Genomic DNA, 115,343 nt, shown 5'->3' on the forward strand with positions numbered 1-115,343 from the left:
TAAAAGGCCGTCAGGTAAGATCAACCGGACAAGGGTTTCGTGTGGTGTTGGCAATGCTTTAGTATTCGTTTATCCTCCAGCAAAACAAATAAATTTTATCCTATCCCCCAACTTTTAGGACACTCAGTAATAATAAGCGTACGCCGCCGTTGTTTACCGTTAATTGCTATGCAAAAATATTTCCATATTGTTATTGTTGTGTGGCTGTTGGGCATGTGTTTATCCTGCAAAAAAGGGCAGGCACCCGCACCCGACGGCGGATCTATTATAGATAACGGCATTTACGGTGACTCGGTATTTTACATACAAGCCAATGGCAATACCATTAAATCCTTAATTACAGATGCTGGGGACTATACCAGTGCACCCGATGGACTCCGGCTGGATGAGCGCACCGGCGAAATAGACGTTAATTCGAGCGAAACCGGATTGAAGTATAAAGTAACGTTTTCCCCGGATAACGGTGCCGCTGCTATTACAAAAACAGTAATTATTTCAGGCATCAATTACGAAGATAAAATATACAACCTGGCGAAAGGCGACAGTATTGCAGCGCCTATTTATAACGCCGACACAAAATTGGCGCTACCAGCGGGAAACAATAACACCTTCGACCAGGGGGGTGGGTGCAAAAAGGCCGGCATTGATGTAAACACCGCGAATGCCCGCATAAACCTAGCGGCATCGGTTCGTTCGCAGGGGATAGATACGGGTGCTACGCAGCAGGTGAAATTGGCTTACCGCCTTACCGATGGAAGCCAAAGCTCGTTAAACGGCTTGGAAATGAAAGTGTATTTTTACCGCACGGCCAGTGAAATACCACAATATCTCACCGATTTACTAGCGGCAAGGAAAGCACAGGGTTTTAGTGTTACCTCGCAACAGGTTGCTGAGCATCCGGCAGGCATCTCCTTATTCAGCATAGCCCGCGTTACCAGTAAACCGGTTAAGGCAAGGCCACCCTGTATCATTGTTGTGAGCCGCTAAGCCGGGCATTTTGTCTATCTTTAAACATGTTTTTGAGGCATGTTTCTTACCGTTTTATCGCTGCTATCGGCCTTATACTGCCTGCAACTAATGCATTTTCGCAACAACCGGATTACCGGAGTTTATTTAACCAAACAGAGCAACTTTCGCTGGAAGATGAGCCAGATGCTACTTTAAGCCGTAAAGTATTGCAGGGGTATGACCAGGTAATTTCCTTTTTAGCCAAAAGCAAAAAAGACCCTGGCCTAATGTTAAGGGCATGTGTTAATGCAGGGGCCTACCTGCAGGTATTAGGGCAGGAAAAAAATGCCGCCACCTATTTCCGAAAAGCATTTGCCTTACGTGCTGCCATGCCTGCTATACCCGATTCGGCTATTTATAAGCCGCTTGTGTACTGTGGCAACAGCTACTACCGTTTGGATAGGCTCGATTCTGCAGCCTATTTTTATGATCGCGCAAAAACAATTGCTGAAAAGTACGCCCAACTGGCAGAAATTGAACGCCTGTACAATACGCTCGGGGTTATGGCCTATGCCAGCGGTAATTACAGCAAAAGCATTATTTACTATGAAAAGGCGCTTGCCGTACTTAACAGCCACAAGCAAATTGATCAGGCCCTACTTGTGCCCTACAAAAGCAATCTGGCATCGGCTTACCGCAGGTTGAAAAGGTATAGCGAGGCGTTGGCCTTATATAAAAGCATTTTATCATATCATATCGAAAGCGATAAGATCAATCACAATATCGGGTCGCTTTACCTGGCTATGGGTAATACCAAAGAGGCGCTTAATTATTTAAACAAAGTAGGCTATCAGGATATCCGCAAATTAAACGACCAGGGCAACGCCTACCTGCTACAAAGTGATACGGCTAAGGCTTTGGATTACCTTAAAAAGGCGACAGAACTCCATAAAAAGACTAACGGCAGGCATAAGAGCAGCGACTACGGAATTACGCTAAAATACCTGGGCGATTTGTACCTGCGGCAAAACCAATTTGTTAAAAGCCTGAATTATTATCAACAGGCTATACAAAATTTACTGGTCGATTTTAATTCTGCCGATATTTACACTAACCCCAATAATTTTAATACGGTATTCAATATAACCGAATTGCTGGGCGTATTGCAGGCAAAGGCCGAAGCATTTGATAAGATGTACCGCTATAACCGCCAGGTAAAAACATTGCAAGCGTCCCTTGATACTTATTTAGCATTTTATAAATTGACCGGCCATATTGAACGCTTTTATGAAAGCGACGAGGCGAGGCTGGAAATTGGTGAGCGGAAATATGCCGCAAGGTTACGCCCTATTACCATCTGTTTGGAATTATATAAACTCACGGGTAATGAAACATTTATCCGGAAAGCATTTTTCCTTGACGAAGAAAACAAGGCGAACACCTTATTCCTCGCGCTTAACGAGGCCAGCCTGCGGTTGAACAGCCATGTACCTGCTGCCCTGTTAAAAACAGAGACCGAATTAAAGCAAGCCATTACCCGGGCCTCTTTACGGGCGGCCCAGGAAACGGACAGTACGGCTATTACGCGCTTTAAGAGAGAGGTGAATGATTTGTCGTTAAAATTGATTGCGGTTCAGCAAAAAATCAACCACGCTATAGGTGCCGGGCAATTTACTACCCCCGAACAGGAGGTGAATTTAAAAGCTCTTCAAAGTATTATACCGTCTTCGGCGGCGCTACTTTCTTACCATATTGGCGAAAAAGAGTTATTGTGCTTTATTATTACCAAGGATGATTTTGACTTTGTAACCGTGCCATTAGCGGGAGATTATCAAACGCTTATTAAAAATTACTACGAAAATGCGCAAGCCCGTGGGCGTAACAATTCGGCATTGCTGCAAGCCGACGGTAAAAAGTTGTACGGAAAATTGATAGGTCAGGTAAAAGGGTTTATAGCCGGCAAAAAAAGTCTGATGATCATCCCCGATGGCCTGTTAAACTACCTGCCTTTTGAGGTTTTACCTGATGAGAGCGGAGAGCCGCTGCTAAACCAATATAGCATCAGTTACAATTATTCCTGCGCAATTTTGCAGCGTAGCAAACCTACCTCAACGGTGCAAAATGCGAGCAGGCTCAGCATGGCGCCTTTTACGGAAGAACTTAGGACTATTAAGCAAGAATGCCAATTGCCGGCGCGGCTAAGGGCATCTGCGGCGGAAGTAGAAGCGGTTGGCGGCACCGTTTTTACGGGACATTTAGCTACAAAAAAGAGGTTTCTAGAACTGGCCGGTAAATACAATATTATACACCTGGCCACACATGCTACCGCAAACGATGCGGACATAAAGCAATCTTACATCAGTTTTTACCCGGAAAAACCCGATTCGGCTTTAAACTACAAGCTTTTTGAACCCGAGATTTATAATTTAAAGCTCGATAAAACCAATTTGGTTGTGCTAAGCGCGTGCGAGAGCGGTGCCGGACAGTTTGTTAAGGGCGAAGGAATAATGAGCTTATCGCGGGCGTTTTCGTATGCGGGTTGTGCAAATATCATCCCATCGATGTGGAAAGCGGATGATGCAGCCACGGCTTACTTATCTGCAAAAATGGATCATTACATTGCAGAAGGGTTTACGCTAAGCCGCGCCTTACAACAAGCCAAAATAGATTACCTGGATGATGATGCTATCTCACCGGCAAAAAAACAGCCGGGTTACTGGGCCAATATGCGGCTGATCGGTAATTTCCAGGAATCGCCTGCCGGGCTCAATTGGTTATATATAGCCGGCTCGGGGCTGGTAATTTTAGGGTTACTTTTATTTATATCAAAAAAGAGGGGCTCCATTTGAGCCCCTCTTTGTATTGAATACTTAAGTTACAACCATTTATTAATTATGGCCGCTTGGGTCATCGTTTCCGCCCTGGCTTGCATTATCGTCTGAGCCGTTATGCCCATGATGCTCTCCTTCAATTTCGTGCCCGCCTATGTTTCCTACGTTCGCCTTGATTTTATTGAACAGTGCCGTGTTGGAAGTACTTGATAGAACAACCGTACCCGATGTGGCGGTGGCCGCTGCAAGGTCTGCTAAGGTTACACCACTAAGTAATTTATTCAGGTGAAGGGTAAAGGTGGTTTTCAGATCGGTGGTGGCATCAATCACAACATTAGTGATCTCGGTTTTTAACACCATTGCTTCGTTAACATCTAATTCAACCGGTACTGCGGTTCCATCAGCTTTAGTAAACGAGCCTTTTAACTGAAAAGGGATGCTATTGCCGGCCGGTGGCGCCAAAGCAAGTTTAACTTCAATTTCGCTATAATTGCCGGTATCTATTTTGGTAGGGAACAATGATGGCGAAACTGCAAAAAGGTTAATGGTATTTGCGCCGGGTACTTCGATTTCAGTTTTTACGCCTGCTTTTTTAGCTTCAAATTGAAACTTGCTTACGTTGGCAGTACCTGATGTCCAGGTAATAATTGAACTTGTGGCGTTGGTGCCAACGCTGTTCATTACAGGGCCCGATGTGGAGGCAAGCACCATGGAAGCATTATCTGCCTTAAGCCCAAAAGAAATCTGTGCAGCTGTTGACGGCGTTACGCCGCTATCTTTTTTACAGCCAAATGATCCGGTAACAACTGCTAATGCAACTATTGCAAAATATACAGTACGAGTGTTTAAGTGTTTCATATCTTATCGTTTTTTATACTTAGTATCCGCCGCGATTAAGATCGTAACCACTTTTTAATTTTTTTTTGAAAATAAATCCCGGTTTAATTACCGGGATCTTTTACGATGAGCAGTTTGAGCCGGAGCATAGTCCAATAGCTTACCTTACTGTGGTATAAGTGACTTTTATTTTGGTAAATGCGCTGGAATATTGGTTCTGCCTTTGCTGGCTGATGGTTAGCCAAGTAACTCAGACCCTGGTAATATTCTGCGTCGTCAATATTGGTGTAGGTGCCGGGCTTAGCAGCCAAAACTGCATTAAAAGCTTTAATGGCCCCTGTAGCATTACCAGCGGCTAAATAAGCTTGCGCCGCAATAAAATGATCGTTTATTACCGGGGATTTTGTGTTTTTATAAAGGCCGATGGTTTTTTGATAGTCGTTATCTGCAAATGCTTGTTCTATAGGTGATGCTGAGCTACCGCCCCTTTCAACACTCGTGCTATACGTTATGTATTTATCTTTATAAATGCCTTGAGGCGATACAGAGATAAATTCATAGCCGCCAAACGCTATTACGGCAATTAACAACACGGCAGCCACCCGCATGAAATAACGAACCATGGAATAAATTTTTGCACCGCCAGGTTTAGCCCTGCTTACGCTAAATTCGTCCATCATCATATGGTGCACACTGGCAACCTGGCTTGTTAAGCCATAATGTGCTATTGCCGACCGGGCAATTGATAAATTTTCCAGCTCGGTTTGCAAGGTTGTATCCTTAGCAAGCAATTCCTCAAACGTTGCCCGCTCCTTGCCGGCCAACTCACCATCAAGGTAAAGCATTAGCCGTTCATTCATTTCTTCGTTATTGTTCATACGCCAATGCACTTTTGAAACGCGTTGCAAGCCCGGGGTTAGCGGCCAGCATTTGTTCCAGGGTTTTTAAACATTTATATTTTTTATTGCGCAGCACCTGCTCGTTATCATAATTCACCAGGGGTAAAATCTCTTTCATCGATAACCCCTCGTAGTAGTAAGCGGTCAGTATCCTTTTGCAGGCATCGCCCAATTTTTCAATTAAACTATTCACCAAATTTTTAGCATCACGCTCAATTAAAAAGCTACTTACATCTCGTTCATCTACACCCCTTTCGCTTTCATACTTTTCCTCGCGCTGCGATGCCCGGTTCCGCTTCTTTAACTCGTTTAGCCATGCGTACTTATTTAAAGTGAACAGGAATGTTTTAATACTCGATTCGCCCCGGAATTTTTCTTTCCGCACAATCTCGATAAAAGTTACGATCACCTCCTGGAAAATATCCTCCGCATCCTGCTCACTTCCCTGATTTTGCCGAATATGATTACTCAATACGGCAAAATAACTGCGATACATAAAGCTAATGGCTTGGGTGCGCACATGCGGATTTTTAAGCGTCTCAATTAGCTCCTCACCGGAGAAATTCAACACGGCTTTCTTCATATCGATATACGGTTATTAGTAAAAGCAGGGATTATTAACGTAACCAAAGTAACCAATATTTTTATGAACTATTTAGCTGGTATTACTGGAAAAAACATAAAGTAAAAGCCTCCCGGAAAATCAAATCCGGGAGGCTTTTAAATAATAGATGAATGGCTTAGTTAGAAAACTTCACCAATGTTACGTGCGTATCCTCCGCCGGATTAACGCTATCAACATACAAATTGGTAGTGGTTTTTTTGCTGATGAATAAATTTTTAGACAATAAACTCAATGGCTTTTTGGTTCCGAGCAAAATATTAAACCCATATGGAGAGTAGCCATAGGTTGGGATACCATAATAAAAACTGGCGGTTAAATAAAGCCATGTACCATTTGTTGTTTGCCCGTTGTTATCCACAACAATAGCGCCCGACTTGTCAAACACAAATGTGTAACCATTGAATTTTGATGTGCTAACGGAAGTGCCTTCCCGGTAAGATGCTACCTTCCACTTACCAAGGGTTACAATAGAGGCAACCGGAAGCGAAGAAGTAACCGTATCTGTTACCGGGATGGTAGGCACCGATGGAACAGGTACTGGTGTTGTTACGGGTGTGCCAACAGGTGTTTTTTTGTTGCTTGCCATAAAGCTAACCGGTGCAGACGGGTTAACTTTTGCTTCTTTTTGACAGCTAAAAAGTACGCAGGCGATCATAAATACGGGAATAAAGAAGAGATTTTTCATGTTACTGATTTTAGTTTATTTACCCATTTGTAATGCCCGGCAACGGAAATGTAACCGCAGGATAAATTAATTAGCGAAGAATTGTTGCTAACTCAAGCACTCGCCTCGAAAAGAACGTCTTAAGAATATTCTAATACAACTTTCCGTTGATTTGAATTTCGCTGACAGCATGTATTTTAGTACAAATATGTTTTTATATTCATTATATTGTACAATAATGTATTACATTTGAGCTAATGCAAGTCTTTCCTTTTAAAATATACTTTAAACCTTCCTTGTGCTGAGAAAAATTACAACCCCTATTACCATGCCGCGATGGTGGCAAGACTTATTTTTGGCCGTTCCCCGCATTATTTGCGGTTACCTACTTACGGTTGTATTTGGATCTGATAAATTTGGGCTACCGTGGTCTTCCGCAGATAAAAACCTGGCACTTTTTGAGGTGGTATATTGGTTTCCGCAAGACGTTGCGGCATATGGAGGCATATTTAAACTATTCCCCATATTCTTTGCATGGATGGGTGCCTTTAGTGAAGCATTCGGCGGGATATTACTTTTAATGGGGTTCCAAACCAGACTGGCCTCGTTTTTAATAGCTTGTACTATGCTGGTTGCCATTTTTATGCAACAACTGCAAAACGGAACCTGGAACATGTTGCCGGCAATGGGCTTTCTGTGGGTAGGTATTTATTCGATGATACTTGGCTCAGGAAGGTTTGGATTAGATTATTTATTCGCCAAAAGATATTTCAGAAAATGAGAAATAAAGTAATAGGTGCCTGTTTATTTATTGCACTTGCATCAAGCTGCGTGCAAAAAACGTATAAACGGACCGTGGTGTTTTTGCTAGATACCAAAGAGGTAAAGAACATTCATAGTGTGGGTGTACGTGGCATTGATAAACCACTTTCGTGGGACTATGATAGACCATTACCCGCTTTAAAAAAGGACAGTACTTACAAAGACACCGTGAGCTTTTTTACGGGCTATAAGTTTACCGAAGTAAAATTTGTGATCAATGATCAATTTGAATTGAAAAACCAGCCCAACAGGCGGGTTTACTTTACGGATGGCGATACTACCGTTTACCGGGCAGTTTTCAACCGCTCAAAATAAACTGCAAATTTTGTTGGAATAGAACATCACAACTAAAGCGAAAAAACACCAAAGAAAATGATTGAAACCGGTAGTTTAAATATAGTGGATACAGACCGTATCATTGAAATGGCCTGGGAAGACCGTACTTCCTTTGATGCAATAAGGCTACAATTTGGCGTTACCGAACAGCAGGTGATTAAGTTGATGCGTAAAGAAATGAAAGCATCGAGTTTTAAACTTTGGCGCCAGCGTGTTCAGGGGCGGATAACCAAGCATCAAAAACTGGGCGAGTCATCCTTTAGATTTAAGTGCAGCTTGCAAAAGCAAATAAGCGGCAACAAGATCAGTAAAAGAAAATAACGTTTGCCCAACCCAACAACAGCTTTAAAAACGCGACGATTTAATATGACATAGAGCCGCAAGGATATTCTTATTTGAGCTGCTGCTCCTAATTGAAACCGTGCCCTTTTTGCAGGATAACACACATAAAACCGGGCAAAATTAAGTCCTGATTTTGCCTTCCCTGGAACTTATGAACCAGTGAATCCCCTGAATTCCTTACCGATTTGCCGTTTTCTTTCTCTTTGCAAGTCTATCCTTTTACTGTTCTCGTGCCATTTCACTGGTATAAGCCAATGAATTTATCCTATTGTAACCAAATATTAAACCCAATGCATAAAATTTCAAAAATTGAATTCGCCATACTGACTATGATCGTAGCCATCATATTCATTTCTGAGTATTACTACATCATTTTAAAAGACCATGACAGGGCCATTTTTATTGGTTTGTGGCCACCTACAATGGTGGGATTGCTGATCTACTTTAACCTAAAAAAGACAAACTAACATGGAAAATCTCGATCTGATTATTCTTACGCTAATCGTAACCGTATTATACGTTGGTTTTGCCTGGGGAATGTTTTTCGCCCAAAAGAAACAGCAGCACCAAAAAATCGAAAATCCTTTACAAACCAACAATCACGTTTAAACAAAAATTTTATGCAAATACTTTCAATTTATGCTCAGGTCATTATTGCTATCTCCATTGTATATGTTTGGATTTTTCGCTATGATAACATCGTTAAAGAGTTTGAACAATATGGCATCCCCAATCTGGTTCGAAATTTAGTTGGTGCCACCAAAATAGCCCTTTCCACACTGTTGATAACGGGTATTTGGTACCCGGGTATTGTTTTAGTCCCGGCTATTTTAATGGGCGGGCTAATGCTGTGCGCACAGGCGGCGCATGCAAAGGTTAAAAATCCTTTGCTAAAGTTTATTCCTTCGGCTCTCTTATTTGTCCTGTGTTTATTTGTAGCCGGTGTTCATTCCGGGTTAATCAGATCATGATGCTGTTGACTATTTTAATCATCTTATCTGCTGCAGCTTTTCTCTTTTACGGATGCTCCTTTTTTTTTAATTCGGGCATGACGGCCGAATTTGAGCGCTATGGCTTGGGTAAATTCAGAATTCTTGTTGGGGCCTTGCAACTGCTTGGCGGGGCGGGGCTCCTGGCGGGGCTTCTTTGGCTGCCCAGCCTGGTACTTTCCTCGGGCGGCCTGGCATTGCTGATGCTGATAGGCTTTGGTGTGAGAATTAAAATGAAGGATGGCTTTTTACAATCACTGCCATCCTTTATTTTTATGCTGTTGAATGGCTATATCTTTTTTGTTTCGGTATTCAGATAAATCTTATTGCGCAACCGAGTGGATGAACTTTTATTTTGTATAGAATGATTGTAAACTTTAGCACATTACAAATAGCCCTATGCATATTCTTGCTAATCTTGCACTAAAATCAATAAAATTAAAGCTGTGACCGATTCTAGATACATTACTGCCGAAGAGGCCGTTAAAACAATAAAATCCGGCGACCGGGTATATATTCATGGTAGCGCTGCTACGCCTATGCATTTGTTGAAGGCTTTACAGGTTCGTCACAACGAACTGAAGCGGGTAGAACTGGTGAGCATTACTACGCTTGGAGATGTAGACTTTGACCAGCCCGAATACCGCAAAAGCTTTTACGTAAACTCTTTATTTGTTTCTGCAGCTACCCGCAAGGTGGCTAATAGTTTAGATGGCGATTACGTCCCGATTTTTTTAAGCCAGATACCGCAATTATTTAAAAGCGATAATTGGTCTATCAACGTAGCAATGATAACGGTTTCGCCCCCTGATAAGCATGGCTATTGCACGCTGGGTACCTCGGTAGATATTGCCCGCGCAGCCGTAGACGTTGCTGAACACATTATTGCGCAGGTAAACCCCAAAATGCCACGCACCCACGGCGATGGCTTTATCCATATCAGCAAAATTAATGCGATGGTTTGGCACGAAGCAGAACTGCCCGAGTTAAACTATAGCGACGGCGGCAGCAAGGCCATTAGCGATATTGCAATTAACGTTGCTTCGCTTATTGAAGATGGCGCAACCTTGCAAATGGGTATTGGTAACATACCAGACCTGGTGCTTAAAAATCTGAGTCATCACAAAAACCTGGGCATCCATACCGAGATGTTATCAGACGGCGTAATTCCGTTAATTGAAAGCGGGGTAATTAATAACAGCCAAAAGAAACTGAATATTGGCCGTTCCGTTACTGCTTTTATGGCGGGCTCGCGTAAATTATACGATTTTGTAGACGATAACCCCGCCATACGGGTGATGGATATCAGCTATGTGAACGATACCAGCATCATCAGGCAAAACCCAAAAGCTATTGCTATTAACAGCGCTATCGAAATTGACCTCACCGGCCAGGTTTGTGCAGATTCTATCGGCACGCACCAATACTCGGGCATTGGCGGGCAAATGGATTTTATGCGTGGGGCCTCGTTGTCTGTTGGTGGTAAAGCCATTATAGCGCTGCCTTCTGTTACCGCTAAGGGTATTTCGCGCATTGTACCGTTTTTAAAAGAGGGTGCGGGCGTTGTAACAACCCGCGGGCATGTACAGTGGATAATTACCGAGTACGGCATTACCAATTTATTCGGCAAAAGCCTTAAACAACGCGCACAGGAATTGATAAAATTAGCGCATCCCGATCACCGCGACGCGCTGGAAGCTGCCTACCACAAACGGTTTAAATAAATTTATCACCTATGTCGGTAAAAAGAATCGCTTTAGTGTGGTTTAAAACAAACCTACGCCTGTGCGATAATGAGTGTTTGTATAAAGCAGTAGCAGAGAATGATGAGGTTATACCTTTTTATTGCCTGGATGAACAACTGTTGCAAACCACTCCATTTGGTTTTAAAAAAGCGGGCATATTCCGGCTAAAATTTCTGAAAGAAAGCCTGCAGCAATTGGATAATGATTTGCGCGTTGTGGGATCTGGCCTGTTAGTGTTAAAGGGTAAGTCCGAAGTTGAAATTGCCCACCTGGCAAAAGCATATAGTGCGCAAAGCATATATGCCGAAAAGGAAGTAGCGCCAGAAGAACTGCATTTGACTACAAAAGTAAAAGATGAGCTGCTGAAACTAAACTGCTTTTTTTTTGATTTTGAATGCCGTAACCTACTGCATACCGCAGATCTTCCGTTTGCTGTTGCAGCATTACCGGAGATTTTTACCTCGTTCAGAAAACAAGTGGAAAGCAAGGTTGCCATAAGGTCGGTACTCCCGCAGCCCCTGAGTATCACAACACCGCCGCTTCCTGATTTTTCCATGCCCGATGAATTAGTACTTACATATGCAGAAGCCGACCCAAGGGCGGCTATCCAATTTAAAGGAGGCGCCAAAGCCGCAAATCAGCGTTTACAGCGTTATATTTACGAAACCCAAGCCCTGTCTACCTACAAAGAAACCCGTAATGGCATGATTGGTGCAAACTACTCTTCAAAGTTTTCGGCTTGGTTGGCTTTGGGTTGTATATCGGCCAGGGAAATATATGCTGAAGTAAAAGCTTACGAAAGCCAATTCGGTGCCAATGAATCAACCTACTGGATGATTTTTGAATTACTGTGGCGCGACTATTTTTGGTTTTGCATGCAAAAAAATGGTGCCCGGTACTTTCTAAGGTCGCCGGTTCTACAAACCAGAGCAGCTAATTCCATGACATTTGATACCGCACTCGGTAAATGGATCAATGGCCAAACAGGCGTTCCATTTGTTGATGCCAATATGACGGAGCTAAAGCTCACCGGCTTTATGAGCAACCGCGGTCGGCAAAATGTAGCAAGCTATTTTTGTAATGATTTAAAACTCGACTGGCGCTACGGCGCTGCCTACTTTGAGCATCAGTTAATTGATTATGATGTTTGCAGTAACTGGGGCAACTGGGCGTACCTGGCCGGCGTAGGCAACGATCCCCGAGCAAACCGATATTTTAACATAGATAAACAAGCGGCGGTTTACGACGCAGATGGCAGCTATCGGCAACTTTGGAAGATGCCTGATGGTAATACTTTAGCGGAGTAAGATCTTGCAAGCACATCAATAGGCTGGTGCAAGTTCAATTACATGACCGCAGAGGGCAATTCTAATATTTTAAGGCGCGTCGGAAAACAGCTTTAGTAACGCACTGGGAAGCTTTCGTTGTAGATGGTAGAGGTAGCCGCAGTTCAAATCATAGATGCACCAAGTTGGCCAAAAGCCGGGCAAAATATAGGCGTTTGAGTACACGCTATACAAACCAAAACGCCTCCTTAAACAAAAGTCCAAGGAGGCGTTGCATAGAGGCCTATAATGTTTACTTCAGATCGAATCTATCCAGGTTCATTACTTTGGCCCATGCCGCTACGAAATCGGAAACGAATTTTTCCTGTGCATCGGCACTGCCGTACACTTCGGCAAGGGCACGCAGCTCGGAGTTGGAGCCAAATACCAGGTCGGCACGTGTGGCCGTCCATTTGGGTTCGCCGGTAGTGCGGTCCGTACCCTGGTAAAGTTCCTTATCGGCAGATATGGCTTTCCAAGCGTTGCCCATATCCAGCAGGTTCAGGAAGAAATCGTTGCTAAGTACGCCGGGCGTTGAGGTAAACACCCCATGAGCAGAGCCATCGTAATTGGTTCCAAGCACACGCAAACCGCCAATGAGTACGGTAAGTTCCGGCGCGGTAAGGTTTAGCAGCTGTGCTTTATCTATCAACAACGCTTCGGTAGCTACAGATGCCTTGGTTTTACGGTAATTGCGGAAACCATCGGCTGCGGGTTCCAGGTAACCGAACGATTCAATGTCTGTTTGTGCTTGTGAAGCGTCCATACGGCCTGCCGCAAACGGCACGCTAACGGTATGCCCACCATCTGCTGCAGCTTTTTCTACTGCTGCAGAACCGGCCAGTACAATAAGATCGGCAAGGGAAACCTTTTTGCCATCGGTTTGTGCGCCGTTGAACTCTTTCTGGATGCCTTCCAGCACGCCTAATACATTTTGCAATTGCGCTGGGTTGTTCACTTGCCAGTATTTTTGTGGCGCCAGGCGGATGCGCGCGCCATTTGCGCCGCCGCGTTTATCAGAACCACGGAACGATGATGCCGAAGCCCAGGCGGTAGACACTAATTCTGATACACTCAGTCCCGAAGCCGATATTTTCGTCTTTAAACCAGCTATGTCTTCGGCGGTAACCAAGGGGTGATTTACAGCAGGGATTGGGTCTTGCCAAAGCAACTCTTCCTGTGGCACATCGGAGCCAAGGTAACGTGCTATGGGCCCCATATCGCGGTGGGTTAATTTATACCAGGCGCGTGCAAAAGCATCAGCAAAAGCATCAGGGTTTTCCAGGAAATGGCGCGAAATTTTCTCGTAAGCCGGATCGAACCGCAAGGCAAGATCTGTAGTAAGCATAGTGGGGCGGTGTTTCGTTTCCGCATCGTAAGCATCGGGTATAATGGCATCTGCATCGTTTGCCACCCATTGATGCGCACCAGCAGGGCTTTTGGTTAGCTCCCACTCAAACCCTAAAAGGTTTTCAAAAAAGTTGTTGCTCCATTGCGTAGGCGTTTTGGTCCAGATAACTTCCAGCCCGCTGGTAATGGTATCTGCACCCTTGCCTGATGCATAGCTATTATCCCAGCCAAAGCCCTGCATCTCTATACCGGCGGCTTCGGGCTCTTTGCCCACATGGTCAGAAGAGGCAGCGCCGTGTGTTTTACCAAAGCTATGGCCACCGGCTATTAAGGCAACGGTTTCCTCGTCGTTCATGGCCATACGCGCAAAGGTTTCACGTATATCTCTTGCCGAGGCAACAGGGTCGGGGTTACCGTCAGGCCCTTCAGGGTTTACATATATCAGGCCCATATGTGCGGCTCCAAGTGGTTTTTCTAAATTACGCGTATGGATGTCGCCACCGGCATTCTCATCTGATACCAACGCGCCATGCCCCTCAACACCCGCCGAGCCATCCGCGTACCTTTTATCGTTACCAAGCCAGGTAGTTTCTGATCCCCAGTAAACTGATTCATCTGCTTCCCACACATCTTCGCGACCGCCGGCAAAGCCGAAAGTTTTGAAGCCCATCGATTCGAGGGCAATGTTGCCGGTTAGTATCATCAAATCGGCCCATGATATTTTGCGGCCATATTTTTGTTTTATGGGCCACAGCAGCCTGCGGGCCTTATCCAGGCTAACGTTATCGGGCCAGCTGTTCAATGGCGCAAAACGTTGCATACCCGCACCTGCGCCGCCGCGGCCATCGCCTACGCGGTAAGTGCCCGCGCTATGCCATGCCATGCGTATAAATAAACCACCGTAGTGGCCAAAATCTGCAGGCCACCAGTCCTGCGAGTCGGTCATCAGCGCGTGCAGGTCTTGTTTCAAGGCTGTAAGGTCGAGGCTATTGAATGCTTCCGCATAGTCAAAATCGCCCATTGGGTTAGATAAGGAGGAATTCTGGCGCAGGATGCTTAGCTTAAGCTGGTTGGGCCACCAGTCTTCGTTGCGGGTGCCGCCGCCGGCAGCCTTAGGCTTCATACTGCCATTGTGGAACGGGCATTTGCCGATGTCGTTTGAATCTTTTTCCATAATCGGTTAGTTTTTATAGTGAATGCTTGCCCGCAGGGTTTTGTTAGCAGGCGATATAAAATTAAGGAATCTGAACGCAGGATGCCAATCATTTAATTCTATATGCAATAGTAAAAAGCTATGAAATGACAAGGCTCATTTTATCGCGCTAGGGGAGCATGACAAGCGGAGCGCTTTGAATGCTTTTTGAATGCATATTTTAAATGCGATTATCGAACCAATCATATCGTTAATTCCACAGTTTCCGTTTTGAATAATTTAAGTGGTTATTACGATGGCTAAAAAAGAAACGTTTGATTTTTTTAGCCATCGTACTCAATAACTCAAGCCGATTTTCTTGCCACACACATCAGCGATAAAGCGCTACTTTTTGAAAAAGGGTTCCTTCCGGATAGTAGGTTGCCTAGTTTGTATTTAAATTCGGCTAGTCCGATTTCGCCGTTGAGCACAGATGCTCCAACCTCATGATTATGAGGAAAAACGTTCACTTTAAAACCGTGAGCTTCAAAAACGCTAAAAAACAGTTCTTTCGTTACACCGTGCCCTGGTTTATGATGGGTCTCGCAGGCCAATCCGCTTTTTTGCTGCGCTGTACTTTTATGAAAACCACGGCCAATCCAGTTGTAGTAAACCACGCGTGCATTCCACAGTATTCGAGCAATTCCTTTATAATTCCATGCTGAGTACTGCGGGTCATGATCGGTTACTAATAGTCCGCCTGGTTTGACAAGTCTCGCAGCTTCTTTCAAAACCGAATCCATATTTTCACAATGGTGCAGTGTTGCATTTAAAGTAACAATATCTGCAATACCAGATTTAAAAGGAAGGCAATGTGCGTCGGCAAGTACGCCCGTATAATCGTATTTCTTGGTAAATGAAAATGAATTTCCGGCTACGTCCACTCCGATCAATAAACGAGGATTACCTTTTAAAGTTGCAAAAACATTTCCGGGGCCACATCCAATATCAATTATAACTTTGTCTGTTAAATCGCCAACCGCTGCCTCCCACCTGTTTTTGAAATTGTCGCTTCTGTGGCAAAAGGTCAGATATTCTTCAGCCCATTCTTCATTGTTAAAATAATGGACATTTGCTTTAATAGATGTGGAGTTTCTTAAAATTTTAAATTCGTAGTAATTATCATGTTCCGTATAGTCGCTTCCTTCAAGGATAAACTCGGTAATGTTCTTTTTCATAAGTTATATATTTAAAATAAGTATCGGATAGTAAATTTGACGGCCAACAAAACCCATCAAAACAAACCAAAAAGAGCGAGTTGTTCGTGTATTTTAATTGATCGAATAGGATTAGCAATAGCTCTTAAAATCATAAACAATATTAAAATCTATTAATGGTATTAAAAAAACAGCCTCTTGAGCCCGGTAAATCAATAAAATTGAAGTAATTTAAATATGCGACGAAAGAATAGAGAATATGATGCGGACATGACGCATTACCCCGTAATGCTGCACTCCTAACAGGAATATCGCTGTATTGTTTTTTATTTTAATATTATTTAAAAGGGAGCCGACTAGTTACAAACTGCTCCATTCAAAATAATCGTAAAAAAAGCCTCAAATCTTCCGATTCAAGGCTTTCTGATTTTTAGGTAGCGCGAACAAGACTTGAACCGATGACCGCGTTGTGGCGGATAGGAGCCTACGAGCTTCCAACTACGCACAAAAAGAGGCCGTATCATAAATCTGATACGGCCTCTTTTCACTTGATTCAGGTAGCGGGCGCAGGCCCCGCGTTCTGCTTACTTTAATTCTACTTCTGCTAAAACCGGAAAGTGGTCTGACGGATACTTACCGTAGTAAGTATCTGTTAAAATTCCCCATTTATTTACGATAAAAGAATTGGTCATGAAAATATGATCAATAACAGCTTGTCCGCGTGGTGTGCTGAAGGAATTAAATGAAGCGTTGTTAGCATAAGGAAACTGAACTTTTGTATAAGTATCCAGCAATAATTTTGATGTAGCCAGTTCTTGGTAACACTCGCTATCCCTGCCTCCGTTTAAATCGCCTGTTAACAGAACCGGCGCGTTGCCTGCTATTTTATTGATCTGTTTTATAATCAGCTTGCTACTTTCCCTACGGGCTATAACGCCCTGATGGTCGTAATGTACATTAAAAGTATAAAACTGCTTTTTAGTTTTAAGATCCTGTAATAAAACCCATGAGCAAATCCTGTTACAGCAGGTTGCGTCCCAACCCTTTCCCGGCTTTTCAGGCGTTTCAGACAACCAGAAATCGCCGCTTTTCAACAGCTTAAAGCGGCTTTTTTTGTAGTAAATGGCAGAGTGTTCCCCTCCATCATTACCGTCATCCCGGCCTTTGCCATAACGGTCATATTCAGGTAAAGCGGCACTCATATCGTCTAACTGATTTTTATATGCTTCCTGAACACCCAGTACATCAAAGCCGTGGAAGCGGATCAGGTTTGATACCACAGGGGCCCGATTCACCCATAAATTACCTGTATCGCGGGGATTGTCATAACGAATATTAAAAGTACCTATGGTGATTTGTTGCGCCTTTGCAATCTGTGTGGTTGAAAAAATCAACGCGGCAATGATCCAAATTTTTATGTTCATTTTCTGTGTAAATTATATAAGCAGCTAAGGCGTTACCAGCCCGGATTTTGTTTTAAGTTAGGATTACGCTGAAGATCGCCCAACGGAATTGGATAATAGTAGTTACGGTCGTCCCATTTTCTTGGTATCTCATTCATCCAGGTCAATTCTCCGGATGTTCCGTTTTTTAACAATTGCGAGTTAATGGCATTGCCTAATCTGGCCGAAACATCAACATACGTAACACCGGATACGGCCGGTGTAGGGCGTGTACCCTGATAAAAAGCTACGTCTAAAACGCCGTCTTCATTCAGGTCTAATGGTGTATTTAATGCCGAAACATAAAAACCATTCCACTCCTGCTCCATCAACGGGCCTCTTTTCCACCTCAACAAGTCAGAAAAGCGAAATCCTTCTAAACTTAATTCAATACCACGCTCTCTTCGAATTTCTAACAATGTTGGGTCGGTAATCTCCGGGAAATAATTGGTTATCAAATATTGATCTGCAACAGTGGGCTTTGCGCTAATTCCTCCTGTAATGCCCCCTCTTGTTCTTAAAACACCTATTGTAGCTGCCCACTCTGCATTGGTTAACGTACCCAATTCGGCTTTTGCTTCAGCAAAATTCAACAACACCTCGGCATAGCGAAACAATGCAACAGCGTTAGTATTTAGCGCACCCGCGTCATAATAAGTGTCATCAAGTGTCCACTTAATAGGCTGGTAACCCGTAAAGGTGTATGAAAAAACTGGTGGAGCGGCAACCGGCTGCCCGTTGCTGATACGTTTATAATCGCCCAAACGAATCGTTTGCTTCAATCTCAGGTCGCGGTTTTTCACCTCATCTTTAAATAACATGGTACGGTATGCTGGGTCATTGGTATATGGCGTTCCGTCCAGTTTTAGGTATGTATTAATAAACGTACGTGTGAAGCTTGCTTTTGCACCGTAGGTGCCGCTTGTCCACCACCAATTGGCTTCGTTTAATACGCCTAAATTTACGTCGGCAACGGCAGATTGCAACACTTCGCCGGCAACCGGAATATTACTGTTAAATACCTGGCGATAAGATACACCAGCGCCACCGGCGGCATTAATAGTGTAACCGCCACTTTTCATAATCTGTTCTGAAGCAGATACAGCCTGCTCCAGCCACCTGTTTGCAGTAGCTCCCAGGTCAAGTTCTGGATGGTACTTTCTAAACGTACCTTCAAACAGACAAACTCTCGACTTGTAGGCAAATGCAACCCATTTAGTAACAGTGGTGCGGCTGGCATCGTTAGTTGCTGTAATGTTGGCACAAGCGTAATCAAGATCGGCCAATACAGAATCCATTACCAGTTCTCTTTTATCGCGACCAGCAGTTAACGCCGGGTCATCAATAGTAAGGGGTTTATTTATCCAGGGCACATCACCAAAGCGTTTTACTTTTTCCATGTAAAAGTAAGCCCTAAAATAGCGGGCGATACCCAGATAATTTTTGCGTATTTCTGCTGGTACAGCCGGATTATTGCAATTTTCGATGAAATAGTTAATGTTTCTTAAATCCGTCCATGTCCATCCAGAACTGTTATTAGCCCCGAATGCACCAGTACGAATAAAATCCGGTACAGATTTTACTGCAAGATAATCTGACATGGCATCCTGGCTGGTAGAATTCTTTGGAAGAAAATCCATGCCATAAAAGGAATTTGTGTACAACTTTAATCCGTTCTCGGTACCAAAAACGGCGTCTTTAGAAGCAGTGGATTGTGGTTGTTGATCTAACTTTTTGCAGGCTGCAAAGCAAAGGCAACCTAACAAAATCAATATATAGTGTTTTTTCATGTTATTTGTAATTGTATACTTTTACTTTAGAAACCGATGTTTAATCCGAATGAGTAACTTTTTAACAATGGATAATTGTAACCATCGCCATTGGTACTGCCGGCATTCAAATCCTGATCTGAGGGCACAGCATTTTCTACGTCGATGGTGTTTTTAACAATTTTGTACATAGGCGAATAAGTAAAAAGGTTTTCACCGGAGAAATATAATTTGGCGGTACGCATACCTAGTCGGTTTATCCATTTTGATGGCAAATTGTAACCTATCTGTAAGTTTTTCATACGTATGTAAGCAACGTTTTGCAGGTAGCGGGTTTGTGCCACACCCAAAGTACGGTTGGTATTGCTGGATGCTGCTCTGGACATCGTTCTTGGGAAATACGCATCTGTATTGTCTGGTGTCCACATATTGCCCAGATGAAATTTGGGGATATTATTATATGGCCTGTTATACTGCCCCCAAAACATTTCTGTTTCGGTACTTGGATACCATTGCTGCTTTCCTACCCCTTGAAAAAAGGTGGAGAAAAATATATTGTGCCAGCTTGCACCCAGGTTGATACCGTAAGTATATCTTGGCGCAGAATTTCCAATTATTCTTCTGTCGCCAGATTTGTTTGCTTTATTTTCTCCAACATTAATATAGCCGTCGCCATTCAGGTCTCTCAATTTAATATCGCCCGGAAACCATAACCCTGATGGAGAAGCCCTCATTTGCGGGTCTTGTTTAGCGTGTGATGCAATATCTGCGGCATCTATAAAGAAACCCTCTGTCTCATAGCCCCAAATCTCGCCTATGGTTTGTCCCTCATAATAATCGCTCAATAGCTTATCAGGGTTATTATATTTGTCAATTTTTGTTTTGTTATCGGCGAGGGTAATTCTGATATTGTAACTGAAAGGGCTTTCCTTTTTGCCAAATTTGTCGTTCCAGCTAAATGATACTTCCCAGCCACGGGTGGTTAAATCGGCATAATTACCTTTTGGTACACTGGCACCAAATACTGCCGGGGGGGTTAAACCAAAAGTGAACATATCGGTAGTTTTACGGATATAAGCATCACCGCTAAAGCTTAAGCGGCCAGATAGCATGGTAAGATCTAAACCAACGTTGGTTGTGGTAGATGTTTCCCACGTTAATTCATCAGGCAACACGCCCGGGTTACGGGTAGTTTGTGGCCTTACACCATTTAAAATAACTCCCGACTGGCTGATGTTAAAAATTTCCTGAAAAGCATATGAAGCAATGTTACCATTACCTAATGATCCGTAAGATGCCCTTAATTTTAAATCAGAGATCAGCTGATTTGAAACTTTCCAGAATGGCTCGTTATTGATGCGCCAGCCTGCAGAAACAGACGGAAAAAACCCATAGCGCTGGTTTGACGGAAACTTGGAAGACCCATCATAGCGCGCGTTCACTTCAACAAGATATCGATCTTTAAATGAATAGTTTAGCCTTGAAAATCCACCCAGTATTGCCCATTGCTCATAACCACCACCCGTTGTTATTGCCTGGCCAAGGGCAAGGTTCAAGTCTGTAGCATCTTCAAAAATGATCCCGTTGCGTTGTACGGCCACCCTGTTATAGGTAGACTGCTCATAATTATAGCCAACCATGGCTTTAAAGTAATGATCAGTTCCAAAGCGGTTTTCAAACTCGCTATAGATATTGGTCGCCAGGTATCTCGTTTCGCGCAGGTCGAATGCCAGATCGTTAGTAGTTGTACCTACAAAAGAGGTAACACCCTTAAAGTTGCTGTAAGGCACCTGTACTCTTTTTTGATCCCTGTTATTATCTGTATTACGGAAAGTAAAATCGGCATTTACACGGAACTTGTTTTTAAAGAAATTAGTTCTTAAACCGGTGATGTTCCGGAATACCTCCTTACGGGTATCAATACCATTTTTTCCATAAATAAAATCACCCACGGTGTAGGCCGAAGCAAAAGTTAATGAACCATCAGGATTAAACAGCGGCATGGTAGGTTTACCCTCATCTGCAATGTTTCTCCAAATACCACCACCTTCGCCTACGTTTATCGGATTGTGATAATTCATAGAGGAAAAGTCAGCGTTATTTTCAACACTTAACCACGGAAACACCTGGATAGAACCCCGTGCCCGTAAGTTCTTCATATCGTAATCGTCGCTATTGTATCTAAACAAGCCATCTTGTTTCAGAAACCGGCCTGATACCAAAAAAGTCGCCTTGTCGCTTCCGCCACTTACCGAAAGGTTGTTTTCCAATGCTACCGTATTTTTTTTATACAGTGCTGCATAATAATCAGTGCTTCCATAATAAGTATACTCTCCGGTTGTTGGGTTTACTTCAACCTCGTTGTAGGGCTGTCCCGATTCTACCCTTCTCTTAAATTCATCTAAATAAGCCTGCGAAAACTTTTGGGTTTTATTTGCATTTTGCGGGAAGGCGCCATCACCGTTAACAAACGCTTCTGAAAACATTTTGGCCCAGGTATAACCATCGGTCACAAAATCGGGCCGGGTTACTGGCGATTTAATTGCATAATTTGAGCTATATGAAACACTGGTACGTCCTTTTTCTCCTTTTTTTGTGGTGATCAATACCACGCCGAAAACACCCCTTGCCCCATAAATGGCGGCCGAGGCAGCGTCTTTTAGTATGGATACCGTTTCGATATCATTAGGGTTTAGTAAACTTGGGTCGCCTTCAAAACCATCTATCAGGATAAGGGCACTGCCACCCTGGCCAATAGAGGTAGTGCCCCTGATGTTGTAACTGGGCGATTGCGTTGGCTTTCCATCCAGCATCTTAATGTTTAAGTTGGGTAATTGGCCCTGCAGCCCCTGCGTAAGATTAGTGATAGGCCTGTTATCTAAATTTTTAGAAGAAATCTGATCAACAGCGCCTGTGGCATTTGCCCGTTTTTGAGTGCCATACCCAACGATGATCAACTCGTTTAAAGTACCTGTTTCAGCTTTTAATGTAATGTTTAACGGGGTATTTTCACCTGCTTTTACAACAATTCTGTTTAATGTTAATGAAGCATACGAAATGTAGTTAACCGTTATGTTGTAAGTACCAACAGGTACATTTACACTAAACGTACCGTCGTTGCCGCTTATCACTACTTTGTTAAGCTCTTTAATAATTACAGTAGCGCCGGGTAGTGATTCGCCTTTTTCATCAACTACCTTTCCGCTAATAGTTCCGGATTCCTGTTTATTAACAAAGTAGGGGGAGTCGCTAAGCCTTATAGCAGCAATAGCCTGCACCGGAATCACATTTGCGCAAAGGAACGCAACGGAAGCACAGGAGATCGCCTTTAGCTTAAATAGTAGATTTTTTTTCATTCGATCGATAAATTTGGGGTTGTTTTGTAGTGTTATTTTGATTGCTTAAGTTGGGGGCAAAGCTATCTTCAACATGTAAAGGCGATGTTAATCTACTTTGATTTATAGACTTTAAAAAACACGAATATTGCCCCTACAGTGCCGTGAGGGGCTAAATTGGTCACGGTTTCATAAAACTGGATTAATATGATTATACAGGTTGGCTGTATCTTCTAAAGAGTACTAATTGGATCTGGCCCCGCAGAATACTGATTACTGCCAAAACAAAAAGCCTCTGATCTGTCGGATTAAAGGCTTTAATAGCCCCGTTAGTATTATCAATGAAAATAAGTAATGGCTCACCACAATGTTTTAGTTGGTGGTAGGTAGTATCAATGCATTATCAACAAATAAGCCTCAAATCTTCGTATACAAGGCTTTCTGTTTTTCCAGGTAGCGGGAACAGGACCCGAACCTATGACCGCCTCCTGGCGGATATAAGCTCGCGCTACCAGCTGCTCCATTCAAAATAAACGCGAAAAGCCTTAAATCTTCCGATTCAAGGCTTTCCAATTTTTCAGGTAGCGGGAGCACCTCTCGAAACTATGTCTGCCCCCTGGCGGATAGGAGCCGAAGAGCTATCAGCTGTTCCATTCAAAATAAACGCAAGAAGCCTCAAATCTTTCGACTTGAGGCTTCTTACTTTTCTGGGTAGCCCCAATAAGACTAAAGTCGAACCGTCTGATAACCGATTTGCAAATTTTTGCTGCGATATAATTGCCGGGATGACTGATTACCTGACGAGCCTAACACCTACAGGACGGATCGGTAAGCCGGAAGAAACAGGTCAATTGGTTGCATTTCTCTCCAGCGATGAGGCCTCATTTATTACTAGGTCCGAGCATACCATTGATGGTGGTGCGACACTTCTTTAATAAATAATTTAGTAGTATTCCAGGGTAGTGATCGATATGGTTGCTCCCCTGTATTGAAGCAGATGATTTTCAAATTGTAGCCCTTTAAAAGCTTGCGGATATCAGAGCCAGGTAAAACATACGTTTGCCAATGGGCTGTAATTCTCGCATATTCTATTATGAGAACCTTGGGCAGGATTCGCTGCTGGTTCACTGTTCATTAAAGCATTGGTCATTGTACATATTCATCGCTGCCGATTGAATTTTTCAGCAAACGGTGGGCTTTTATAACCGATATACCATAAAGCTTGGTGAATCCTCCTACTTTGTATTCAGAGAACGGACCATAATGAGTAATCAGTTTCAGACCAAGATCAATTCTATTCCGGTTTTAGTTGCCAGTAAAAGGATTTCGCTACGAAAACGATCCTGCATAGCATCGAACTGTGCGAGAATATTCTGACGGGACAATCGCTCCCCCAATTTGTAAAATAGAATCGCGTCGCCTTCAATTTCTGATATCTTCAGATTTAACATGTTGCTATCCAGTAGTACAGCCAATAGCCTCGAAATTATGTAACTGCCGGTTTCTATATCCGTTATCTGTACGAATCTCGTAAAGCCGCTAATGTCCGGAATAAGCAGATTGCCCTCGGTCACGGGGGCCTTCATTGTTTTTTGACCGCTATTCCCTGCTATAATGTTAAACGCTGACTGATCATTGATTTGCTAATTATTTCATCCCATAGAGGACTGATACAAAAGTGAGCGAACAGTGATCTTAGATATTCCAAATATGGATTGACATCTTCTTATTATGAATTTGCCGGATATCGTTACTGGAAATCATAGTTTTCTGCAATTATATCTCATCAAAAATGGCCATTTATTGAGCGTAAATCGCCAAAAAATAGTGCTTGATTTGTATATCGGATCATAAAGATTGACCTTTAGATTAATTAATTCAATGCCAAATTTTGTGGCTGTTATCAAATGACATTTAAAAAAAGCTTTTCGTTTTTAATTTTATTATTTTCCGTAAATTACACATACTGTCAAAGCGCGCTCACGCTGTCATTAAAAGATGCTATACATTTATCGCAAATAAACTCCCTGGATTATAAGATTTCCGTTAACACCGCCCGCTCAGCATTCTGGAATTATAAAAACTATAAATCCAGCTTCCTCCCGAAATTATCACTGAGTGGTTATACACCTGACTATTATCGATCTATCAACTCTATCACCCTTCCAAGCGGGCAGATAAGCTTTGTAGGCCAAAATGTCGCCAACTCAAGTTTGTTTTTGAATTTTGCGCAAAATATTGGGTTGACAGGTGGCAATATCGCTATCGGATCATCTCTCAGCCGGTTAGATAATTTTGGCAATTACAATAATACCAGTTATACCTCAATACCTTTTACTCTGAGCTATTTCCAGGATAACCTTTTTTACAATGACTTTAAATGGCAAAAACAGATCGAACCCCTAAAGCTACAGGAAGCCCGCCGCGGGTACGTAGAGAATTTGGAAAATATATCTTTGAACACGGTTTCTCAATATTTTGATCTATTGTTGGCAAACATCCAGTTGAAACTGGACCAGCAGAATCTTAAAAATATTGATACACTGGTAAAAATCACAAAAGCAAGATCCGAGATTGGTACCGTTCAACTCAATGAGGTTTTGCAATCGAAAGTAAGTTTACTCAACGCCAAGTCGGCACTGGCCAATTCGACGCTGAATGTTGAAACCGCACAGCAAAGCTTGATCAGATATCTGAATATCGATAAATCACAATTAATAGAGTTAACGATTCCCGACTCCATAACGCAGTTTGAAATCGCCCGCGGCGCTGCTCTAGAACAAGCCCACTACAATCGAAAATATATCGTCGAATTCAAACGAAGGCGCCTCGAAGCGGAACAAGCCCTATCCAGAACCAAATCCGAGACAGGGCCAAAGATCAGTATACGGGCAAATATCGGCCTTACTCAAACGGGAGGCACGCTTGGTCAATCTTATCGTGACCTTCTTATGAACCAATCGGTTACGGTGGGCATCAATATCCCGATAATAGATTGGGGCGTAAACAGATCGAACAGAAAACGGGCGGAAGCTAATTTGGAATTGGAAAAAAACAATATTGCTCAGCAGGAGCTGGCCGCTGAACAGGAAATAAATTATCAGATCATGAAATGGGAAATGCAGAATAATCAGATAAGCATTTCAAAGGAGGTCCGTACACTTGCTCAGCAGCGTTATGATATCGCCAGGCAAAAATACGCCCTTGGCTCAATTACTTATACCGACTTTAACAACGCACAACTTGAAAAGGATCGGGCAATAACAGATTATATTAATAATCTGAGGAATTATTGGTCCATGTATTATTTGATCAGGAGGTTAACCCTTTATGACTTTGAGCGGAATAAGAAGATTGATCTGATTGATTTCAGCAAAGACGCTGACTGGTAATGCTACTTCAACAGGAAATCAATCTGGGAAGCAAGGTGTTCAAAGTCGCTGGGGCGCATTGCGTCAGCATCGTAAATCTTCCCTGACCTGTCCACCAAACCGTAGTGCGGGATTCCATTTACCCTGAACATTTTACTCAAAATCAAATCCTCGTCTTTGGAAAGCAAGTAATGCTCCCCTTTCATATTTTGGGCCTTTATTGTCTTTTGCCAGGAATCTTTTGAACACTGCATACCAAGGTATAAAAACACGACTGGCTTTCCGGTAAACTGTTGTTGTAACTTTTTTGAATAAGGCATTTCTGCCATACAAGGACCGCACCACGGCGCCCAAAAATCGATGTAAATCACTTTGCCTTTGTATTTTCCGATAAGGTCTTTGAAAAATTTATTCCCCTCTGCCAAAACGGTATTATCCACGATGACCGGGTTTATCTTAGTATTTGCCAGGTTGGACTTTAATATTTTACTTGCATCCATAAGCCAGGCAAAAATCTTTTTATTGCTAATTTTATTTCTAAAATATGCAATATCCGTATCTGATAGTTGCCGGCCTTCTTCCAACTGGAACGCACCAAGCTTTCCCAAAAGGATATCTTTTCCGATCCCATCCGGGTTTTGCATTTCAGCCAGGCTAATTGCTTTTAATCTGTCTGCCTTATGAATTTCGGCATACATTTGCCTTACCCCGATGTCTAAAGCAGCATCATATTTTATCAGGATATTCCTGAGTTTTGTTTTCTTATCTTCCGAAAGGCTGTCAAAATCCTTTGAATCGATGTTTTTATTTATCTTGTAATAGTTCGTTATAAAAGCCGCGTCTTCAGGCTCAATTTCGTAGCCCGAATTGCGGGTAGCTTCAAGTAAAGATTTAACAGATGGCTTCAATACATTGAAATTTACAAGAAACCACGATCTTAAAAATTCATTGTATTGCCCGGTAATCAAAGCGTCAGGGTTATTTAATTTGATTGAATCTGTAAATGAAAAATATCCGTCCTCAACCTTTGAAGTATTCTTCGCATTGTTGGCCACCGAGCTTAATATATCAATCCCGGCAGTGTAATCGATATAATTTGTAAGCAACCTTTCAAATTTAAAGCTGCAATGATATCTTGCAGTAAATGAATGCAGGTCTGTTAATTGTTTCGTACGATCTCTTAAACGAAATAATTTGAACTCCGTCGCATTGAGATTTACTTTCTGCTTATCCAATTCCGGGCTCGTCCAAATGCCATAAAAATGCGTAAGGTACATTTTACGCTCTGTGTTGATTAAAGCATCTTTACCGGAAAAGAGGATCCTGCTATCAAGAAAGTCGTTTATCTGTCCGGGATCCGACCGCAATCCGGGCGGGACCTGATATTCTGTATAGACAACCAGATTGCCCCCTGGTGTAGCATAAATTGAAGTTGTAAAATCCCCGAATTGTATAAGAATTTCTTTCGGATTACTTATAGGGATGTTTATCGCAAACGATCCGTCAGGCTTGATCTCTGTTAGCAATACTTCATCATTATTTACACTTATAAAATTCTGATGAATGAGCCTCACATATTTAAAACCAGCAAATCTGGGATTGTATCCTTTCACTACCCCGCTCAGGTAAAAAAAAGCCTGTTTGAAAAATGGGCTAAAAACTGCAGCGTTACTTCCAAAATTCGGGTTGTCACTTTTTTGGTTGGTTAAAATACTGCGTAAACCATTATTGACCACAGAAATAGAATTGTTATTGATTTTCTTAACAAATAATTTTATACCGCTGTTTTTGAATGTAATCACAACAGCTTTATTACGCTGACCAATTTTTTCATAATACAATATGCTACCGTTTACAATAGCATATTTTTCAAAAAAACCATAATCGAGGATGTTTTTTGAAGAAAGCCAGTTCCCTTCAATTTCCTGCTGAAGGGTCGTTTTCGCCTGACTGGAACAGGCAATCGTTATAAAAACAACAAACAAAGACCACCGCATAATTAAATCAGATTATCGACCAATATAAAGAGAATTGTAAGTCTTCAGTATATCCAATGTCATGTCGGGGTAAGCCTGAATAATTACATACGAGCTTAAGATCGTGTGTTTTTTTGGAGACAGCACATAATATATGGGCGCGCCATCATACTGGAGATTTTTAGCAATGTAAGGAATATCTTTTATTACTACCCGGGTATGTTTAAGAATTGATCTCCAGGTAACCTGTATCTTTTTTAAATTATCAGGATCGGTTACAATGGTAACATTATTCTTCATATTCGTAGGAGAAATCAACCGGACCATATTCGTTAATTGCTCATTTATACAGGTATTGCAATCATTTGTTGTACAAACAAATATTAGCTTGTTAGTTCCCTGTTCACCAATCTCAAGATTTGTCATTAGTCCGGTTACATTTTCGTTTGCTTTTGCATTAAATAAAACATAGCTATGAACATAATTCTTTAAAGTCTCAGAGGTGCTGTCGACGGTATTCACTTCATTACCCGCATGCTGCAGCGGAGTGGTATTTTGCTTGCAGCTGATCAGGGAAAAAAAAAATATAAAAACAACTAAAATATATCTGATCATGTTATTTCATATAAACTATTTGAATAATTGGGTTATCATCTTCCTTTAAACCCTTAAGCAGTAATTCCATCTTTTTATGAGAGACAGCATCCTTAAAAGGAAAGGCCTGGGTATAGGAGTTAGATACTACTTCCTGAAATTTTATTGGGTTCACTATACTGTAAAAGACAGTTTCACTACCCTGGCCGGTGGGCCAGAAAGGCATACCGCCGTCAATATCGTTGATCAGCCCAACGTCCAGCAACCGGTCTTTAAATGTGACGTTCATACACTTTTTTGTCTTTTTATTATATAATAAATTTCTTCTTGTTTGCTTATAAATGGCATTTATCATGTAATAATTATCGGATTCGAAAACACTTCGGAGCAATAAATACTGCTTTATATATTTCTTTTTTAGTTCTTTATTGTTTCTACCATCATACGGCATCATTTTATCATCCCATAATAAGTCAACCGTTTTTAACTTATCCTGTGCGTCCAGTTCAAAGATGTCGTCCGTGGTCGTTTGCCAGATATGTTGTTTATTGTGAAAACTGTAAACCTGTGCTCTTGATATATAATCTTGTTCATCAACCACATCGGGCAGGTTCTGCTCTCCTAGCACTTTTCCATTATAGTCAATAATATAGATATGGGAATTTAAAATGAGTTTTCTTCCGGAACTTGGTGTAAAAAGTAAAATGCGGCCGTCCCCAAGCAGATACATATCTATGGGCTTGATCTTTATTTTTATTTCCTGAAAACTCTCTGTGGTCAAATCTATTTTGATCACTTTTTGCTGGGCAGCATCAAGTATAAAGGCGAGGTTCTTTTGCTGATCTACTTTTACACCGGAGAGATAGACATATTCACCCGGGCCTTTGCCTTGTCTGGAAATTGTTTTCAGATATTTCCCAAGCCTGTCAAACAAAAAGGCTCTTTGTGTTGCTCTATCCCAAACAAGTAAAAATTTGTCATAAAAATCAACGTTTAAATCGTCAGTCAATAAAATGCTGTCGGGCGCTGTAAGTTTAACATATTCAGAAGATTTGGCGACCTCGGAGAGTTTAACCTGGGTCGTGTTATTTTTACCATCTGTAATATCAGAATATTTACCTTTCGGTTTCTCCCGTTTACATGATGATAAACAAGCGATCGTTAAAACCGCATATATAATATGCCTGTAATTTTTCAACAGTAACCTTTTACGGTTACTGTTGAATATAAGATGTTTGTACATTTATAAGTGCTATAGGGTATAACACTTAACTAAATCTGTCGATTCTGCGCACCATGCTTCATTACATGAGCCACAGCAACGGGGATGACATGCGATTACATTACCCTCGTTAACATCAGGGCCGGGAGCATCATGGTAACAGTCTTTACCGGTATCAACTTCCATCGAATTTAAATTTCTTATTCCGATTTTAAGACATTTCGCAACGGGGGTTGATTCACCTCCGGAACTTTGCGCGTTAACAGTCAGCCTTGCCAAATCTATGCTGGCTGTTCTTCCAGCGTCTTTTTTGCTTATTATGACATTTGTTACTAACATAACTGCGAATGCTACGCCAAGCAAGCCATAAACAATTAATGTGATTTTATTTTTAAAGATTTTCATTCTGATAAAATTAATTAGTGTAGCATCCTGAACTTGTTTTGCACGAAGTAGCGTTGCAATACGTATCGAGCGCAATTGGCACGCAACTTTGGACATCCCCTTCATTCATATCGGGCCCGGTTACTTCAACCATACAATCCAAGCCTGAATCTTTTAGTTTACTGTGATTAACCCGTTCATGAATTTGCAGGCAGTTGGCCGGGGCGTGTCCTTCTCCCCCCGTTTGAGCTGAAGCCTGCAATGAAGTCAGGTCGACACTGGCTAGCCTGCCGTCTTTTTTTACAAAATTTAAGGTGTTAAATGAAATTACGCCTAAAACACATAGTAATAAGCAGCATTTCCCAACGATCAGCAATTTTCGATTTGTTTTTTCCATAGCTGTAATTTAGTGTGAGTTAATGTTTTATAATCCTAAATATACATATCGGAATACCCCAAAACGGCTGATACTAAGGCAGGTTATGAGTAATACACCTATCGTTAAGGATTTGAGGCTTATCTGATAGAATTATCAATGAAGCTACATTTGGAAAAAAGCCCGTTTCTCTGTTTCACTTTCGGTTTTCCTATAATAAAACCAATACACCAATGGTATAAAATACAAACTGACCGGTGTTCCCAAAAGCATTCCCCCGATAAGCGCAAGGGATAGGGGCCGCTGCAAAACAGAACCAATATCATTACCGAAAAGAAAAGGAGCAACAGAAAGTATAGTTGTTGTCGCTGTCATGATAATTGACTTCAGCCTTTTTAAACCCGCCGTGTGTATTGCATCCATCAGTTTAAGGCCCTCTATCCGGCGTAATTGATTTACGGTATCGATCTTTAAAATAGAATCATTGATAATAATTCCGCACATAACCACCAGACCGATCAAGGAGATCAGATTAATCGAAGAATTGCCCAGAAAAAGCATTATAAGAGCGCCGGTCATGCTTATCGGAAGTTCAAAAAGAACGATGAGGGGTTGCACCAATGATTCAAACTGCGCCGCAAGTATAAAATATAATAAGAGAACCGCAACTGCCAGCACCGCGCACATTTCGTATATCATTTGCTTATTAGAAAAATAGCTTCCGGAAAAATTCACGTTAAGCCTGTTTTGGCCTTTTAACGTCTGTTGCACAAAGCGCTCGATCTGTACCGGGTCTTCTGTTTTTACGGACAAGGGAATGTAGTTACCGCTCCTGCCTCCCTCTATTGTCTTATAATTCTGTTCCTGGCTAACCCTCAGAAAACCGGAAACAGGAATTTCCGCACCATTGGAATTAACCACCGTAAGGCTGCTCAGTACAGGACCAAGGTTGTTAAGCTGAGCCCTTAATACAATAGGGATATCCTCACTTCCGTTGTGTAAATTACCAACCTCGCTCACCGATAGTTTTCTTTTTATCTGTTGTGAAAGTGCTTCCGGGGAGATGTTGTATAAAATCAACTTCTCGAGATTCACATTTAATAACAGTGTTTTTTGTACATTGACCGGACTAATGAAAGAGTTATTGAATTGCCGCATTACCCGCGTCCTCAGTTCCTGTGTTTCGGCAATGGAAGGCAGCAATCCTGTTTCACCAGCCTGTGAAAACTGGATAACCAAGTCGGCTTCCGGATCACCCAATATTTGCTCAAAAATACTTTTCGGGGCTTGCATGGTCAAAGACGCTTCAGGGTAATAATATGTAAGGTAGTCGGAAATCCGGCTTTTTACTGCGCCAAGAGATTTGCTGTTTTTTACCTTAAGATAGATTTTCGCTTCCGAAGGAGACTGTTGTTTTTCCTTATTTAGCAGATATTGTTGCTCACCGACCTGCGCATTAGATTGCAAGATGTCATTTGATACAGCTTTGATAAGTAAAATAGAGCGGGCAGCATTTTCATCGACGGTTATATTCCTATTCCAATCGACTGTTGTTATAAGTTCTGTTTCCTCAAATGCAGGTAATTTTTCTTTTTTCAGATGAGAGAATAAAATGATATTGGTTAGCATTAATGCGATCACGATTAAAAGGGACACTATTTTATGTCTAAAAACCCAATGAAACCCGGATTCGTAGAATTTTTGAAAAACATTGATACCATATTTGTTAAAAAACTCCTTTTCAAAATTTCTCGTTTTAGAGCCGTGAAACAATCTGTATAGTACAGGCAATAAAGTCACAGATACCAAAAGGGAAACCGACAAACCAAGTGTCACCGCCATCGCCTGGTCGTAAAATAAGGCTCCTGCAATCCCGCTCAAAAATATCAACGGCAAAAAAACAGAACAAGTAGTCATTGCTGAAGCGATCAATGGGCGGATGATCTCGGTTGTACCTTTTACACAAGATTCATGTAAACTGAAACCGCGCTCACTATATTGAGTGATATTATCGATAACAATTATCGAATTATCGATCATCAGGCCTACCCCGAGAACAAGCCCTGATAACGAAATTATATTGACAGAGAGGTTGATAAACCGGAAGCAAAGAATAGTTATGATAAGGCAGACCGGAATAGTTACGCCGATCAAAAGCGGTGCCCTGATGTTTTTCAAAAAAAAGAACATGAGTAAAAAAGCAAGGGTGCTCCCTATGTACAAATCTTGCTTTAGATTATTTATGGAAAACTCCAGTAGTACTGTTTGGTCTTGCGTCTGTTCAAAAATCAGATCCGGAAATTCGTTTGTAAACTCTGTTGTCAGGTTATTAACTGCATTTCTTAGATCCGTCATTTTAGCATCCGGCTGTTTGATGATCGCAATATTTAGCGCATCTTGGTTATGTGCGATAAACCTTCCTTTAGCCGCCTGTTGCCTTATTCCAACATCAGCAATATTCCTCAATTTGAAAACCCTCCCTTTAAATTTAAATTGGAGGTTCCTGATATCTTCGACGTTTATTGGATTTGCTTCGGCGAACCTGATACTATAGGCCAATTTTCCGTCCACAACCGAAACGTTGCCAAATGAAAAATTATTATTTGCGATGATCTGCTGAAAATCTTCGTCCGTGATATTTAGGGAGGCAACCGCATTACTATTGGGGATAATGTATATTTCAGGAAGGCTTATGCCCGTCAGATCTGCAACCGCAATCTCAGGCAGTTGCTCCAGCCTGCGTTTGATCACATGTGTTGCAAACTCACTTAGCTCGATAAAACGGGCTATATTTTTCACCGATCTGGAGCTATCTTTCAAACGGAGGTTCAAATAAAATACGGGGATATCAGTCGCTGAGGCTTTTACGGCTCTTGGCCTTTCTGTCCCCTTCGGCAGGCTATTCATCGCCAGGTCAATCTTTTCATTGACTTCCATAAATGCCATGTCTACGTCCGAACCATATTTAAACCGCAATTTTATAATAGAATAGCCGTCACGTGTTTCACTATGTACATTATCAATAGATGACACTTGTTGTAAATTTGACCTTAATGTCTGAACAACGGTGCTTTCAATATCTTTCGCAGATAAATTATCTTTCGATATGTGAACAGTTATTTCCGGTATTCCAATATCCGGCAGCGGGGATACCGGAATGTGTAAAGAAGCCATAATGCCAAGCAAAACCAGGGCTATAAAAACCATTATTACCGAAACTGGCTTTTTTATCAAAAATCCGATCATTTAATTACCAATTTATTTTACCCCTAATATTTAGCCCGCGTAAAAGGACCGGCAAAAAAACGATAAGCGCCAACATGGAAAACAGCACGCCACCCGTTACGCTCATCGCCAAGGGGTACCAAAAAGCTTCCTGAACAGAAAATATAAAGGGGAGCATTCCAATAACCACTGAAGTACGGCTTAAAATCACCGGGATGATCTTTGAACTGTACGCTTTCATATAAAGTAACAGCCGGGGCCTTGTAGGCATATCTCTCATATAATTATTATAATCATTTAAGATATACAAAGCTGAACTCACACTAACTCCGCACAACATGATAAGTGCGACATATCCCCCCTCATCAAATGGATAACCCCATATATAGGAGGTAAAAAAAACCCCGATGAAACCCACCGGCACGGTGGCCAATACCGCGAATGCCTGATAAATACTATTTAAAAGGACAACACAGATCGCAAACACAATCATTATTGCCAAAACAATTGCCCAAACAAGTTTCGCTTTTTCTTCCTGCCAGAAATCGCGTTCAGAAGGTTTTAGTGTGTAACCAATTGGCAAGCGGTTACGAACATCATATAAAATCCTGTCGGATATGATCGCCCCCAATTTCTGATCGCCGGTAAAATCATAGCTGACAACTATCTGATACTGTTGGTTCTGCCTGTCAATGCTTTCCCCTATCTTATCTTTATTGATGATTGCAAACTCCTTTAATCTCACATAAACATTTGAATCAGCGCGGATTGGATTGTTCATTACTTCCCAAAAGCTAATAACCGGTTTTTCCGGCACCAATACAACCGGCGTATAACTCTCATTGAAAAACACAACGGCGGCTACCTGACGGTAGCCGGTAAATTCGTTGATAGAAGTATTAATATTTGCCGTTGAGATTTCATTCGCAAGGAGCTTATCCGGCCGGGGTACCTTGAACACATATTCATAACTGTTTTTTGCACCGCCGTAATCAAGTTCTCCCCCTACCGCAATTTTGTTAATACGCGGATTTTTTGCCAGTGTTTCCCGGATTTGATCCGCGAATTGACGTAACACCTGATAATTATACCCCTGCAGGGTAAAGCCGTAGTTTGAAGTTTCCGTATTAATTTCGTTGTTGAACGCTTGTCCTATACCAGAAATCTCAAAGTCTGCCAGACCAGTTAGTATTGCCTTGCTTTCTAACTGGCTTTTAAGCTTCAGCGGGAATATATTTTTGGTGTTTTTTTTAAAGATTATATCAATCATAGCGCTTTGCCCGCTTTGCACCCAGCACTGAAATTGTTCGATTTCCTGAAACTGTGAAAGGTAATTTTCAAAAGAAGATGCTATTTTATTCATTTGCTGGAGCGATGCGCCGTTTGGCATTTTTATATTAACCGTCAGGTGCTGGCGGTCAATCGTACCGGACGAAAAGCCTGTCCGCTCCGATTCGTCTAAGAACAAGCGAAGCGACCCTCCAAAACATACATCAACCCATGGTCTGATATTAATGTTATAGATATCATTGCCGATCACATTATTATAAACCTTTGCCCATTTCGTATCCCCCTCCAGTTTATATGGGAGCATAAACACCGGAAGTCCAAATAACAGGACCACAAAAATGATCAAGATCCATTTGAATCTGATAAATAAAGCGATAGCCAGCAGATAGTATCGATTGTAAAGCACAATCCACTTTTTGTGCCTGGCGATCCCGTTAGCATGTTTTCGTTTTAAAGGTATTTTCTGCAACAATGCAGGAATAAAAAGGAGGGATATCAGCAACGACAAACCGATGTTTATAATGAATATCCACGCAAAGTCGATTAGCTTTACCTGTTGCTCCTTGTCAAGGAAGAACACGATAGCCACAGCACCTATAGTTGTACAGCTTGCTCCGGCCACTGCCAGCAAAATCCGAAGGTTTTTTTTGTGATTGATATGGTCAATAACAACGATTGTGTTATCGATCATGACGCCCATGGAGATGGTTATGGCAGCCAAAGAATACAAATGGATTTCAATTTTAAATAGGTAGTACAGGCATGATGCAATTAACAAGTTTCCAAAAAGAGATATTGAAATGATCAAGAGATATTGAAACTGCCGGCTGACTAGAAAGACAAAAATTAAAAGGATCAAAAATGTCGCAACAGTACGCCATAAAATTTTTTGGCTTTCTTTCTTTAAAAATTCCGTGGAATCATAAGACAAAATTACAGCGTACCCGGAGGGCAATAATCTGGTTGCCGATTTTAGCTTTTCCTTGATTTTTGCGGCAAGAACCAGATAGTTTGACCCTTTGCGAGCTAAAACTTCCATATTGACAGTGCTAAGCCCGTTTATACGATAATACGCGTGCTCCTCCTGCAGCACGTATTTTATATCAACTAACTCAGTCAAAAAAAGATCATGTCCCCCAACCCGTTTTACAAATACCTTATCCCATTTGAGCTTATTTACTGTTTGAAATGTATTCGTTTTTAGCGTTACGAAACAAAATTCAGTTTTACCGGGGACGCGGGGGTCATCCACCATCGTCCGTCCAAGGCTATATTCGTTATTCCGGGAAGATACTGCGCCTATAATATCCTGAGTCGTAACACCACGCCTTCGCAACTTTTCCTGATTATACAACAACTGCCAACAATAGCCGTTTGCGCCTGATATATTAATGGCCGCTATACCCTGTATGTCGATCAGGTTGTTTTTTATTCTCCGTTCAACAAGCCGTTGAATGTCTGCGGCACTACCTTTACCATTTATAGTGAAGGTTAAAATACTTTTTTTGTCATTTTCTGAATTTTCGTTTTCAGAAGAAACCTGAGGAAACGAGGCATTTACAGGAAGCCGAAGGTATAATCTCCGCATCAAGGTAGCAATCTCAAACTTGGTTTGAGATTTATTGACAGTGTTATCCAACCGGATGTGAATCCGGCCTGCCCCATTAGATGAACTGGATATGATATCATTGACACCTTTAATTGTCGCGAGTGAACCCTCTATCTTAGAAGTAATCTGTTGTTCAACCATGGCCGCCGATGCCTCGGGCCATCGAAAATCGATGGAAAGACTGTTTGATGATTGTGCAGGTTCTAAGCTCAGTGATAAAAAAGGTAGGCTAAACATTCCAACAATGCAAAAAACTGCGAAAAGTGTAATAAGGCTGAATGGCGATAAAACCGTAGCCAAATTAGTTTTCAGTTTTTCTTGCTTAGTCATTCTTCTCTACAGATGCTGCAATTTTCACCTCTGAATCATGAGCCAGATTTGTGTTGTTCGTGACAATTACTTTTTGACCGATTTTTAAACCGCTCCGGATACATACATATTCCCTGTTCTGCAAATCGGTTTCCACATAATTCCATTTGGCATGTCCGTTTATAAAAGAAAATACAACATCTCTGTTATCCCGCTGAACCAATGCCTCCTTGGGAATATATATTTTATTCGGAATACTTTTTTTTATGATCACTTTTAAGTTCATTCCATTTAACAGGCGCTTATTCTTATTATTCACTGTGCCCGTAATTTTGATCATACCGTTCACATCAATGGACGGATTGATTTGCGTGACATTACCGGGCACTTCACTATCATCCCCATAAGGGATCACGGCCATTTTAGTACCATTTGACAAAAACCGGAATTCCGATTCCAAGACATTGAACTCAATTTCTATTTCACTGTCGTCAATCAATGTACAGAAGTGTTTGAACGCATCAGTATTGTTATCTTCCCGCGCTTCCAAATCTGCGATACGACCCGAAAAAGGGGCTATTATCGTGTTTTTGCGTAGTGATGTCCGCGCATCAGAATAATCATATACGGCGTTGTTAAACCCGCTCTTAACTTTTGCCATTTGCAGGATACCGGCAGGTACCCTGGCCGAATCTTTTAACCGGTAACCATAATCGATCAGGCGATCATCCAATTCTACAAACGCCTTTTCAAGCAATGTTTTCGACCTTAAGACTCTTTTACTTGATTCCGTATCATCGAGTTGAGCCAAAACCTGGCCTTTATTCACTACGTCGCCATTTTTGACGAAAATACGCCGGATGCGTTCCTGAGCCTGAAATCTAACGTCAGCATTTCTTTTAGCCAGCGCCTTACCGTTGCCTAGTATTTCAAGATCAAAGGCACCTTTACTAACATCAGCAATCTCCACCAAAACAGCCTCTTTCTGGAATATATTTTTTACCGAACTTGTTTTGGTTTCCTTTTCCGGCTCGTTTGAGCAATCGAAAAAGCAAATGCTTAGCATAAAAAACAAGATAAATTTGTGTTTATACATAAATAATCATCAGCCAAAATATTAATGGCTTATAAAGATAACATGTGCCGGTATGCAGAAGGACTTCCAAAACAGGCTTTAAGAATATCAGATCATTGACAATGAATTCCTTATAAAGACAGTTGAATATTACTGTAACCGATATAGCGATGACATTCACAACCACTTAGATTTGACCTGCAATGCCATGTAAACCCTTGTAATTTTAAATAACCCGGTCATTATAGAATATGCAGTTGCCTGAAGTTTGTACTGAACGAAAAAGCAACCCTGCCTTCAATATTCTCTTCCTTTACAAAACCCCAAAATCTGGAGTCATTTGAATTATTTCTGTTGTCACCCATCATAAAGTAATAACTTTCCTTAAATACATACTCAACCAGTGGTTTACCGTTTAGATAAAACGCGCCCCCTTTATTCAAAACACTTCCATTTTCCGTTTTGGCAATCAAGTTTCCATACAATATTACTGTTGTTGAATTAATGGGTATGATCATACCTTTTTTTGGAACAATTAGCGGTCCGATGTTATCCAATGTCCATGGGATACTGGTATGGAAAGGATAGGCTGCCTGATTGTTTATTAAAGCCCAAATAGAATCTATACAATTGTTCCCGTTCAACCTGCCAACATCCTCTTTACTTGCGGATATTGTTGCTGACACAGATTTATGCGGATTTTCAGAAAAGTCATAATCAATATTTAAACTGTCTGCAAGCCTTTTAAACTCATCTAAATCGTTGAAGTAAACTCTATAAAGTAATTTTGTGGTCGCAATTGCAGGAAGGGCTTTTCCATTTACCAATACCCGGCCATTTAAGACCCTTAGCGTGTCCCCGGCTGCGGCAACGCAGCGTTTAATAAGAAAATCGGTATCACGAATATCTTTTTTGAAAACGACTATGTCGCCGGCATTAACTTTAGAATAACCGTTTAGCCTCCGGTAAGGCCACCAAAGAGAATCACTATGCGCTAAGATTCCTTTATTGTAATAAAAAAAAATGTTTAGCCATGGTATTTCCAAAGGTGTTTTCGGCATTTTAGGGCCGTAATTTAATTTACTTACGATAACATTGTCACCGGGGAATAATGTATTCTCCATAGAGCCACTGGGGATCCTGTAAATTTCAAATATGAATACCCTGGTCGTAACCGCCAGGAATATTACAAATAATAATAGCATAGGGAATGACAGATAATGTCGCTTTTTTATAAAGCTGCACGACACAATGAAGAAAAAAACCAAGGCAGCGATGATAAAAATAACCGCCATCCACGGAACCCCCACCAAAATGAAAAGGGAACAAGTTACACCAATTATAATAAGCTGCTTTTTGTGATGACCTATCCACGCCCCTGCCTTCTTCATATTATTTGTAACCAGTTTCTGCTGTTAGCTTTTTCATTTCCCTCAGCATTTGTTTTATAGCGGGAGACTTGATTCTTATTTCTTTTGTTAAAAGCTCGCGGGCAACAGTAACCGCTTTAGCATTTTGACCGCTTTCGAGGTATAGCTTTACCAGCAGATACTTGGGATAAAACCGTCCGGGAACCATTAACCACGCTGTGTGATAAGATTGTTCGGCTTTTGCATACTGTTTCATCCCCATATAACTGTCTCCAATAGCAAGCTGCACAATGGTTGAATTATTTATTTGTTCCGCCTTATGTAAAACATAGAGCGCTTTTTTGAAATGTTTTGTCATCGATAGTGCTTTGCCGTATTCCGTTAAAAAGGTACCGTCCTCACTTAGCGTTGGATACCCTTTTTCGTAACTTTTCAAGGATTCCTCGTATTGCGTGGTTTGATATTTATCGTTAGCGATATACCAATTGTTAAAACTGGTATATACCTTATTTAAGAAGATCAAAACACCTATACCAAGTATCAAAAAGAAAAAGGATGAGGCGACAACCACATTTTTTTTTACCGAGTAAGCCACCGGTTTTGCCGGTGAAACTGTTGCTAATAACGCCAGGTAACATACGGCGTTCATCTTTATTGGAAGTATATGTGACGGGTAGGAGAAGAATGAAAACACGGTGCAGGAAATAATTCCGGCTACTGCCAAACGCGAAATTTCATTTTTTAAATCGAGTCGTCTAATGAAAAAATAAATGAGCGCAACTAAAAACAAAACGCCAATTACCCCGTTTTCAACCAGGAATTGTAAAAATTCGTTAAAGGCATATTCGACGTCTCCCGCTGACAATATTGCACTACGATCGTTTGGGTGATATTTAAAATAATCCGCCTGAAAATCCATATACTGAGATTCAAATTTGTCAAAGCCAACTCCGAGGAACGGGTTTGCGGCGATCTCATTCAATGTGATCTTCCATACAAATAAGCGCCCCTCGCTTGATGCCTGTTTAAAACTGTAGATCTTAACAATCAACAATACCAAGAACCCCGAAGCTATGAGCATAATTAAGATCTTGATCCAGGAGCGGGAATATTTTTTGAAAAACCTGTTCCTTTTAAAATGAGGATATGCCAGGAAAATACAAGCGGATGCAATTGCAAGCCATGAAGCTCTGGATTCGGCAACGGGCAAAATTAAAACCATGCTTACTATCGCACATAAAGCGAGAAAATAAACAGGATTTAAAGTCATTTTCAATCCCCCAAGGTTTGCGTTAAGTGTGATTGGGTACTTTTTTTTATTGAGAAAGATCCCAAACCCCAATGGAAAACATGACGCGAGATATCCGGCAAATGGGCCGGGATTAAAAAATGACCCCGTAACCGGAAATAAATTGTGATGAGATTCTTCAAAACCATACAATTGAAGATTGCCAATAAACCCTTGTATTGTTGCACCAGCGAGAATAGCAACGTAAAGAAAAATATAATGATCAACTTTCAAAGATCTCAAGATAACGTATAGCGCGCTCAACGCTAATAACTCATAAAATCTGATGGAAAAATTTTGCTGCGATGCCAGAACATATCTGTTGATTACTATCCATAGCAAAATCATTAAAAAGCACAGATCAATCTGATTAAAAGTGACCACTAAAGTCCTCAGGCATATCACTCCAATATATATCCCGCTCAAAACGACCATACATAAAATGAATCCAAGCGACTTCCCTGTTTCAGTAGGATCTCTTAATTCATCCGCTACCAGTAAAGGAAGCAGGCAATAAATGGCGATCAAAATGCATAAATTGGCTTTTTGTAAAATAGGTTGCATCCAGATCGATTATCAAAGGTTTGGTTTATTAAATGCTCACGCAAAGAAATAGCAACACTGCTGCATTTTGTGCAATCAGGTTTAGCAGACTACTTAAAGTGGTAGTAAAAGGAATTTGTTTATTACCATTCAATTCGACAACTTTTTTCTTTTTGTCGATCAGCTTGATATAATTCTTATTGATCACATAAGACTGGTTTATTCGTATAAATACCAATGGATCGAGTTCCTTGAATAATTTCGTTAACGATTTGCAAACAATATGCTCTTCATTATTATCCAGATAAATGGTTGTATAGCAATTGTCCGATTTACAGTGCGTAATTTCTGACTGCTCTAAAAACCGTAACTGGTCTTGTGAGTTTACAATTACCTTTTTCATTTTATTAAAATTTTCGAAACAATAAAATCATCCCTATAGTTGTTAGGCTCCAAACGAATGTCTTTTATAAGTGAGATAACTTAAAGCGGGGTCGCTTAACAGCGAATTGAAGACGGTAATGTTTCATGATAGATGGTTTATTACTGGTTATAATATGGGTTGAATATTCAAAAAAGCGGTTTAGTAAAAAATGGATTAAACATTTTTCAGGATGGACTATTCAATTATATTAATTTAATAATTTCTGAATAAAGAAAAATCCAATCATGAAGGCTCGAATAAAGAGACTAAAATAATTGTCGTGATTTCGTCCATCTAAATCAGAAAATTATCCATTTGTTTAGTTGTCACGTGAAGCTATTTTGTGATCATGAAATACTAAATTATTTGATTACGCGCTGAATAAGAATATTTGGCAGCTCTCATCGGAAATTTTTTATTCATCGCCACACGAAAGCCTAACCAACACCTGAAGATGAATTTTCTAAAAACGTTTTTCGTTTTACTGATTCTGACTACTATTAGTTGCAAACGCCCTCCGGCTTTAAAAAAAATACTGGAGGATTCTATTAAAAATTCAATTACAGACCTTGGGCTTAAAGACGTTTCTTATACCATAGTTTTAGATGGAGATAATTTCTCAGAGACAGGCAACAACACCGGGCCTCTCCGCGATTCAATTTTCTACAAGCGCCTGCTTAACGAATATACGGCACCGGTTCTTTTAGATATGCTGATAAGAGATTCAGTTATCAAAGACAAGGCGTTTATAAGTACGTTTCCCGGAGAAAACCTACCTGCCATTCAATTAACAGCCTCCGAGCTTATCTCGATACCGGCGAACGTAAATAGCAGCATTTTAGATAATGTGCCGGCACGCGTCAATACGATCTTATCGGTTATTGGAAAAGGAAATACCCAAAACGGCAGCGCTGCTCTAGTGGCCTTTAATCAAAACAAGGTAAATCTTCAACCTTTAAAGGGATATAACGATTTCCTAATCAACTTATTAAAAATTTCCTATTTCTTTGATAAGTATCAGGTTGGGTTAAATGCTGGTGATACCACCATCCGGAACATTTCGCCAACATGGTATACCAGGGGCCTTCAATCTTTTTATGGATGGCGGCTTTTGAAATTCCAAAAGCACACCATATTATGGAACTTCTATTCCACCGGGAATAAAAAAACGCTTTTATTAAAGATGATGGAGAAAAAACTATTTGTGGCCATTTCTTACCAATCTGATCACATCACCTCTCCCTATGCCTATCATAACACTGACCTTTTACAGTCGCCACTGGCTCTTGTTTTATTAAACATTTTGACGGTTCCTGAAAATCACCCGGTAATAGATCTAAAAATGGGAAAGCCAAATGATCTTTACAAAGTTTTACAAAAAAATCGAAACTCGCCTTTCAATTTTCTGCTCATCAAACAAGTTCTCGCCTACGCCCGATATTATGATGTTATAAACAACACAAGCCGGGCAAATGAACTTTATGATTTATATAAAAAACTAATCGATAACGGAGATTTTTTTCCCTATAAAAACGCAGCTTCCCTCGCCAGAATAGATTACGCGACCGATTATTTAAATGCCGAATCATCGTTTGAATTGTCAAAAGATTCTACCTTGAAAATTTTCGCGGCCGGACAGGCTTTGAAAATAGCTACTCCGGCCCAAAATGCCTACCAATACGACAATGTGCAGATTTTTCTAAATGCGTTTAAAAAAAATGGATCAAACGAGGTAAAGACATTTGAATTCAATTATCTGTTCGATAAGCTTGGCTATAGTCCAAACGAAAAAACGGCTGTAAAATGGCTTGATTCTACAGGTGTAAAATACGCTTTCTCTGACCCGGATATTTATACTTATCTATTAGAGGTCAGTATACCGTGGAGTGAACTAAGCGGATTTAAAAAGGGGGAGATCAAGGCTAATGTACTTGTCAATGACAGTGACCTGGATGAGGATAAAAGGAAAAGCGTTCTATCCTGGTTTATTCCATCAGGCATCAATTGTTTTGATCCGTCTCAAATGTCTTCGGTGAAACTAAAACGAAGACCAGGAAATCTTTCGGAAGGTATTCTGAACTGTTTAAAAACTGTCCGGTCCCCGCAAATAGAAGGGCTACCGGATCAACTATGGGAAAAAGTCCCCTATCATGATATCAATAAGCAATATGTAAATAAATCAAGCGCTTTCGATCATGCTGCCAGTTTTAAGACCCTCTATGATGAAAAAAACATCTATTTTTTATTTAAGGTAACAGACAACTGTAAAAATCAGACCGGCATTATCACAAAAGATAAATGCTGGATAGAAAATGCCGCCACAAAGGAAATCGTCTGGAAGATGGGTGGCAGAATTAGCGCCTTTAATCCATCGTTCGATGTCACAGACTCCATTCGCCTGAAAGCCGGTAAGTATACGGTAAAATATATAACTGATAAAGGCCATTCAAGCGACGGCTGGTATGGAAAGCCCCCAGTCGCGCCATTCTATGGTATAGGTATTTATTATTGTTTAAACCCCAAACTTTAGCCGAATCAGATGAAACGATTGTACTTTGCCGTTTACATTTGTCTTTTATTTTCCTGCAAGGGAAATATTACGGGTTTTAATCCGGGGGCAAATGACGAAAAAGATTACACCGAAGTTTATGAACGTTTTGCAAATCCAAGGGATAGTTTAAAATTAAAGGCCGCCGAATTTTTAATCGGAAATCTTTCGGCCCATCAAGCGGATTACGGTGAAGGAATTAAAGCCCTCGGTGATATTTTCTCTGTTATCGACACTCTTTATTACAAAAATGATAATATCGAAGAATATATTAAAAACCATATTCTGGATTCTGTATTAAATAAAAAGCGATTGAGCACCGAAGGGGAGCAAAATATAATTGCTGATAACAGAAAAGTCACACCGGGTTACCTCATTAATAATATCGAATTTGCCTATAAAGCATGGCAAGATGCCCCGTGGAAAACCCAAGTAAATTTTAAGGATTTTTGCGAATATATCCTCCCGTACAGGATCAGAAATGAACAGATAGAGCTTTGGCGGCCGCAAATGTACCAAAGTTATTCACTGATTATGCGGAACTCCCCCGACACCAAAGATATAAAATCAGTGTTCACCTTTGTAAAGGGGAATCTTGAAACTGATTACAAATTATCAGGGTATTTTGGTCAAAATTATCCTTATACGCAAAATTTCAGTGATGCATTAAAAGGCCGGATTGGCGCCTGTGAAACAATCACCTCCTTTTCCGTAAATATTTTGCGATCGATCGGGCTGCCTGTCGCGTTAGAATATGTTCCGCACTGGGGCAACAATAATAATCGCAATCACTATTGGGTTAAATTGATCGATCATGCCAAGAATAACGCCCTTTTCTCAAATGAAAACGGCCCGGTGAGTACCTGGGGCATAGTCGATTTCTCATCAGATTTCAGCCGCGACCGGCATTATTTCCGTGAAGAAGAAGTACCTGCCGGTATGTATATACAATATATCAAAACCATCCCGAAGGTTTACCGGCATACTTTTTCAGAAGATCCGCTTTTAAAGGATATCAATGTTAACGTTTCCGGGGAATTCATCAGTCCGACATTCAACACTGCAACGTTAAAAGATGTAACAGATGAATACATGAACTCATCAGTCAGGATGGTGGACATTCCCGAAAAATTCCGGAGTTATGAAGTTGCTTATTTGTGCGTCTTTGACACCGATGGGTGGCAGCCCGTAGCAATAAGTAAAATTGACGGTGATAAAGCTATTTTTGATAAAGTCGGGAACTATGTGATGTACTTGCCTGCCGTCTATAAAAACGGGATTGTTATTCCGACCGGCTCTCCTTTTTATCTCGATTCGCTAAATATTATTCACGAATTAAAAAAAGCGCCTGGCGGGCCTGACAATATGCATTTACTTCGCAAAGCACCACTATATTCTTATACCGCCTACCATACCGAGGCGTTAAAAGGCGGGAGGTTCGAAGGTTCAGCTACCGCAGATTTTAAAAACCCAACACTTCTTTATCAGATAGAAAATTTCCCGTTTTATATGAACGAGATCAAAATCGCACCTAATCAAAAATTCAGGTACCTGCGCTACGTTGCGCCGCCGGGAAATCAGTTTGAAGCTGATAATATCGCTGAAGTCCAGTTTTTCGGGATAAATGGCAAAAAGCCTCTTACAGGTTCTTATATCGGTACTGAAGGTAGCTGGGATCGTGGAATCGATAAAGCATTCGACAATAATATGGACACCTACTACGAAAACGCTCATTTCAGTAATGGTTGGATCGGTCTAGACCTGGGTAAAGCACAACAGCTGTCTATGATCCGTTTTTGTCCGAGGAACGACACTAACTGCATTATAATTGGAAGCGATTATGAACTTTTTTACTGGGACAATTCGTGGATATCGTTAGGTACTCAAACAGCAAAAGGCTATTTTTTAGATTTTCAGAATGCCCCGAAAAATGCCCTTTACTGGCTTAGGTGTAAAACTGGTGGAAAAGAAGAAAGGATCTTTACGATGAAAGGTAAAAATCAGCTTTGGTGGTAGCTTATTCATTTGTAAAAATATAACATCATATGGGACGACTTAGATTGTTACTTGCGCTTTCCGTAATTGCTTCACATGTTGGACCGATACTTGGGTTTGAGCTTATAGGTGGCTCTTTAGCTGTACAATCATTTTTCATTATATCAGGGTTTTATATGTCTTTGATTTTGAATGAAAAGTATATAGGCCCCAACAGTTCATTCAAGCTCTTCATCACCAACCGCCTGCTCAGGTTATATCCGGTTTATTTGGTGGTCCTCGTCTTAACTCTGGTGGTAGTCGTCATAATTGGCCATAACTCTTCCGATTCCTCATATCCTATACTTGATGAATATGCATATGCGGGGCCCGACAAGCTGTCTTCCATTTTCCTGGTATTTACAAATATTTTTATTTGGGGGCAGGACTTGGTCATGTTTTTAGGAATAAATTCTGATACCGGAAAGCTTTTTTTTACAGATAACTTCTGGAACACATCGCCAAAACTTTATAATTTTTTGTTTATACCGCAGGGATGGTCACTAGCGTTGGAAATGACATTTTATCTTATAGCACCATTTCTATTACGAAAGAGAGTAAGATTTGTCTGCATTATAATATTATTATCGCTTGCTGTCCGGATAATCATTTATTATTTATTGGCTTTACGAAATGACCCTTGGACGTATCGTTTTTTCCCGTCCGAGCTCACTTTTTTTCTTTTTGGCTGTATCTCTTATCGCATTTATCAAACTTTAAATACCATGAAGATCCCGAAAATCGCAGGCTTGCTTACTTTAGCAACTGTCATCGGGTTAACTATGATATATCCCATATTGCCACAATCTTCCTTACAGATTTTTCACTTTCATTTAAAAGATATCTTATACATAGGTTGTATCATTTTTAGCACCCCTGTTTTGTTTATAATTTCAAAAAAAAATAAGTTTGATTTTAAAATTGGGGAGTTGTCCTACCCCGTATACATAGTTCATTTACTAATTGCTAAAATTTGCGGTGCTCTGGCGGTAGGCATATTTAACAACCCGTTTTCAATCATAGTTTTATCCATTATAGCGGCTTACCTGTTAAACAAAGCGGTTGTTGAGCCGATCGATAGATTACGGCAAAAGAGATTAACGAAAACATGTAATTGACAAATCGTTTTCTCCACAACATTGGCAAGCACTGTTAAAGCAAGTTATGTTTTGGTTATACCAAAACGACTTGCCTTCGGGTTCGCTATGCTCATGATTGCTACCTCACTTCGTTCCGCAGACACATAAAACAATGGGGAAGTATGGGCAAATTTTATTCGCAACATATTAATGTTTCTGTACTACCGAAATGCTTGTCATAAATCCATTTTTCTAACCCGCAGTTTTGCTTACGAATCAAAACGAGCAAAATGGCCCGGCCAAAAAAAGAGAAAGAACAGAAGCTATCAAAAGTGCTGGTGGTTCGCCTGACGGAAGGCGAATTGAAGCAACTGGAACAATTCAGCATCATGTGCAGCCAGCATATTTCGGTGTTGGTCAGGAAGCGTCTTTTCTCGGGCAACTACCCTAAAGCCTTGCCTCCGAAAATTACGGTTCAGTTATACGCTGAACTCAACCGCATCGGCGTCAACCTCAACCAACTGACCAGGCAGGTAAACTCCGGCAAACTGGCGGTAGGATTGATACAGGTACTAAATGCGCTGTTTGCCCAGCAGCAAACGATCATTCAACATTTATTAGATGATCGCGATTGAAAAGTTCGGATCAAACTTTATGGGTGCGTTAGCTTATAATCTAAAAAAGCTGAACCATCCGGATAGGAAGCAACGGGCCGAGTTATTAGCTACGAGCTTCTTTTCCCTAACGCCGGGAGATATTAGGAAAGAGGTAGAACTGATCAGGCAACTGCGGCCGGCGTTGGGCAAATACGTCTGGCACACCAGCCTCAATTTTTCTAATGACGAGAAACCTTTGAACCTGACCAATGGGAATTTACTGGACATTGCTTTTGACTATATGAAAGCCATGGGGTATGATGATAACCAGTACCTGATCGTCCGGCACCATGATGCAGGCCACCCACATGTTCACTTACTGGTCAACCGTATCAGGTATGACGGCAGTGTGGTATTAGACAGCAATAATTACCGTAAAAGCCTTTCGGTATTGAGAAATTTGGAAGAACAATATAACCTAATATCATTAGCGCAGGATAACAGCGGAACAAAGCAGCAGCAGGACAATGTAACCCGCGAGCCGGGTAACGACATAACAGCCGAACTTTACAGCAACAGAACAACAGGGCAGTATAACCGCGTAACCCGAAGGTCACTGACTAAGAACGAGATTGAAAAAACTGTCCGTACCGGTATCCCTTCTGACAAAAGCCTTTTACAGGCTTTGCTTGAGCCGATCATCTACGAGAGAAAACCCACCTTACAGGAATTTATCAGCCGCAGCGAGCAAGCAGGGATATCGCTTCTCTTTAACCAGGCCAGGACCGGCAGGATAAGCGGGATAACTTATTTTATCAATGACTTTAAGATCAAAGGGCAAGCGTTAGGTAACCGGTTTAAATGGGCAGAGCTGATCAAATTTATTGACTATGAGCAAGACAGAGACAGCAAGGCAATTAGCCTTGCAAACCATCGCACAAAAGCAAAGTACGGAGCATATACAACAGGTACGGGAAAGCCAGGAGAAGAACAATCCACAAGTGGACGAAGAGCGGGCGTTACTGATTCAAATGCTCGAACAGATGCAGCTCAACGCGACAGCCAATACGAAATTCCTCAGGGAAATGAAAGACAGCCAGCAACAGGCCCTACAACGGATAACGAACCTGGAGACCAAAGCGACCAGTCAGCAGGCGGTTATAAAGCGATGGAGGAATATAGTTCTATTGATACTGACAGCAATAGTTATGATGATACTGAATTACAAAGTTATCCCGGTATTGAGATAGCCGATGATATAGATGATGAAGCTATTCATGGCAGGAACAGGCACAAGCAACGAAAAGCAAGGACGAACAGGAGATGAAACGAATACATGATATAGCGGCCACAATAATTCGCAATTTGCGAATTGAAGAATATTTGGTAAATTTGGGTATGAAAACGCACAAGGGGATGAGGCCACATGATATAGTGGTTTTGTTAAAGATCATTTGTTCAGATAAAAACTGGTTGAGCAAAGACCTTGCTGCAAGCCTATATATCAGTAATTCGGAGATCAGCGAATCTTTAAACCGTTCGATGATCGCTAAATTGATCAGTCCTGATAAGCGGGTAGTATTTAAAACTGCCTTGTATAATTTTATTGAGCATGGCTTAACGTTTGTTTTTCCTGCTGAACCCGGACAAGTGGTAAAGGGAATACCCACCGCTCATAGCGCTCCCATATTAAAAGAATTCTTTGTGGCGGACGAGCAGTACGTTTGGGCAAGTCCTAACGGAAAAGTTAAAGGCCAGTTGATAACCCCGCTTTATCCTAACCAGGTGAAAGCCGCACAGGCTGATGAAAGGCTTTATGATATGCTAGCTTTAGTTGATACGATCCGTGTCGGAAAAGTCAGGGAGCAAAAAAAGGCACTGGGGCTATTAAAAGAATCTTTCGAACCGGTTTATGAATGACAACTTAAACAGGAATGGTTATATTTGATTATTATCTGAAAACACTTATATGGAAGTAATACTTGATAATGGGAAAAGGCCTCGCGGCGTGTTCCTGCCATTAGAGGAATGGGAAGCCCTCAAATATGGCATTAATAAGGCTAGTGAACTTTACAAGCTGATGGATGATCTCAGTCATCCCGATGTCTTCGAAATGGCCCCCGCGCAGTTTTCGGATTATCTGGCTTCGCCTGCGCAACAGGTAGTAAATAACGCGCTGGACAACGGATTGTATATTTCTTACCCTGCGGGAACTCCAAATACATTTGTTCATCGCTATAAAGACGGCACTCAGGAAACGGTAAAGTATGATTTACATACCGGGTCGGGGAATATTATAAAGAAACGATAGTTCATGCCATTTTTTACGGTTTTAGCAGGGCCGAACGGAGCTGGAAAAAGTACTTTCTCCGCATTGTTCTCCCGTCCTGGCGCATTGATCTTCGACCCAGATATCCAAAAATCTAAGATAGAAAAGCAATATCCTGATATAACTGATGATGCACTTGAATCTGCATTGACCAGAGTGTATATCAATTTTCAACAAAAAGCTATTGGAACAATGTTGCACTTGACCGTTGAAACAAACCTGCGTAGTGATTTTTTGCTGGAAAGTGTTGACTTGTTCAAAAATGCAGGATATGAAACACGATTGATTTACATGTTGCTGCCTGATTTGTCCGCATCGATAGACAGGGTGGATTTACGGGTAAAACAAAAAGGGCATTTTATTGATACAGGAAGTATCAAGATTAATTTTGAAGAAGGCCCTAAAAATTTGCTTAAAATAGCGAACCAATTTGACCGGGTGATGCTCCTGTCTGGATTCAACAACAATCCGTCAGTTGAAACGCAGCCGGAGCAACTCTTAAGTATTGCAAATGGAATAACGCTGCACAAAGCTGAAGTAATGCCTGATTGGGCAAGGGGATTTGTTGAAGCTACAGAAGCTCTCTCAGCATACAACCAGACCTCTAAAGGAAGAAAAAGATAAATAGTCTCTTTTATTAATTATCCTTTTTCAAAAGTTCTATTTTTTCACGTTCGCTGGCAAGTAAACGTTCGTATAACTTTTTATTCTCTTCGAATAATTCAACGAGTTTTTCTATTGGATTGAAATTAAACTGGTGACCGATGTTAGCGCCGTGATTATTTGAACCCTCATAATTATTTTGAATGTTATAAATAACCGCTTCGTCGCTATAGTTTTTTATAGCTTCAGCAGATACTCCAAGCACTTTGGCAATCTTTTCTAACGCACTATCTTCCACCTCAGCACTCTGCTCAATTTTGGATATAGCTTGTTGGCTAATGCCCAATTCAGCGGCCAGGGCTTCCTGCTTCAGGCCACGTAGTTCGCGAATGCGGCTTATTTTTCTGCCAATATGTAAAGTTGTTTCTGCCATAAATCAAATGTATAATTAATAAGTAATTGTTGGAAGGGTTTTACCGTAATGTCAATTGTATTTTACTGCTACGCCTTTTTCTTATCGGTTACTTCTTTCCGGATTTCAGTCGCTGCAACTTTAATTTTCTGCATGGCTTTTCGTAGCCGGGTACCCGCAGCTTTGTTGCCTTTTCCATAAAATGCTTCGGCATCATGTTCTGCATTCGTTATCAATCCATTTAGTGCGCTAAACTTATCCATATAGTTTAAATAACTTCTTAAGCTATAAATGTACAAAACAACAGTGCCATTGTAAAATACAAAGTAAATTGGTTCGGTACGTTCAGACTGTGCACGTACTTTGATTGACAGGTTAATACTGGCCTGTTTAATCTCGTAGTCATGGAGAGCAAAGAAAACCAAGGCAATGCCATCCTCAATCTAAAGCCAGCTGAGATAAGCAACCCCCTTCTGGTGATTAAAGACTTTTTTAGTGATGACAGCCTGCCCGGTCACCTTGAACGTTTGCAGAAGTGGCGTAGTTGCGTATTAGAAGAGCACTACTTTAAGGGCGATAAAGGTAGCCCTTCAGAATTACTATATTTCTACAAGCTTAATGTATGCCTGCTCGAAGCAGCTTATTTACTAAAGGACAGGCTTGACCTAAATTTTAAAGAACCTACCGATCCACTATTTGTCTTTAAACAGATTTATCAAGATTATGACCTTTCTGCGTATCAGGGCATGTTGTACGAATGGCTTGAATTCGGATTGTCTGCCAGGGCGACAAATGAGGCTATTACACCGGTAGATCTGATCAGGGTGTATGAAAATTTGCAAAGGCTATATGGCGCATCCTGGAACGTTAACCAGCGATTTGCAAATACATCTTTAATTGCTCATCAAGCTTCAATTGAGCAAAGTGCTGATAGTTTAATTGGAAGTCCTAACGTTGCTCTTTATAAGTTAGATTCCACTATCGGGAGCCCTCTGCAAGAGACGATCACCAAAATTGTAGCAAAAATTAAGGAAAAAGTTTCTTCCGTTCAGGCTATTATTTATTTAGGTTAGCCACCAGTATCTCCCGGAAATATCTATCTCTTAGTTTTAGTCGATGATATCGAGCTAAGGCAATTACAATGTATAGCAAGTACAATTCAAGATAGTTGCCGTCAAATCACATCTGTTACCGCATTGGTACATCGGTCTTTAAGATTGAATAGAACAAGTGGGGACAATTTGTTTTTTAGCAATGCCTTAAAATGCCCCATTATCTACCTCTCAGGCGAGTTGCTTTTACCTTCCGTAACCGTATTGAGTCACAGCGTACGGGAAAAAGAATTGATAATCTGGCAGAGGTGGATGGAGCAGGGCAAAGACTTTTTAAAAGGTGTGGAGTATTACCTGACTATCGGGTCAAAGAAAGCTGCCCTTTTCTCTTTACAGCAAGCCGCCGAATGCTTTTTGATTGCAATTATTAGGGTCGTAAACGGTTATACGACCAACTTACATAACCTTGATACTTTGCTGGATGTCACCCGGATGTTTACGAATGATATTGCAGCTATTTTTGATCTGACTGATCAGTATAATTTGAAACTTTTTACCGTGTTAAAACATGCGTATATCAATGTGAGATATAAAGACGGGTATGAGTTAGATGATGATGCTGCGACAGCACTATATCCTTATATAAAAAACCTGATGTTCGTGGTTGAACAGGTCTATCAAAAGTATCTGCTGACGAATACCTTGTAGTTGTTAACCTTCTTCGGAAATTGCAGCTGCGGCAAGCGGCTCATTACATCACGCGTATGCACGCTATATTCATTCGCCGCCAGCCTCGCTGCCGGAGCAGGAGTAACTCGTACCTCGTTACACCTGCGGAAAACAAGCGAAGTCTGGCTGAAAAAAAATCAATTCCTATAACTAGGCTTATAAATTATTAGTTTAACTGATAATGAAATCAACACTGATTACCTATTCTTGCTTGTACTGCATCCACAAATTAAGCCCTGCCCCAAATAGTATAGGGCTACCACTATGAAAAGGTAAAAATCAAAGTTTATTGTTCGGTAGTACCGAAATGCTTGTCAAACAGCGGGCATCGATTTTAAAACATTTGCAGCCTTATGGCTGCAAGGGATTCGGATAATATAAAAAGGAACGTTACGCCTGCTCAGGCAGTGAGAGTTTTAAGTGAAAATGGGTTACATGTTAGTGAAAAAGAAGCTGAAAAAATTTTGGATTTCTTGTATTTTTTAGGTAAATTAACTGTAAATCAATACATTAAAGACAATTCTTCGAGCGCAGGACACTAAAGCTATTATTATGAAAAAGGCAGATTTATATGTTAGGGTAAGTACAGACGAACAGGCAGACAAAGGCTATTCAATCAGGAGCCAGGAAGAAGTACTCCGCAAATATTGTGGCATTCAAAACATCTCGGTAGGCAAGGTAATTTACGAGGACTTTTCAGCAAAGACCTTCAACCGCCCGGCGTGGACTGAAATGCTGAATAAATATAAGAAGGAAAAAGGAAAAGGTGCGGATCTGTTACTTTTCACAAAGTGGGATAGGTTCAGCCGTAATGCAGGGGACGCCTATCAGATGATTAACATACTTCGTAAAATGGCTATTGACCCCCAAGCAGTCGAACAGCCACTTGACCTTACTATCCCGGAAAATAAAATGATGCTGGCCTTTTACCTTGCCGCGCCGGAGGTTGAGAATGATAGAAGGGCATTGAATACCTTTTACGGGATGCGCAGGGCGAGGAAAGAAGGCAGGTACCTGACAACAGGGCCTTACGGATACGTAAACCGCACAACTGACGCCGGTATGAAAACAATTGTACCACGCGAACCGCAAGCCGCATTAGTTAAATGGGCATTTGAAGAGATCGGCAAAGGTATGTTGTGCATTGATGATGTAAGGCAGGAACTGAACAGGCGCGGCTTTATGGTCAGCAAAAGTAATTTCTATACGCTTATCAAAAATCCCGTTTACTGCGGGAAAATTGTCGTGCCAGAATATAGGGATGAACCAAGGCATTTGGTTCAGGGGCAGCATGAGGCTATAGTATCTGAAGCATTGTTTTATAATGTTCAGGAAATTTTAGATGGTAAGAAGCGCATTCAATTAGTTAAGATGACAACTGATGACAGTTTACCATTACGGGGTTATCTGCTTTGCCCAAAGTGTGGAAAGCAACTTACAGGCAGCGCATCTAAGGGCCGCCACAGCTACTATTATTATTACCATTGCATCTCTTCATGTGGAACAAGATATAAGGCCGAGGAGGCTAATAATAGCTTTGTCGGCGAACTGCAACGATTTATTCCTAAGCCAGGGGTTGCAGAATTATACCGGATGGTTATCAAGGATATCTTCAGCCAGCAGTCAGGGTCACAATCAAACGGACGGAAAGAACTCCTTTCGCAGATTGAAGCTGAGAATAACCGGCTTGCTAAAGCACGTAAATTATTGCTTGATGATGCTATAGACAGCGGGGATTATAAAACCATCAAAATGGAATGCGAGAAAAAGCTGCTTATCCTGGAAGGCAAATTGACCGGCTTCAGCAAGCCGGCATATGATATAGACGGCTGTGTTGACAAGGCTTTAAATACGCTTTCACGCCTGAATGCAACGTATTTGGAAGCAGATACAACTACTAAACGTAATATCATTGGTTCGATATATCCTGAAAAATTGAGTTTTGACGGAAGTGCTTATCGAACCGCTCGGGTGAATGAAGCAGCATATCTGATTTACCTGATAAACAGCAAGTTAACTGCAAAAAAAAATCGGACAAAACTTGATTTTTCAAGCTTGTCCGATTCGGTAGCGGGAGCAGGACTCGAACCTACGACCTTCGGGTTATGAGCCCGACGAGCTACCAACTGCTCCATCCCGCACTGTATTTGGTATATATTGCATTCCGCCATAACCCGGAAAGTTGCTTCCAATTGTCAAAAAGCAATTTTGCTCTCCGTTTTAATTGGACTGCAAAGATATAATTCGTTTCTTTGCAGTCCAAATAATATTTTAATTATTTTTCTATGGCACATAAGGCAGGTTTTGTAAGTATAATTGGTAAGCCCAACGCGGGTAAGTCAACCCTTATGAACGCCCTGGTGGGCGAAAAAATGTCCATCATCACCCCAAAAGCGCAAACTACGCGTCACCGTATTTTGGGCATAGTGAACACGGATGATTACCAAATCGTATTCTCCGATACCCCAGGCATCATCAAACCGCACTACGCATTGCACGAAAGTATGATGCACCAGGTAGATGGCTCTATTGTAGATGCCGACCTGATTTTGCTGGTTACTGATATCCACGAAGAATTCAACGAGCAGGATGTATTAAAGAAACTGGAAGGCTCTACCGCTCCGCTTATAGTAGTGGTAAACAAGATAGACCAAAGCGACGAAACAGAAGTAAAAGAAAAGGTTGATTACTGGCAGGAAAAGCTTAACCCTAAAGCGGTATTCGCTATATCTGCCTTGCATGGCCACAACATACAGGCGATAATGGACCTGATACTGGACGAACTGCCTGAGCATCCGGCCTATTACGAAAAGGATGCCCTTACAGACCGTAACGACCGTTTCTTTGCATCGGAAATGATAAGGGCGCAGCTATTGAAACAATACAAAAAAGAAATCCCATACAGCGCGGAAGTGATTGTTACCGCCTTTGTAGAGGGCGAGAAACTGCACCGCATTAGTGCAGAGATCATTGTAGAGCGCGATTCGCAAAAGAATATTGTGATTGGCAACAAGGGCGAAATGCTGAAAATAGTAGGCACTTACGCCCGCCGGGATATGGAAGAGTTTTTCCAGAAGAAGATATTCCTGGAAATGTTCGTAAAAGTTATCCCCGACTGGCGCAGCAAAAAGAACTACCTGAAAAAATTCGGGTACGAATAGTAAAACAGAATCAAGATGTAAGCGTCAAGATTCAAGAAGAAAATTTTATAATAATGCAGAATTAGGAGAAGAAATACGATTTTTATATCGTCTTGATTCTTGGCTCTTAATTCTTGATTCTAATACACCATGAGTAATATAGTAGCTATTGTAGGCAGGCCAAACGTTGGCAAATCCACCTTATACAACCGTTTAACCGAGAGCCGTAAAGCTATTGTAGACGATTTTAGCGGCGTAACCCGCGACAGGCATTACGGCGTAAGCGAATGGACCGACCAAAAGTTCACCGTGATAGATACTGGTGGCTATGTGGCCAATTCCGACGAGCTTTTTGAAGTGGCCATTCGCGAGCAGGTGCTTATTGCCATTGAAGAAGCTTCTGTTATCCTTTTCATGGTAGATGTTACCACCGGCATTACCGATCTGGACGATGAGATAGCCAACATACTGCGCAAAGGCAAAAAACCTGTTTTTGTGGTGGTAAATAAGTTGGATAACAATGCGCAACTAGCCGATGCTACGGAGTTTTATAGCCTGGGTCTCGGTGAAATTTACACCTTATCATCTATGACCGGCAGCGGCACGGGCGAACTGCTGGATGAAGTGGTAAAACATTTCGAAGACGTACCGTTCGATGAGAACGAACGCCCTAAATACGCCATTGTTGGCCGCCCTAACGTGGGCAAGTCTTCTATCATCAACGCTTTAATTGGCCAGGACCGTAACATTGTTACTCCTATCGCCGGTACCACCCGCGATAGTATCCACATCCATTACAACCAGTACGGCCACGATTTTATGCTGATAGACACGGCCGGGATGCGCAAAAAAACCAAGGTAAAAGAGAATATCGAGTTTTACTCGGTAATGCGCACCATTAAGGCGTTGGAAGAGGCCGATGTGGTTATCCTGATGATAGATGCCGTGGAGGGATTGGAATCACAGGATGTGAACCTTTTCCACCTGGCCGAGAAGAATAAAAAAGGCGTTGTTATTGTAGTAAATAAATGGGATTTGATTGAGAAGAACAACAAAACCATTAAAGTTTTTGAAGACCAAATCAAACAGAAAATAGCGCCTTTTACTGATGTACCTATTGTATTTACATCGGTAACCGAGAAGCAGCGTGTATTAAAAGTAATCGATGTGGCCAACCAGGTTTACGCCAACCGCGCCCGCAAAATACCAACCTCCAAACTAAACGAGGTGATGTTGCCAATCATCGAGAACTATCCGCCGCCATCTTTAAAAGGCAAGTACGTAAAAATTAAATACATCACTCAAATAGCGGGGCAATCGCCAATGTTTGCGTTTTTCTGCAACCTGCCGCAATATGTAAAAGAACCATATTACCGTTTCATCGAAAACCAGCTGCGCGAGCATTTCGAGTTTTCGGGCGCACCGATACAGGTTTGGTTCAGGCAAAAGTAAAAGGACTTTAGCTTCATTATAATAACAGAAACAGCGATGCGCCTTGGGCCATCGCTGTTTTTGTTATATATCCATTATCTCTTTCTTCTTTTTGCTACGCAAGCGCTTGGGCACAAAATCCAGTATTTCGTTTTTAAGGGCTTCTATCATGCGGCGCTTTAAAAAGTTGCGGTGCATTACTATGCTTACCTCGCGGGCTGGCTCGGGGCTTTTAAAGTAGCGCACCTTGTCCAGTTGTTTTTCGTTTAAGTCGGCAAGCGCAAGCTCTGGTAAAATGGTGGCGCCGTTATTCATATCCACCATGCGCTTTAGGGTTTCTACGCTACCGGTATTGTATTCAAAGTGCTGGTAGCCTTTGGTGGCTTTGCGGCGCTGGCAAATATTCAGCACCTGCTCGCGCATGCAGTGTCCCTCGTTAAGCACCCAAATTTCTTCCATATCAATATCGTCGGGCACAATGTTCTTCTTTTTAGATAGGTTGCTGTTTTTTGATACGTAAGCCACAAAGTTTTCATAAAAAACGGGCACTTCTATCAACGAGCTTTCGTGCAGCGGGGTAGAAAGAATACCGCAATCCAGCGTGCCCAATTTCAGTTGTTGTATAATTTGCTCGGTAGTTTGCTCCCATACGATGAGTTTTACTGCCGGGTGCTTTTCAATAAAACCCTGAATAATCTTGGGCAGTATGTATGGCGCAACCGTGGGTATGATGCCCACTTTAAGCTCGCCGGAGAGTTCCTTTTGCCTGTCGCTGATGATTTCCTTTATCTTTTCGCTTTCGGCCAGCAACACACGTGCCTGGGCTATAATTTCGGATCCAATTTCTGTAGGCACAACAGGCTGCTTGCTGCGATCAAAGAGTTTCACGCCGAGTGTGTCCTCCAGTTTCTGCACCTGCATACTTAGCGTGGGCTGGGTAACAAAGCATTTTTCGGCAGCACCCACAAAGCTACGGTAGGTGTCAACGGCTATAATGTATTCTAATTGCGTAATCGTCATTCTGGGGCATAGATATAAACTATGCAAAAATAAGATAAATATTGATTTACTCTATACCTGATTGTGTTTGATGTTTTTAACGCTAAAAAAGTTATTTGACAATGTCGCAATCTTATATTTAGCCACGAAGAATACCAGCATCAACATTGTTAAAATTATAAATTAATCAGGCTTTTGAAAGCCGATGTTGCCGGTATTTCTCCACCGGCATAGCGATAAATTTTAATAATACGCACGATAAAAGGATTGTTAACCCGGCTATCACCCAGCCCGAGTTTAGGAATTGGTTTGTAGTAAGCCTACATGACATTGAAACCAAAATATGCGATATGTACATGGGGTACGATAATTCGCCAATCATCGCGTCGGATTTATTGTTCTTTAATTCTTTAAAAATAAAGGGTAGCGCAACCACCAACAGCATGTGGTAGCAGATAATCTTTAACGAAAATTGAAGGAAGTGGATATTTGTTCACGGAAGAAAAGAAAAAGTAACGGTAAAAGCCAAAAGCAAATAAAGCAAGGCCAGGTTGATATAACGCGGGGTGCTTTTGTTTTTTATGAACAAATAAATACGATACGAAAAGTAACCAAGCAGAAAGAAAAATAGTTCTGATGGGAAAAAACGGTAACTCCAGGGATCGTTGCGCAAGCCAAAATAGAAGAATACGAGAAGTCTGACCGCTACGGATATGGTCATGAAAAGGACTACCCTGACAAAGCCTTTCCTTAATAGGAATGGCGCGATAAGATAAAAGGACAATTCGAGGCCTAGCGTCCAGGCTTGGGGTAAAAAAAGAAAAGAATAAAGAGGGGGATTGGTATTCCAGAAATTCGTAGTGAAAAATAGTTCACCGCTAGCAGGATCAATGCCTAACAGTACTACCAAATCCTGCCCAAAAATGAAGATATTAGTGAGTATAAGATACCCAAAAGATACGAACCCCGGATTTACCATCTGGTAGCTGCTTAAAATGGGCCACATAATCCAATTTCGATACACACCAACTACAAAAGAGAACAATATCGTGAGCACTAACACCGCCCAATAAACAGGTGCCACCCGTAAATAGCGATTTGTAATAAAAAGCTTATACGACCAGTTTGCGCCGATATACTTCTCGTTCAAAACCAAAGCCATATAGAAACCGGATATTACGAAAAAGGCCTGTACGGCCTCGGCGCTTAACAGCTCTAGCCCCAAAATTGGGCCGCAATGAGCGGTAATTACAGATAAGGCTAACAGAAATCTTATTTTACCCATACAATATTCAAGGCGCCACTCACCACCGTTGTTGCTTACTAATATAGGCAACGTCTGCCGTAAAGCAGTGCCAGGCAGTTATAATCCTGATGATATTGGAACCCTATTCCACCGTTACCGATTTTGCTAGGTTGCGGGGTTGATCTACATTACAGCCGCGCAAAACCGCTATGTGGTATGCCAAAAGCTGCAAGGGTATGGTTGCCAGCAAAGGCACGAAGGTTTCGCCCGTTTGTGGTATTTCTATTACGTATTCGGCCATTTCCTTAACGTCGGTGTCGCCTTCAGATACAATGGCAATAACGTGGCCGCCCCGGGCCTTTACTTCCTGTATATTGCTCACCACCTTTTCATACGATGAGTTTTTGGTAGCAATGAATATCACCGGCATATCAGCGTCAATTAACGCGATAGGGCCGTGTTTCATTTCGGCTGCAGGGTAACCCTCGGCGTGTATGTACGATATTTCTTTTAACTTCAAGGCTCCTTCCAGCGCAACCGGGAACGAACTGCCACGGCCCAGGAACAGGCAATTTGGCGAATCTTTAAAGCGTTCGGCAATTATTTTCACCTGATCGTTGGTTTTCAACGTGCGGGCAACAAGATCAGGGATTTCGTCTAGCTCGGTAAGGTATTCAATAAGTTTGCTTTGTGTAATGGTGCCCCTTTGTTGCGCAATGTAAAAAGCAATCAACGTAAGCACTGTTACTTGGGCCGTAAACGCTTTGGTAGATGCCACGCCAATCTCCGGGCCGGCGTGGGTATAAACACCTGCATGGGTAAGCCGAGGGATTGATGCACCCACTACGTTGCATATACCGAATATGGTGGCCCCCCGCTCCTTAGCCAATTCAATAGCCGCCATCGTATCGGCGGTTTCGCCGGATTGGGATATGGCTATAACCAGATCTTTTGATGTAATTATTGGATTACGGTATCTGAACTCTGAAGCGTATTCAACTTCAACAGGCACCCGGGCATACTCCTCTATTAAATACTCACCAACCAGCCCTGCATGCCACGATGTACCGCAAGCTACGATGATGATGCGATCAATATTCTTTAGCTTTTCTACATACTCTTTTATGCCGCCCAATTGCACCAACCCTTTGTTGGGGTAAATACGGCCACGTAGGCAATCGCGGATAGAGCGCGGTTGCTCGTATATCTCTTTCATCATAAAGTGGTCGTAGCCGCCTTTTTCCAGCATCTCCAGCTTTAATGAAAGTTCTTGTATGTAGGGGGTTTGGATGGTGTTGTCGATATTCTTGATCAGCAGGCCATCGCGCTTAACGTAAGCAATCTCGTTATCGTTAAGGTAAATTACATTCTTGGTGTACTCTACAATCGGCGTAGCATCTGATGCAATAAAGTACTCACCTCTGCCAACGCCAATTACCATGGGGCTGCCTTTACGGGCGGCAATCAGCTCGTCGGGATTATCGGCGCTCATGATCACGATGGCGTATGCGCCTACCACACGGTTCAGGGCCAGGCGAACAGATTCCTGCAAATCGAGCCCTGTAGTTTTTTGGATATCCTCTACGAGGTGTATCAGCACTTCGGTATCGGTATCGCTTTTGAAGGTGTGCCCTTTTGCAGATAAAGCTTCCTTCAGTACCGAATAATTTTCGATGATGCCGTTATGGATGATGGTGAGTTTGCGATCTCCGGATGAGTGGGGATGCGAGTTGCGGTCGCTTGGCGCGCCGTGGGTAGCCCAGCGGGTGTGGCCCATGCCAGCCGTTCCGGCCAGGTTTACGTCTTTCACAAAGTTCTCGAGGTCGCTTACTTTGCCGGCCTTTTTGTAAACCTTCAGGCCCTTATCCGCCAGCGCAATTCCGGCACTGTCATAGCCGCGGTACTCTAGTCTGTGTAAACCCTTTATAACAATGGGATATGCATCCCGGAAACCAATATAGCCAACAATGCCGCACATAAATAATCAAGATTTAGAATGTTTTGGCTGCAAAAATAGTCTTAAAGCAGCAAAACCGATGCTTATTCACTAATAAACATCGGTTTTGCCGTTTATGTTGTGTCGGGTTATTGATTTATCTTGGTGTAGATAATATTCAACTTGATGCGGTATGGAGAATTTTTGCCGCCCACAATAGAACGTTCTGCATACTGGGCATCTGGCGAAATGCTGATTGAGGTAGAAGAAGTGGGGTCTACCGGTGCTATATATGTGCCGTAATCAACCGTTTTGCCGTTGATCAAATCCTGCACATACGCGGTAACAAGGAAGTGGTATTCGGCAGTTGCTTTATTGTAATAGCCGCCAAAGTATGATGCACCATTAACGCCACGCGGGTCGCTTGTTGCAGCATCCTGCAGGCGTACCCTTTGCTTTGCAATATCAAGCTGGTACATGGTAAGCCTTTGTATAGCTGCATAGGGAACTGTTGTGCCTGGTGCTACTTTAACCACTACTTCGGCCCGGTTAATGATCACATTGTTACCAAGTGATGCAAAGGTATTTTTTATATCCGGGAAGCTAACCTTAGCTCTTAAGCCGACAAGGCCCTGCAGATAAACCAGGCCATCGGTAGAAGTATTGGCTAACGCTGCCTGTACTTTAGTGCTGTAAGTATGCTTAATAGAAGCCATGTGTGTACTGGTGGGCACCGGCAACGATATCATTGTGGTATCGATAGTGAGGCTGGCACTTGCCTGGGTCTTCATGTAGATGTCTATCCTGCTAGAGTCCATGGCGAACATCAGGTTACCGCCAGGGCCGGTGGTTCCGGCTTTATCCAAAGTGATGTATAAGCCTTTGATACCATTCTGAAAAGCCAATGTAGATGCACGATTGGCAGACGGTGCCCCGAAGAAATAAGTCCTCAGGAAATCCTCGCTGATTGGGATACGCACTTGCGGAGATACTTTCTTTAACGTATCCGCAGCACCAGTAACAATATCGGTGATTTTAAGCGTATCGTGCGACCGGGCCGTGAACGTTTTACTTCCCAACAAAGCGGGCTTGTAGTCCCATTGCTTGTTGTTATAGTAAGTGGTCGCCACGTACTTTTCGTTCAGTTGATGAACATCTATCTTGAATTTGGAAGTAAGCGAGTCGCCATAAAAACCGCTTGCCGAATAAGGCAATACCAGTACGGCAGAGTCGATATTTATCACGCCATCGGGCAGCGTGTAAGCGGTACCGTCTGGCAGGGTCAGCCCAGCAGCAATGTTGGATTCTGTTACCCCAAATTCGGGGTCCTTAAAATAAGAAAGAGGGGTTCTGCCGAGACCCGAGGTAACCACGCTATCTTCGGCAACGGTGGTGGTTACGATATTGGTGTCGGCAAATATGGTACCGTTAAGCTGATTAGTACCATCAACTCCTAAACCTATCCCGTCCTGGTGTTTACAACTGTTCAAAATAAAAAGACTTATTAACAGGGTTAATAAGCCTAATTTGGAAAATTTCATATTTAGTTTTAAAGCTTATGCAACATGCACCAATTCATCTGTGGTGATTTCGTCGTAAAAATTGTAATAATTTTCGTAATCTGCAGTGGAAACGTAATCCATTACCGATTTATTGCTGTTTTTAACATTATTTAACACATCCCCGTCTATGTTCTCGCTGGCCAGTACAATCCCATCGCTGTATTGTATAGCACCTGTATACATGGCGGTATTGGTGCCTGCTTTGTAAACTTCTGTATGTTCTTCCGTCATATCGCCCATTACCGCCTTGCGCGCAAAATCGGCACTCATTTTCTCAGCAAACTCATTTTCGTAAATAGAGTAAACCACTTTAGAGTGCTTAAAGGTTGGGTCGTCTTTGTATGTGGTTTTGAGGTAAGCAGGCACCAGGGCACTCATCCAGCCGTGGCAGTGGATTACATCGGGAGCCCAGCCTAGCTTTTTAACAGTTTCTAATGCGCCTTTGCAAAAGAAAATCATCCGCTCGTCGTTGTCGGCATAAAACTTGCCGTCTTTATCGGCGAATACATGCTTGCGCTGAAAGTACTCTTCGTTATCTAAAAAATACACCTGCATACGTGCTGCAGGGATAGATGCCACTTTGATGATAAGCGGGTTGTCATTATCGTCGATAATGATATTCATGCCTGATAGCCTGATAACTTCATGCAAACGGTTCCTGCGCTCATTGATATTCCCGAAACGCGGCATCAGGATACGGATTTCGTAACCTTTCTCCTGCATAGCTTGTGGCAGCTGGCGTGTTATTTCGGCAATTTTTGTGAGTTCAAGGAAGGGAGACATTTCATGAGTTATGAACAAAAGCTTAGATTTACCCATCACTAATTCAGAATTTAAAATGTAAAGCGGTCAAAAAATTTGAGTCCGCAAATATAAGCATTATAATATCAATCGGCAACCAATAATGCAAGCCTATTTGGTAATTTTTAAGCAATTGTACACCTTTGCCAAATTTCCCCAATAAAAACCGGCATTGAAGATATTCACAACCCGAAGCGAAATTCAGCAGCATCTGACTGCATCAGGCGGCAAAACCATTGGTTTTGTCCCTACTATGGGCGCGTTGCACCAGGGCCACCTATCGCTTATAGCGCAGGCAAAAGCCGGCAATGATGTAGTTGTTTGCAGCATTTTTGTAAACCCAACTCAGTTTACCAATGCCAGGGACCTGGAAGATTACCCCCGCCCTATAGACGCAGACATTGCAAAATTAGAGGCCGCAGGCTGCGATATTTTGTTTAACCCGCCGGTAACAGAGATGTATGATGGTAATGAGCATTGGCATTTAAACATAGGGCAACTGGAGTTTTTGCTCGAGGGCGAATTTCGCCCGGGGCATTACCAGGGGGTAATGCAAGTAGTGTATAAACTGCTGGATATTATAAAGCCAACCACATTGTACCTGGGGCAAAAAGATTACCAACAATTTATGGTAGTAAGCAAAATGGTAGAGATGTTGGGCATCTCTGTACAATTGGTGATGTGCGCCATAGAGCGCGAAACGGACGGCCTGGCCATGAGCTCGCGCAATATACACCTCACCCCGGTCGACAGGCAGCACGCGCTTATCCTATCCAAAACGCTGAACTGGCTCAAGAACAACTTCAATATTAAAAACGTTTTCCAATTGGAGCAGGATGCCATGGCGATGCTGCAAAGCGAGCCCGGCGTTGAGCCCGAATACATAGAGATTGCCGATGGCAAAACCCTGTTGCCTGCCAACGAGCAATCTACGAGCATAGTAGCCCTGGCGGCAGCGCGCGTTGGCAAAACCAGGCTAATAGACAATGTGGTGATAGTTTGAGTAGATGGTCAATAGACCATGTGGGAGACTGTCGTTTTGGCACAGCTTACGTTTTACAATCCATGGACCATTGGCTATTGACCATCGACTAAAATTACTCGTATCTTTGCACGGTCATTTTAAACGCCACTACGCTTTCTATATAATTAAGTGGTAGGATTATGGAGAGATGACCATCAATTATGATTATCGAGATTTTAAAATCGAAACTTCACCGCGTTAAGGTAACACAGGCCGAACTGAACTACGTAGGCAGTATTACCATTGATGAAGACCTTATCGAGGCGGCCAATATTATCCCTAACGAAAAGGTGCAGATTGTTAATAATAACAACGGTGCCCGCTTTGAAACCTATGTAATAAGAGGCGAACGCGGCAGCGGCACGGTATGCCTTAATGGCGCAACTGCCCGGCTGGCACAAGTCGGCGATATTATTATTGTAATGAGCTACGCTTACATGGAAGCAGAAGAAGCGCGCAAATACGAGCCAATTCTTGTTTTTCCTGATACGAATAACAAATTAATTAAATAAATTAGCGGCTTAAAAACCGCTGCTTTATTTCAATGAAACCCTTCCTTTTCACCCTGATGGTGTTGTGGGCAACTGCTTGCTGTGGCCAACAGATTAACGTTTTTTATCTGAAAAACAATGGCAGTTACGTCAATAACGTTGATAGCGCCGAATATACGCGGGTGATCAATGCGCCTGATTCTGGTTCTGCTTTATATAAAGTTTCCGAATACTATAAAAACGGAAAAAAGAAACTGACCGGGACATCATCCGCAATTAATCCTCCCAGATTTAAGGGACCATGCTTAACTTTTTACCCCAACGGCAACCGCCAGGGCAGCTATACTTACGACGGCGGTGTGCCGGTAGGCAGTGCTTACGACTATTATCCCAACGGCAAGTTGTATCGTATGATCAAATATCCGGATAGCGTTGTGCGCGGCAATAATCATTTTAAAGATAATTACCTGATCATTGATAATCTGGATTCTGTCGGCAAGGTTCAGGTTGCCGAGAGTAAAGGCTATTACCGGGGTTTCGACGAAAAGTTTTCATATATTAAAGAGCAGGGCCCTGTAAATAACGGATTGAGGGAAGGTGCGTGGAAGGGCGAGGACAAAACATTAAAGCTCACCTTCATCGAGACATATAAAAACAACGAACTGCTTTCTGGATCGGCTACAGACAGCAGCAGCCTCACTACCACCTATTCTGGTGCCCGAATGACCTCGCCCCAATTCGAGGGGGGCTACGCTGCTTTCAGCAGGTACATCCGTGATCACATCATATACCCTAATGACGCAAGGGCGCATGATATTGAAGGTATTGTGATACTTCAGTTTGTATTAGAAAAGGATGGCTCTGTTACTGAAATTAAAGTACTACGATCTGTTAGCAAGAGCCTCGACGAGGAAGCCGTTAGGGTGATCAGGGAATCGCCCAAATGGATACCAGGAACCCGGTTTGGCAGGCCGGTACGTGTAAGCTACGCGGTGCCGGTAAATTTTAAATTGCAATAGGCTAATGGGCTTATTTGGCCGGGTCAGCACTTATGCCCAATACGACGCGCAAGCTGGCATCAATGTTTATTTTGTTGCGCAGCTGGTAAACCATTCGTATGCGCACGTTTTTCTCGCGCACCAGCTCATCTAAAAAATGAGTGTTATCAATATCCAGCACAATGCTGGGCCCGCTGTTTGGCCCAATATCCGTACGCGAGGCTACCAGCACTTCGCTCTCGCCGTTTGCCTTGGCCATATATATTTTGGCGGAAACCAGGTTGCCAATGTTAAAATCAGAAGGGATGGTGGCCGTCATTTTTGCCGATACGATATGCACATCGCTTACCCGGCTGCCGTTATTGCCCTTAACGGCAAAGTTCTGGTCGAAGCTAGTGCCCTCGCTCATGGCAGTCAACGTGGTGCCCGTGGCCGACGATGCAGGTATAACCAATGTAGCCGTATAAGGGAAGCTGGATTTAATGATGGATTGCACGGTGCCGCAGCCCGCAGATACAAATGCGAAAGCTATGGCGATGAGTATAAATTTCTTCACGGTAATTGGGGATTAGCTGAATGGGTTAATACTGGTACTACCAGCTAAAATTACGGCATTAGTTTGATAAGTTACAGCCCATTTCGGCATCTAATATTAAATTTAAAAATTAAAATTTCAAATACCCGTAAATTACTATCTTTGCACCCCGACACTGAGGTCGGGATTTTCGCCTTCAGTGCATAGGAAAATTCGTTATCATACATTGATATACTTTGACTTCTTACTTAGAACTTTTTAATTAAAAAAAGCCCTATGCCCAAAGACACCTCCATCAAATCCATCCTGATCATCGGCTCCGGTCCTATTATTATTGGCCAGGCATGCGAATTTGACTACGCCGGCTCGCAAGCTGCCCTTTCGCTTAAAGACGAAGGCATCACCGTAACCATCATCAACAGCAACCCCGCCACCATCATGACGGATAAGGTTATTGGCGATAACGTTTACCTGCTGCCCCTCACCTGCGAAAGCATCGAGAAAATACTCAACGAGCAGAAAATTGATGCCGTACTGCCTACTATGGGCGGCCAAACCGCACTTAACCTTTGTATTGAGGCTGATGAACGCGGCATATGGAAAAAATACGGCGTAAAAATAGTAGGCGTTGATATTGCCGCTATAGAGAAAACCGAAAACCGCGAAGCCTTCCGCCAGTTGATGGTGGATATTGGCGTTGGCGTGGCTCCCTCAAAAATCGCCAATTCGTTTCTTGAAGGAAAAGAAGCTGCACAGAGCATAGGTTTCCCGCTGGTAATACGCCCAAGCTATACGCTGGGGGGTAAAGGCGCAGGTTTCGTACATAAAAAAGAAGATTTTGATGCGGCACTTAGCCGCGGCCTGCAGGCATCGCCAACCCACGAGGTATTGGTAGAGCAGGCTGTGTTAGGCTGGAAAGAATATGAGCTGGAATTGCTGCGCGATAGTAACGACAACGTTATCATCATCTGTTCTATCGAAAACTTCGACCCGATGGGTATCCACACAGGCGACTCGATAACCGTGGCCCCGGCCATGACCCTGAGCGACCGCTGCTACCAGGAGATGCGCAACCAGGCCATCAAAATGATGCGCGCCATCGGTAACTTCGCGGGCGGCTGTAACGTACAATTCTCGGTTAACCCTGCCAATGAAGACATCATTGCTATCGAGATCAACCCACGCGTTTCTCGCTCATCGGCACTGGCATCAAAAGCAACCGGCTACCCAATTGCCAAAATTGCTGCAAAGCTGGCCATAGGTTACAACCTGGATGAGATAGAGAACCAGATTACCAAAACCACTTCTGCATACTTTGAGCCAACGCTGGATTACGTTATTGTAAAAATCCCTCGCTGGAACTTCGATAAATTTAAAGGTGCTAACCGCGAGCTTGGTTTAACCATGAAATCGGTAGGCGAGGTTATGGGCATTGGCCGCAGCTTTATTGAAGCTTTGCAGAAAGCTTGCCAGAGTTTAGAAATTGGCCGCGCCGGCCTTGGTGCCGATGGTCGCCAAAGCCGCAACCTGGAAGAGATTATGCACAGCCTGGAAAAACCAAGCTGGGACAGGCTCTTCCATATTTACGATGCAATGAGCCTGGGCGTACCGGTGGAATCTATCCGCAAAGCCACTAAGATCGACCGCTGGTTTTTGAACCAGATACAGGAAGTGGTGAATATGGAGAACGAGCTTCGCCGCTATTCGCTAAACAACATCCCAGAAGACTTCTTCTTCACGCTTAAACAAAAAGGCTTCTCGGATACGCAGATAGCCTACATATTGGGCAACGTTACCGAAGAGGATGTTTACCAACGCCGCCAGGCATTAAACATTCGCCGCGTTTACAAAATGGTAGATACCTGCGCAGCAGAATTTGCCGCCAAAACGCCTTATTACTACTCCACTTACGAGGGAGAGAACGAATCCATCGTCTCAGATAAAAAGAAGGTGATCGTACTAGGCTCAGGCCCTAACCGTATTGGCCAGGGTATAGAGTTCGATTACAGCTGCGTGCATGGTTTGCTTGCCGCCAAAGAAAGCGGCTTTGAGGCCATCATGATCAACTGTAACCCCGAGACTGTTTCTACCGACTTTAACATGGCCGATAAGCTATACTTCGAGCCGGTTTACTGGGAGCATGTACGGGAGATCATTGAACTGGAGAAACCCGTAGGCGTTATCGTACAACTCGGCGGACAAACCGCATTGAAGATGGCCGAGAAGTTGCATGAGCATGGCATCAAGATCATCGGTACTTCTTTCGATAATATGGATATTGCCGAAGACCGTGGCCGTTTCTCTGATCTGCTGAAAGAACTGGACATCCCTTACCCTAAATATGGTGTGGCAGAAAGTGCCGAAGAAGCATTGGTTGTAGCGCACGAAGTGGGTTACCCGGTACTGGTTCGCCCAAGTTACGTACTTGGGGGGCAGGGTATGAGCATCGTCATAAACGATGAAGACCTGGAAAAAGCAGTAGTGAACCTGCTAAAGAATCTCCCGGGCAACCGTGTATTGATTGACCACTTCCTGGATCGCGCAGCCGAAACAGAATCAGACTCCATACACGATGGCGAAGATGTACACATCATTGGGATGATGGAGCATATAGAACCTGCCGGTATCCACTCAGGCGATTCGTTTGCTGTGCTGCCACCGTTCGATCTGAGCGATAGCGTCATCAGCCAAATGGAAGAATACACCGCCAAAATAGCACGTGCCTTAAATGTACGCGGCTTGCTCAACATACAATTTGCGGTTAAGAATGATAAAGTTTATGTGATAGAAGCCAACCCGCGCGCATCGCGTACGGTACCTTTCATTGCCAAAGCCTACGATGTACCGTACATCAACATAGCCGCCAAAGTGATGTTGGGCGTAAACAAACTGAAAGATTTTACCATAGAGCGCAAGCTTTGGGGCTATGCCATCAAAGAACCTATATTCTCTTTCGACAAATTCCCGGAGGTAAACAAGGAGCTTGGCCCCGAGATGAAATCAACCGGCGAAGCCATCAGGTTTATACCAAATCTGCAGGATCCGTACTTTAGGCACCTGTACAAAGAAAAATCAATGTACTTAAGTAAATAATTTTTTGAATTCAATTTTGCGAATTTGGAAATTATTGGTTTAATTGCGTGCAATTAACGCAACAGAAAAAGGTTTAATTTAGTTATATCGTATTGAAACTGAACATAAAAACCGCCACCCCTTCGGCGTACAATTTAAACAATGTTGATCCTGAGGACATCAGTGATGTATTGGTTAAGATAGAAAAGTCGTTTAATATTACCTTTGGTAATGACGATTTGAAAGACACAAAAAACTTCGGTGCTTTGTGTGATGTTGTGGTAGCAAAAGTTAAACATGCGCAGGCGGATAGCTGCACCACACAGCAGGCATTTTACAAACTGCGGAGTGCTATTAACGCCAGAAACCCGACTGAAAAATACCTGGTGAAACCTCAAACCAAGCTTTGCGAACTTTTCCCGCGGGATAACCGCATCGAGGTGGTTGCGGATATTGAGGCGGAGATGGGCTTCCATATGAACCTGCTGCACCCAAAACCATGGATCACCTGGAGCTTTGCGCTTTTGTTGGTTGCATCGTTTGGCTTATTCTTCGTCAACTCTACCGTAGCATTTGTTGGCCTGGTAATTTCTATTGCGGGCTTAAGGCTTGCAGGCCGCTTTGGCAAAGAACTTAAAGTAAAAACCATTGGCGACCTGGCCGAAAAAATTGCACGCGAACATTATCTTAAATGCCGCCGCGATGCTTCAACCGTAAATCGTACAGAGATTGTTCAGAAGATAAAAGAGCTTTTCGCTCACGATTTAGACCTTGAACCTTCGGCCTTAACCAAGGAAGCGAAGTTTGCGTAAGTAGGCTCGTTAGAATATTATAGCTGATAGCGATGGGTTTGAAACCCATCGCTGTAATTCTGAAACTCACAAATTAAATTCTGATTTTCAATCAATTACAACGATAATTCTAATAGGCCGTTTTGCTTGTTAACGCACTGTTAACGAATTCTTCGCTTGCTTTGCTTACCTTAAAGATATGAAAAGGTATCCGCCTCCAAAATAAAATGTGATATAATTTCTATATCCCTTGTTGGGTGCAAGCACCCAAAATTTACTTATACCATTAGCGAAAGCGTTTTCCATTGCTTTTTGCAAGATTGGCAATCTGGTGTTATGTGGTAATAATACTTTGGGTTGTAATGATCTAAAATTACAGCTTTGCAATCTCTTTTATCGTAGTGAATAGGTTTTCATTTCTCTGATACTATCTATTAACCATTTATCTTCGTGTTTATGGACGGTAAAAAACATCAAACGCTTTACAACTTTTACTCTATCTACATGAAAAACATCCCCAATATTACCTATATCCAAAGAACATTTGTACCAAATATACTCTGCGGCTGTTGGTTCAAATAATTTGTAAATCTCTAAATTTTCAAAGTTTTTTCCACCATATTTAGTTATCCTATCATTTAGCTTGGTAACCTGTTTTGATAAATCTTCGAGATCAGTAACTGTGCTTAATGCAATGGCATTTAACTCATTTGAAGTATAGACAACAACTTCGTCTTCATAATGGACGTGACAGTCAATCGACACATCAGAATCCGGATTAATATGAAAGACATGAACTTTTCTTATACCATTGTTATTTATATAACCCGTTTCAAATTTATTATAATCATTTTGCCAAACTCTTTTTTGAAATGTTGGCGTTAAAAGATTCCAAGCAGCCTTAAATTGTTTAACAGATATTCCTGATAAAAAGCTTTTTATCGTTTGCTCTACTTGCTTTTCACTATCAGTAGATGCCGTATTATTTACGTTTTCATTGTATACTTCATCTTTATTTTCTACGCTAACTACCGATTGGGCAGAGCCTGGTTTAGGCTTGGGAATTTGAAGGACTTTAAATTGAAGTTCTTGCAACGTGCTTTCAATTTTAGCTGCATTAAGTTTGTGAAATACTTCATTCAAAGACTTCGTAACCTTAAAACTAAACTCAAGCGTTTTACCTGGCTTTTCTTCCGGCGATATTAACCCTAATTCTTTATAAGCTTTATAAAGGGATTTATCATCAACGGTGATGTCTCCGACGATGTTTTTCGCAGAAGTATAGATCCTGTGAAAATACGTTCTCTGCTTACCATTGTTATCTCCCTCAAATAGATAAGTGAATAGATATTTCCCTTCAGGTGTTTTATCCGACCACAATTTTTCAGAGTAGTGCTTTTTGGCAGTCTTAAAAGAATTTACTTTGAAATATTTTTTAATACAATAATCATACAATGTTTCGTAGAAAACGATGTACGAAGCGGTCTTCATTTGCATTGTGAACAGTTTTAGGTGGTTTTAAAAAATTGCTATAAGATATGAAATGTAATTAGATGTTTGAACAGTTCAAACAAACAGAGTGATAAAAAAAAGTTGAGAGTTATTTTTGTTGTAGAGGTATCAAATTGTTTAAGGTCTTACTTTCAACAATTTCTAAATCAGCAAGTATAGCTAAAATTTTAATTGAATTATCATGAAGCTCTGTAAGTTTTCTATAAGTAATATGTGTAGAGTGACCGTTGTAACAGAAGCGTTCATGGTCAAATTCAAACATAGTATTCTCAATTTTACGAACCATCTCTCTAATTGCATCCTTGTACCCCTCTGCTTTTTCTTGGCTTGCCACTGCGAGATATTCTCTTACGGTATGGTCATTAAAAGGATTATTTGTTCTTGTAATAATATGTTGGTACGAAGTACCATTATCGTCTTGGTCCATGGGGGCAATCTCCAGCGAGTAATTGTTAAGCTCTATACGACTTTACAGATTACCTCAGTAAATCCCTGCGGTCAATTTATATTTCCATTTGAAAACAAAAAAGGCTACCCAAATAGACCGCCTTAACGGTATGGATAGCCTAATACCAGTAAAATTAATTACTTGGCGGGTCGTATCGCAAAAGTATTGATTTTACTGGTAGTTAGGTAATTGAATTAGTGTACTAAATGTTTAACGCACTTAAATAATTACAATGAAAACTACATTTTTAGGCTTCGGCGTGCCGGCGGTCGTCAGTGATATAAGAGGAGAAATGGCTATTCTCCCAGCATGCATACAATTTCTTTTAACATGGTTAACGGGCATTGCGCTGCCGGGTCAAAAACCGTTGATCGTACGTACAAACCTGTCTCACCTTTTTACAGCTTATGCCTGCATCATTGTTGGCATGGTTGTAACTTGCCTGACTCAAACAAATAGCTTGTATGGCTTCATGCCCATAGGTTTTTTGTTAACCGTAAGTGGCACACGAAAGTTAAGCACGGTTATCAATCATTTTTTGGTTCACAAAGATTTCTTCACAGGTCGTATAATGAAAAAGTACCCTCGTAGAAATAACATGCTCGGCGAAATAAATTCAAGCATGTTATTTCTACAGGGTTTTAAACAATACATTGACGACCACATCGCTCACCACACGGTGAAAATTATGGCATCAATTCTTGACCCTGACATGGCGTTTTTATGGATGTTAGGTTTTAAGGCTGGCATGCGTAAAAGAGTTTTGTGGGCTATTTTTTTCTTTAATATTATAGTTCCCATTTCTCCTTTGCACCTCTTGTTTCTTTGGGCGCGTATTAAAGCAACTATTACAGATGCAACGCCGTTAAGAGTATTGGTTCAATCTATTGTTATATCGCTATTGCTGGTTTTAGCACACTACACCTCATTCTGGACGGTGTTTTGGGTTTGGGTGTTCCCGCTTTTCTATCTTTACCACATAGCCGCCATAGCACAGTTTCTAAGCGAACATTTTTGGTTAACCGAAGTTGAAAGCGATGGCAAATTAGACCTCAACCGTAGTGTTAAAGATTTATATAATAGGTCGCTTAAAATTACTGTTGGAAGAGCCTGCGGGACCCGCGCACCTCAAACTCACAATAAGCCTTTTGTTTACAAATTGATATTATGGATTAAATGGTGGCTGATAATGCTTGTAATACACCTACCAATTCGTCTGTTCGTCTTGCCCGGCGATTTGGTTTGCCACGATTGGCATCACCGTGGGCAAAGAGGTGATAATTGGGCTAACGCGCCTTATGCAAGGCTTGCTTTTAAGGATAACTTAAAACCCGGCGAAACTCCTTTAATAGAAATTTGGGGCTTGCACAATGCTATTAGCGCTGTATTTGATCATTTAAGTAAATTGCCGGCTATACAACCTGTAGTAGAAATTAATGAATCAGAGATGGCGTTGGGCATGTAATTTTTCAGATGGCAGGTAGTTATATGCCTGCCATTATTTAATCACTTTTAAAAAGGCAACAGCATGAATAACTATACGGATAATGATTGCAAATTTGTAGCGGTATTAAATAAAAAAATCGAGCTACCTAAATTACTGAATGCTTTAGGGCATATATCAGCGGGTTTAATATCGCTGGTTAAAGATGTTAGCGATGTACAGTTTTTGGTATACAAAGATGGTACCGGCACTGAACATCCAGCAATTTCAAAATTTCCGTTTATCGTTTTAAAAGCGGATAATGGTAACCAAATCAGAACTGCAAGAAATGCAGCAATTGCCGAAGGTATAGTTTATAATGACTTCGTTGATACTATGATAGGCACATCCGCGGAAAATCAGTTATCACAAACTATTAATAAGCAAGAAAACGAATTAGAGTACTACGCTATAGTATTTTTTGGGCATGCCGATAAACTAAATGCAATAACAAAGAAGTTCTCGCTCTTTAATGTACCGTCTAACCCAAACGGTGTTAACACTACAGGCAAATTGATGTTCCATTAGCCCGGAGCAAAGTGATGTTAGGGAAAGGTTTTCATTAATCTTTCCCTTTTTAACTGAATTGCAATCTGTATACACTCAATCCTTAAAGCTTTTATAAAAACTCCTCAATGCTTGCCGTTTGACAGTCATGAGGCTTTACGCCAACGCTATTGTATACGTAGTTCCTATCGGCTCGTATCGTTGTCCAAAAAAAGAAAAATAAGTCTATTGCTCCTTGCGAGCATCTGCTCGCGTGCTTCCACGGCAAGTGAGGTTGAGTTAATAATAAAGCTGTGATGTGTTTGCTGCTTGAGTTTTTTTATTACCAGTCACTAAAAAAAAATCAAAAAAGCCTTCAAATACATCATTGCTGTGTTTTTCTTTTATGGCCCAAAATAGGTGATGGCTTTCGCGCCGATGAAGGTTTTAAGCCCCAGGCTCGGAATACTTAATTAACAGCCGCCTTTGCTGTTCTAGAATAAAGCCCCGAAATAAGCCTTGCTGACGGAACTTAAAATCTGTGCCTTTTTCAAATAGAGGTTAGCCAGTCCAATAGTATCTAAGCGAATTCATGAGTTGACCGAATAATAACACTTAAGAATTATTCCGTCAAATGCACAAATAATTTTTAATTGAATTGCTTCCAACATTCCCATTTTATATATTTGGTCTACCTACAACCAATATCACAATGGAAGTAATCTGCCTGCAAGAAGAAGCTTTTTATGAACTGCTTGAAAAAGTATATGAGCGTTTAAAAGCCCGGGATAAGCCCAAACAAGAAAAATGGATCTCCGGTGAAGAGGCAATGGCGAAGTTGCGCATCACCAGTAAAACTACTCTGCAAAAAATGCGCGATGAAGGCAAGATCCGCTTCGCCCAGCCTACAAAAAAACTTATTCTGTACGACAGTGATTCCATCAATGAATACCTGGAAGATAATTCATACGAAACCTTCTAAGGCATGGCAACGACAGAAGAAAAAAGAATCGCCCGCGCCTATAATATAGGCTACGCGTTAAGCACCCATGAGCCACGATTGCTGGATCAACTCATCAACCAAAATAAAAACAATGATTTTGTCAAAATCATGAGCATGGCTCGTGACCACCACGAATTTGACAGGGGTATCCCACGAAAAGATTACACTCCCCAATTCAAAAATGGTTTTCACAATGCAAAAGCTTTGATTGAAAATAACCCGCAATTTTTCGAACAACTCATTGCCGCAAAAAACACCGATAAAGACTTAAAAAAAGGCCTTGAAGCCGGGAAAAAGGAATACGAAATCTTAAAGACCGTTAACAAAGTAAGGGAGCAGCCGAAACCTGTACCAGGAAAATACAAAGATGATTTTCGAAAGGGTTTTAATGTCGGTCATAAACTCAGCCAGGATTATGGCGACACATTGCAGTTTGTTATCGATGGGCAAAAGAAATACGGTGCGTTTATCCAGGGTGTTGATGCCGGGCATAAGCAATACAAAAAGGAACAGGATTTAGAATTGTCAAAAGGCAATAAGCCTTCCCGCGAACTGTCCGATGAAGAATATTACAAACGACGAAATAAAGTAGAAGACTTAAAAGATAACACACAATCAAAGCTTGATTTCATCGAAGAACAAAAAGACGGCAACAAACCGCCAGAAACAGAACCGCCCACACTTCTGCAAGGCGAAAGCGAGAAAGGCGATGCTGACATCACTAAAAGGGAGTCGCGTTACCCGGACTGGTTAAAAAACGACAGGTTTACGAAAGATGATGCCACGCCTGATAAATCAGCCGACAAAGACATCGAACCGGATCGGGAATAGTTTTTTCTTTCATCAACCTAATCCTTATCAAGATCTGTGTCGTCCATTTCAGGTACCGGTGCATCTGATTTGTCGGGTGTTTTATCAGGGCTTGCGTCCGCTTGATCTAACTCTTTTGTGTAATTCAAAGACTGCATAAACCTATCAGACGCAGGCAGGTTTTTAGGATCGACGTTTTTTGATGCATCCTGTGCAGGTGCCGGATTGGCTTTAGCCACCCGGTAATTAGCTAGTGTTTTGTTCATGAAGTCTTCGGACAACTGCGGGCTTTTCGTGCCTGTTTGTTGCTCTTTGACTTGCCCCCGATCCATCTTCCTGAATTTGCTGTCGCTCAGGTTAATTTCAACTGCTTCACGGACGTTTTTAGCCGTTTTCGGATCGGTGTTGACAAGGTTTTTCTCCAGCTTTTCATTGAACCCCTGCCGTATTACCGTTTTACGGTCTTCCAATTGTTTGACCATTCCTGCCCTGTCAGGTGTGGGTTTTGATGTTCCCGGTGGATTATAATCGGTAAGATTGTAATCAGGTTTAAGCCCTTTGTCTTTCGGGATGCCTTCCATCCAAGCATCGATGTCATCTAATTGTGCCTGGGCCTCACGCAGGTCATTTTCAAGGTGCGAAAATTGCGGTGGCAATAATGGTTCATGATCATTTTTGTTATCCATGTTAATAAGGTTTTGGTTGATTTCTTAGGTTTATTATTCTAAGATAGTACTCAGGATTTATATTCCGAAAGGGAGGCGGAAAAATTATGCAAGAACTTGACCACACCGATAAAAACCTGATCGATAATTGTTTCGATGGCAATGCCAAAAAGTATAAAGAAGCGTTAGAAGAGGCGCACAGAGAAGCGATCAGCTGGTCGGATATTGCACTATCTGCTAAAACATTTCCCGAGCTGAAATTCTCAGCACAGGAATTGATCAAAGATATATTGGGCTTCCTTCCTGCTGACTCGATTATCCTGCCCCATGAGCCTTTTTTAAGGGCCTTGTTACAAAGCTTCCGCAGCGATCAGATATCGGCAATAGAATTGCTGCAACAAGCCGATATAGCCCTTAAGCCTATCCGCAATGAAGTAATCAAGCACCATACCGGGATTACCAACGACAGGGAATTATACAAAACCTATTTTGAATACTTGCCCCAGCAAAGCGAGGCTGCCAAAGCACGGCTTACTAAATTTTTAGGGTATGAACCCAAACTGGAACATTCCGTTTACGCGGAGATATTGCTGAGGGAGGTTATGGCAGGCGATCATATCTATATCCCTGAACATCCCACGGGTATCGACCTGCAGGCCATCGCACTGATCAAATACCGCGAAGTATTACTTGAAAAAGGCAAAATAGCCGCCGACATGTCTCCCATCGTATCCTTTGAGATACTAGCAGAACATTCCCCGGCATTCCAAAAACTCTTTGAAATTAAAATCTGATTTACTTGCATTTAACAGTTGCGTTATTTAGATTTGGTTATCCTGTTGTAAATCAGGACTCCTAAACCTTATTCATGGACGCATTCGACTTAGATAATCCGCTTATCCAATTTGACGATAACAACGAACAAACATGGACGATACGCCATGCCGTTGAAGGAGTGCAGATTTTTGGCGGGATAGGTTCCGGCAAAACATCCGGTTCTGGCAGGATGATCGCATTAAAATATTTACGCCATGATTTCGGCGGGCTTATCCTCACTGTTAAACCTGATGAAAAATCAGCCTGGCAGGAGTATTGTAAACTGGCAGGCAGGAGCAATGATTTGATCATCATCGAGCCTGGCGGCACAGCCTGTTTTAATTTCCTGCAATATGAATCATCCCAGGCATTCGGTAAGGAAGCAATAACCGAAAACATTGTTGAGGTCTTAAAAACAGTTATCCGTGCCAGCGAAGAAAAAGATACTGGCAAAAGCGACGATGCATTTTGGGAAACCGCATTGGATATGCTGATCTTCAATGTGATCGACCTTTGCCGGATTGCCTATGGCACCCTATCCGTGCAAAAGATGTATGATATCGTGCAGTCTATCCCTCAAAAAGGTCAGGGGCTGCAATCCAACCAAACAGAGATCAAGGAATTTCAAAGGGCGTTTACCAAAGCAAGGGACAACATAAAATCAAAAATAGACCAATGGTACGATTCCCTTCCCATTGCAAAACAACGAGCCGTCGACAATGAGCCAGCGCCAAACAATACGGTTTTAGAAGCCGTCCCCGAAGCAAGGCTATTGAGCTTTTTGGATCAATTCTTTTTCGACGGCTTCAAAAACCTAAGCGAGAAAACCCGGTCGATTATAGATTTTACGTTTGCGGGTTTCCTGTTCCGGTTATTACGCGATCCTGTTTATTCGCTTTTTTGCAAGGGGGATTCAACGGTAGTGCCGGAGGATTGCCTTAAGGGCAAGATCATCCTTATTAACCTGCCTGTGAAACTATATCACAAAGTTGGCCGTGATTGCCAAATCCTGTTTAAATATATCTGGCAACGAGCCATGGAAAAACGGCAAGTTAAATCATCCTCCCGGGCGGTATTTTTATGGGCGGATGAGGCGCAGCATTTTTTGCATGAACATGATGCCGATTTCCAGGCGACTGCACGGAGCAGCAAAATCTCAACGGTTTATATTACCCAGAACCTGCCCAATTATTATGCGGCAATGGGCGGGCAAAAAGCGGATTACCGCGTGAAAAGCTTTTTGGGGACTTTGGCCACGAAAATCTTTCATTCCAATGCTGATATCGAAACCAATAATTACGCATCTGAATTGATCGGCAACAGTGACAAGACTAACCCATCTTTTCAGGTAACCATGGGTAACGATTCCTTTTCCCAGTCCAAGACAATCGGCCTCGTTAATGAACGACTGGTAAAACCTGAAAAATTCGCCGGTATGAAAACCGGCGGCCCCAAAAATAATTATGCCGTCGAAGGCTATATCCATCGGCAGGGCGATCCTCTTTTCGACGGCAAGAATTATAAGAAAACTACTTTTAATCAGCACCGCATATAACTTGAAACCTTAACCAAAATAGTCATGATAAAAACAAACCTGTATTACAAAACCGTATTCAAAAGAAAAGAAGTTGCTAAAGATGTATCCCTAATCGCCTTCCTGTTTATCGTCTCGTGGCCACGCCTGTTATTGGAAGTATTTGTCAGGAAAAACTTCGGTGAAAGATATTTTTCACTCACAACCGTTATTTTCCTAAGCATCGTCCTGTTTTTTATACCGATAGGCATCGACAAAGCGTCACATTTTTATTCAGGCGATAGCAGCACTATAAGTATCATATTCAAAAACATTACCTGGTATCTTTTTCTAGCTGGGCTGCTGTATGTGAGCTTTAAACGCCAGAAAGAAATAGCACGCGAAACCGGCACATTTGATTTTGCGAAATTCAGTGCCTATGACGGCGACATACATCCGATGTTCAACAATATCGAGATCAAAGGAAAGAAAGTTACCAGGCGGCAGATTTGTATCCTAGTTGAACCGGCTTTCTTTTTAGCCATCGGTATCATCCTGGCATTGTGCGTCCAGAAATTGGGCATACTCATTATTTTTTGCAGCCTCTGTTATGCTTTGGGGTATAAAGCGGATTACATCCGGGGCGACCATTTCATTTTAGACACCATCGATGAAATGATATGCAACGAGGAAATGGTAGAATCATTTGTCCATGGCCGCGGGCCGGAGGAAACACGCGGCTTCGAAATGCGTGGCAACGCCGGGCCTTCCAGTGAGGAATTCCGAAAGCAAATCATCGATAATCTCACTGATGAAGAACCGACTTCTGAGGCCCGTTAAAACCTGCCTAAGCTGTGCTTAGGGAAGATGTCTGATGCTTTTTATTTAACCGGCGTTAACGGCTTTCCTGGCATTGCTTTGATGGATTTTGTAGCACAGCCCGATAAAACTAACTAATTTAATTGTTATTAACCGCTGGGGAAATATTCATGTCCAGGTCCTAAACTATACCAATATCATTCGCATGATAAGAATGATACAAAGCAAGTCAGCAGGTCACGCAAAATCTTATTTCGTCGATGCGCTGCAACAGTCCGATTACTATCTCAACGACCAGGAACTGCAGGGCCGGTTCCTGGGGCGGCTGGGTGCGCGTATCGGAGTAGACGGGTCCGCAAGCAAAGATGCTTTTTTTGCGCTTTGCGAAAACATCGACCCGGTAACGCTTCGCCCGCTCACACCCCGTACAAAAGAAGAGCGGACGGTCGGCTATGATATTAATTTCCATTGCCCGAAATCCGTCAGCCTTGTCCATGTACTTTCCAAAGACAGCCATATCATGGATGCATTCCAGGCAAGCGTTGCAGAAACGATGAAAGACATCGAAGCTGATGCAATGACCCGGGTTAGAAAAAATAATACTTTCGAAGACAGGAAAACCGGCGAACTGCTGTGGGCAGAATTCATCCATCAGACTGCACGTCCGGTAGACGGCTCCGCCCCCGACCCTCACCTGCACAGCCATTGCTTCGTTTTTAATGCGACATGGGACGAACACGAACAAGTTATCAAGGCCGGGCAGTTCCGCGATATTAATCGGGATATGCCGTATTACCAGGCGCGGTTTCACAAAACGCTTTCGGATAAGCTAATTGATTTGGGTTATCAAATCCGGCTCACGAAAAAGTCTTTTGAAATCGAAGGCGTGCCGCGCGGTGTAATCGACTTGTTCAGCAAGCGAACGAACGAGATTGGCGAATTCGCGAAAGAAAAAGGCATTACAGGCGCAAAGGCTTTAAGCGAACTCGGCGCACGCACCCGATCCAAAAAACAAAAAGGCATGGGCATGGATGAACTCAAACAAGGCTGGCGCAAACAGATCAGGGAATTCACCGGCTACGGACCGGGCGAACAAGAGCAATCCGTACGACATGCAAAAAAAGATTTGGCACCACCGAAAATCAAAGCGGATGATTGTATCGGTTATGCGAAGCAGCATTGCTTTGAACGCGCCTCGGTAATGCCCGACAGGCGTTTCCTGGAAAACGCCTATCGCCATAGTATCGGAGAGCGCACCGTCTCTCTCGACAGCATCACCGATAAATTTAAAAACGATAAAAATATCATCCATGTTGAGGAAAAAGGCCGCGCCTTTTGTACTACTCATGTGGTATTGACAGAAGAAAAACACATGGTGCAACTGGCCCGTCAGGGCCAGGGGAAATTCAGGCCCCTGTATCAGGATGTTCCCCACTTCCATAAATTGAACGACCAGCAGAATGCGGCAATTTCGCATGTGCTGACCACCAGCCATCAGGTGTCCATCATTCGTGGGGCTGCAGGCGCAGGTAAAACCACCATGATGCCATTCGCTACCAAACTCATGGAGAAAGCCGGTAAGCGCATTACAGTAGTTGCACCAAGTTCCGGTGCGTCGCGGGTCGTCTTGGCCGCAGAAGGCTTTAAAGAGGCAACGACGGTCGCCCAATTGCTCGTCGACAAAGACATGCAGGCCGATTTAAAAAATCAAATCCTTTGGGTAGATGAAGCCGGATTGCTTGGCACCAAAGATATGGTCGCCATACTCGAGCTCGGCAAACAGCAGAATGCCCGTATTATCCTCGGCGGCGATACCAGGCAGCATAGCAGCGTATCGCGCGGCGATGCCCTACGTATTTTAAATACTGTTGCAGGTATCAAAACCGCCGAAATAAGCAAAATCCATCGCCAGAAAAACTTTCAGTACCGCGATGCGGTGAAAGACCTTTCCAACGGGCAAGTCAAGTCAGCTTTTGTAAAGCTGGATGATATGGGTTCCATCAAATCAATAGACCCTTTAAAACCGAATGACGAATTGGTGAGCGATTACATCAAAGCAGTTAAAAATAAGAAATCTGCATTGATTGTCTCCCCAACCAATCAACAGGGTGAAAATGTTACTGATAAAGTCCGCGTTAAACTGCGCTCTACCGGGCTGATCGGCAAAAGGGAACTGACGGCAAAAAGGCTTAGCCCCCTTAATCTGACGGAAGCGCAGAAATCGGATTGGCGCAACCTGGAGAAGAATATGGTAGTGCAATTCAGCCAAAATGTTCCCGGCATCAAGCGCGGCAGCGTCTGGGAAATTGAGGAAAGCTCGGAGAAAGGTATTAGTTTGGTAAACGCCGATGGTAAGGCAACTTCATTGCCGCTTGAAAAGGCGAATGCCTTTGAACTTTACAAACCTTCAGAGATTGGTTTATCCAAGGGTGATAAAATCAGGATTACTAAAAATGGCTTTGATGAAAACGATAGGCGATTGAATAACGGCGACGCATTTGAAGTTGTTCGCGTCGATAAATCCGGTAAAATAAACCTAATCAACAAAGCCAGTAAATCCACCTACACGCTCGGTAAAGATTTCGGGCACATCGCCCATAATTACTGTACGACCTCGCATTCCTCGCAAGGTAAAACAGTTGACGAAGTATTTATTTCGCAACCGGCAGCAACGTTTCCAGCTACCGATGCCAAACAATTTTATGTTTCGGTATCCCGTGGCCGCGACAAAGCGACGATTTACACGGACGACAAAGAAGCCTTGCTCGAATACGCTGAACGCATCGGTGACAGGCAATCGGCTTTGGAACTGGTAGGTAGCCGCAACCTGCACCTGGATATGGTGCAGCAAATGGAACGGGATAGTTACACTAATCACAAATCGAACAATATATCAAAAGAGTATTCCAGGAACGATAATTTAACAGACAAGGGTTATGAACCAGAACTTTAAATTGAAATTCGATGAAATGAAGGAAGGAAATCCTACTGATACATCCGCAACAGATACCAAACAACACGACTTTTATGACACGGCGGGGCATGCGCGTAATCTTGATTTTGTCTGGCCATCCGGGGAAAGGCAGTTTTTCAATTACGCGTATCTCGTTTCATGCAGATATGCCTGTGAACCTGAAGAAACGATTAGATTGATTTTCACGACGGATACCGTGTCGCTTAAAGGCCTGCGCCTGTTAAAGCTGTATTCGCTGATTCGCGAACATTCGATCAAGGTTATCGCTTGTGTAGATGGTCGATACAATGAAATATTTGATGATAGCGATTCCCTCGTAAATTATATTGAGGTTTTCAAAACATCGTAACGATAAATTTCGCCGCGTGTTTGTTGGAAAAAAGGGGTGCCAAAATCAATTGGGACCCCTCATTTTTTAGCTTTTAATGTTATTTTAAAGTCTACTGCCTTCGCCGCCTCGCCGTCGTCGTGAGAACCCGATAAACAAATAGTTTAAGCCATCGGTTTGAATGGCATTATAGCTCTACGAGTATGCCTTTAGGTGTTTTAAACATATCTTTCGGCCCACTCCATCCGTTGTTTTGATAGTTTTTGAAGTTCTTGAAAGTGACTCAAGATAGCATTAACCATATCGTAACAATAAAGTTCAATCTCATCGACACCCTTATCTCGACAACTATCAAGAAAGCTAGTGAGTTCACGAGCAATCTCCTCGCGCATTTTTCTAAGTTCCTCGCCTCTATTTGCCCATTTGGCAAATAAACGAGCGTAACGGAAAATTTTTAAAACAAGAAAAACCCCACCAATATAGGGAATCATAAGCAACACATTTTCACCTAATTCGTAAACTATATTTTCACCTATTTCAGAAAGCATCGTATCATGCAGATGATCTTGAAACATATCGTGCGCACCTGAAGCTGCTGTATGCAAGTTGTCAGCATGATCGTGAATTTGACTTCCGTGGTCGAGATAATCAGACCAGTCCGAGTGATCGAAAAACCCAATAATTGATGCCAAAGACATCGCAGTGTGCCCACCGGCAGTCTTCGCATGTGCTTTGGCGGCAAATAAGAATACGGGAATAAGTAATGCGGCTACCATAGCAATCTGTTTCTCATAATTAGCATCTTTCAAATGTTTGAGTTCAGGATTAAACCAGAAAAATAATTTCCCTCTACGCCTATGCTTAAAGGATTGGATTTTTTCATTGATATCCCTTGCCAATTTTTGGGTATAGGTAACCATGTCATGCTGCTTGAGCTCTTCTAACAGGTATTTCTTAATCTCATCATTAGCATCCATGCTCTGCCGTTTGACGAATTCCTCGACCTTCCCAAGGTCCGCGAGTTGATTGTAAATCCGGCGAATAACGGCACTGTAACCTTGCTGTGATTGCATCGCGTTCTGGACTTCAATTAAAACATTCTCATTTACGACTAAATCAATTCGATTTCGGACCGAGTAATTTAGGTCTTCAAAATATGCCCTAATATTCTCCTGGTATTTTTTAATGATCGTTTCCAGGTCGCCTGAATTGAGTAATTTCATACATTGGTCTATACCTATTACACATAAACTCGCCGTTTTTGTCGAAATCTCTAATATTTCTGCAGCTTCTTGTTTGTTTTTTGGTCGATCAACCTTGAAAATTACGCTGGCGATAAACCAAACCGCAAGCAATAACAGTATTACAAAAAATGATATGCTAAAAAGGTAATGACCATTAATAAGTAAGAGAAATTGCTCTCTTGGCATCAAATAAGAAAACCATCCCTGGACAAAGGCGCCAATTGATAAAATTAAGCCTGATAGCGCGATCCAGTCTAATGGTTTTTTCAAAGCAATTAAGGATTAGGTGATTACAGTGATTCTTTTCACCGCATGAAAATAACATTTATTTTAATAATAATGCGAAAAAGTATAGTTATATCATATTTAACAGCTAATTTAGTAGTAAACATGACCTTAACTTATCATAATGAAAAAAATAAGCTTTATTCGGCTTATGCTGTTAAAATCATCCGGTGCAGACATAGAAACGCTAAAACAATGCACCACAGCTGAAATCACCAAATATGTTCTTTATGGAACTTGCGTTTTAATCCCTACGGTCTTTGCTATATTTTCTGGTGGATACAGCGTCTTTTTAATGACATCAAATATTTTTGCGTCAATTGTTGTCGCCTTGTTATGGTCATGGGGAATCTTTACGATAGATCGTGCCGTTGTTGCAAGCACGCGACCTGGCCAGTTTACATTTGGAGTATTTGGCCGAATTACGCTTGCTATAATTATCTCTTTTACTATTGCTGAACCACTGACATTGCGTTTTTTTCAAGATGAAATTGAACAAAAACGTACGGAAATCTTACAAAAAAGGACAGACAGCCTCGACAGGGTGCTGGTTTCAGATATTAAATCGGTTGACGAAATTAGGGACAAACAAAAAGCTAAGATCGATAGCCAGTATGCAAAATATGAAAATGAGGTTGATGGCGGAACTGGGAGACGAGGACGCGGAACCGCTGCTATAACCAAATATCAGAAGTTCCAACAAGATTCTTTGCAATTTATTTCAGATGAACATAAGCGTGAAATAAATCGGGACACATTAAAGCATAGAGCCGAAAGGGCACGTGTATCGTTGATAAAAATGGATGCGGATGGGTTATTGGGGCGATTAACGGTACTTGGTATTTTAATGGATAAAGATAAACACGTCTGGTGGGCTGTGTGGCTCGTACGCGCGTTTTTCCTAAGTATCGAAATCATTCCGATTCTTATAAAAGTAGGCTCTCCAGCAGATGAGGACCTTTATCATGAAATAAAGACCCTGAATAGCCAGGGCAGTAAAGATGTACATGCCAATTTGAAAAAAAGGAAAGATGAAATATTTGAATTAGAGCAATTATTGGTACTTCAAGAACGCAAAGACAAACTGGAAATTAAACTTAAAAAAGGGACAGCAATTGATGCGCATCGCGACCAAGACTTTATCATGTTTAAGGTGACAGAGGCTGGCAATAAAAAAACTAAAATTGAAAACAGAATTATTAGAACAATTAAAAACGAAGTGTTTCGTGAACAACTCCTAGCCAGATTGCAAAAGGCGTACAATCAATATGCCAATGCAATGGATTCTCTTATCGAGGAAATGGCTACGTTTTATGCCAATAATGGTAAGCAGCAGGGAAAAACAACAACAAGCGACAATAAACAAAATCCCTGAATGATGATTTATTCAATATCTTAAGCAATTGCCAGCTCTCTCAGTGTGACAAGTAACGATAGTTTTTGAATAATTCGAATTGAACTTTTAGGCTATTTCGAGAAACAGGATTCTAAAGTTAAAATGTCGAAGGAGTTGTAATCACCACTTAGACGCTATTTAGGGTATCTGTTAATTTAAGGCATCAGATTATTTAAATAATCCACCGCTTTCGATGCCTCATTAGCAGCCGTCGCGACAATCCGGCTATCTTCCTTAAGCACCTTTAGCCAATGCGAGATGTAGCCGCTATGGTCGCCTTTCTCGACGGTTGGCAGGCCAAACCCTGTACAAAGAAACGCCGCGCCGAACTCGGCGACTAGCTCCTCGGTTGCATATTTTTCATCGCCGAATTTCTTGCCGAATTTCCGGTCGCAGCGGCCTTCCTTGCCGGACCAGTGGATAAGTTCATGTAGGTGCGTTGAATAATAGTTTTCTGTCGCTGTTGCTGTTTTCGTGCCGTGGAAGTTTTCAGGGAACGGCATCAGGATTTTATCGGATACAGGATTGTAGCACGGAGTGCCGTCGTATTTTTCAATGACGGCTTTGGTGTTTTCCAGGAACGTATCGATTTCAGCGATTGGTTCGAACTTCGTACCCTTTGTTTTTTTCTTTAGCGGCTTTGCTTCTTGCTCCGCAGGTTCGAAGCTTTCCAGCTGGGAGCGGTTGAACACATAGGAGTATTTGAGGAAAGGGATTTTCTTCACTTCCCCGTCTTCTTCCTTTTGGAAGGTATCGTAATAAACGATCATCGTGCCTTTTTCACCGGCGCGGACCTGTTCGTCGTCCTTGTTCCATTGCCGTAAACCGGCCCATTCCTGGATCGGGAATTTGTTCTTGATTGATGAACACCAAAGCAGGATGATGTTGATGCCGCGATAGTATTTCTCGGTGGTGCCGTTCAAGGGCAAATCCATCGCATAGTTTAATGCAGTGGAGGCCCAGGATTTCTCCCAGGGTATTACGCCTTGCTCCAATTGTTCGATAATGGTATTCGTTACCATCTGATAGACATTCAGCTTTGGGGCTTCGGCGGCTGGTTGGGTTTCGATTGCTTCAGGCATTTGTATTCCTTTCTATGGAAGTAATAGATTGATGGTCGATTGGTTATGGATGGGGGCAACCTGCTAATGGTTCCAATGCTTGCGGCCATAGCGTCTGCCGTTGATAAGGATGCGGTCTTCCGCATCGATGGAGACAAGTTCCTCCGAGCCGTCAAATTTCAAGACGAAGGCGTAGTTGTCGCAAAAGCTGAACCCGCAGATATAGAAAACCCAGCGGCAGGTTAGTTTGTCACCGATTTCGGTGCATTCCCGGTGCTGGTGATAGCCTTTGAAGTTCCTGATTTGCGTTGCGTTGATGTGTGCCATTTGTTTGCCTTTCCTGTTGAGTTGATGGTTGCAGGAGATGCCCGACCGGAGGGTAAGTGAGTGAACCGGCTGGAATTTTGGATGGGCGAGTGAATGCCCTCCTTCAGGGCAGAGGAAAATTATAGTTGGTGGAACGAACGGCTCCGGTAATCTCATGCACAACCATTGGCTCATCCATCAGGAAAGGCGAAATGGCAACAACGGAACAATCGAAGATTAAGGCTATCTCCAAACGTTACCGGATTACTGCAGCCAAACATCGCCCTATGCGTTCGACGACGCCGACGACCAAGGCATTGCCCATCAGAAATGCCCGCTGCGGGTCTGTCACGCCCTCCGTGTGCCCGTCGGGGAACATGTTGAGGCGTTCGAGTTCTATTGGATGCAAGCGGCGCAAACGGCCACTACAGGCGATGGCATGCTTGATGCGGCAGGCGAACGTGCCGCCCTCATGCGTGATAATTGTCCGTGCAGGCCTATCCGCCGGGTCGGGGAACGGCACGGCACCCATGCAGTACATATATCCTTTGCCGCCATCGCCCCGTTTGCGTTCGATACGCCTCGCGCCTTTGAGCTGCTGCCATTTCGGGATGGCGGCTTCATCGATATAAAAGCTTTCATCCACCAATGCCCCATCAAGCATGATGTCGTGCAATAAGGTGTACGGCCCGTTATAATCGACGGCTACTTTCAACGTCGTCACCTGCCGATCGATCATCACGCCGATTTTTTCGAACATCCTCGCATGGCCGAATTTGTAGCGCTTATCCCAACGGATATTTTTGGCGCTTCCATCAATGGAGAAATTATTTGCAGCGCCGTTCGGGATAACGGGGAACGCTTTTGCTAGAACACCGTCGCGGGCAATCCAATCCGTCATGTCAGGGCATCGTTTCAACGACCGGTACATCTCCGTCGATTTATGATAGGCGAGGATAAACACGCGCTTCCTTTTCTGCGGGAAACCGTATTCGGCGGCATTAATGATGCGCCACTCAACCGCATATCCCAAATCGGATAACGAAGCCAATATGCTTGCGAAATCACGGCCCTTTTCGTGGCTCGGGAAAATCAGCAGCCGATCGACGTTTTCGAAGCACAGGTATTTGATGGGCTTGCCGCTTCGGTTCTTACCGGCGATTATCCGGTGAATCTCCCACCAGAGTGCGCCTTTTTTCCTTTGAGCCCTCCGGCGTTGACGCGGTTGGCGATGGAAAAGTCCTGGCAAGGGAACCCGCCGACCAGCATATCATGGTCGGGGATATCATCGATGCGCAGCGTCGCAATATCCTTGCACAAATGCCCCTCGTTACCGAAACGTTTTTGGTATATGGCCGAGGCGATTTGTTTGTTCTTGCTCGGCTCCCATTGATTGCTGAAAATCGTTTTGTACGGGCTATCCAGTTTATTTTTGTAACCGCTTGTGGCGGATTTGCCATCATAACCCTCAAGGCCGAGGCGAAAGCCACCTACACCTGCGAATAATTCGGCTACGGTGATTGGCGGTAAATTGATGCTTGGTGTTTTATCTGTATCGTTATTCGTGGCGTCGACGTGTTTTTGCATGCATACCTCTTTGCAAAATTTGGGGTGTAGAAAACCAGCGCCGATAACATCATCGTTACGGCGTCGGCGGTTTCTGTTTGGGATGGATGATGCTTAGCCCGGATGCCGGGCTAAGCGTTTTGGGCTCAAGGTTTGTAAGCCGCCTGTTTCAGGGATTTTTCATCAAGGGTGATTTGCCCAATGTCGCGCGCCGCTTCTGCGTAAACACTTATCGGGTATTGCCCTTCGAAATACATGTCACGTTCAAGCCGCTGGAATGGCCCTTGCGCATCTGTTATTTCCTGGATGCTGACATATCCGATTTCAGGGAAACCCATCCCTAAATCGCATAAGCCAAAAGCGATATCGGGGTCGTCCGGGCAAAGTTCTGTCAGCAACCAGGTGCAGGCCGTGCCGGTGATAAACAACCGCACTACGGGGTGATGATCTTTGTATTCGCCCATATCTTTTCCATTCTGGATAAGCTGGTCGTATTGTGCTTGGGTAAAAAGTTTCATTGTTTAGCCTTTCTGTTGAGTTGATGGTTGCAGGAGATGGCCGACCGGAGGCCTAGTGAGTGAACCGGCTGGAATTTTGGATGGGCGGGTGAATGCCTGAAAGGCAGAGGAAAATTATAGTTGGTGAACGAACGGCTTCGGTTAATCTCATGCAACAAACCATCGGCTCATTCGACAGGAAGGCTATCCAGGGTGTAACTTTTGGTAACCAATCGGCATCAGCCCCTCATCCGCGAATGAAAAGTAATTATCCGTGGCAAGGATGATATGATCCAGCACGGCGATATCTAAAAGCTTCCCTGCATCAAAGAACTTTTGCGTCATCGCCTTATCCGCATCGCTGGGCCGCGAATTACCGGAAGGGTGGTTGTGCGCAAGGATGATGCTTGAGGCATTGGCTTTAAGCGCCGTCGCGAAAACGATTTTGGGATCAGCCGGGCAAAGGGCCGCGCCGCCGCTCGCGATACCGGAAACGCCGATACAGCTATTTCCTTTCATCAGCAATATCTTGAACTCTTCCACGAGGCCGATGCGGGCATAGTCCCAGGAGAACGACAAAATGCCATAGGCTTCCGCAGGGCTGGATACATTCAGCCTGTCTTTCGGCCTGACCGGGTTTCGGTAGGTGATTTCGATTTCGGTGACCTGGAACAGCGATTGGCTCATCATCGCTGCCTCCTACAAAGAAAGGTTGAGTTGATGCATATGCCATGCGTTCACATCTTTATGCGGCATATACAAGTCGTTCATCGGCACATGCTGCAAATCGGCTTCCGTCTGGAAAAATTCCGCCAGCACCCTTGTCGCTTCCCTGCCCATGTTGTCGTTATCCATCCACGTCATCGCGGTTTTATAGCCGTAATTGCGGATATATCCTGTGGCATGCAGGATCATGCTGATGGAGTTCAGGATGATGGCATCGTCCTGCAACACGTCTTCCTTGCGGATGATGGCCGAAAGGTAATCCATGAACCCTTCGAACAGATGGACGCGCTCGGGCTTCGGCACGGTGCCGCGGATGAAGGTAATCGTTTTCGGCGCGGTGCAGCTTTTAAAGAATGAATTGCGCAACTCGTAACCGCCGTCTTCGTTCTTCATCCCGAGCGCATAGATGCGGGTGTTTTTCACCGAGTGCTTCACATAGACTTCCACCAAATATTTCTCCGCGACAGAAAGCGGGATGCCGCGATGCTCCAGGTAACGGATAAGGAAAAGGTCGTCTAATTTATCGATCCTTGTAATGACCCATTTCGGTTTCTCATCTAAAGCGACAGGCTTGACGGCGTAATCGGATGGGTTGAAGCTCATATTAGACAGCCAGCGCAGCGCGTCCGATACGTTGTTGTCTTTGCCTTGGCATTTCAGCCACAGGCAGGCGAACGCAATCGTATCGCCGCCTTTGCCTTCCCCGAAATCGTACCATTTATTCATCTGCTTATTGACGTGGAAGCTGGCAGTCTTCTCGTTGCGGAAAGGGGAGAGGTAATTTGCCTCTTTTTTGTTTTCAGATGCAGGTTCGATACGCAGTGCATCCAAGATTGCAGTCATGGGAATGGCTTTCGCCTGTTCGATGTTCATCGGGCGTTCTTTATATTTTGATATGTGATGGAGTGGTTTTGGCGGTTAGTATTTAATCAGGCGGGATTCCAGGAACTCGTCTAAATACTTTTTGCGATAACGTACTGACCTGCCGATTTTAATCGGCTTTAAGTTATATCGCTTGGTACAATCCCACACAGCCAATGTGCCGGGCGAAAACCCTGTATATTTCGCCGCCGTTTTGCGGTCGATGTATTCGTCGTTATGTTTTTTGTTATGCACTTTTTTTCCTTCCGAATTGCAAATGTGATGAGTTGTTTGTCAAAGACGGAAGCTTAATAAAACGATTCTGTTACCAAACGGGAAAAATAATTGGCCCGTTAATACCAATTAAACTAGAGGCGGTTTCTTAGATACGATGGTATGGAGAACTCCTGCCATTTGGGGCGCAATTTCCTAATGAAGTTTATTGCTGATTATCCTGTCGCGAAAAATGCGCGCTGGAAAAAACTCACAGGCATTATCTGCCGCCCAACAAAGTTTTTACTAGAGGTGTATATGGTTGATTTGGCAACGTTGAAACGCGCGCATAAAATTGCTGCGAGGATCGTGGTCGAATTCGGGGATGTTTACCTGCCGATATTCGAAAGGTTGCAAAAAGAAATTCAGGCCGTCGAGTCTAATTTGGATTTGAAGGCACAGGCAATCCTGGCAGCGTTAAAAGAATAACGGTAAGCTTTTGGCATGGATTCAAGTCGCAATTACCCTTAAATAAGAGCCTGTTTTGCCAAATGTTACTACAAAATCATCGTTGTTAAAAATATCAATCATTTGCTTGCATTGGGCCGCCGTGTAACATTTTCCACCCTCATGTATCTAAAACAAAGAATGCAAGAACTACAATTAGCGTTGTAGAACTTCTGTAACCAGTCCATCCATTATTCAACTCCTGTAACTCTACGTCGCTGGCTGGGCGCTTTTTAAAAACAAATCAACTTGTTTAAAAATCAAGCCAGATCAAACCAAAGCTGTTGCTGATTTTAAAGACGAAAATGGAATTTTTTATCTTTAGTAAAAGGGGCTTCATACTACGATATTAAAGGCGCTAAAACTCTAGAAGTTTAAAGAACTTTCAAATGCGCGGGCAATTTCAACCACCGGAATAACAAAACCCTCATTTAAGCCAGGCTAAATCTTCGGTGTCATTGATTACGAACGGGCCTCGGGTTCGCTAGGCCACGCTTACGCTGAATCTTTTCAAAACATAATAATACACTATGGAGACTTTAAAATTTATAACGGCAATTATTTGCCTTGCCACTGCTTTGATAGGTGTTGGCCTAAAATTCACCCTCTTAAAATCTAAAACCATGAAATCAGATTACGCCATCTATCACATTTTGCTTATTGCGTTTGTACTGTTTATCGTCGCTCTCTGCTACCTGACGAAGCTCAATATCAGAAAATGATTATTTTTTATAGTGGTTCGTCATGGAACCAAAGGTTGCATGAAGACGATTTCAGTAGTTCATGTGCCATCGACTAAATTATTGGTGTTACCCGTGCTGTACTCTCTGGAATATTGACAGTTAAATACCAAGTTGGTATTTATAACAAAGCACATCCAAACTGGAATATTTAACACATCGACATGCTAACGGAGGATTTTGTGAGGCTAATAACTACTAATGAAAATACAGCTATCCTGGAATTAAACTTTGAGCAGTTGGATGCACTTGCGATTCTATTGCCCGCTTCTGCGTGTGAATATGACAAGCTTAAAAAGCAACTGAACGGCATCACTCAACCTGAAATTGATAATTTAACCGATGAGTTTCTGGAGGTTTACAAGACTATTGTTTTAACAACGGTTCCAACTGAAGCAAACGCCTAACTTAAGTTAATAGGCCACGCTCCCTAAACACCAGTCTACAGAAAAGCCAACAGAATAGTTTAAAAAGCAATTTTACCAGCTAGCGTTCAATTGTAATGTTTGATAATACCTGAGAAACCTAAGCTGGCTCTATTTAACGCAGTTTGAATTCTTCAAATATTTTATAGTAATTGCAATTGCACTTGGTCGAAATAAGAAAGTTGGCTTTTAATGGCTTCCAACGCACGTTTGATGGCGGGTATGTCATCTGCATCACCTAAAGAATACTTTTGATCGATAGCAATCGCAGTTTCACGTGGGATATTCAAATCGATTAGCCGTCGAATCATCGGCTGATACGCGCCTAATTCAATAAAGCGAAGGAACATCTGCCCAGGTGCCCGCATATCATAAAGGGGCTTTAATAGCATCGGTAGGCCGAATGCAATTTTATTCTGCAGCATAATAATCGCCCGCTCAATCTTATCGTTTGTGTCGTAATACTCGCCGCTCAGGATACTTTTCAAGGAATGCCCTTTAAGCCAATTTTCAGCATGCCAGCAAGCGCTAAGCAGCGGATCGCCATTATCCGTTTCTTGGATATCGAACAAGCGATTATAATAAACCGGGAAGTATTGTTTTAACTCAAGGAGAATATTTTTGAGCTTGGAGGCAATGAATGACTCGGCTGCACTGGTTGGCATTACCCATTTTTCCGACAACTGCCACATCCTATTTAAATCCAACGGATCCCAATAGCGATTCGCGAGACAAATCTTTCTGTCTACTTCGAGCTTATCCAGTATAGCGAATTCGGCTTGTACTAACTCTGGTTCCAACTGGATACCAACTTCCTTAAGCCGGAGGGCAGCGTACGAGCCATATTTAAGAATTGTTTGCCGCACGTAAGTAAGCAAATAACTGTAATCGCTGTTTGCAGTTGTTTGGCCGGCCCCTGTTTCGAGGTCGTTCAAAATGTTTTTCTTATTCCCCTCAAATGCATCTTTGTAACCCACCGTGATGTTCTTTTCTGTATTCTCAAACAGGGATGTCTGCCGGTCATCGACTTTAGAGAAACTGTCCTCATCCATGACATAGGTACGGCCTATGAAATCTTTTAATAAGCGCCCAGCCCGGCCGCGGAGGTTGGCGGTTTCATAACTGGTCAGTTTCGGTTGTTCGCCACCATGCGCAATCAGAGAGAGATTAGGGTTTCTTATGATAATATTTTTTACTGGCAAATTCACACCCTGAAGTAGGGTTGTTGTGCAGACTATGTTTCGGATTTGCTGCTTGCGAATTCCGTCCTCTATTGCGTTCCTGACATGGTGTGGTAATTTACCGTTGTGATAAGCAATACCGCCTAAGACGGTATTGCTTAGCGCGAAATCTACATGTACCGTTTCACTTAAATATCCAGCTAATTCCTGCAAATACGGGTTGTTTATGCTATCAGTTGATAATCGCAGCTCCTCCGCCATTTTGCGTGAAGCCCCCGCGGTCGGCGAAAAGATAATATTACTTTCTCCCGCATCGAAACAAGCCATGAATTCATTGAAAAAGCCCATATACTTTTTAGTATAGCGGGTCTGGCCATAGCCTTCCAAAAGTCGCTGGTTTTCGATTTTCAGGCTCAACGGTTCAGGATTCAAATCACAGTACAGCTTGAATCGATATTCCTTGTTACTGATTTTTTTCAGTGCATAAGTCAAATTTACGACTGGTGAGTTCCTGGTAGAAGCCCCGTAGCCATCAATACCGAAAATGTCTTTTCCCAACCTGTCAATATTAGTAACTCGTGGGCCGGAGATAACAATCTTATCGATTACCAACGAGTTTTTAATCTCCGTCATTAGGTCGAACAGGATTTTTGCCCGTTGATCATTTGCGTCTGCCACTCTTTCAACATTTTGGATTTCATCAACTACGAGCAGCCGCAAGTGCCGAAATGGCCTTTCCTCTTGGCTGAATGCCGCGATTGCTTTTCCTTGAGTCAAGACGTAGATTGTATTATCGGTATAACGCTGCGGATTATAGTTGGTTTCTACCGTCATTTCCAATTGGAACGAACTGATTTGCTGTTTAACATCAGTCGCTACCTGTGCCACCAAGCTCAAAGTCGGTACGATATAGAACATCGTACCTTTTTTTTCCAGCAATAAAGCCATCATCTTAATTAAGATGATATAAGACTTTCCTGCCGAAGTAGGTGCTGAAATACCCACCATTTGCTGTGCCGTAATAGCATCCCACACTTCTTTTTGAAAACTTGTGATCAAAAATGAACGTCCCGCAACCCAGATTTCGAAACTGATTTGCCCGAGCGAAATCGCAAACTGGTTCATTAGACTACCACCGCCAGCGAATGATTTGCGCTCACCATAGCCATCATCCAGCATCGTCGCTGTCGGCGCGAAGCCCCGACGGGTCAGGAACAAAATTAGATAATGCTGCAAACCAGCCCATTGTGGCTTTGCATAGGTCCAGAATAACGCTGATATCACCACTAAATAGCGGTCCGCCTCTTCCGTCTGGGTTTGCGAAAGCTTATCGAGCACCCCGATAGCATCACTCACAAAGTCTCTGTTTAATTCAAATTTATATGAGGGAATAAACTTAAATTTCAATGCATTCGAGCGCAGGTCGATTTTCAGCAATTCATTTAATACCTCTTTGGCTTCATTCATCTCCATTATTTCCCAATTAAGCGTTGAAACGTTTTGAGCAATTCCGCCATTTCCCATAAAGGGAAAAAGATATAATTGAACCTCGGCAACAGTTCAGGGCCGATGCCATCGAACAGAGACTTATCTATTTTCCCGGCGCGGTTTTCCACGATTTTTAGGATTGCGTCCTTTTTCTCCCTTTCGTTGCTGCCAATGATTTTATCCGTTTCATTATAAAGGATGATTGAAACTAGGTGTATCTCCACCGGATTCAGTCTTCCAGTCTTATAGGCCTTCGCAATTGGTACCAAATCCTCGTTAAGGAAATCATCATAGATATATAATTTCAGTTCCGTCCGATGATTTTTATAATTATCCTGGACACTTTTCAATGCTTCCTCAAATGCCTTATTGAATTGATAGGAACTCGAATAAGCTTTCGCTTCCCCGATATAAATCAAGTGCGTTCCATTCTCAAAATTATAATGGATCGCGTCCGCGCCGAACCTCTCCATCTTAGCTGAACTGGTAATTGGCATTTTTCGCAGAAGGGGCACAGCGTCAAAGAACACCTGCAGTAAATTGAATAACACGAGTTCCCCGAATTGACCTTGAATAAAGACCTCTTCCGTAGCCGAATTTTTAAACTTTTGGAAAGTTACCGTCCGTAGCGCAGATTGCGCGTTCCTGTCGCTACGCCCTTCCTCCGCAACCATCTTATCCACAATGTCCGCTGCTTTCTTATTGCTGTAGACCCACTCTGGAATCGTATTAACCAATTCCTCGCAAAATTCATCTCGATATTCCTGTAAATCCACATAATTTATGCACGAAGTCACATGCTCTTTTTCAGGTACCACGTTAAATTTCTGGCGCACCCAATAAACATGGTCCATTAGTGAATTGGTATAGGACCTGAGCGATTTTAGTTTTTCAGCGGAAAGTTCCAATGATAATAAGGTTAAGTTTATGAACGAATGTACAAAAGAGATCCAATACATCAAATAAACCCCAGGGTCAGACAAAAAGGGGTGTTGCTCCGATTATAATATTTTGCGCAGAGAATTTATGTTTTTGCTATGCCAATGAGCTGAATTTTTAAATCATGAACTTAGGTAGTCGGACAAAATTTTCATGTGCTCATACGTAGCAATCGTTATCCATCATAACATTTGCCTTAAAACTAACACCTACCTTTTAAATTAGAATACATCCGAATGCGCGATGGATAATATCAGTCAAACTCCACTTGCTACGCTGGTACCCTACATTTAGCCCTCACTGATATATTCAACAAATAAGGATACGTCAAATGTTAGTAAAATGGCATTAGATAATACACAAAGTAATCAATAAAACTCTACTATCTTTACCACTCTAACCATCCTAAATACTTATTCATGAAAATCGAGTACTTCTACATAAAAGGGTTCAGAAGAATAAAAGAAGCCAAAGTCGAATGTGGTGACGCCACATTTCTAATCGGGGAAAATAATATTGGAAAAAGTAGCATACTTACTGCATTGGAGTTGTTTTTTTCCGATGCCAAAAATCTTGAAGAGGAAGATTATTTCAAGATTGACGAACCTAAATTCCAAACTGACGAAATTGTTTTTGAAGTAAAATTAACCGATTTGCCGACTGAATCTAATCACTGGCGTGGATTTAAGGGCAGGATTTTTTCAGAGACAACTAACGGCGAAACTCTTAACTGCATTTACTACAGAAAAACCTATCCAAGGGGCGGTACAGCCAGGCGAGAAATGAGGTCGTGCCGTAAAACCATCCGGAATGAATTTGCAAAATGTAAAACCTTTGATGATTATATTACTGCAGGTATCAGTGCAGCGGTCATAGCTGAGTGCTTCGAGGGAGAAATAAACACTACTAAAGCGATTACCAATAAAGACAAGGAAAAACTTGACTTAATATCAGAAATTTGGGATGTCGACGAAACGAATTCTGAGTGGGCCACGAATCCAGGAGGTATCGAACAAAACATCTTAGTCAAACTGCCAAGGTTTTTACTTATTCCGGCGGAAAATGGGAAGAATGAGATTAACAAGCAAGGTGGCGCTCTTCAAAATACAATGAAAGAACTTTTCAGTGAAGTCAGAGAGGCGTCTGACAATTACAAACAAGCCCAAATGTACTTAGATAGACTCGCCTTAGAACTTGACCCGAATGATCAGACACAGGAATTTGGAAAGATGCTAATTGATATTAATAACATTATCAGCGGCGTTTTTACAGGTTCTAAAATTCATATTACCACTAATCTTAGTGATCCGGGTTCTTCTATTAAGCCTACCTTCGATATCCAAATGTCGAGCAATGTCAAAACCAATCCCGAAAGACAAGGAATGGGGGCCTTAAGGTCAACAGTCTTTGCTCTATTACGTTATAGGGAAAGATTTGCACAAAGAAAGATTAAGGAAGGCGTATTAATCAGGCCATTAATTATCGGTTTTGAAGAACCGGAAATGTACCTCCACCCAAACGCAGCCAGCTTGATGCGTGAAAAATTGTATGAACTGGCTACGTCTTCCAATTCAAAGATTATCTGCACGACGCACTCGCCATATATGATTGACCTGAGTAGAAAAATCGACAATGAAAGCTATCCTAAACAAGTGCTCAATTTATTAAGTTTAAAAATGGATGCAGAACATGCCATTCCAGTCACAACGGTTATGCCCTTTAACACAACCCAAGCTTTTAAGAATTTGCAAGCAGACGACAAGCAATTCGTTAAGTTCGTTTTGAAGATTGACGATTCGATAGCGAAGGTCTTTTTTTGCAGCAAAGTCATTGTTGTAGAAGGTGACACAGAAGAACTCTTAATAAAAGAAACTGTGCAGCGCCTGCCCTCGGCCAAAATGAAACAATTTTTATGCGACTATCAAATTGTTAAGGCCAGAGGAAAAGCAGTTATCATTTCGCTAGTAAAATATTTAAGGATACTGGGTATCGAACCGTTTGTTATCCATGATATGGATACCGAAGCTGGCGCGATTATATTCAATGATCCAATATTAGCAAGTTTGGATAACTTAGAGGATCGTAGGCTAATGGTAAAACATACTATAGAGGACCTATTGGGGTATGCTGAACCGATTAATGAAAAGCCTTACAAAGCTTATAAATTTATCAATGAAAACTGGGGAGACGAATGGAAAGACGTAAATGAACCGTGGAAGGAAATATTCGAAAATAGAGTGTCACCTGAACTCTTTGTTTAAGGAATTAAAACGAAAGTTGCTCTTGTACCGATTAAATTCATCCCCCACATTATAATTCCTTTAATACAAAGAACTCGATTAAAGGGAGGAGTTTACGAGACTGTCCAGTTAAAACGCCTGCCTATAAAACAGCGAACATTTAATAGTCCAAGTATTATTTTATAGAAAACATTAAGATTCATAGAGGGTTCTCAAATATTCACGGAATTGCTCCTCAACCGTTCATTCGTTTATATCATCAAAGATGCTCCTGTCACTGCCTGGCTTTGCAAAACTAGGTTTTGCACTAAATCTGCCAGGAGTAGAAGCGGGATAGTACTCTTGATTATTTCGCCAATTTTCTAACTCTGTATCTTGGTTCTTAATGATTTGCAAAAAAGCTGGTTCACGTTCAAATTCATCTTTTAGAGTACTTAAAAGTGACGAAAATTTATCTGTGTATTCGTCAGGGGTGTCATCTCCATTTTCATTAAACTCTTCTTGCAACCTTTCACGCATCAGTTCCAATTTTGGTAAGAGTCCTAATTCGACCCGGTTTTTAATTTCGCTAAGCTCATCGTCAGTAAACATTCCTTGGAATTGTTTATTTTCGAAAATGTAAACATCTTCTCCAGCGACAGCATACTTCATCACTCTTTGTAGAAGTTCTAAGCGGATTTCTTCCGGTAATAAGCCAAAACTATGCAAACGAATAGCAAGCGCGATATGTGGTGATATCGACAAGTATAAACCTGGCATGCTTACTTCGTTTAATAAGTCTCTACGCACTGTAAAGAATTGTTTTAAAAATTCCTTTGAACATCGTCTTGCAAGAAAGTTAAATAGGTTTCTTTTACCGTAGTATTTTCTTGTCCAGTCTTCCTTATATGAGTCGTCAGTTTCGTACATTTTAAGCCTTTCCAAAACGATCGGGTAAACAACTTTAGGAATGATAAGCGCTTTTTCCACTTTTAGGTCGCCCATTGTAACCTGACTCATCATTTTTGACAGCGAACTGCCTTGAACATAAACACCTAAAAGTTCCGGCGTTTTCGCAATAACCTTTGCAAACGCATCACCAACCGTTGGGTGTTTAAATTGCCAATCCGCATCGTCTTCCGAAGTTATATGCTGAACAAAACTACCTGCCATTGATTGAAGGGCAATAAGGCATTGGGCAGTATTACTTCCAATTCGCTCGATAATTTCTTTTTCACTTTCATTTAGAGAAATTGGGCTGGCCAATCTTCCGTTGCTCATATAAACAAGCGCTAACGCCGCCTTACTATCTACATCCAACCCAACTAACGTATCGATTAAAAATTGTTCCTGCCCGATTACGAAATTTTCAATTGTTATAGGGTGTAAGATTAGATCTTTTGTAAAAGCAGGATCAGACAACCTTCGTGCAGTCTCAGGAATAAATCTCTCATGGTTTGCAATCAAATCAAGGTGAGGCTTGATTTCAGTAATGAACTCCGGCTGTTGCTTCCCAAGTTTTAAATGGTTGTACAATATTTGCTGCTTTTCCTTAAGACTAAGGTTATGTACATCGATCACGACACGACTTTCCTTAAATAGAGGAAACGCACTTTCCTTTAAGTCGTTTCGCGCCCGGTCATAGATATAATCGCGCGATGTCATAACGATTTTTACGCCGCTTTTGACCATCGCTTTAACTTCGCTTAAAATGCTATTCCAAGATTGGACTAAGCCACTTTCGTATTGCATGGCCCCAAATGCATCATCTATCCAAAACAGCCTTGCTTCGCCGTCAGGATTCCAATGTTTTAAGAGTAAATCAGGCTTGGCTACTTTAATCGTATGCGCTTTCCATTGATCGATTGCACCTACAGCCAACATCGATGCGATAGTTGTTTTACCTGCGGCTGGTTCACCGATTAGTAATACAAAACCCTCTTGGTCAATCGCATCTGCAGCACGATAATAAGCATCGGTTAGAACGACTTTAGCTAAATCATCTTTCATTGATGCTAATAAAGATTCAGCTTGCTTAAATGCTCGCTCGTCAAAAATTTCTGATAAGTCTCCAAGTCCGTAAACGCGCGGTACAAGCATCCGCAATCTTTTATTTTCGGTTAGCTGTTCATTTATCCAGTTCGAACCATGGCAAATAACTTCTTTTGCACCTGCCGCTTTGAAATAATCTTCAATATCTTCCGCAGCTATTCCAGAGATTTCAGCGTTAGTCATAATTAGATAAAAGTCACACCTTCCGTCTTTGGCTAAGCGTTTAACTTTTTCATACTCGTCCTTCAAATCAGCTACAGTTAGCTTTTCGTTTACCTTGCTGGTAAACTTGCTCTGAATAACGTACCGACCTCTAATTTCTTTCCCCGAGGGTTCTTTCCAAATTCCGGTAAAAGCGCCATCGCGACCGCCATCTTTAGAATCAAGATAACGTTCAATTGGTTGTTTGAAAACTTCCTTACAAATCGAATGACAAAGGCTTTGAAAACTACTCCAACCAAGTTTGTGAAGTTGAAAGTCAATGATATTCATGTAACAACTGATTAGATTTCATAAAAATAGGATTATCAAGTCGCTTAATGTAACTATCGGCGCACCGCAATTCAAGAACATTCTAAAATTTCTCCCTAAAGCATCCACGAACCATACCGCCTGTTCACAGCGGGAATTAATTTAACGTACCGCTTGTTTTCTATTTAGAAGTGATACACTACCATTCTATAATTCTAATTCCTTTGCTATAAATTTTTCACTTCGCTATTGGTAAGTGTCAATTACCAGCGAATTCAATGATGAGGCTGATACTGGTAGAGAAATATCCAAATTATAATAAGTGCCGAGGGAATTAGCCACAACAACATAGTTATCATACGTAATCTGAACCGCTGATTGCCCAGTTCCTGTTCCACTAACAAAAAACGCTTATCGAACTGTTTCAAATTTTCGCCGGAAAAAGTATTTTTGTAATTGGCGATATTAGTAGCAGTAAATAAAAGTGAACTATATTGGTTTGCCAAGAAAATTTGGATTAGAACCGCAAATATTATTAGACTACCTGCAGCGATCCAGTTTTTAGTTTCGTTAAGCTTAACAAAATCAAAGGCTGAAAACACCAAAATAAAAGCTGTTGGTATTGCCACGAGCTTAGTTTGCGAGTCGTTAATAACCGCTTGTATTTTTTGTGTGTATTCCAGTGCCTTAGCATCTAATTCCAGCCTCAGCTTATTGAGGGAGAAATCGCGCAAATAGTACTGATAAGCGGCCAACGTTTTATCGGCAAATTCTGCCATTTTTTGCAGCAACACACGAAAGCGGTCTTCCTCCTTTACCCCGGCGAGATAGTCGATGAGCTCATTTATGTATAATAGTTTTTCAGGGCTATCGTTGGCTGCAAAAACTTCCGTAACCCGCTTCAGGCCAATCCTATCTTGATCCGAGAAGCTGCTAATCGGAATTGCGTCATAGTGCAATGGCAGGATTAGTCCTTTATCTTCCCGGAAGATCACCGCGTAATCAAATTCGTTATCCGTGTACACATGCTTTGCCAGCATTTTTATTGCAGTGATCAGTGCTTGGGTTGCCAGGTAGCTATCATAAAATATTCCGCCTTTGTCGTCACTATACCCTGCCGCGGCTATATAAACGCGGCTCGTTGGGGCTTCATAGCGGTGTTTACGGATTAACGCATCTGTGTCTGTGAAATACCCCATGCTGGCAAGCTTCCCTGAAGATAGATATAGGTTGACGGCTTGCCCGATTTCATTTTTAAAATCGGTATTTTCAATAATTTGAAGATCCAACATCGAGGTGATGCAAGCTTGCATGTGTACGTCAGCAATTTGCAATTCACATGCAAGAGTACCATTACTAGCGTTGCTTTGGGATAAGCCAATCAATCGTACAATCTCTTCGAGCATGAGTCTCAAGAGCTAAGTTTATCAATTAACGCCTGCGGCAACCGCTTGAATGTTAGTTCGTTTTTTTGTTTATTAAAGAATACGTCCTTATCCAGCAGCTCGGAATCGAACTCGAGCCGATAATTATCATCACTGTACATGATGTATTTGATTCGGCGCAGCCTTGCTTTATCGCCTTTTATCGTTTCACTGACACCGTATGTCTCAGCAGATGCAAATTCCCGGAACTCATCTGTGTTTTCCGGGTTCATCAATGCTGATATAGACGAAAGTTCAATCTCTTTATTTTCTTTCAGGCAGTCCGTGCAATAGTCTGATACCTGATTTTTCACTTTAATGGTTTGGGTCCGATCCATTCCTTTTTCCTTCGCAAAAGCGTCAATGGCGGTGATTAAACGATTTGTGGACTCTGTGCTAGTTGTTTTGTTATCACAATCAATGAAAGACTGAAAATAGTAGCTTACATTTTTATTGCCTTTGACAAATGATAAGTAAGTGCGGCTTTCGGTATCCGAACCAGATTCGACAAGTTTCCAGCGTGTAAGGTTTATCATGCAGGCAACGTCAACCTTACTTAAGTCAAGGTTTTTGATGTCTTCCAAAGTCAAATCAGCCTCTCGTACCATATACCCGTCTTTATTATTAATTGTGAGCACGAGCATATACCGGTTACGGGTATCTGTATTAATGAAGTCGGTAAATATTAAAAAGCTGCCAGTTGCATTAACAGTATTCTCAAGCACCTTTTTATATTGTTGCGCTGCACTTACCGAGAAGTCGTAAAAGTTTTCGTCAGCCAAATACTTTTCCAGCCCATTCCGAAAAGTCGGCTCCGCGCCGGCAAAAATGCCATAGGTGGGATTTGATTTTTTATGATAAGATTCATTAAGTTTGCCAATGAATACTTTTTCCTTGTCGTTTAGATTTAATACGGTCGGGGCTTTTTTAAAACCAACTTTGCGGTCGCCTGCTGTTTTAAGTAATTGGTGGATTACCATACCTCTAACATCGAGGTTACTGCCGTGTCTTTTAAATTCCATTCTTGTGAGTTAGGTTTTAGGAATGCAATTTAGACATTTTTTTTAGTTATAAAAATTCTACGAATTGTTAAATCTATCGGTAAAGTGACACTATTATCCTCACACAGTAAATGATGTAGGACGTATCGGTTGCTGCAAATCTTGGGCTCATTTGCTAACCCTTTGATAGTTTTTAATAGGTATTTCGTACCATTAATTTTAGGTGGCCTTGTTTACTTTTGAACTATCAGCCATCTCCAAATGCCGCCAATATGATTACATGTTACACATAACAGGGTTAGGGGGTAATACTTGCAAAACTAAAGGTGTTGTAAAAAATGCGTTAAGAATGGAAAATTATGTGGCGTTAAAAAAAAACAACTAAATATTTGTTTATTTCATAGGAATATCGATTAACTTTATCTGTGGTTTCAAAATTTGAGACGGCAACCTATAATAACCTTTAAGCAATAGATAAAAGTGGCAAAAACAGCACGAAATAAAGGCTTTGAAGCACAGGAGCTTGGCAACATTGCTGAAAATACATTCTCAGATTTGGTACAAATTTGGCTGGCTGGCACTGGTGTAAATCGCCCCTCTCGTTTAACTCCAGATTCGCAAAAAATAGACTTTGTAGTGGAGTTGCCATCGCTGTGGAAGGGTATGACTTCAATGCGAACACATTGGCAGATAAAGTCGTCCTCACAGAAATTCACTAAACATAGACACCCTGAGTTAGATTCCGATTGTTTTCATTTTTCGTTTAGACCTAATGACTTGAGGTCATTAAAAGAATCCGTATTGCAGGATGAACATTTTTATCTGGCATTCGCACATAATGTATCTAACGCACAATCTTCGGCATTGCTCCTACTCCCCCCGAATGAACGATTTGTTTGGTACTGTATAGACCTTAGTCAGCAGATGATAAGAGAGGGTGAAGAAAACTACCTGGTAATTCCTGAACAAAATGTACTTAACCTATCAACATTTTCGCTATTATGGAGTTCGCTATGGGTTGAAAAATTTTATGACGCACTCACTTCCAGAACAATTAGTGAAATTCCTGATCTTGGAAAAATGATAAGGCGCGTATACCCGAATTCTAAGGAAACCAATCTCAGTCCTGTAAATTGGAATGTTATAACGAATAATCTGTCTAAATATGAGAAAGAGTTCGAAAAAAAGGAATTTACCAAGGTTAGCCTCAGCCTAGGAATAGGAAGTCTTCTTGAAAACATTACTAAGAAACTCTATAGTAAATCAGGGAAATTAGATACTATACAGACTTATTGTCCTGAATCGTTATATGGAACGGCCAATTTATGGTTATTCGCAAAATCTTATCACGATTTTATGGGTGCCTCGGGTGTTGTTTTAGAGAAAGGAAAAGCTGGTCAAAATCTTCGCATACTTCCTCTTCCTGATGATCCAGAAAGAATGTCAAAACTTGAAAAAGTATGCATATGGCATATTGTGCTTTTGTATTCAGCCCTTAAAGTAGAAGTGCGGATCATCTACTGCCCCAAAATCGACGCTGGTAGCGATCATAGCTACTATGGAGGGGGAATTGGTTATTTTCCATGGTTGAATATATCTGATGACGGGCTGACGTGGATGATTGAGAATAATATCGATGCTACAAATAGCCGACACAGAGATTTTATTAATGAGCACATGAACAATATTTTTATTAACCCCTATCGCCAAAATATTTTCGGAATTGCGAACAGTTTTGACTTACATCCGGACGACCTCCGAACCGCTCCAAAATGCCCTAAACAATTGTTTGCGAAGAGCAGTAGTTTTATTGAATACCCTAGTGGCATTTTTGGCGGTGCAGGATTCCATTTTCTTGAAAAAGTAAAACAACAAATATATAGGTAATAAAATTATTTACTATGAACACTTCATCAGAACGTCGGCAAAAACTCAATAAGGATATTATCCCCAACCTGGAATTCCGTCCTTTTATCGGAGGGAGTTTTATAAATCTACCCTCCGATAACGTGATGCCTGTTATTGACCCATATACTGGAAATGTAATTATCACTGTTCCCCATTCGGGCGAACGAGAAGCTAATCTTGCAGTAGAAGCCGCCCGACACGCATTCGATAAAGGACCTTGGCCTAATCTACATCCCCGAGAACGAGCTAATTACATGGTCAAACTGGCAAATATAATTGATAAAAATATCGAGACCATAGCCCTTGTTGAGACTTTGGACACAGGGCGACCTTTTAAAGGAGCACTCGGCTGGGAGATTCCAAATGCCTCAGAGGTATTCCGATACTATGCTGGGTGGGCGGACAAGATTACAGGATGTACTCTTCCAGACGTGGCGGGTGTAAATATTGAGACCTATCAAGAACCAGTCGGTGTTTGCGCCGCAATAATGCCATGGAACTTCCCATTCGCAGCTCTAGCCTGGAAAATCGCTCCTGCCTTAGCTGCTGGTTGTACTGTTGTTGTTAAAGCGTCGGAGCGCGCACCACTCACCACCCTACTTCTTGCAACGTACGTGAGTGAAGCTAACTTTCCTGCGGGAGTAATCAACATCATTGCTGGCACCGGAGATACGGCGGGTAATGCACTTGTGAAGAATCGTGATGTCGATAAAATATCTTTTACTGGTAGCACTTCCACAGCACAACAAATAATCCAAAATTCTCTTGGTCACTTGCCGGGCTGGTCGCTAGAATTAGGTGGCAAAAGTGCCAATGTCATCTTAAACGATGCAAATCTTCAAGATGCCGCGCAAAATGCAATTGGAGCAATGTTCACGATGTCGGGGCAAGATTGTGGTGCGGGCTCACGATTACTTCTTGAGCGTAATATTGCCAAGGAGTTCCTATCCATTCTAATACCTCTAATCAAATCTCGACGTCTCGGTGATCCTATGGACGATGCAACTGAGCAAGGTCCACTCATCGACCATAATCAATTTGAGCGAGTTAGCGAGTATGTAGACGAGGCTCGTAAATCGGGGGCTAACATTTTAATTGGGGGTAGCGGTACAAAGGATGGACCCAACTTTTATCATCCTACATTGATCACGGATATCCCGCAAAATGCACGTATAGTTCGTGAAGAGATTTTTGGCCCTGTGGCTACTGTTCATTTGTTTGACGGGCTTGATGAAGCTATCTCTATTGCAAACGATTCATGTTATTCATTAGGCGCTGCTATCTGGACAACATCTGCTGAAAAGGCACAAGAGTTTAGAAGAAAAATTAGAACCGGAACTGTATGGCTTAATTGTTACGGATGGTATGATACTGTATCACCCTGGGGAGGAAGAGGCCTTTCCGGTCAAGGAAAGGAACTTGGCAAAGAAGGACTTAGTGAGTTTTTAACAACCAAAGCCGTTTTTCGAAAATAGGATGTCAATTGGAAAATCAAAATTACATTCGTCGCTGAACTATTTTGGTCAGCTTAGGATGTATTCATATGTTGATATCATTCTCATGATGGTTGCATTCAGAGCCGATACAATGATGATAGTGTCGTGTTCTTTCATGTGGTTTGGATTTTTAATACACCTTGAATGGCAACATCGAGACCGAGGACGATTGGTTTGGCCTGTATGGGCTTGGATTATTCCATGGATTGCTGGCATAATAATTCACCCATCGGCATTTCAGATACCAATTATAGCAACATGTGCAGCCTATTCTCTAAAGAAGCGATATCGTTGGATCGGTTTAATCTCATGGATAATCAACGGTGGTATCAAAGCTTGGATGGTAGCAATGATCCCGGCTCCTCTTTGGGGTATTTACCTTGTCGGCGGATTAATGTGCCTTCGAAATTTAGCTGGCGATATGAGAGATGGTGGTAAAGATTCTGCTGAAAAAGTCTTTACTCTGCCGGTTGCACTGGGACTTAAAAAAAACATTCCGTTCCTATATCCTAGTTGCCTTGTGGCTACTAGCATCATATGGGTTTGCATTGGTGGGATTTCTTTTTTGTGGCTGGTTCCTGTATTTTTCATTCAGAGTTTAACCTATAATTTGACGCCAAGATAAACTTAATATGCATAAAAAAGTGTTAGTAACCGGAGCGGCCGGATATATCGGCAAAGCAGTGTGTTCCGTGTTTGCAGCGGATGGTTGGCAACTCGGTGCCATTGATTTACTTGATTCTCCCAATATTTGCATTGCCGAAGAAAAATGTGATTTGTCTGAACCGCTCGGCACCAAGCAATCTGTAGACGCTATTGCGCAAAAACTTGGAGGAATTGATTCTATCGTTTGTTGTGCAGGACAAATGATGAGCAATGACGGAGCGATAGGAGTAGTTACTTCGGAAATTTTTCAAAAAACACTAACATCCAATGTGTTGGGAACATTTAACGCAATTAATGCAGTACTTCCGTACTTACGCAATAGCGATTATCCCTCAATTACAGTCGTTGGAAGTCTCGTGGCTTCTTTTGGATCCGCGTCTTCGGAACTAGCCTATACAACATCAAAAGGAGCAGTAGAAGCTATGGTTAAAGAAATGGCCGTTTCCCTTGCACATGGTGGAATTCGTGTTAATTGTGTATCTCCTGGACCGTTGGCAGGCGGCTTATTCCCAACGTACCCTGATAGTATTGGAGAAAAATACCGTCTAAATCGTATCCCCTTAGGCAGTCGAGGAACTAGCGATGACGCTGCATATGCATGCCTTTATTTGGCTTCAAGACAGGCTTCGTATATTACTGGCGCTGTTCTCAAAGTCGACGGTGGAGCATCGGCTGCATTTCTTGCACGAAATCCTGAAGAGGAATAATCACTATTAAAATTGACTTCCGCCCAAATGCTTTGCCTTAATGTTGAATCAATCCGCATTCTTGGGGAAGAAGTTTAAGCGTATATTTTAGCGAGTTTGAACAGGAAAAAGGTAGTGTGTCCAACGGATTTTGATGTAGCTAAATATTTTGATTTTTCCGTTGAATGATTCTGCTGAATCATTGGTGCTTTTGTTGTTAAAGAAGTTCAGAATTGATTCATAGTGAGCGTGTACAGACCTTCACCGTGTAAAAAGCACTTCCTCGAGACTCTTCCACATCATTATCCAGATGGCGAGCCGCTTGAACGCGTGTTTTTTGCTTTTGCAGACCGTTAAAACCACATTCGCGGGCTGTGGAAAGGGAGATAAAAGATGCTGATGGTCTCAAATGGGGTCACCAAATTGCTGCTAAAGTTGTAGGTGTTTTCCAATAAATAGTTGCGACTTTTCGAAGCTTTGCATAATGAAATTGAAAGCAGGCCAATTGAACTCAATATTTTAGCCATAACAGTCTCTAAGTGATAATCGCAGTGGGTGAATTGAATTCTTGAACATTGTTGAGCAATAATCGATTAGGAGCACAAAGTAATTACTCGGATAATCCAATTAATTCTTGGGGATAAGTAATCAATTTGATAAGATAATTGCGTAGGAAATGGAATACACCCTGTCACACACTTGTAATCCGCGATAACCAAAGTAGACTCCTTTTCTTCATCATTTCAACGAATTAAATGAATGGCAATTTTTGGTCTCGGTCTCCCTGTCACTTGAAAAATTGCTTGCACCAGTAAAAACATCTACATCAATAGCTGATTTTAGCTGACAAGCCTAAAGTGTGCACGTACGCGTAATTAGGGTTATCGTTGCCATATTTGTATTGTAATCCAATTGAAAATTTCTTATATATACGCCTGTCCAATGATGTTTTTATTATACCGCCAAAATTGTCATTGGTAATTGCGTCAATGTCGGAGATAATATAGTAATAGTTGCCTGAAATGGCCGCTACCCAGTTTTCCTCCTGGTGTTGGTTAAGGTCCCTGAACGTATATTCGAAAAATGCTCCTGTAGTAGAATAGAACTTCGAGGCGTCATATGTTTTACTGTTTCTGCTGCCGAAATTCCCAAAGGGTCCTAGAGCGATGCTATGCACACTAGTTATATAGCTTCCAGGAACTGCGCCGGAAAAAACCTGGGAAACATAGTTGGCTCCATAACGCAACTGCCCGAAATACAGGCGTTCATTAAATTCCTTATCAGAATTGTAGGACGGGTTAAATTCAATGCTTTGCCTCCAAACATATGTGCGCAAAGGGTTTGTACTGCTTCTTTGGACTGTGGGTAGATACAGTTTGCCTATTTTGAACTGAACCAAAACATTATTTTCCGATGAGGTTACTCCGTCCCCTATATTTACTTCACTGGTCGGTAGTATAAATATATTACTGTGAATGTTAAAAGATAAGTATTTGGCAACATCCGCCTCCTCAGCCTCCGTTCGGTTAAATGCAAATGAAAATATATTAAGCACCTTATTACTAGCAAAATCATGAGTGGCACCCAAACGAATAAAATCCTGTGCTTTGGCATTCAATATTACGAAGCAGCTTCCTAAAATAAATAGCAATTTTTTCATTGGATGTATTTTACGATTTTAAGGATGTCATTTCCAGTTTTCAAGTCTTCAAACATGTCATTGATCAATGCCGCTCCATCGATTTGCTTCCAGGTATTCAAAATATCGTGGCAAAAATTTAGTTTGAATTCTTTAGCGATATAAACGTCTTCAATTTCTTGATCCAAATCGATTGATTGATAAGAATAGGGCGTATAAGCAGCGATGATTTTTTGAAGTAAAACCGCATTGCTTTCCAATTTAAATGCGAGTGATGTGGCCATAAGGTGTTGGTTTAAAGTTCACTGTAAATATAACAAACAAATTCAGAAAGAGAAACCCATAGTCATTCCGTTAATATATTTACCGCTCTGTCTGCAGTTTGGGTTTTCAAAAAATGGAATTACAATGACCCCGATTAAGACCGGCGACGCACGTCGAAGCCAAACTGATATTCCATCTAAAAAACTATTGCCAATTTTAGTTTTCTGTGTATAGTAATAATTGATGTATGAGACATGGTACACACCATGTTACACATTTTGTGATACAACGATTTAAAAAATCTAATTCCTTCAATTCTTTAGTTGGGATGGATTTTTTAAAGCGCTTCCCTTGGGGACGCCAAATTGAGGCAAAGGCAGAGTTTAATTGTTATTATTAGTCATTAATAAGAAACGATAAATCCAGCTATACTCAATATTTGCATTAGCCTGTTTTTCAAAATGTCACACAAAGTGATACACATTTTGGAACACATGGAACGATGCAGCACCTAATCCACCGCGCCAATACCTATTATTTTAATCGACGTGTGCCCTTAGAAATTAAGGAATACGACCCGCGCCCACTTATACGGTTTTCCCTCAAAACCGATAGCAGAACCCAGGCTATGAAGCTTGCGGCACTTAAAAATATAGAGCTGGAAAACTACTGGAAGGCGTTGATAGAAACCGGCCAAAAGCACAGCCATACCAATTACAAGCAGGTTGTTGACCGGGCTAGCCTGTTTGGCTTTAACTATCAATCAAGCCAGGAACTGGCTATCGGCCCCTTACCTGAACTGATTAATCGGCTTCTATTTGTCGCAAAATCGGGAATCCAGGAAAAACCTACCGAAGCCGTCTTGGGCGGCGTTGCAAAGCCTGAAATCAAACTCGACGATGCTCTGACGAAGTTTTGGGATTTGTCTAACGACGTAGTTCTAAGCAAATCTGCCCATCAAATTAAAAAATGGAAAAACCCGCGCCGTTTAGCGATGAAAAACTTAATCTCCTGCATTGGCAATAAGGTAATAACGGAACTGAACAGAGATGACCTCCTTAAATTCCGCGACTGGTGGATTAACCGGATTCTGAATGAAGAATTGAAAAACTGCGGTGCCAACAAAAACTTCAAGCAATTAAAATCGATTATCTCCAGGGTGAGCGATCACTATAAGCTAAATATTGACACAAAGCATCTTTTCCACAAACTCAAATTGGACGATGACACAGAATCTCGCTCATCATTTTCTACTGATTACATTTTAAACACCCTACTTAATGCCGACAATCTAAGTGGTATGAAAGACGAATATAAGAACATGATCTTTGTCTTTGCTGAAACAGGCGTTGGCATTGATGAGCAGGCAGGTGTATTACCAGAGGACATTATTTTGGATGATACAATACCGCATATTGTTATTACCCCAAGGCCTAAAAACAAGCTAAAGACAAAGTACCGTAAAAGGCTGATTCCTCTTACTGGATTTGCTTTGGATGCCTTTAAAAAGTATCCTTTAGGGTTCTCTACCTTGATTGATAATCCTGACAGTATTTCATCAGCGATTGCAAAATACCTAAAAGAGAACGATTTGCTTCCTACAGATAAGCATTCCCTTTACTCCCTGCGCCATAGTTTCCAGGATAGATTATTAGCAGTTAATACTCCTGACAGGGTACAGGCTGATTTAATGGGTCATAAATTTGTTCGAGAAGCTTATGGAAACGGATCTACTTTGGAGCAAAAAAAGGAATGGATGTTGAAAATCCAACTGCTTTGATATCCCTGATCGTTAAATTTCCCTTTTTTATATCTCCAATAACCCAAGCAGGGTGATTTTTTAATCTTTAATTAAAATCCGCTTGAACCTGTCACAAGTAATACGAAGCAAAAAAACATCAGATTGTTCTACGAATTTCTACCGTTTATTGAACTTTCATCAGGTTATAAAAAAACAGTCACATAAAGCGTATTAAAATTATAATTGATTTAAATCAATCATTGCTACAGTTTTGTCAATTAGTTTAATATAAATCCCAAGCTTTATTTGCTAATGTAATTTTCACTTATGAATCTACTTAATGTTATGTTTGTCAGAGATGGATTTGCAGCACCCATTCTTGGAAAGGTACTGGGTCCTAAAATATAGAGACTCTCAGTATCTAAAAATGAACCATCATAATTTAATGAATCTCCGAAAGGTATTGTACCGCCTTCGTGATCTACAGTTCCCAGTGGGCAATAATATGGTTCACAACTCATCTTTGATTCGGAATTTTCAATTTTTTTTAATACATCCGAATAAGTGAAACCCGCGGTTCCAAATTTAGGAAAGATTACTTCCTTTTGCGAAAAGTTAAAATAAATCATTAATTCGCTATGAATATTTTTTATCTCTTCAACTTGTTGAATTAACACAAAATCATCAAAAGCATTCAACTTAACTTCTACATATGGGAGAGTCCCGTTTGATTTAAATTGTAAATGGGTCTGGTCAGGTAGTTGTTCTCCAAGTCCCCATATGTCCAATAGGTAATAATTTTGAGACTTTTTCAGAGAGCAGAAAGTGTTTGAACGTACAATTTGATTTCCAATTTTGACTACACTGTTATCAGAAACAAAATCATCTAAATTAATCAAGCTTTTGTTTATTCGCACTAATACTCCCTGTATAATATGATCATAGATTTTAAATTTATTAAATTTATTTCTTATGGATTTTCGTGTTCTAGCTAGTGATCTTACAAGGCGAGAGTTTTCTATTGTTCCAGATGCCAAAACACATTTACTAACTAATAGTGCCTTACTTTCTCTGTTGTTAATGTATTCTAACTTCCAGTTTTTCCCATCTTTACTTATTCCCTTAACGTTACAATTGGTTAGAATATGGCACTCTCCCTCAGTACTGCTTAATAGACTGTAAAGCGGCGAATACACCAACCCGCTCAACCCTTCAAAACTCTGCTTTGCTCTAGGAGTGTTTTGAAATCCTGTTAGCTTTGCGTTATCGAACAAATTCAAAAGTTTATTTTTCAATGTACTTTCATCCCAATTTGTTAATTCCTTATAAACGACCTGATAATTGTCCCTAAATAATGAACTCTCTACGGGCCATTGATGTAATGCATAATTTTCCATCGGCAAAATTACGCCACGCCAATAAAGAGATCTGCCGCCGACTAAAGATCGTAATCCCGAATGGTTTTGAAAATGCGGTGGACTTAAGCTATTGTTAACCTTTTTAAAGAAGGGATCTAATAGATGGCCTTGTAGCCAGGTTTTAAAAGCTCGGGAAGTGGGTTGTAATGAATTTAAATGTGCCAACGGTCCTATAGGACCAGATTCTATAATTAATATTTTTATTCCTTTTTTTGATAATATATTACCGCATTCTAGCCCTGATAGTCCAGCTCCAACTATAACAATGTCATAGTTTTCACTTTCATTTAGTTGTGTTAGGAACTTCACTTAAATGAATTTATTTGTCACCGAAACGACAAACCATGATATTACAACTAATGTTAGCAGACCGAGAGAAAAACATATCGTTGCAAAAATCATACATACTTGCCAAGATGTGAATATTCCAATAATTGCAATCACTAATGATAGAGAAAACTCGATTACTGTACTAAGCAACCAATACATCAGGTTTTTAAAAGTGCTAGTGCTGTCGTATGCTGAAAAGATGTTTTGATCCTTTGATTTACTTAACTGCACTAAAGTGGGAAGTAGTGTAACTAACGTTGCGCTTATCGCGAATAAACTTCCACACAACCCCGATAAAGTTTGACAATAATTTTGAATAAATTCAGTCGTCATAATTTAAAAAAATTTTGATAATCAAACGCGTTTAAACCATCTCTTATAAAACCATGCTTATTTCTTAACTCAAGCACCTTATTTTTAACCTCCTGATCACTCATTTCTGGATGAATTTCGCAAGCAAAAAGTTTAAATGCCTTTGCTCCAATTTTAGGGCCGCCTGGGTAATTTATAATACCAGTAGTCGGTTCCAGTAAGATGTGCTTCCCTAAACTACGAATGTTCTCCGAAAGATTGACGATGTTTAAATCGCCTTCAGCAACCGGCATTGATGCTTTGATATGAAAAAAATTATCTTTGATAGCACGGCTTGGCGCTCCCCATGCAT

102 protein-coding genes and 1 tRNA gene (1 of these 103 running past the window's edge) are annotated in these 115,343 nt (G+C 41.9%); 51 read left to right on the top strand and 52 right to left on the bottom strand.

The window, feature by feature from the left end:
* Positions 1-168 precede the first annotated feature (168 nt).
* Positions 169-987 carry a hypothetical protein gene (locus E2R66_RS16300; protein WP_133232428.1) on the top strand — a complete coding sequence of 273 codons (819 nt, stop codon included), beginning with the start codon at positions 169-171 and terminating at the stop codon, positions 985-987.
* 26 nt (positions 988-1,013) lie between these two features.
* Positions 1,014-3,797 (top strand): CHAT domain-containing protein, encoded by a 2,784-nt coding sequence (locus E2R66_RS16305; protein ID WP_133232430.1) that lies wholly within the window; start codon positions 1,014-1,016, stop codon positions 3,795-3,797.
* A gap of 39 nt (positions 3,798-3,836) precedes the next feature.
* Here E2R66_RS16305 and E2R66_RS16310 read toward each other — a convergent pair whose 3' ends face one another.
* The 4 genes from E2R66_RS16310 to E2R66_RS16325 all read right to left on the bottom strand — a co-directional run bounded on the left by E2R66_RS16310 (position 3,837) and on the right by E2R66_RS16325 (position 6,825).
* Positions 3,837-4,637 carry a hypothetical protein gene (locus E2R66_RS16310; RefSeq protein WP_133232432.1) on the bottom strand — a complete coding sequence of 267 codons (801 nt, stop codon included), beginning with the start codon at positions 4,635-4,637 and terminating at the stop codon, positions 3,837-3,839.
* Positions 4,638-4,720: 83 nt separating this feature from the next.
* A complete protein-coding gene (locus tag E2R66_RS16315; RefSeq protein WP_133232434.1) occupies positions 4,721-5,494 on the bottom strand; it encodes a tetratricopeptide repeat protein in 774 nt (257 codons plus the stop codon).
* On the bottom strand, positions 5,484-6,098 hold the full coding sequence (locus E2R66_RS16320; protein ID WP_133232436.1) for an RNA polymerase sigma factor: 615 nt from the start codon (positions 6,096-6,098) through the stop codon (positions 5,484-5,486). The genes E2R66_RS16315 and E2R66_RS16320 overlap by 11 nt, the downstream gene beginning before the upstream one ends.
* A 157-nt stretch (positions 6,099-6,255) precedes the next feature.
* A complete protein-coding gene (locus E2R66_RS16325) occupies positions 6,256-6,825 on the bottom strand; it encodes a hypothetical protein (RefSeq protein ID WP_133232438.1) in 570 nt (189 codons plus the stop codon).
* A gap of 277 nt (positions 6,826-7,102) precedes the next feature.
* Here E2R66_RS16325 and E2R66_RS16330 point away from each other — a divergent pair, with 277 nt between their 5' ends.
* The 9 genes from E2R66_RS16330 to E2R66_RS16360 all read left to right on the top strand — a co-directional run bounded on the left by E2R66_RS16330 (position 7,103) and on the right by E2R66_RS16360 (position 12,345).
* Positions 7,103-7,585 (top strand): DoxX family protein, encoded by a 483-nt coding sequence (locus tag E2R66_RS16330; RefSeq protein WP_204985940.1) that lies wholly within the window; start codon positions 7,103-7,105, stop codon positions 7,583-7,585.
* Positions 7,582-7,941 carry a hypothetical protein gene (locus tag E2R66_RS16335; protein ID WP_133232440.1) on the top strand — a complete coding sequence of 120 codons (360 nt, stop codon included), beginning with the start codon at positions 7,582-7,584 and terminating at the stop codon, positions 7,939-7,941. The genes E2R66_RS16330 and E2R66_RS16335 overlap by 4 nt, the downstream gene beginning before the upstream one ends.
* 57 nt (positions 7,942-7,998) lie before the next feature.
* The gene (locus tag E2R66_RS16340; RefSeq protein ID WP_133232442.1) at positions 7,999-8,283 is read left to right on the top strand and encodes a TIGR03643 family protein; all 285 of its coding nucleotides are present in this window, start codon (positions 7,999-8,001) and stop codon (positions 8,281-8,283) included.
* A 311-nt stretch (positions 8,284-8,594) separates the two neighbouring features.
* Entirely contained in the window at positions 8,595-8,771 is a 177-nt protein-coding gene (locus E2R66_RS28690) for a hypothetical protein (protein WP_192901987.1), read from the top strand.
* Position 8,772: 1 nt separating this feature from the next.
* On the top strand, positions 8,773-8,913 hold the full coding sequence (locus E2R66_RS28375; protein ID WP_158288425.1) for a hypothetical protein: 141 nt from the start codon (positions 8,773-8,775) through the stop codon (positions 8,911-8,913).
* An 11-nt stretch (positions 8,914-8,924) separates the two neighbouring features.
* Positions 8,925-9,275, top strand: coding sequence for a DoxX family protein (locus E2R66_RS16345; RefSeq protein ID WP_133232444.1), 351 nt, complete (start codon positions 8,925-8,927; stop codon positions 9,273-9,275).
* On the top strand, positions 9,275-9,613 hold the full coding sequence (locus E2R66_RS16350) for a DoxX family protein (RefSeq protein WP_133232649.1): 339 nt from the start codon (positions 9,275-9,277) through the stop codon (positions 9,611-9,613). The genes E2R66_RS16345 and E2R66_RS16350 overlap by 1 nt, the downstream gene beginning before the upstream one ends.
* A 126-nt stretch (positions 9,614-9,739) precedes the next feature.
* A complete protein-coding gene (locus E2R66_RS16355; RefSeq protein ID WP_133232446.1) occupies positions 9,740-11,017 on the top strand; it encodes an acetyl-CoA hydrolase/transferase family protein in 1,278 nt (425 codons plus the stop codon).
* An 11-nt stretch (positions 11,018-11,028) separates the two neighbouring features.
* Positions 11,029-12,345, top strand: coding sequence for a DASH family cryptochrome (locus tag E2R66_RS16360; RefSeq protein ID WP_133232448.1), 1,317 nt, complete (start codon positions 11,029-11,031; stop codon positions 12,343-12,345).
* Between the two features lie 271 nt (positions 12,346-12,616).
* Here E2R66_RS16360 and katG read toward each other — a convergent pair whose 3' ends face one another.
* From katG to E2R66_RS16385, 5 genes are all read right to left on the bottom strand, one after another.
* Positions 12,617-14,887 (bottom strand): catalase/peroxidase HPI, encoded by a 2,271-nt coding sequence (gene katG / locus E2R66_RS16365; protein ID WP_133232450.1) that lies wholly within the window; start codon positions 14,885-14,887, stop codon positions 12,617-12,619.
* A 323-nt stretch (positions 14,888-15,210) separates the two neighbouring features.
* The gene (locus tag E2R66_RS16370; protein WP_133232452.1) at positions 15,211-16,083 is read right to left on the bottom strand and encodes a methyltransferase domain-containing protein; all 873 of its coding nucleotides are present in this window, start codon (positions 16,081-16,083) and stop codon (positions 15,211-15,213) included.
* 563 nt (positions 16,084-16,646) lie between these two features.
* Complete coding sequence (locus E2R66_RS16375) at positions 16,647-17,486, bottom strand: endonuclease/exonuclease/phosphatase family protein (protein ID WP_192901989.1); 840 nt, start codon at positions 17,484-17,486, stop codon at positions 16,647-16,649.
* Positions 17,487-17,518: 32 nt separating this feature from the next.
* The gene (locus E2R66_RS16380; protein WP_133232454.1) at positions 17,519-19,294 is read right to left on the bottom strand and encodes a RagB/SusD family nutrient uptake outer membrane protein; all 1,776 of its coding nucleotides are present in this window, start codon (positions 19,292-19,294) and stop codon (positions 17,519-17,521) included.
* A 26-nt stretch (positions 19,295-19,320) separates the two neighbouring features.
* On the bottom strand, positions 19,321-22,629 hold the full coding sequence (locus E2R66_RS16385; protein WP_133232456.1) for a SusC/RagA family TonB-linked outer membrane protein: 3,309 nt from the start codon (positions 22,627-22,629) through the stop codon (positions 19,321-19,323).
* Between the two features lie 764 nt (positions 22,630-23,393).
* Here E2R66_RS16385 and E2R66_RS28990 point away from each other — a divergent pair.
* Positions 23,394-23,543 (top strand): SDR family oxidoreductase, encoded by a 150-nt coding sequence (locus E2R66_RS28990; protein ID WP_240049336.1) that lies wholly within the window; start codon positions 23,394-23,396, stop codon positions 23,541-23,543.
* A 211-nt stretch (positions 23,544-23,754) separates the two neighbouring features.
* Here E2R66_RS28990 and E2R66_RS29295 read toward each other — a convergent pair whose 3' ends face one another.
* Both E2R66_RS29295 and E2R66_RS29300 read right to left on the bottom strand, forming a co-directional pair.
* Positions 23,755-23,901 (bottom strand): DUF2652 domain-containing protein, encoded by a 147-nt coding sequence (locus tag E2R66_RS29295; RefSeq protein ID WP_133232653.1) that lies wholly within the window; start codon positions 23,899-23,901, stop codon positions 23,755-23,757.
* On the bottom strand, positions 23,886-24,194 hold the full coding sequence (locus E2R66_RS29300; protein WP_133232460.1) for a DUF2652 domain-containing protein: 309 nt from the start codon (positions 24,192-24,194) through the stop codon (positions 23,886-23,888). The genes E2R66_RS29295 and E2R66_RS29300 overlap by 16 nt, the downstream gene beginning before the upstream one ends.
* A 321-nt stretch (positions 24,195-24,515) precedes the next feature.
* On the opposite strand from E2R66_RS29300, the gene E2R66_RS16405 reads away from it, so the two are divergent.
* Entirely contained in the window at positions 24,516-26,000 is a 1,485-nt protein-coding gene (locus tag E2R66_RS16405) for a TolC family protein (protein ID WP_133232462.1), read from the top strand.
* Between the two features lie 2 nt (positions 26,001-26,002).
* Here E2R66_RS16405 and E2R66_RS16410 read toward each other — a convergent pair whose 3' ends face one another.
* From E2R66_RS16410 to E2R66_RS16460, 11 genes are all read right to left on the bottom strand, one after another.
* Entirely contained in the window at positions 26,003-27,976 is a 1,974-nt protein-coding gene (locus E2R66_RS16410) for a TlpA family protein disulfide reductase (protein WP_133232464.1), read from the bottom strand.
* A 12-nt stretch (positions 27,977-27,988) separates the two neighbouring features.
* Positions 27,989-28,255, bottom strand: a complete 267-nt coding sequence (locus E2R66_RS16415) for a hypothetical protein (protein ID WP_133232466.1) — start codon at positions 28,253-28,255, stop codon at positions 27,989-27,991.
* Positions 28,256-28,571: 316 nt separating this feature from the next.
* On the bottom strand, positions 28,572-29,747 hold the full coding sequence (locus E2R66_RS16420; RefSeq protein ID WP_158288427.1) for a 6-bladed beta-propeller: 1,176 nt from the start codon (positions 29,745-29,747) through the stop codon (positions 28,572-28,574).
* 54 nt (positions 29,748-29,801) lie between these two features.
* On the bottom strand, positions 29,802-30,176 hold the full coding sequence (locus E2R66_RS16425) for a hypothetical protein (protein ID WP_133232470.1): 375 nt from the start codon (positions 30,174-30,176) through the stop codon (positions 29,802-29,804).
* 10 nt (positions 30,177-30,186) lie between these two features.
* The gene (locus tag E2R66_RS16430; protein ID WP_133232472.1) at positions 30,187-30,552 is read right to left on the bottom strand and encodes a hypothetical protein; all 366 of its coding nucleotides are present in this window, start codon (positions 30,550-30,552) and stop codon (positions 30,187-30,189) included.
* Between the two features lie 144 nt (positions 30,553-30,696).
* Positions 30,697-33,777, bottom strand: coding sequence for an efflux RND transporter permease subunit (locus E2R66_RS16435; RefSeq protein WP_133232474.1), 3,081 nt, complete (start codon positions 33,775-33,777; stop codon positions 30,697-30,699).
* A gap of 4 nt (positions 33,778-33,781) precedes the next feature.
* Entirely contained in the window at positions 33,782-36,985 is a 3,204-nt protein-coding gene (locus E2R66_RS16440) for an efflux RND transporter permease subunit (RefSeq protein WP_133232476.1), read from the bottom strand.
* Complete coding sequence (locus E2R66_RS16445) at positions 36,978-38,060, bottom strand: efflux RND transporter periplasmic adaptor subunit (RefSeq protein WP_133232478.1); 1,083 nt, start codon at positions 38,058-38,060, stop codon at positions 36,978-36,980. Before E2R66_RS16445 ends, E2R66_RS16440 begins: the two co-directional genes overlap by 8 nt.
* Positions 38,061-38,281: 221 nt before the next feature.
* Positions 38,282-39,430, bottom strand: coding sequence for a signal peptidase I (gene lepB, locus E2R66_RS16450; protein ID WP_133232480.1), 1,149 nt, complete (start codon positions 39,428-39,430; stop codon positions 38,282-38,284).
* Between the two features lies 1 nt (position 39,431).
* Positions 39,432-41,261, bottom strand: coding sequence for an O-antigen ligase family protein (locus tag E2R66_RS16455; protein WP_133232482.1), 1,830 nt, complete (start codon positions 41,259-41,261; stop codon positions 39,432-39,434).
* A 28-nt stretch (positions 41,262-41,289) separates the two neighbouring features.
* The gene (locus E2R66_RS16460; RefSeq protein ID WP_133232484.1) at positions 41,290-41,643 is read right to left on the bottom strand and encodes a LytR/AlgR family response regulator transcription factor; all 354 of its coding nucleotides are present in this window, start codon (positions 41,641-41,643) and stop codon (positions 41,290-41,292) included.
* Between the two features lie 475 nt (positions 41,644-42,118).
* Here E2R66_RS16460 and E2R66_RS16465 point away from each other — a divergent pair, with 475 nt between their 5' ends.
* The 8 genes from E2R66_RS16465 to E2R66_RS16500 all read left to right on the top strand — a co-directional run bounded on the left by E2R66_RS16465 (position 42,119) and on the right by E2R66_RS16500 (position 50,874).
* Positions 42,119-44,194, top strand: a complete 2,076-nt coding sequence (locus tag E2R66_RS16465) for a sugar-binding protein (protein ID WP_133232486.1) — start codon at positions 42,119-42,121, stop codon at positions 44,192-44,194.
* Positions 44,195-44,203: 9 nt separating this feature from the next.
* Complete coding sequence (locus tag E2R66_RS16470) at positions 44,204-46,228, top strand: discoidin domain-containing protein (protein ID WP_133232488.1); 2,025 nt, start codon at positions 44,204-44,206, stop codon at positions 46,226-46,228.
* Positions 46,229-46,257: 29 nt separating this feature from the next.
* A complete protein-coding gene (locus tag E2R66_RS16475) occupies positions 46,258-47,364 on the top strand; it encodes an acyltransferase family protein (RefSeq protein WP_133232490.1) in 1,107 nt (368 codons plus the stop codon).
* Between the two features lie 251 nt (positions 47,365-47,615).
* The gene (locus E2R66_RS16480; RefSeq protein ID WP_133232492.1) at positions 47,616-47,960 is read left to right on the top strand and encodes a plasmid mobilization protein; all 345 of its coding nucleotides are present in this window, start codon (positions 47,616-47,618) and stop codon (positions 47,958-47,960) included.
* Complete coding sequence (locus E2R66_RS16485) at positions 47,947-49,248, top strand: relaxase/mobilization nuclease domain-containing protein (protein ID WP_133232494.1); 1,302 nt, start codon at positions 47,947-47,949, stop codon at positions 49,246-49,248. The genes E2R66_RS16480 and E2R66_RS16485 overlap by 14 nt, the downstream gene beginning before the upstream one ends.
* Positions 49,245-49,841 (top strand): hypothetical protein, encoded by a 597-nt coding sequence (locus E2R66_RS16490; RefSeq protein ID WP_240049337.1) that lies wholly within the window; start codon positions 49,245-49,247, stop codon positions 49,839-49,841. The genes E2R66_RS16485 and E2R66_RS16490 overlap by 4 nt, the downstream gene beginning before the upstream one ends.
* Positions 49,842-49,890: 49 nt before the next feature.
* Complete coding sequence (locus tag E2R66_RS16495; RefSeq protein WP_133232498.1) at positions 49,891-50,232, top strand: hypothetical protein; 342 nt, start codon at positions 49,891-49,893, stop codon at positions 50,230-50,232.
* A 3-nt stretch (positions 50,233-50,235) separates the two neighbouring features.
* A complete protein-coding gene (locus tag E2R66_RS16500; RefSeq protein ID WP_133232500.1) occupies positions 50,236-50,874 on the top strand; it encodes a zeta toxin family protein in 639 nt (212 codons plus the stop codon).
* Between the two features lie 13 nt (positions 50,875-50,887).
* Here the strand turns inward: E2R66_RS16500 and E2R66_RS16505 are convergent, their stop codons facing one another.
* Both E2R66_RS16505 and E2R66_RS16510 read right to left on the bottom strand, forming a co-directional pair.
* Positions 50,888-51,286 (bottom strand): helix-turn-helix domain-containing protein, encoded by a 399-nt coding sequence (locus E2R66_RS16505; protein ID WP_133232502.1) that lies wholly within the window; start codon positions 51,284-51,286, stop codon positions 50,888-50,890.
* Between the two features lie 68 nt (positions 51,287-51,354).
* Complete coding sequence (locus E2R66_RS16510; protein ID WP_133232504.1) at positions 51,355-51,528, bottom strand: histone H1; 174 nt, start codon at positions 51,526-51,528, stop codon at positions 51,355-51,357.
* Between the two features lie 141 nt (positions 51,529-51,669).
* On the opposite strand from E2R66_RS16510, the gene E2R66_RS16515 reads away from it, so the two are divergent.
* From E2R66_RS16515 to E2R66_RS16530, 4 genes are all read left to right on the top strand, one after another.
* A complete protein-coding gene (locus E2R66_RS16515; protein WP_133232506.1) occupies positions 51,670-52,338 on the top strand; it encodes a hypothetical protein in 669 nt (222 codons plus the stop codon).
* Between the two features lie 291 nt (positions 52,339-52,629).
* Entirely contained in the window at positions 52,630-53,025 is a 396-nt protein-coding gene (locus E2R66_RS16520; protein ID WP_133232508.1) for a HEPN domain-containing protein, read from the top strand.
* 374 nt (positions 53,026-53,399) lie between these two features.
* A complete protein-coding gene (locus E2R66_RS16525) occupies positions 53,400-53,588 on the top strand; it encodes a hypothetical protein (protein WP_133232510.1) in 189 nt (62 codons plus the stop codon).
* 10 nt (positions 53,589-53,598) lie between these two features.
* The gene (locus E2R66_RS16530) at positions 53,599-55,155 is read left to right on the top strand and encodes a recombinase family protein (protein ID WP_133232655.1); all 1,557 of its coding nucleotides are present in this window, start codon (positions 53,599-53,601) and stop codon (positions 55,153-55,155) included.
* Here E2R66_RS16530 and E2R66_RS16535 read toward each other — a convergent pair.
* Positions 55,115-55,187 (bottom strand) — tRNA-Met (locus E2R66_RS16535). The two genes, E2R66_RS16530 and E2R66_RS16535, sit on opposite strands and share 41 nt — an antisense overlap.
* A 144-nt stretch (positions 55,188-55,331) precedes the next feature.
* On the opposite strand from E2R66_RS16535, the gene era reads away from it, so the two are divergent.
* A complete protein-coding gene (gene era, locus E2R66_RS16540; protein WP_133232512.1) occupies positions 55,332-56,207 on the top strand; it encodes a GTPase Era in 876 nt (291 codons plus the stop codon).
* Positions 56,208-56,336: 129 nt separating this feature from the next.
* The gene (gene der / locus E2R66_RS16545; protein WP_133232514.1) at positions 56,337-57,638 is read left to right on the top strand and encodes a ribosome biogenesis GTPase Der; all 1,302 of its coding nucleotides are present in this window, start codon (positions 56,337-56,339) and stop codon (positions 57,636-57,638) included.
* A gap of 63 nt (positions 57,639-57,701) precedes the next feature.
* Here the strand turns inward: der and E2R66_RS16550 are convergent, their stop codons facing one another.
* From E2R66_RS16550 to E2R66_RS16570, 5 genes are all read right to left on the bottom strand, one after another.
* Complete coding sequence (locus E2R66_RS16550; RefSeq protein ID WP_133232516.1) at positions 57,702-58,637, bottom strand: hydrogen peroxide-inducible genes activator; 936 nt, start codon at positions 58,635-58,637, stop codon at positions 57,702-57,704.
* A 472-nt stretch (positions 58,638-59,109) separates the two neighbouring features.
* A complete protein-coding gene (locus E2R66_RS16555) occupies positions 59,110-59,901 on the bottom strand; it encodes an acyltransferase family protein (RefSeq protein WP_133232518.1) in 792 nt (263 codons plus the stop codon).
* A gap of 103 nt (positions 59,902-60,004) precedes the next feature.
* A complete protein-coding gene (glmS, locus tag E2R66_RS16560; protein WP_133232520.1) occupies positions 60,005-61,840 on the bottom strand; it encodes a glutamine--fructose-6-phosphate transaminase (isomerizing) in 1,836 nt (611 codons plus the stop codon).
* A gap of 107 nt (positions 61,841-61,947) precedes the next feature.
* The gene (locus E2R66_RS16565; RefSeq protein WP_133232522.1) at positions 61,948-63,339 is read right to left on the bottom strand and encodes a DUF4270 domain-containing protein; all 1,392 of its coding nucleotides are present in this window, start codon (positions 63,337-63,339) and stop codon (positions 61,948-61,950) included.
* Between the two features lie 15 nt (positions 63,340-63,354).
* A complete protein-coding gene (locus tag E2R66_RS16570; protein ID WP_133232524.1) occupies positions 63,355-64,179 on the bottom strand; it encodes a glycogen/starch synthase in 825 nt (274 codons plus the stop codon).
* Positions 64,180-64,333: 154 nt separating this feature from the next.
* Between E2R66_RS16570 and panC the strand changes: the two genes are divergently transcribed.
* The 3 genes from panC (at position 64,334) to E2R66_RS16585 (ending at position 66,695) form a co-directional block, all read left to right on the top strand.
* Entirely contained in the window at positions 64,334-65,164 is an 831-nt protein-coding gene (gene panC, locus E2R66_RS16575) for a pantoate--beta-alanine ligase (protein ID WP_133232526.1), read from the top strand.
* 182 nt (positions 65,165-65,346) lie between these two features.
* Positions 65,347-65,697, top strand: coding sequence for an aspartate 1-decarboxylase (panD, locus tag E2R66_RS16580; protein WP_133232528.1), 351 nt, complete (start codon positions 65,347-65,349; stop codon positions 65,695-65,697).
* A 32-nt stretch (positions 65,698-65,729) separates the two neighbouring features.
* Positions 65,730-66,695 carry an energy transducer TonB gene (locus tag E2R66_RS16585; protein WP_133232530.1) on the top strand — a complete coding sequence of 322 codons (966 nt, stop codon included), beginning with the start codon at positions 65,730-65,732 and terminating at the stop codon, positions 66,693-66,695.
* A gap of 10 nt (positions 66,696-66,705) precedes the next feature.
* On the opposite strand, the gene E2R66_RS16590 is transcribed toward E2R66_RS16585, so the two are convergent.
* The gene (locus tag E2R66_RS16590) at positions 66,706-67,230 is read right to left on the bottom strand and encodes a hypothetical protein (protein ID WP_133232532.1); all 525 of its coding nucleotides are present in this window, start codon (positions 67,228-67,230) and stop codon (positions 66,706-66,708) included.
* 255 nt (positions 67,231-67,485) lie between these two features.
* Here E2R66_RS16590 and carB point away from each other — a divergent pair, with 255 nt between their 5' ends.
* Positions 67,486-70,302: a carbamoyl-phosphate synthase large subunit gene (carB, locus tag E2R66_RS16595; RefSeq protein ID WP_133232534.1), complete on the top strand. Its 2,817-nt coding sequence runs from the start codon at positions 67,486-67,488 to the stop codon at positions 70,300-70,302.
* A gap of 92 nt (positions 70,303-70,394) precedes the next feature.
* Entirely contained in the window at positions 70,395-71,093 is a 699-nt protein-coding gene (locus tag E2R66_RS16600) for a hypothetical protein (protein WP_133232536.1), read from the top strand.
* Positions 71,094-71,465: 372 nt separating this feature from the next.
* On the opposite strand, the gene E2R66_RS16605 is transcribed toward E2R66_RS16600, so the two are convergent.
* Both E2R66_RS16605 and E2R66_RS16610 read right to left on the bottom strand, forming a co-directional pair.
* Positions 71,466-72,563 carry a hypothetical protein gene (locus tag E2R66_RS16605; protein WP_133232538.1) on the bottom strand — a complete coding sequence of 366 codons (1,098 nt, stop codon included), beginning with the start codon at positions 72,561-72,563 and terminating at the stop codon, positions 71,466-71,468.
* Positions 72,564-72,672: 109 nt separating this feature from the next.
* Complete coding sequence (locus E2R66_RS16610; RefSeq protein WP_133232540.1) at positions 72,673-73,011, bottom strand: hypothetical protein; 339 nt, start codon at positions 73,009-73,011, stop codon at positions 72,673-72,675.
* 253 nt (positions 73,012-73,264) lie between these two features.
* On the opposite strand from E2R66_RS16610, the gene E2R66_RS16615 reads away from it, so the two are divergent.
* From E2R66_RS16615 to E2R66_RS16630, 4 genes are all read left to right on the top strand, one after another.
* A complete protein-coding gene (locus E2R66_RS16615; RefSeq protein ID WP_133232542.1) occupies positions 73,265-74,497 on the top strand; it encodes a fatty acid desaturase in 1,233 nt (410 codons plus the stop codon).
* A 63-nt stretch (positions 74,498-74,560) separates the two neighbouring features.
* Positions 74,561-75,043, top strand: coding sequence for a DUF2000 domain-containing protein (locus tag E2R66_RS16620; protein WP_133232544.1), 483 nt, complete (start codon positions 74,561-74,563; stop codon positions 75,041-75,043).
* A 670-nt stretch (positions 75,044-75,713) separates the two neighbouring features.
* The gene (locus E2R66_RS16625) at positions 75,714-75,983 is read left to right on the top strand and encodes a helix-turn-helix domain-containing protein (protein WP_133232546.1); all 270 of its coding nucleotides are present in this window, start codon (positions 75,714-75,716) and stop codon (positions 75,981-75,983) included.
* A gap of 3 nt (positions 75,984-75,986) precedes the next feature.
* Positions 75,987-76,835 carry a hypothetical protein gene (locus tag E2R66_RS16630; RefSeq protein ID WP_133232548.1) on the top strand — a complete coding sequence of 283 codons (849 nt, stop codon included), beginning with the start codon at positions 75,987-75,989 and terminating at the stop codon, positions 76,833-76,835.
* Positions 76,836-76,852: 17 nt separating this feature from the next.
* On the opposite strand, the gene E2R66_RS16635 is transcribed toward E2R66_RS16630, so the two are convergent.
* Positions 76,853-77,500: a hypothetical protein gene (locus E2R66_RS16635; protein WP_133232550.1), complete on the bottom strand. Its 648-nt coding sequence runs from the start codon at positions 77,498-77,500 to the stop codon at positions 76,853-76,855.
* A gap of 86 nt (positions 77,501-77,586) precedes the next feature.
* Between E2R66_RS16635 and E2R66_RS16640 the strand changes: the two genes are divergently transcribed.
* The 5 genes from E2R66_RS16640 to E2R66_RS16660 all read left to right on the top strand — a co-directional run bounded on the left by E2R66_RS16640 (position 77,587) and on the right by E2R66_RS16660 (position 83,950).
* On the top strand, positions 77,587-78,273 hold the full coding sequence (locus E2R66_RS16640) for a hypothetical protein (RefSeq protein WP_133232552.1): 687 nt from the start codon (positions 77,587-77,589) through the stop codon (positions 78,271-78,273).
* Positions 78,274-78,347: 74 nt separating this feature from the next.
* Positions 78,348-79,850, top strand: coding sequence for a type IV secretory system conjugative DNA transfer family protein (locus E2R66_RS16645; RefSeq protein ID WP_133232554.1), 1,503 nt, complete (start codon positions 78,348-78,350; stop codon positions 79,848-79,850).
* A gap of 24 nt (positions 79,851-79,874) precedes the next feature.
* On the top strand, positions 79,875-80,648 hold the full coding sequence (locus E2R66_RS16650; RefSeq protein WP_133232556.1) for a hypothetical protein: 774 nt from the start codon (positions 79,875-79,877) through the stop codon (positions 80,646-80,648).
* 184 nt (positions 80,649-80,832) lie between these two features.
* On the top strand, positions 80,833-83,580 hold the full coding sequence (gene mobF, locus E2R66_RS16655) for a MobF family relaxase (RefSeq protein ID WP_204985941.1): 2,748 nt from the start codon (positions 80,833-80,835) through the stop codon (positions 83,578-83,580).
* A complete protein-coding gene (locus E2R66_RS16660) occupies positions 83,564-83,950 on the top strand; it encodes a hypothetical protein (RefSeq protein ID WP_133232558.1) in 387 nt (128 codons plus the stop codon). The genes mobF and E2R66_RS16660 overlap by 17 nt, the downstream gene beginning before the upstream one ends.
* Positions 83,951-84,147: 197 nt before the next feature.
* On the opposite strand, the gene E2R66_RS16665 is transcribed toward E2R66_RS16660, so the two are convergent.
* Positions 84,148-85,443 carry a hypothetical protein gene (locus E2R66_RS16665; protein WP_133232560.1) on the bottom strand — a complete coding sequence of 432 codons (1,296 nt, stop codon included), beginning with the start codon at positions 85,441-85,443 and terminating at the stop codon, positions 84,148-84,150.
* Between the two features lie 139 nt (positions 85,444-85,582).
* Here E2R66_RS16665 and E2R66_RS16670 point away from each other — a divergent pair, with 139 nt between their 5' ends.
* The gene (locus E2R66_RS16670) at positions 85,583-86,833 is read left to right on the top strand and encodes a DUF4407 domain-containing protein (protein WP_133232562.1); all 1,251 of its coding nucleotides are present in this window, start codon (positions 85,583-85,585) and stop codon (positions 86,831-86,833) included.
* A gap of 176 nt (positions 86,834-87,009) precedes the next feature.
* Here E2R66_RS16670 and E2R66_RS16675 read toward each other — a convergent pair whose 3' ends face one another.
* From E2R66_RS16675 to E2R66_RS29135, 8 genes are all read right to left on the bottom strand, one after another.
* Entirely contained in the window at positions 87,010-87,936 is a 927-nt protein-coding gene (locus E2R66_RS16675; protein ID WP_133232564.1) for an ArdC family protein, read from the bottom strand.
* 63 nt (positions 87,937-87,999) lie between these two features.
* Entirely contained in the window at positions 88,000-88,242 is a 243-nt protein-coding gene (locus E2R66_RS16680; RefSeq protein ID WP_133232566.1) for a hypothetical protein, read from the bottom strand.
* A 235-nt stretch (positions 88,243-88,477) separates the two neighbouring features.
* On the bottom strand, positions 88,478-89,470 hold the full coding sequence (dcm, locus tag E2R66_RS16685; protein WP_204985942.1) for a DNA (cytosine-5-)-methyltransferase: 993 nt from the start codon (positions 89,468-89,470) through the stop codon (positions 88,478-88,480).
* Positions 89,383-89,808, bottom strand: coding sequence for a DNA cytosine methyltransferase (locus tag E2R66_RS29130; protein WP_204985943.1), 426 nt, complete (start codon positions 89,806-89,808; stop codon positions 89,383-89,385). The genes dcm and E2R66_RS29130 overlap by 88 nt, the downstream gene beginning before the upstream one ends.
* A 125-nt stretch (positions 89,809-89,933) precedes the next feature.
* Complete coding sequence (locus E2R66_RS16690) at positions 89,934-90,305, bottom strand: DUF2958 domain-containing protein (RefSeq protein WP_133232568.1); 372 nt, start codon at positions 90,303-90,305, stop codon at positions 89,934-89,936.
* A 183-nt stretch (positions 90,306-90,488) separates the two neighbouring features.
* Positions 90,489-90,974 (bottom strand): JAB domain-containing protein, encoded by a 486-nt coding sequence (locus E2R66_RS16695; RefSeq protein WP_133232570.1) that lies wholly within the window; start codon positions 90,972-90,974, stop codon positions 90,489-90,491.
* A 9-nt stretch (positions 90,975-90,983) separates the two neighbouring features.
* A complete protein-coding gene (locus tag E2R66_RS16700) occupies positions 90,984-91,883 on the bottom strand; it encodes a toprim domain-containing protein (RefSeq protein WP_133232572.1) in 900 nt (299 codons plus the stop codon).
* A 45-nt stretch (positions 91,884-91,928) separates the two neighbouring features.
* Positions 91,929-92,126, bottom strand: a complete 198-nt coding sequence (locus E2R66_RS29135; RefSeq protein ID WP_133232574.1) for a helix-turn-helix transcriptional regulator — start codon at positions 92,124-92,126, stop codon at positions 91,929-91,931.
* Positions 92,127-92,267: 141 nt separating this feature from the next.
* Between E2R66_RS29135 and E2R66_RS16710 the strand changes: the two genes are divergently transcribed.
* The 3 genes from E2R66_RS16710 to E2R66_RS16720 all read left to right on the top strand — a co-directional run bounded on the left by E2R66_RS16710 (position 92,268) and on the right by E2R66_RS16720 (position 93,738).
* Positions 92,268-92,573, top strand: coding sequence for a hypothetical protein (locus tag E2R66_RS16710; protein ID WP_133232576.1), 306 nt, complete (start codon positions 92,268-92,270; stop codon positions 92,571-92,573).
* 548 nt (positions 92,574-93,121) lie between these two features.
* Positions 93,122-93,313 (top strand): hypothetical protein, encoded by a 192-nt coding sequence (locus E2R66_RS16715; protein WP_134737939.1) that lies wholly within the window; start codon positions 93,122-93,124, stop codon positions 93,311-93,313.
* A gap of 182 nt (positions 93,314-93,495) precedes the next feature.
* A complete protein-coding gene (locus E2R66_RS16720) occupies positions 93,496-93,738 on the top strand; it encodes a hypothetical protein (protein ID WP_133232578.1) in 243 nt (80 codons plus the stop codon).
* Positions 93,739-93,899: 161 nt separating this feature from the next.
* On the opposite strand, the gene E2R66_RS16725 is transcribed toward E2R66_RS16720, so the two are convergent.
* Positions 93,900-96,461, bottom strand: a complete 2,562-nt coding sequence (locus tag E2R66_RS16725) for a DEAD/DEAH box helicase (RefSeq protein ID WP_133232580.1) — start codon at positions 96,459-96,461, stop codon at positions 93,900-93,902.
* Positions 96,410-97,279: a HamA C-terminal domain-containing protein gene (locus E2R66_RS16730; RefSeq protein ID WP_158288428.1), complete on the bottom strand. Its 870-nt coding sequence runs from the start codon at positions 97,277-97,279 to the stop codon at positions 96,410-96,412. The genes E2R66_RS16725 and E2R66_RS16730 overlap by 52 nt, the downstream gene beginning before the upstream one ends.
* Before the next feature lie 504 nt (positions 97,280-97,783).
* Between E2R66_RS16730 and E2R66_RS16735 the strand changes: the two genes are divergently transcribed.
* A complete protein-coding gene (locus E2R66_RS16735; RefSeq protein WP_133232584.1) occupies positions 97,784-99,625 on the top strand; it encodes an ATP-dependent nuclease in 1,842 nt (613 codons plus the stop codon).
* A gap of 222 nt (positions 99,626-99,847) precedes the next feature.
* On the opposite strand, the gene E2R66_RS16740 is transcribed toward E2R66_RS16735, so the two are convergent.
* The 3 genes from E2R66_RS16740 to E2R66_RS16750 all read right to left on the bottom strand — a co-directional run bounded on the left by E2R66_RS16740 (position 99,848) and on the right by E2R66_RS16750 (position 104,552).
* Positions 99,848-102,127: an nSTAND3 domain-containing NTPase gene (locus E2R66_RS16740; protein ID WP_133232586.1), complete on the bottom strand. Its 2,280-nt coding sequence runs from the start codon at positions 102,125-102,127 to the stop codon at positions 99,848-99,850.
* Positions 102,128-102,381: 254 nt separating this feature from the next.
* Positions 102,382-103,512 carry a hypothetical protein gene (locus E2R66_RS16745; protein ID WP_133232588.1) on the bottom strand — a complete coding sequence of 377 codons (1,131 nt, stop codon included), beginning with the start codon at positions 103,510-103,512 and terminating at the stop codon, positions 102,382-102,384.
* 5 nt (positions 103,513-103,517) lie between these two features.
* Entirely contained in the window at positions 103,518-104,552 is a 1,035-nt protein-coding gene (locus E2R66_RS16750) for a nucleoid-associated protein (RefSeq protein ID WP_133232590.1), read from the bottom strand.
* A gap of 459 nt (positions 104,553-105,011) precedes the next feature.
* Here E2R66_RS16750 and E2R66_RS16755 point away from each other — a divergent pair, with 459 nt between their 5' ends.
* Genes E2R66_RS16755 through E2R66_RS16770 form a run of 4 tightly spaced genes read left to right on the top strand, consistent with a single transcriptional unit; the run spans position 105,012 to position 109,308 of the window.
* A complete protein-coding gene (locus E2R66_RS16755) occupies positions 105,012-106,418 on the top strand; it encodes a hypothetical protein (protein WP_158288429.1) in 1,407 nt (468 codons plus the stop codon).
* Positions 106,419-106,432: 14 nt separating this feature from the next.
* A complete protein-coding gene (locus E2R66_RS16760; protein ID WP_133232594.1) occupies positions 106,433-107,914 on the top strand; it encodes an aldehyde dehydrogenase family protein in 1,482 nt (493 codons plus the stop codon).
* A gap of 1 nt (position 107,915) precedes the next feature.
* Positions 107,916-108,560, top strand: coding sequence for a hypothetical protein (locus E2R66_RS16765; RefSeq protein ID WP_133232596.1), 645 nt, complete (start codon positions 107,916-107,918; stop codon positions 108,558-108,560).
* A gap of 7 nt (positions 108,561-108,567) precedes the next feature.
* On the top strand, positions 108,568-109,308 hold the full coding sequence (locus E2R66_RS16770; protein WP_133232598.1) for an SDR family NAD(P)-dependent oxidoreductase: 741 nt from the start codon (positions 108,568-108,570) through the stop codon (positions 109,306-109,308).
* An 805-nt stretch (positions 109,309-110,113) separates the two neighbouring features.
* Here the strand turns inward: E2R66_RS16770 and E2R66_RS16780 are convergent.
* Positions 110,114-110,947, bottom strand: coding sequence for a hypothetical protein (locus E2R66_RS16780; protein ID WP_133232600.1), 834 nt, complete (start codon positions 110,945-110,947; stop codon positions 110,114-110,116).
* Positions 110,944-111,210 (bottom strand): hypothetical protein, encoded by a 267-nt coding sequence (locus tag E2R66_RS16785; protein WP_133232602.1) that lies wholly within the window; start codon positions 111,208-111,210, stop codon positions 110,944-110,946. Before E2R66_RS16785 ends, E2R66_RS16780 begins: the two co-directional genes overlap by 4 nt.
* Before the next feature lie 482 nt (positions 111,211-111,692).
* On the opposite strand from E2R66_RS16785, the gene E2R66_RS16790 reads away from it, so the two are divergent.
* The gene (locus tag E2R66_RS16790) at positions 111,693-112,970 is read left to right on the top strand and encodes a DUF6538 domain-containing protein (RefSeq protein ID WP_133232604.1); all 1,278 of its coding nucleotides are present in this window, start codon (positions 111,693-111,695) and stop codon (positions 112,968-112,970) included.
* 263 nt (positions 112,971-113,233) lie between these two features.
* On the opposite strand, the gene E2R66_RS16795 is transcribed toward E2R66_RS16790, so the two are convergent.
* Positions 113,234-114,658: a hypothetical protein gene (locus E2R66_RS16795; protein ID WP_133232606.1), complete on the bottom strand. Its 1,425-nt coding sequence runs from the start codon at positions 114,656-114,658 to the stop codon at positions 113,234-113,236.
* Positions 114,659-115,008: 350 nt separating this feature from the next.
* Positions 115,009-115,343 carry the 3' portion of a RuBisCO large subunit C-terminal-like domain-containing protein gene (locus E2R66_RS16800; protein ID WP_133232608.1) on the bottom strand. The gene runs 1,018 nt beyond the window's last position, so 335 of the gene's 1,353 nt are visible here — the last part of the coding sequence; its start codon lies beyond the right edge, outside the window; the stop codon is at positions 115,009-115,011.

This window comes from Mucilaginibacter psychrotolerans (assembly GCF_004519315.1).
In the GTDB taxonomy this organism is placed as follows: Bacteria; Bacteroidota; Bacteroidia; order Sphingobacteriales; family Sphingobacteriaceae; genus Mucilaginibacter; species Mucilaginibacter psychrotolerans.

Coding starts and splice junctions, on each gene's coding strand:
- E2R66_RS29130 (WP_204985943.1), bottom strand. CDS start 89,808: ATGCAAAAACACGTCGACGCCACGAATAACGATACAGATAAAACACCA.
- E2R66_RS16790 (WP_133232604.1), top strand. CDS start 111,693: ATGCAGCACCTAATCCACCGCGCCAATACCTATTATTTTAATCGACGT.
- E2R66_RS16745 (WP_133232588.1), bottom strand. CDS start 103,512: ATGCTCGAAGAGATTGTACGATTGATTGGCTTATCCCAAAGCAACGCT.
- E2R66_RS16620 (WP_133232544.1), top strand. CDS start 74,561: ATGAATAACTATACGGATAATGATTGCAAATTTGTAGCGGTATTAAAT.
- E2R66_RS16555 (WP_133232518.1), bottom strand. CDS start 59,901: ATGGGTAAAATAAGATTTCTGTTAGCCTTATCTGTAATTACCGCTCAT.
- E2R66_RS16645 (WP_133232554.1), top strand. CDS start 78,348: ATGGACGCATTCGACTTAGATAATCCGCTTATCCAATTTGACGATAAC.
- E2R66_RS16300 (WP_133232428.1), top strand. CDS start 169: ATGCAAAAATATTTCCATATTGTTATTGTTGTGTGGCTGTTGGGCATG.
- E2R66_RS16695 (WP_133232570.1), bottom strand. CDS start 90,974: ATGATGAGCCAATCGCTGTTCCAGGTCACCGAAATCGAAATCACCTAC.
- E2R66_RS16375 (WP_192901989.1), bottom strand. CDS start 17,486: ATGAACATAAAAATTTGGATCATTGCCGCGTTGATTTTTTCAACCACA.
- era (WP_133232512.1), top strand. CDS start 55,332: ATGGCACATAAGGCAGGTTTTGTAAGTATAATTGGTAAGCCCAACGCG.
- E2R66_RS16565 (WP_133232522.1), bottom strand. CDS start 63,339: ATGAAATTTTCCAAATTAGGCTTATTAACCCTGTTAATAAGTCTTTTT.
- E2R66_RS16435 (WP_133232474.1), bottom strand. CDS start 33,777: ATGATCGGATTTTTGATAAAAAAGCCAGTTTCGGTAATAATGGTTTTT.
- E2R66_RS16735 (WP_133232584.1), top strand. CDS start 97,784: ATGAAAATCGAGTACTTCTACATAAAAGGGTTCAGAAGAATAAAAGAA.
- E2R66_RS16315 (WP_133232434.1), bottom strand. CDS start 5,494: ATGAACAATAACGAAGAAATGAATGAACGGCTAATGCTTTACCTTGAT.
- carB (WP_133232534.1), top strand. CDS start 67,486: ATGCCCAAAGACACCTCCATCAAATCCATCCTGATCATCGGCTCCGGT.
- E2R66_RS28990 (WP_240049336.1), top strand. CDS start 23,394: ATGACTGATTACCTGACGAGCCTAACACCTACAGGACGGATCGGTAAG.
- E2R66_RS16500 (WP_133232500.1), top strand. CDS start 50,236: ATGCCATTTTTTACGGTTTTAGCAGGGCCGAACGGAGCTGGAAAAAGT.
- E2R66_RS16415 (WP_133232466.1), bottom strand. CDS start 28,255: ATGAAGAATAATGTTACCATTGTAACCGATCCTGATAATTTAAAAAAG.
- E2R66_RS16680 (WP_133232566.1), bottom strand. CDS start 88,242: ATGGCACACATCAACGCAACGCAAATCAGGAACTTCAAAGGCTATCAC.
- E2R66_RS16370 (WP_133232452.1), bottom strand. CDS start 16,083: ATGAAAAAGAACATTACCGAGTTTATCCTTGAAGGAAGCGACTATACG.
- E2R66_RS16510 (WP_133232504.1), bottom strand. CDS start 51,528: ATGGATAAGTTTAGCGCACTAAATGGATTGATAACGAATGCAGAACAT.
- E2R66_RS16305 (WP_133232430.1), top strand. CDS start 1,014: ATGTTTTTGAGGCATGTTTCTTACCGTTTTATCGCTGCTATCGGCCTT.
- E2R66_RS16410 (WP_133232464.1), bottom strand. CDS start 27,976: ATGCGGTGGTCTTTGTTTGTTGTTTTTATAACGATTGCCTGTTCCAGT.
- E2R66_RS16495 (WP_133232498.1), top strand. CDS start 49,891: ATGGAAGTAATACTTGATAATGGGAAAAGGCCTCGCGGCGTGTTCCTG.
- E2R66_RS16385 (WP_133232456.1), bottom strand. CDS start 22,629: ATGAAAAAAAATCTACTATTTAAGCTAAAGGCGATCTCCTGTGCTTCC.
- E2R66_RS16725 (WP_133232580.1), bottom strand. CDS start 96,461: ATGGGAAATGGCGGAATTGCTCAAAACGTTTCAACGCTTAATTGGGAA.
- E2R66_RS16310 (WP_133232432.1), bottom strand. CDS start 4,637: ATGAAACACTTAAACACTCGTACTGTATATTTTGCAATAGTTGCATTA.
- E2R66_RS16720 (WP_133232578.1), top strand. CDS start 93,496: ATGCTAACGGAGGATTTTGTGAGGCTAATAACTACTAATGAAAATACA.
- E2R66_RS16530 (WP_133232655.1), top strand. CDS start 53,599: ATGAAAAAGGCAGATTTATATGTTAGGGTAAGTACAGACGAACAGGCA.
- E2R66_RS16480 (WP_133232492.1), top strand. CDS start 47,616: ATGGCCCGGCCAAAAAAAGAGAAAGAACAGAAGCTATCAAAAGTGCTG.
- E2R66_RS16350 (WP_133232649.1), top strand. CDS start 9,275: ATGCTGTTGACTATTTTAATCATCTTATCTGCTGCAGCTTTTCTCTTT.
- panD (WP_133232528.1), top strand. CDS start 65,347: ATGATTATCGAGATTTTAAAATCGAAACTTCACCGCGTTAAGGTAACA.
- E2R66_RS16715 (WP_134737939.1), top strand. CDS start 93,122: ATGGAGACTTTAAAATTTATAACGGCAATTATTTGCCTTGCCACTGCT.
- E2R66_RS16475 (WP_133232490.1), top strand. CDS start 46,258: ATGGGACGACTTAGATTGTTACTTGCGCTTTCCGTAATTGCTTCACAT.
- E2R66_RS16380 (WP_133232454.1), bottom strand. CDS start 19,294: ATGAAAAAACACTATATATTGATTTTGTTAGGTTGCCTTTGCTTTGCA.
- E2R66_RS16550 (WP_133232516.1), bottom strand. CDS start 58,637: ATGACGATTACGCAATTAGAATACATTATAGCCGTTGACACCTACCGT.
- E2R66_RS16710 (WP_133232576.1), top strand. CDS start 92,268: ATGGAGAACTCCTGCCATTTGGGGCGCAATTTCCTAATGAAGTTTATT.
- E2R66_RS16585 (WP_133232530.1), top strand. CDS start 65,730: ATGAAACCCTTCCTTTTCACCCTGATGGTGTTGTGGGCAACTGCTTGC.
- E2R66_RS16425 (WP_133232470.1), bottom strand. CDS start 30,176: ATGAAAATCTTTAAAAATAAAATCACATTAATTGTTTATGGCTTGCTT.
- E2R66_RS16430 (WP_133232472.1), bottom strand. CDS start 30,552: ATGGAAAAAACAAATCGAAAATTGCTGATCGTTGGGAAATGCTGCTTA.
- E2R66_RS16675 (WP_133232564.1), bottom strand. CDS start 87,936: ATGCCTGAAGCAATCGAAACCCAACCAGCCGCCGAAGCCCCAAAGCTG.
- E2R66_RS16340 (WP_133232442.1), top strand. CDS start 7,999: ATGATTGAAACCGGTAGTTTAAATATAGTGGATACAGACCGTATCATT.
- E2R66_RS16605 (WP_133232538.1), bottom strand. CDS start 72,563: ATGAAGACCGCTTCGTACATCGTTTTCTACGAAACATTGTATGATTAT.
- E2R66_RS16490 (WP_240049337.1), top strand. CDS start 49,245: ATGAAACGAATACATGATATAGCGGCCACAATAATTCGCAATTTGCGA.
- E2R66_RS16360 (WP_133232448.1), top strand. CDS start 11,029: ATGTCGGTAAAAAGAATCGCTTTAGTGTGGTTTAAAACAAACCTACGC.
- E2R66_RS16525 (WP_133232510.1), top strand. CDS start 53,400: ATGGCTGCAAGGGATTCGGATAATATAAAAAGGAACGTTACGCCTGCT.
- E2R66_RS16335 (WP_133232440.1), top strand. CDS start 7,582: ATGAGAAATAAAGTAATAGGTGCCTGTTTATTTATTGCACTTGCATCA.
- E2R66_RS16325 (WP_133232438.1), bottom strand. CDS start 6,825: ATGAAAAATCTCTTCTTTATTCCCGTATTTATGATCGCCTGCGTACTT.
- E2R66_RS16635 (WP_133232550.1), bottom strand. CDS start 77,500: ATGGATAACAAAAATGATCATGAACCATTATTGCCACCGCAATTTTCG.
- E2R66_RS16615 (WP_133232542.1), top strand. CDS start 73,265: ATGAAAACTACATTTTTAGGCTTCGGCGTGCCGGCGGTCGTCAGTGAT.
- E2R66_RS16760 (WP_133232594.1), top strand. CDS start 106,433: ATGAACACTTCATCAGAACGTCGGCAAAAACTCAATAAGGATATTATC.
- glmS (WP_133232520.1), bottom strand. CDS start 61,840: ATGTGCGGCATTGTTGGCTATATTGGTTTCCGGGATGCATATCCCATT.
- E2R66_RS16460 (WP_133232484.1), bottom strand. CDS start 41,643: ATGAAAAAGGTAATTGTAAACTCACAAGACCAGTTACGGTTTTTAGAG.
- E2R66_RS16740 (WP_133232586.1), bottom strand. CDS start 102,127: ATGAATATCATTGACTTTCAACTTCACAAACTTGGTTGGAGTAGTTTT.
- E2R66_RS16630 (WP_133232548.1), top strand. CDS start 75,987: ATGGCAACGACAGAAGAAAAAAGAATCGCCCGCGCCTATAATATAGGC.
- E2R66_RS16730 (WP_158288428.1), bottom strand. CDS start 97,279: ATGGACCATGTTTATTGGGTGCGCCAGAAATTTAACGTGGTACCTGAA.
- E2R66_RS16785 (WP_133232602.1), bottom strand. CDS start 111,210: ATGGCCACATCACTCGCATTTAAATTGGAAAGCAATGCGGTTTTACTT.
- E2R66_RS16470 (WP_133232488.1), top strand. CDS start 44,204: ATGAAACGATTGTACTTTGCCGTTTACATTTGTCTTTTATTTTCCTGC.
- E2R66_RS16320 (WP_133232436.1), bottom strand. CDS start 6,098: ATGAAGAAAGCCGTGTTGAATTTCTCCGGTGAGGAGCTAATTGAGACG.
- lepB (WP_133232480.1), bottom strand. CDS start 39,430: ATGAAGAAGGCAGGGGCGTGGATAGGTCATCACAAAAAGCAGCTTATT.
- E2R66_RS16485 (WP_133232494.1), top strand. CDS start 47,947: ATGATCGCGATTGAAAAGTTCGGATCAAACTTTATGGGTGCGTTAGCT.
- E2R66_RS16445 (WP_133232478.1), bottom strand. CDS start 38,060: ATGTATAAACACAAATTTATCTTGTTTTTTATGCTAAGCATTTGCTTT.
- E2R66_RS16345 (WP_133232444.1), top strand. CDS start 8,925: ATGCAAATACTTTCAATTTATGCTCAGGTCATTATTGCTATCTCCATT.
- E2R66_RS28375 (WP_158288425.1), top strand. CDS start 8,773: ATGGAAAATCTCGATCTGATTATTCTTACGCTAATCGTAACCGTATTA.
- E2R66_RS16440 (WP_133232476.1), bottom strand. CDS start 36,985: ATGACTAAGCAAGAAAAACTGAAAACTAATTTGGCTACGGTTTTATCG.
- E2R66_RS16570 (WP_133232524.1), bottom strand. CDS start 64,179: ATGGGTAAATCTAAGCTTTTGTTCATAACTCATGAAATGTCTCCCTTC.
- mobF (WP_204985941.1), top strand. CDS start 80,833: ATGATAAGAATGATACAAAGCAAGTCAGCAGGTCACGCAAAATCTTAT.
- E2R66_RS29300 (WP_133232460.1), bottom strand. CDS start 24,194: ATGAAGGCCCCCGTGACCGAGGGCAATCTGCTTATTCCGGACATTAGC.
- E2R66_RS16660 (WP_133232558.1), top strand. CDS start 83,564: ATGAACCAGAACTTTAAATTGAAATTCGATGAAATGAAGGAAGGAAAT.
- E2R66_RS16505 (WP_133232502.1), bottom strand. CDS start 51,286: ATGGCAGAAACAACTTTACATATTGGCAGAAAAATAAGCCGCATTCGC.
- E2R66_RS16765 (WP_133232596.1), top strand. CDS start 107,916: ATGTCAATTGGAAAATCAAAATTACATTCGTCGCTGAACTATTTTGGT.
- der (WP_133232514.1), top strand. CDS start 56,337: ATGAGTAATATAGTAGCTATTGTAGGCAGGCCAAACGTTGGCAAATCC.
- E2R66_RS28690 (WP_192901987.1), top strand. CDS start 8,595: ATGCATAAAATTTCAAAAATTGAATTCGCCATACTGACTATGATCGTA.
- E2R66_RS16650 (WP_133232556.1), top strand. CDS start 79,875: ATGATAAAAACAAACCTGTATTACAAAACCGTATTCAAAAGAAAAGAA.
- katG (WP_133232450.1), bottom strand. CDS start 14,887: ATGGAAAAAGATTCAAACGACATCGGCAAATGCCCGTTCCACAATGGC.
- E2R66_RS16750 (WP_133232590.1), bottom strand. CDS start 104,552: ATGGAATTTAAAAGACACGGCAGTAACCTCGATGTTAGAGGTATGGTA.
- E2R66_RS16690 (WP_133232568.1), bottom strand. CDS start 90,305: ATGAAACTTTTTACCCAAGCACAATACGACCAGCTTATCCAGAATGGA.
- E2R66_RS16625 (WP_133232546.1), top strand. CDS start 75,714: ATGGAAGTAATCTGCCTGCAAGAAGAAGCTTTTTATGAACTGCTTGAA.
- E2R66_RS16640 (WP_133232552.1), top strand. CDS start 77,587: ATGCAAGAACTTGACCACACCGATAAAAACCTGATCGATAATTGTTTC.
- E2R66_RS16770 (WP_133232598.1), top strand. CDS start 108,568: ATGCATAAAAAAGTGTTAGTAACCGGAGCGGCCGGATATATCGGCAAA.
- E2R66_RS16700 (WP_133232572.1), bottom strand. CDS start 91,883: ATGAACATCGAACAGGCGAAAGCCATTCCCATGACTGCAATCTTGGAT.
- E2R66_RS16520 (WP_133232508.1), top strand. CDS start 52,630: ATGGAGCAGGGCAAAGACTTTTTAAAAGGTGTGGAGTATTACCTGACT.
- E2R66_RS16780 (WP_133232600.1), bottom strand. CDS start 110,947: ATGAAAAAATTGCTATTTATTTTAGGAAGCTGCTTCGTAATATTGAAT.
- E2R66_RS16515 (WP_133232506.1), top strand. CDS start 51,670: ATGGAGAGCAAAGAAAACCAAGGCAATGCCATCCTCAATCTAAAGCCA.
- E2R66_RS16670 (WP_133232562.1), top strand. CDS start 85,583: ATGAAAAAAATAAGCTTTATTCGGCTTATGCTGTTAAAATCATCCGGT.
- E2R66_RS16455 (WP_133232482.1), bottom strand. CDS start 41,261: ATGCAACCTATTTTACAAAAAGCCAATTTATGCATTTTGATCGCCATT.
- E2R66_RS16465 (WP_133232486.1), top strand. CDS start 42,119: ATGAATTTTCTAAAAACGTTTTTCGTTTTACTGATTCTGACTACTATT.
- E2R66_RS16405 (WP_133232462.1), top strand. CDS start 24,516: ATGACATTTAAAAAAAGCTTTTCGTTTTTAATTTTATTATTTTCCGTA.
- E2R66_RS16610 (WP_133232540.1), bottom strand. CDS start 73,011: ATGGACCAAGACGATAATGGTACTTCGTACCAACATATTATTACAAGA.